Annotated in this window: 65 protein-coding genes, 2 pseudogenes and 3 riboswitches (1 of these 70 running past the window's edge); of the genes and pseudogenes, 28 read left to right on the forward strand and 39 right to left on the reverse strand. The window is 54.9% G+C overall.

What is annotated here, in order from left to right:
- On the reverse strand, window positions 1-434 hold the 5' end (the start) of the coding sequence (locus tag ACFFK0_RS16180) for a hypothetical protein (RefSeq protein WP_377471303.1). It extends 811 nt beyond the left edge of the window; the window shows 434 of its 1,245 coding nt (coding positions 1-434); the start codon lies at window positions 432-434; the stop codon falls past the left edge of the window.
- Window positions 435-711: 277 nt separating this feature from the next.
- Here ACFFK0_RS16180 and ACFFK0_RS16185 point away from each other — a divergent pair, with 277 nt between their 5' ends.
- Window positions 712-1,119, forward strand: a complete 408-nt coding sequence (locus ACFFK0_RS16185) for a hypothetical protein (RefSeq protein ID WP_377471304.1) — start codon at window positions 712-714, stop codon at window positions 1,117-1,119.
- 246 nt (window positions 1,120-1,365) lie between these two features.
- Here ACFFK0_RS16185 and ACFFK0_RS16190 read toward each other — a convergent pair whose 3' ends face one another.
- A complete protein-coding gene (locus ACFFK0_RS16190; protein WP_377471305.1) occupies window positions 1,366-1,770 on the reverse strand; it encodes a hypothetical protein in 405 nt (134 codons plus the stop codon).
- A gap of 313 nt (window positions 1,771-2,083) precedes the next feature.
- Here ACFFK0_RS16190 and ACFFK0_RS16195 point away from each other — a divergent pair, with 313 nt between their 5' ends.
- Complete coding sequence (locus tag ACFFK0_RS16195; RefSeq protein WP_377471370.1) at window positions 2,084-2,554, forward strand: C40 family peptidase; 471 nt, start codon at window positions 2,084-2,086, stop codon at window positions 2,552-2,554.
- A gap of 158 nt (window positions 2,555-2,712) precedes the next feature.
- Here the strand turns inward: ACFFK0_RS16195 and ACFFK0_RS16200 are convergent, their stop codons facing one another.
- Window positions 2,713-3,381: a response regulator transcription factor gene (locus ACFFK0_RS16200; RefSeq protein ID WP_377471306.1), complete on the reverse strand. Its 669-nt coding sequence runs from the start codon at window positions 3,379-3,381 to the stop codon at window positions 2,713-2,715.
- Window positions 3,382-3,393: 12 nt separating this feature from the next.
- Window positions 3,394-5,466 carry a sensor histidine kinase gene (locus tag ACFFK0_RS16205; RefSeq protein ID WP_377471307.1) on the reverse strand — a complete coding sequence of 691 codons (2,073 nt, stop codon included), beginning with the start codon at window positions 5,464-5,466 and terminating at the stop codon, window positions 3,394-3,396.
- 218 nt (window positions 5,467-5,684) lie between these two features.
- Between ACFFK0_RS16205 and ACFFK0_RS16210 the strand changes: the two genes are divergently transcribed.
- Window positions 5,685-6,356, forward strand: coding sequence for a hypothetical protein (locus ACFFK0_RS16210; RefSeq protein ID WP_377471308.1), 672 nt, complete (start codon window positions 5,685-5,687; stop codon window positions 6,354-6,356).
- Between the two features lie 127 nt (window positions 6,357-6,483).
- On the opposite strand, the gene ACFFK0_RS16215 is transcribed toward ACFFK0_RS16210, so the two are convergent.
- From ACFFK0_RS16215 to ACFFK0_RS16230, 4 genes are all read right to left on the reverse strand, one after another.
- Complete coding sequence (locus ACFFK0_RS16215; RefSeq protein ID WP_377471309.1) at window positions 6,484-6,801, reverse strand: ArsR/SmtB family transcription factor; 318 nt, start codon at window positions 6,799-6,801, stop codon at window positions 6,484-6,486.
- A gap of 2 nt (window positions 6,802-6,803) precedes the next feature.
- Window positions 6,804-7,220: an SRPBCC family protein gene (locus ACFFK0_RS16220; RefSeq protein WP_377471310.1), complete on the reverse strand. Its 417-nt coding sequence runs from the start codon at window positions 7,218-7,220 to the stop codon at window positions 6,804-6,806.
- A 104-nt stretch (window positions 7,221-7,324) separates the two neighbouring features.
- Window positions 7,325-8,269 carry an arginase gene (locus ACFFK0_RS16225; RefSeq protein ID WP_377471311.1) on the reverse strand — a complete coding sequence of 315 codons (945 nt, stop codon included), beginning with the start codon at window positions 8,267-8,269 and terminating at the stop codon, window positions 7,325-7,327.
- Window positions 8,270-8,317: 48 nt separating this feature from the next.
- Window positions 8,318-8,860: a ribonuclease H-like YkuK family protein gene (locus ACFFK0_RS16230; protein WP_377471312.1), complete on the reverse strand. Its 543-nt coding sequence runs from the start codon at window positions 8,858-8,860 to the stop codon at window positions 8,318-8,320.
- Window positions 8,861-9,032: 172 nt separating this feature from the next.
- On the opposite strand from ACFFK0_RS16230, the gene ACFFK0_RS16235 reads away from it, so the two are divergent.
- Entirely contained in the window at window positions 9,033-9,206 is a 174-nt protein-coding gene (locus ACFFK0_RS16235) for a hypothetical protein (RefSeq protein ID WP_377471313.1), read from the forward strand.
- A 51-nt stretch (window positions 9,207-9,257) separates the two neighbouring features.
- Here ACFFK0_RS16235 and ACFFK0_RS16240 read toward each other — a convergent pair whose 3' ends face one another.
- Window positions 9,258-11,267, reverse strand: coding sequence for a beta/alpha barrel domain-containing protein (locus tag ACFFK0_RS16240; RefSeq protein WP_377471314.1), 2,010 nt, complete (start codon window positions 11,265-11,267; stop codon window positions 9,258-9,260).
- A 133-nt stretch (window positions 11,268-11,400) separates the two neighbouring features.
- Between ACFFK0_RS16240 and ACFFK0_RS16245 the strand changes: the two genes are divergently transcribed.
- Window positions 11,401-11,616 carry a hypothetical protein gene (locus ACFFK0_RS16245; protein WP_377471315.1) on the forward strand — a complete coding sequence of 72 codons (216 nt, stop codon included), beginning with the start codon at window positions 11,401-11,403 and terminating at the stop codon, window positions 11,614-11,616.
- Window positions 11,617-11,735: 119 nt separating this feature from the next.
- Here ACFFK0_RS16245 and ACFFK0_RS16250 read toward each other — a convergent pair whose 3' ends face one another.
- On the reverse strand, window positions 11,736-12,176 hold the full coding sequence (locus tag ACFFK0_RS16250) for a hypothetical protein (RefSeq protein WP_377471316.1): 441 nt from the start codon (window positions 12,174-12,176) through the stop codon (window positions 11,736-11,738).
- A 164-nt stretch (window positions 12,177-12,340) separates the two neighbouring features.
- Between ACFFK0_RS16250 and ACFFK0_RS16255 the strand changes: the two genes are divergently transcribed.
- Window positions 12,341-12,712 (forward strand): helix-turn-helix domain-containing protein, encoded by a 372-nt coding sequence (locus tag ACFFK0_RS16255; RefSeq protein ID WP_377471317.1) that lies wholly within the window; start codon window positions 12,341-12,343, stop codon window positions 12,710-12,712.
- Between the two features lie 168 nt (window positions 12,713-12,880).
- Here ACFFK0_RS16255 and ACFFK0_RS16260 read toward each other — a convergent pair whose 3' ends face one another.
- The 5 genes from ACFFK0_RS16260 to ACFFK0_RS16280 form a co-directional block, all read right to left on the reverse strand.
- Complete coding sequence (locus tag ACFFK0_RS16260) at window positions 12,881-13,072, reverse strand: hypothetical protein (protein ID WP_377471318.1); 192 nt, start codon at window positions 13,070-13,072, stop codon at window positions 12,881-12,883.
- Between the two features lie 207 nt (window positions 13,073-13,279).
- Window positions 13,280-13,435: a hypothetical protein gene (locus tag ACFFK0_RS16265; protein ID WP_377471319.1), complete on the reverse strand. Its 156-nt coding sequence runs from the start codon at window positions 13,433-13,435 to the stop codon at window positions 13,280-13,282.
- 164 nt (window positions 13,436-13,599) lie between these two features.
- Complete coding sequence (locus ACFFK0_RS16270; protein WP_377471320.1) at window positions 13,600-14,883, reverse strand: L,D-transpeptidase family protein; 1,284 nt, start codon at window positions 14,881-14,883, stop codon at window positions 13,600-13,602.
- Window positions 14,884-14,937: 54 nt separating this feature from the next.
- Complete coding sequence (locus tag ACFFK0_RS16275; protein WP_377471321.1) at window positions 14,938-15,066, reverse strand: hypothetical protein; 129 nt, start codon at window positions 15,064-15,066, stop codon at window positions 14,938-14,940.
- A gap of 156 nt (window positions 15,067-15,222) precedes the next feature.
- Window positions 15,223-15,456: a hypothetical protein gene (locus ACFFK0_RS16280; RefSeq protein ID WP_377471322.1), complete on the reverse strand. Its 234-nt coding sequence runs from the start codon at window positions 15,454-15,456 to the stop codon at window positions 15,223-15,225.
- A gap of 343 nt (window positions 15,457-15,799) precedes the next feature.
- Here ACFFK0_RS16280 and ACFFK0_RS16285 point away from each other — a divergent pair, with 343 nt between their 5' ends.
- Entirely contained in the window at window positions 15,800-17,461 is a 1,662-nt protein-coding gene (locus ACFFK0_RS16285) for a thiamine pyrophosphate-binding protein (RefSeq protein ID WP_377471323.1), read from the forward strand.
- 20 nt (window positions 17,462-17,481) lie between these two features.
- Complete coding sequence (locus ACFFK0_RS16290; protein ID WP_377471324.1) at window positions 17,482-19,611, forward strand: ATP-binding protein; 2,130 nt, start codon at window positions 17,482-17,484, stop codon at window positions 19,609-19,611.
- 44 nt (window positions 19,612-19,655) lie between these two features.
- Here ACFFK0_RS16290 and ACFFK0_RS16295 read toward each other — a convergent pair whose 3' ends face one another.
- From ACFFK0_RS16295 to ACFFK0_RS16325, 7 genes and pseudogenes are all read right to left on the reverse strand, one after another.
- Window positions 19,656-20,750 (reverse strand): Ger(x)C family spore germination protein, encoded by a 1,095-nt coding sequence (locus ACFFK0_RS16295; RefSeq protein ID WP_377471325.1) that lies wholly within the window; start codon window positions 20,748-20,750, stop codon window positions 19,656-19,658.
- Entirely contained in the window at window positions 20,747-21,841 is a 1,095-nt protein-coding gene (locus ACFFK0_RS16300) for a GerAB/ArcD/ProY family transporter (RefSeq protein WP_377471326.1), read from the reverse strand. Before ACFFK0_RS16300 ends, ACFFK0_RS16295 begins: the two co-directional genes overlap by 4 nt.
- On the reverse strand, window positions 21,838-23,196 hold the full coding sequence (locus tag ACFFK0_RS16305; RefSeq protein ID WP_377471327.1) for a spore germination protein: 1,359 nt from the start codon (window positions 23,194-23,196) through the stop codon (window positions 21,838-21,840). Before ACFFK0_RS16305 ends, ACFFK0_RS16300 begins: the two co-directional genes overlap by 4 nt.
- 78 nt (window positions 23,197-23,274) lie before the next feature.
- Window positions 23,275-23,562: a DUF6953 family protein gene (locus ACFFK0_RS16310; RefSeq protein WP_377471371.1), complete on the reverse strand. Its 288-nt coding sequence runs from the start codon at window positions 23,560-23,562 to the stop codon at window positions 23,275-23,277.
- A pseudogene (locus ACFFK0_RS16315) lies at window positions 23,539-24,516 on the reverse strand (Gfo/Idh/MocA family protein); the annotation flags it as partial. The pseudogene ACFFK0_RS16315 and the gene ACFFK0_RS16310, both read right to left, overlap by 24 nt.
- A gap of 138 nt (window positions 24,517-24,654) precedes the next feature.
- Entirely contained in the window at window positions 24,655-25,008 is a 354-nt protein-coding gene (locus tag ACFFK0_RS16320) for a DUF4870 domain-containing protein (protein WP_377471328.1), read from the reverse strand.
- A gap of 130 nt (window positions 25,009-25,138) precedes the next feature.
- A complete protein-coding gene (locus ACFFK0_RS16325; RefSeq protein ID WP_377471329.1) occupies window positions 25,139-26,110 on the reverse strand; it encodes a 2-hydroxyacid dehydrogenase in 972 nt (323 codons plus the stop codon).
- Between the two features lie 165 nt (window positions 26,111-26,275).
- Window positions 26,276-26,425: riboswitch (cyclic di-AMP (ydaO/yuaA leader) on the forward strand.
- Between the two features lie 3 nt (window positions 26,426-26,428).
- Here ACFFK0_RS16325 and ACFFK0_RS16330 point away from each other — a divergent pair.
- From ACFFK0_RS16330 to ACFFK0_RS16365, 8 genes are all read left to right on the forward strand, one after another.
- The gene (locus ACFFK0_RS16330; protein ID WP_377471330.1) at window positions 26,429-27,322 is read left to right on the forward strand and encodes a C40 family peptidase; all 894 of its coding nucleotides are present in this window, start codon (window positions 26,429-26,431) and stop codon (window positions 27,320-27,322) included.
- 73 nt (window positions 27,323-27,395) lie between these two features.
- Window positions 27,396-27,761: a response regulator gene (locus tag ACFFK0_RS16335; RefSeq protein WP_377471331.1), complete on the forward strand. Its 366-nt coding sequence runs from the start codon at window positions 27,396-27,398 to the stop codon at window positions 27,759-27,761.
- 96 nt (window positions 27,762-27,857) lie between these two features.
- Window positions 27,858-27,940, forward strand: a riboswitch (cyclic di-GMP riboswitch).
- 87 nt (window positions 27,941-28,027) lie between these two features.
- Window positions 28,028-29,806, forward strand: coding sequence for a putative bifunctional diguanylate cyclase/phosphodiesterase (locus tag ACFFK0_RS16340; protein WP_377471332.1), 1,779 nt, complete (start codon window positions 28,028-28,030; stop codon window positions 29,804-29,806).
- Between the two features lie 203 nt (window positions 29,807-30,009).
- Complete coding sequence (locus ACFFK0_RS16345) at window positions 30,010-30,396, forward strand: hypothetical protein (protein WP_377471333.1); 387 nt, start codon at window positions 30,010-30,012, stop codon at window positions 30,394-30,396.
- A gap of 27 nt (window positions 30,397-30,423) precedes the next feature.
- On the forward strand, window positions 30,424-31,950 hold the full coding sequence (locus tag ACFFK0_RS16350; protein ID WP_377471334.1) for a sensor histidine kinase: 1,527 nt from the start codon (window positions 30,424-30,426) through the stop codon (window positions 31,948-31,950).
- The gene (locus ACFFK0_RS16355; RefSeq protein ID WP_377471335.1) at window positions 31,947-33,506 is read left to right on the forward strand and encodes a DUF3369 domain-containing protein; all 1,560 of its coding nucleotides are present in this window, start codon (window positions 31,947-31,949) and stop codon (window positions 33,504-33,506) included. Before ACFFK0_RS16350 ends, ACFFK0_RS16355 begins: the two co-directional genes overlap by 4 nt.
- A 485-nt stretch (window positions 33,507-33,991) precedes the next feature.
- Window positions 33,992-35,233 (forward strand): glycosyltransferase family 61 protein, encoded by a 1,242-nt coding sequence (locus ACFFK0_RS16360; RefSeq protein ID WP_377471336.1) that lies wholly within the window; start codon window positions 33,992-33,994, stop codon window positions 35,231-35,233.
- A 172-nt stretch (window positions 35,234-35,405) separates the two neighbouring features.
- Window positions 35,406-39,542 (forward strand): choice-of-anchor I family protein, encoded by a 4,137-nt coding sequence (locus tag ACFFK0_RS16365; RefSeq protein WP_377471337.1) that lies wholly within the window; start codon window positions 35,406-35,408, stop codon window positions 39,540-39,542.
- Window positions 39,543-39,630: 88 nt separating this feature from the next.
- Here the strand turns inward: ACFFK0_RS16365 and ACFFK0_RS16370 are convergent, their stop codons facing one another.
- The 6 genes from ACFFK0_RS16370 to ACFFK0_RS16395 form a co-directional block, all read right to left on the reverse strand.
- Window positions 39,631-45,927: a phosphodiester glycosidase family protein gene (locus ACFFK0_RS16370; RefSeq protein WP_377471338.1), complete on the reverse strand. Its 6,297-nt coding sequence runs from the start codon at window positions 45,925-45,927 to the stop codon at window positions 39,631-39,633.
- A 568-nt stretch (window positions 45,928-46,495) separates the two neighbouring features.
- A complete protein-coding gene (locus ACFFK0_RS16375) occupies window positions 46,496-47,434 on the reverse strand; it encodes an aldo/keto reductase family protein (RefSeq protein WP_377471339.1) in 939 nt (312 codons plus the stop codon).
- 648 nt (window positions 47,435-48,082) lie between these two features.
- Window positions 48,083-55,249: an S-layer homology domain-containing protein gene (locus ACFFK0_RS16380; protein WP_377471340.1), complete on the reverse strand. Its 7,167-nt coding sequence runs from the start codon at window positions 55,247-55,249 to the stop codon at window positions 48,083-48,085.
- 16 nt (window positions 55,250-55,265) lie between these two features.
- Entirely contained in the window at window positions 55,266-56,471 is a 1,206-nt protein-coding gene (locus tag ACFFK0_RS16385) for a HupE/UreJ family protein (RefSeq protein ID WP_377471341.1), read from the reverse strand.
- A gap of 277 nt (window positions 56,472-56,748) precedes the next feature.
- Complete coding sequence (locus ACFFK0_RS16390) at window positions 56,749-58,041, reverse strand: methyl-accepting chemotaxis protein (protein ID WP_377471342.1); 1,293 nt, start codon at window positions 58,039-58,041, stop codon at window positions 56,749-56,751.
- Window positions 58,042-58,044: 3 nt separating this feature from the next.
- Window positions 58,045-58,899, reverse strand: coding sequence for a hypothetical protein (locus tag ACFFK0_RS16395; RefSeq protein WP_377471343.1), 855 nt, complete (start codon window positions 58,897-58,899; stop codon window positions 58,045-58,047).
- 92 nt (window positions 58,900-58,991) lie between these two features.
- A riboswitch (cyclic di-GMP riboswitch) is annotated at window positions 58,992-59,079 on the reverse strand.
- 204 nt (window positions 59,080-59,283) lie between these two features.
- On the opposite strand from ACFFK0_RS16395, the gene ACFFK0_RS16400 reads away from it, so the two are divergent.
- The 7 genes from ACFFK0_RS16400 to ACFFK0_RS16430 all read left to right on the forward strand — a co-directional run bounded on the left by ACFFK0_RS16400 (window position 59,284) and on the right by ACFFK0_RS16430 (window position 67,367).
- Window positions 59,284-59,784, forward strand: a complete 501-nt coding sequence (locus ACFFK0_RS16400) for an SRPBCC family protein (RefSeq protein WP_377471344.1) — start codon at window positions 59,284-59,286, stop codon at window positions 59,782-59,784.
- Window positions 59,781-60,155 (forward strand): DoxX family protein, encoded by a 375-nt coding sequence (locus tag ACFFK0_RS16405; protein WP_377471346.1) that lies wholly within the window; start codon window positions 59,781-59,783, stop codon window positions 60,153-60,155. Before ACFFK0_RS16400 ends, ACFFK0_RS16405 begins: the two co-directional genes overlap by 4 nt.
- Before the next feature lie 113 nt (window positions 60,156-60,268).
- Window positions 60,269-61,255: a sugar-binding protein gene (locus tag ACFFK0_RS16410; protein WP_377471347.1), complete on the forward strand. Its 987-nt coding sequence runs from the start codon at window positions 60,269-60,271 to the stop codon at window positions 61,253-61,255.
- Window positions 61,252-62,703: a sensor histidine kinase gene (locus tag ACFFK0_RS16415; protein WP_377471348.1), complete on the forward strand. Its 1,452-nt coding sequence runs from the start codon at window positions 61,252-61,254 to the stop codon at window positions 62,701-62,703. The genes ACFFK0_RS16410 and ACFFK0_RS16415 overlap by 4 nt, the downstream gene beginning before the upstream one ends.
- Entirely contained in the window at window positions 62,678-64,036 is a 1,359-nt protein-coding gene (locus ACFFK0_RS16420; protein WP_377471349.1) for an AraC family transcriptional regulator, read from the forward strand. The genes ACFFK0_RS16415 and ACFFK0_RS16420 overlap by 26 nt, the downstream gene beginning before the upstream one ends.
- Before the next feature lie 218 nt (window positions 64,037-64,254).
- A complete protein-coding gene (locus tag ACFFK0_RS16425; RefSeq protein ID WP_377471350.1) occupies window positions 64,255-65,700 on the forward strand; it encodes a sugar porter family MFS transporter in 1,446 nt (481 codons plus the stop codon).
- Window positions 65,701-65,999: 299 nt separating this feature from the next.
- Window positions 66,000-67,367, forward strand: a complete 1,368-nt coding sequence (locus tag ACFFK0_RS16430) for a DJ-1/PfpI family protein (RefSeq protein ID WP_377471351.1) — start codon at window positions 66,000-66,002, stop codon at window positions 67,365-67,367.
- Window positions 67,368-67,415: 48 nt separating this feature from the next.
- Here ACFFK0_RS16430 and ACFFK0_RS16435 read toward each other — a convergent pair whose 3' ends face one another.
- The 4 genes from ACFFK0_RS16435 to ACFFK0_RS16450 form a co-directional block, all read right to left on the reverse strand.
- Window positions 67,416-68,786: a sulfatase family protein gene (locus ACFFK0_RS16435; RefSeq protein WP_377471352.1), complete on the reverse strand. Its 1,371-nt coding sequence runs from the start codon at window positions 68,784-68,786 to the stop codon at window positions 67,416-67,418.
- Between the two features lie 26 nt (window positions 68,787-68,812).
- Window positions 68,813-69,709, reverse strand: a complete 897-nt coding sequence (locus tag ACFFK0_RS16440; protein ID WP_377471353.1) for a carbohydrate ABC transporter permease — start codon at window positions 69,707-69,709, stop codon at window positions 68,813-68,815.
- A complete protein-coding gene (locus ACFFK0_RS16445; protein ID WP_377471372.1) occupies window positions 69,709-70,593 on the reverse strand; it encodes a carbohydrate ABC transporter permease in 885 nt (294 codons plus the stop codon). Before ACFFK0_RS16445 ends, ACFFK0_RS16440 begins: the two co-directional genes overlap by 1 nt.
- A gap of 111 nt (window positions 70,594-70,704) precedes the next feature.
- The gene (locus tag ACFFK0_RS16450) at window positions 70,705-72,048 is read right to left on the reverse strand and encodes an extracellular solute-binding protein (protein WP_377471354.1); all 1,344 of its coding nucleotides are present in this window, start codon (window positions 72,046-72,048) and stop codon (window positions 70,705-70,707) included.
- Window positions 72,049-72,302: 254 nt separating this feature from the next.
- Between ACFFK0_RS16450 and ACFFK0_RS16455 the strand changes: the two genes are divergently transcribed.
- The 5 genes from ACFFK0_RS16455 (at window position 72,303) to ACFFK0_RS16475 (ending at window position 76,838) form a co-directional block, all read left to right on the forward strand.
- Window positions 72,303-73,055: a response regulator transcription factor gene (locus ACFFK0_RS16455; RefSeq protein ID WP_377471355.1), complete on the forward strand. Its 753-nt coding sequence runs from the start codon at window positions 72,303-72,305 to the stop codon at window positions 73,053-73,055.
- On the forward strand, window positions 72,991-74,820 hold the full coding sequence (locus ACFFK0_RS16460; RefSeq protein ID WP_512700675.1) for a cache domain-containing sensor histidine kinase: 1,830 nt from the start codon (window positions 72,991-72,993) through the stop codon (window positions 74,818-74,820). The genes ACFFK0_RS16455 and ACFFK0_RS16460 overlap by 65 nt, the downstream gene beginning before the upstream one ends.
- Window positions 74,821-75,092: 272 nt before the next feature.
- Window positions 75,093-75,839 carry a serine hydrolase domain-containing protein gene (locus tag ACFFK0_RS16465; RefSeq protein WP_377471357.1) on the forward strand — a complete coding sequence of 249 codons (747 nt, stop codon included), beginning with the start codon at window positions 75,093-75,095 and terminating at the stop codon, window positions 75,837-75,839.
- 78 nt (window positions 75,840-75,917) lie between these two features.
- Window positions 75,918-76,436, forward strand: a complete 519-nt coding sequence (locus tag ACFFK0_RS16470) for a hypothetical protein (RefSeq protein WP_377471358.1) — start codon at window positions 75,918-75,920, stop codon at window positions 76,434-76,436.
- A gap of 60 nt (window positions 76,437-76,496) precedes the next feature.
- Entirely contained in the window at window positions 76,497-76,838 is a 342-nt protein-coding gene (locus tag ACFFK0_RS16475; RefSeq protein ID WP_377471359.1) for a cupin domain-containing protein, read from the forward strand.
- A gap of 183 nt (window positions 76,839-77,021) precedes the next feature.
- Here ACFFK0_RS16475 and ACFFK0_RS16480 read toward each other — a convergent pair whose 3' ends face one another.
- The 7 genes and pseudogenes from ACFFK0_RS16480 to ACFFK0_RS16510 all read right to left on the reverse strand — a co-directional run.
- Entirely contained in the window at window positions 77,022-81,281 is a 4,260-nt protein-coding gene (locus ACFFK0_RS16480; RefSeq protein WP_377471360.1) for a tandem-95 repeat protein, read from the reverse strand.
- 1,113 nt (window positions 81,282-82,394) lie between these two features.
- A pseudogene (locus ACFFK0_RS16485) lies at window positions 82,395-82,589 on the reverse strand (ADP-ribosylglycohydrolase family protein); the annotation flags it as partial.
- Window positions 82,586-82,759 carry a hypothetical protein gene (locus tag ACFFK0_RS16490; RefSeq protein ID WP_377471361.1) on the reverse strand — a complete coding sequence of 58 codons (174 nt, stop codon included), beginning with the start codon at window positions 82,757-82,759 and terminating at the stop codon, window positions 82,586-82,588. The gene ACFFK0_RS16490 and the pseudogene ACFFK0_RS16485, both read right to left, overlap by 4 nt.
- 14 nt (window positions 82,760-82,773) lie before the next feature.
- Window positions 82,774-84,219, reverse strand: a complete 1,446-nt coding sequence (locus ACFFK0_RS16495) for a nicotinate phosphoribosyltransferase (protein WP_377471362.1) — start codon at window positions 84,217-84,219, stop codon at window positions 82,774-82,776.
- Between the two features lie 32 nt (window positions 84,220-84,251).
- Window positions 84,252-84,809, reverse strand: a complete 558-nt coding sequence (locus ACFFK0_RS16500) for a cysteine hydrolase family protein (RefSeq protein WP_377471363.1) — start codon at window positions 84,807-84,809, stop codon at window positions 84,252-84,254.
- 73 nt (window positions 84,810-84,882) lie between these two features.
- Window positions 84,883-85,635 carry an NUDIX domain-containing protein gene (locus ACFFK0_RS16505; protein ID WP_377471373.1) on the reverse strand — a complete coding sequence of 251 codons (753 nt, stop codon included), beginning with the start codon at window positions 85,633-85,635 and terminating at the stop codon, window positions 84,883-84,885.
- A 279-nt stretch (window positions 85,636-85,914) separates the two neighbouring features.
- Window positions 85,915-86,338: DUF3231 family protein (locus ACFFK0_RS16510; protein ID WP_377471364.1), on the reverse strand; the 424-nt coding region annotated here is incomplete at its 5' end.

An 86,338-nucleotide genomic window follows, 5' to 3' on the forward strand; every position in this document is an offset into this window, starting at 1 on the left:
AGGATGACTACATCAAAATAGCTGACCTCCGAAGGTGAAATAGGTGCATCTTCAACTTCAGACAAAATGTGACTTTTATTGACTTCCACCGTACAACGGTAACTGTCCCAGATGCAATATGCATATACGGCCACGTAAAGCAAAGCCCAGTCCTGGTTGAGTTGAGCCTTTGCCTCCTCGAACCTGCCAAGAAAGGATAAGGCAATCGCCATATTTAAATTAGACTGACTGTTGACCACAAGTTCCCAAATGATCAGCACAAAGCCATGCAGGTACTTACCTATGTACATGTGCCCAAACCCCGGGAAGGCAACAGACCACCAGGCGGCAATCCAAGGAGTGCGGGGATATACCGAGTTGATCCCGAGTACGGATATTTTCCCTTTGGCATAGCGGGGTTTTATGTTATCCGATTGGAATTTGCGATGCGGCATAAGGCCTCTTCTCCTGCGGCTTGATCTCTTCAGGTAATATTACCAACAACTACCTGCGCTATGAATCCCTTCCTCGCAGGAAAAAAATAATATGGCACCTATCCTGCCTTCATCTCGTATTGATATTTGAAAAAGTCGGTTTGGCGGGATTCAACGCCTGCGGAGGAAAGCGGCACTAACATTCAGCAAACACTCAGCGCGGAATCAAGTACGATTCAGCTTCACCTTGCATAATGGGCTTAACATTCAGAACGAATTCGGACGGAGGATTCAAACGATGATAAAACGGCTGATCACGGTCGGGACGTTAGCCATAACCATGACAATGAGTACGGGCCTCACAAAGTCGAACGCTGAAGCCTTGCAGCCGCGGCACGTAGATGTAGATAACCATGAGGCTGCTGCGGACCTCGATCGTTTTCTGGCGGCCCTCGGGGCAAGCGACCAGCAGCAGATTTCCGATGCTCTGTATGAGGGACGCTCGCTCGCCGATATCGCCGAAGCGAACGGCAAACCGGCGCAGGACATCATTGAGCTTCAGGTTGCGCAGCTGTCGGAGCAGCTCTATCTCCGTATGGCAAGCGGCCAGCTGTCGCCAAGCGACTATTATGCCCAGTTGAAGGAGCTCCCGGCCATCGTCTATGAGAGCGTATATGGCATTGCGGCGGAAAGCTCCACGGTTTAATAGGAGTAACGCAAATGCCGCTTCCCCACCGTTCCGACCCTCATCGGGCCGGTCCGTGCATCACACTGCTCCGCCTGATTATAAGCAACCGTCAGCGTGAGCGTCGCTTCATATCGTCTCCTGCTTACAATCCAAACAAGCTTCCGTGACCCGCTTTCACAGCGGGTCACGGAAGCTTGTTTCTTGTAATCAGCCGGGGGCCGCCATCAGTCTACGAACATTTCCGAAGCGGGCCCACGCTTGCCGTTATGAAATTTTCCGCGTCGATTTAACGGATTCCTGATGCTCCTTGCACAAGAAGCGAATGTACTGTACCGTCGCTTCCTTGACCTTCTTCGCTTCCTCCAGCGAGGAGAAGCAGTATTCGGCCGTATCGGTCGCCCCGTACCGCTCCAGCTCTTCAGCCCCCATGCCCAGCGCCGAATAGTTAAAGAACAGCTCGTAACGCGCCCGCTCGCCGGCATTCTCGATAAAGATGTCCTTCGTGAAGAAGGAGCCCTTGTTCAGCACCTTCAGGTGCAGCCGGAACGGACGGTCCGGGTCGGATACATAGCATTTGATCGTCGCTTCAATCTCAAGCTGTTTATAGGCTTCCGGCGGCTTCTGCAGCGGCTCGGACGAAGTCAGCGCTTTCCATAGTTTACGCAGCATATTGTCCATCCCCTAGTCCATCGATAAAATGTTCCATACGTCTCATCGGATTGAGTAAGGCTATTATACTTCGTTTCCTCCGGGATTTCTGTGAAGGAGCATACAGAACAACCGAATTTGCGTTCCGTTGAGGCAGCTATTAAGACCTTATCCTAACAAATATACGCCGCCCCTTCGGAAAAGTTTCTCATGGGAACTCCATGCAGCGCTGCCAGCAACGGACTAGAGCTTTTCTGCTGGATATCATAGTACAATCATCCACGGATAGCAAATCCCATCAAATCAAATAAGGAAGTGGATTACCTTGAAGAAAATGTTAACCGCTGCCGCCCTGTCGCTCTCGATCTTAGCCTCGACGTCCGTTGTTAACGTTCCGCTGTTCGGGCCTTCCACTGCCGAAGCCGCCATCACGACCGGCGACCGTCTTGTCGGCAATGCCGAGTGGTACTATGGCAAAGTTACATATGTCTTTGGCTCGCGCGATTTGGCGAACCTGCGCCTGGACTGCTCCTCCTTCACCCAGCTTGTGTACAAGAACCTGAACATTTCCATTCCGTGGGGTTCCAAGGCTCAAGCGGCGAAAGGAAGATATGTATCCCGCTCCAGCCTGCAGAAGGGCGATCTTGTCTTCTTCCGCACTCATGGAAGCGCCATTGACCATGTGGCGATCTACCAGGGCGGAGGACGCATCATTCACAACTTGCCGAACCGCGGTATCGTGTCCTCGAACATGAACGACAGCTATTGGAGCAGCCGTTACGTGACTGCGCGTCACATTCGATAAGCAGCGAGCAAGGCCGGACGATCTCCCCTGATCGGTCCGGCCTTTGTGCCGTACCGGACAGGATTCGCCGAAGCCGGCTCATTGAGCTCGGCGATATCAATTATATTAGAGAAACAACAATCCGCCTTGGCTCTGCTGTGAGCCGGGCGGATTGTTGACTATTCCGCACCTAGTCCCGCTTCCCGGGCGAGCAAAATCGCCTGTGCGCGGTCGGCTACCTGAAGCTTGTTCAGAATGTTGCTGACGTGGTTGCGCACGGTCTTCAGGGTCAAGCCGAGCTTGCGGGCGATTTCCCCGTTGCCGCAGCCGCGGGCGATCCATTCCAGCACCTCGCGCTCGCGCTCCGTCAGCTTCGGAAACAGCGGATGGTTCGCCGGCTTGCTGACGACGGAGTCGAAATAAAACATCATCTTGCGGGCAATCGCCGCGCTGAAGATCGCTTCGCCGTTCGCTACAACGCGAATCGCCCGGACGATCTCCTCCTTGTGGGCTCCCTTCAGCATATATCCGCGCGCCCCGGCCCGCATGGCGGAGAATACGGAGGCATCGTCGTCAAACATCGTCAATACGAGGATGCCGATGTGCGGGCTGACGCCCGTAATTTCCCGCGTCGCTTCGATACCGTTGCGCCCCGGCATGCTGACATCCATGAGAATGACATCAGGCTGCAGCGCCTCCGCCAGCTTGACCGCCTCCTCGCCGTCAGCCGCCTCCCCGACGATCTCAAATTCCGGAATCGATTGCAGCGCCGAGACGAGCCCTTCCCGAAACATCGGGTGATCGTCGGCCAGCACAATCCGCAGCCGGTCCATATCCGTTCCCTCCACTCGCTTTCCCTCCTATTTGCCTGCCGCTATCGGCAATTCGACGCTAATCGTCGTGCCTCGTCCGGCCTCCGAAGCCAGCGCGCAGCTTCCGCCGAGCTCCTCGGCCCGCTCCTTCATGGAGCGGATGCCGATGCCCGGCTTCAGCTTCTCCGGCAGCCCCGCTCCGTCATCGCGGATCGTCAGCCGCAGCTGCCCGTTCATGGCAACCAGCCGGACGACGCATTGGGCCGCCCCGGCATGGCGAACCACATTCGTCAACGCCTCTTGAACGATCCGGTATACCGCCACCTCGACGGCGGCCGGCAGCCGCAGCCCCCGCTCGACTCCCTCCAGCTCCATCTTCACGCGACCGTCGCCGATCTGCAGAACTAGCTCCTGCAGAGCGAACGCCAGCCCGAATTCGTCCAGTGCGGGCGGCCGCAGCGCGTAGACGAGGCGGCGAATGTCCGCAATCGATTCCCGCAGCTGGGCTTGCACCGTCTCAAGCGCTTGCCGGGACCGCTCCGGCTCGGATTCGTAAAGGAGCAGCGCTTCATCGAGGCGGAGCGTCATGCTGGCCAGACCGGAGCCGAGTCCGTCGTGCAGATCGCGCCGCAGCCGGCGCCGCTCCTCCTCTCGTGCGCTCACGAGCCGTTCCCGCGAACGCTGCAGCTCCGCCGTTAGCCGTTCCGCTTGAACGGCAATGCTCAGCTGCCGAATCAAGTCGTCCAGCACATCCCGCTGCCCACCCGGCAGTACTTCGCTCAAATGATCCGTTCCTACAATCAAACGGCCTACCAGCTCACCTTGAATGGAAAGCGGAATGGAGCTCACCCTCCCGCCGCTGCCGTCCGGCTTTCCGTAGGAGGCGATCACCGCCGTCTCTCCGTCTCCCGTCTGCATCTCCAGCGCCGTGTAAGGTACGCGCAGCACCTGCGCCGTCGCTTCCACAATGTCCGGCAGCAAGGAGTGCTGCGTCAGCGCACCTTCAAGCCGCCGGGACAAGCCTGACAGCACCTGGTAAGGATTGTTACGTTCGCCGTAGACGAGCACGTTCACCGAGCGCTGCACCCACTCGCGCAGCGGTTGAAACAAGACGGCGGCCAGACCGACGAGCAGCAAGCTCACGACACCGTTGGTACGTCCCTGGAACAATAGCCCCGCCGCCCCGACGAGCAGCACGTAACCCATAACGCCCATGATGCTGAGCACGAGATACACGAGCGTCCGGTTGTACGGCACGGCCAGATGACGCCCCCTCTTCTCCAAAACGATGACTCCGACGGAGAACGGCAGCAGGAACAGCCCGATATACAGCACTACCTGGAGCAGCATCCGCAATATACCGTTGTTATACTCCAATACGAGCACCCCGCTCACCCCGCCGACCGCATAGCAGAGCATGCCGACGGCGAACCAGATCATCTGTCTCCTCTGTTCGGCCGGGCCTTTGCCGTATATTTGGTAATAGGCGACTACGAGCGCTCCGTGCGTAACGAGCATAAACACATTGCGAAACCAAAACGGCCAAGCATTCATCGACAGTACCGGAAGCTCGGGCATCGTGATCACGACGACCTCGGCAACCAGCCACGCAAGTCCGGGCACCATCGTCCAGCGCGGACTGAAGCGGCCTCGGGGGAGCAGGAACAGTACAAATACGTACAGCGAACCAACTGCATTAAGTACGAAAAATATCGGCTCGACAAAAGGGTGGTACCGGAACACGAGATCATCCGTGCTGAAGATCGTTCCCGTAATGACCAGGAACATAGAAGCAACGATACAAAAGTGATCCTTCCAGCCGTAACGGTATACGAGGAACCCCATCAGCCAGGAAGACAAATTTTGGATCGCCAGGACAACGACCGTTAACCCCCCGTACAATGCCGGACTGACGCCGATCGCAGCAAGCTGCGCGAACATCTCCTCGCTCAGCTGAAAGAAGCCGCAGCCTTCGCTGCAAGGAACAGGATACAGCCAAATGCCCATCTCGTGGCTGTAATAAGACACGATCAGGCAGGCCGCCAAAGACGTCCACCAAAGGGCATGAAGCAGCACATAGAAGGCTTGGCGCAGCCGAGCCGGAACAACAATTGCTTTCATGACGCTTCCGATCCTTTCGCCGCGGTAGGACTTTCCTCTCAGTATAGCATGCACCCGTTCCCGGCGGCTCGGGAAATCGGAAGCCCCGAGAAGTTCCCGGCAAGCTCGGGAAGAAGCACCCTTGCTGCCGGGACGGCGGGACCGCTACGATGATAGGCATAAGGCCGCGGCCGCTTCGCCGCACGGCTATCCGAACGATCAAGGAGTGTCATAAACCAATGAATGTGAACGTACCTTCCGTATTTTTCCGCTTTAGCGGCTGGGCTCTGCTCATTGCAGGCATCATGCACACCCTCATCCAATTCGTCCACCTCGACGATGTTCCCGAAGGAATGGCGCAGATGAGCTATTTTGTCGACGTCGCCGTGTGGAGCCATGTCGCCCTGATTTTTGCCGTCGCTCTGACTTTGTTCGGACTTACCGGGCTGTTCCTCCGCCATATCGCCGTGTTGAGATGGTGGGGCTGGGTCGGCTTCGCCTGCATGTTTCTCGTCTTCTACTACGATGTCACGCACGCCGTGCTGCAAGTATTCCAGTATCCGATTCTGTTTGACGGGATCCAGGATGAGCAGAAGCTGAAAGAAGTATCCGACCTTGTCATGCGGATACAGACGGAGTCGGGGATCGGCAGCACGCTGATGCGGATGCTGTTCCCGGTTATGCTGCTCGGTACGCCGCTGATGGCGGTCAGCCTATGGCGCGCGCGAATTTATTCCAAATGGCCGGCAGTGGCCCAAATCGTTCTTCTTGTCGTCCTCTTCGTGCCGATCGAGGCGCTTATGAGATATGCGTTCCCTGTCTCTTTTCTCGTCTATTCGTGGTACGGAGCCCTTCTCGCTTTCGAGAGGCTGAACGTTCCCCAGGCTTCGTCCGCCGGGCACGCCGCTTAACAGCCGCGCATGAACGATTCCCCGCACGTCCGCTTCAAGCTCCACAGCAAACAGGCAACCGCCGAGTCGCAAGGACTCCAGGTTGCCTGTTCCATTATTACGGATATTACGTTACGCCCTGCCGGTATTACTCCTCCACAAAGCGTTTGAGCGCAGCCAGCTTGTTCTCCCAGAAGCGCTCGTAATGGTCGAGCCAGCGCTTCAGCTCCAGCAGCGGCTCAGGCTCCATCCGGTACCGCGTCTCGCGTCCGACTTTTCGTTCTTTGACAAGTCCCGCTTCGGTCAGTATGCGCAAATGCTTGGAAACGGCAGTCCGGCTGATCGGATAGTGACTGCTGATGACCGTGACCGGCAGCTCCTGCTCTTCCAGCAGCCGGAGCAGCGAGCGCCGGGTCGGATCGGCGATTGCCTGGAAGACGTCGTGCTTCGGCGACGGCGCAGCCATGGTCAGCCCTCGATCTTCGCTTTCAGCTTCTGAACGATGCCGACCCAGCCTTGGTTCATACGGTCGCGCACGATCCGGTGCGATTCGCCGAATTCAGTTAAGGTATCGGCATCCCAGCCGCCGTGAATCAGCGTAAATTCCGTCTTGCCGTCGTTCTCTCTAAGCTCGAACGTGACGGTCCAATCTTTGCCCCAGCGAAACGACAACCGATTCGGCGGATCAAGCTCCGTCACACGGCAAGGAGACTTGCCGAACGGAACGGCATCCAGGTGGAACTCGTGACCGGCAACCGGCTGAAAGTCGTTCGGCATAAACCATTCGGCGATGCCTTCCGCCGTAGCGACGGCATCCCAAACTTTCTGAATCGGCGCGTTAATCGTGATTTCCTGACGAATATCGGGCAGTGTGTTTGTTGTCATGTTTGTTCCTCCAATTTGAGCTGCGATCGTTTGTGCATCTAATGCGAAACCTTTTGGTTTCGCGTCGACGACCGTTTCATCATACGACACCTTTAGGTTGCATGTCAACACCGATATGATTGGCGTTCACCGAACAATGAGCAGAGCAGCGCGACCGCCGTCGTGGCGGTTTGGTTGCGCGTGTCGACGATCGGATTTACTTCGACGATATCGGCGCTGCTCACGACGCCGGCCGCCGCAAGCCTTTCCATCGCCAGATGGCTTTCGCGAAATGCGATGCCGCCGGGTGCCGAAGTGCCGACACCGGGAGCATAGTAAGGATCGAGCGCATTGAGATTGAAGCTGACATGAACGCTTCGACCGGCCTGTGTGGCGATGCCGATCGCTTGCTCGATGGCTCTTTTCATGCCTAGCCTCTCCAATTCGCGCATCGTGTAAACCGTAACCCCCCGATCCCGCAGCGGCGAGCACTCTCCGGCATCCTCCGACCGTGCACCGATAACGACAACATGCTCGGGCTTCACCGGCGGGGCGCCTCCGCCCAGTGCCGCAAGGCGCGGATCGCCGAAACCGAGCACGGCTGCCAATGTCGTCCTTAACACCCCGGGGCCGCTTCCTCTCGGCGCCGGCTCCGGCATCGGCGCATCGCCGCAGGCGTCGAACCAAATCAGTCCGACGCCCCCCAGGGCCTGTCTGACTCCGGCTATGGAACCGATTGCAACATGGTGGTCTCCGCCGAGGATCAGCGGGAAGCGGTTTCCTTGCAGCTCATGCGCCGTCCGGGCGCTGACCTCCTTGCATACCCGCACCTGCTCGGATAAACAAGCGGCGAGGTAACGGTAGGCGCCGGCATCGGCCCGTGACGTATCCGGGGGACGATAAACCGGTATGTCCCCGCGATCGGTCACGCTGCAGCCCAGCTCCTCCAGCTTCGCCGCCAATCTCGCACAGCGCAAGGCGCTCGGGCCCATATCGACTCCTCTGCGCTCTCCGCTAAGATCCATCGGTACGCCTATGACAGCGAGATTGCCGCTACACATCGGATTCATGTCCGATCTCCTCCTGGACTTCTCTATATATGAGACCGCCCCCGCTTTCTATCCGAGCGCCATCCGAGCGGGTCGCTTCGTATGACGGTTCGCATAAGCGGAGGCGGCGCAGGCATGAGGCTTCACACGCGGAGCATACTTTCCCATCGCCTCCACACGGTCGACCATCTCTTGCACATATTTGGCGGTTACGTTCACCTTCGGCTCCGTCCCTGCATCGATGTCGATGTACAAGGTTAACGAGGCTCCCTGCAGAATATGGGGCAGCAGCAAATCCTCCATGCGGCGGATGATGTCTCCGGAGAAGATCGAAGCCACTTCTTGTGACAAGGCGGTTTCCATCGACAGCTTCTCCTTCACCGACTCGATTTCCCGAGGCACGATGACCGTCCGGTAGCACGCCCACGCGCCCTTGCCCAGCCGGTGAATGATAAGGCCGGTCACGAACTTCGTATACCCCCGGTGCACTTGACTGTCGGTGCCGATCATGAAGTGATACGAGGCTTGCGGATCCTGAGCCATAAAGCGAAGTACACGGCGGCACACATCATCGGGACTTAACTTGCTGTCGGTCAAATTTTGAAATCTCATGCTGCTCCCCTCCCGGATTCAGGCTCCGTTACGTTGGCGCTATGCTCACAGTATATGGCCGTCCCCGGCAAAATCGAACCGTGAAATGTTTATTTGCCGGCAACCGTGTCATAATGAGCGGACACTGCATATATATGTTTTGTTGAATAATTCCAATTGAGGTGGTACATCAATGATCGCAACGACGCAAGGTGTCGGCAAAGAGGAAGCCATGGATAAACTGCGGAACATGGGGCTTGACCAAATCGCCGTTTGGCTCGGCCGTCTGCCCGAAGACCGCTGGGAGCGAATGTTCCTCGATAACTGGCCTGCACTCGCCAAGAAATGCGGCGTCGAAAAGGAATAACATCCTACATAAACGCTGGCACGTTACCATGCAAAAACGCTCTGTCCCCGGTTAACCCCGGTTGACAGAGCGTCTTTGTTGCGGCACATTCTTCATCATGTACGGATACAACAGCAGCAGGCCGGCGATATAAAGTACGATCAATACATATAGAGGCAGCAGGTGAATGAAATCGATATACCCGATGTACAGGTGCACGGATAACCCCGCCGTAAACGCCGGCAGTCCGGCCAGCACGAGCATGCGCCACAGCCAGCGCTGTCCTTCTTGAATGCCCCAGAGCGCCGCAGCCGTCAGCGCTGCGGCGTCCGATACCAGTGCGCCTCCGAAGCCGGCCCGGTCGTGAGCGATGAGCGGCAGCAGCTTATCGTTGAACGACTGCAGCGTGTCCGGCGTCGTGCACAGGTACGCCAAATCTTGAGGCACGAATACGTTCGTCACCCCGACAGAGGCAATAACGATCCCTCCGACCCCGAGCATAACGCCAAGCACGACGAAGATGAGCTGCCCCCACTGCGCCATTCGCCAAGCACGATCGTTTCTGAGCGCCGGCATCCGGTCTACGGCTCTCCCGGCGCGGCTGCGCATGGCGAGGACGAACATCGGCAGCAGCACGGCTGCGGCCAGCGCATGCAGCGGATCGAAGTACCCGTAGCCAAGATATAGGAAAAACGAGCTGAAGCCGAGTAAGCCGGATACGAGCAGCGCCGTCTTGGCCCAGTGCAGCTGCGCCCTCAGACCGAAGCCCCCTAGCATCATATATAAAACCCCGATTGATATCATCGTTCCGGCCAGAGTCACCCGGTCGTGAGACATAAAGGAAAGCAGGCGGGGGTTCGCCAGCAGCAGCGCATTCCGATCGGCACCCAAATAAGCGATGTCATACGGCAGCATCACGCTGGTGACGGCGATGAACCACGCGATCAAGCCGCCGATCAGCATGCCTGCTCCCAGCAGCGTCATCCAGCCCCATCCGCTCCAAAACCCGGTTCCTTCGACCGCTTCATCCTCAGTCCGAGGAGCGTTGGACTCTGCCTCGAAGATCAGGGCATCATTGATGCGTTTCGGCAAGCCCGGGCCCGAATATACCAGACCGCTGTGCAGCATGACCGCATCCGCTCCGGCATCCCGGAGGCGAAAGGCATCCTGCGGTTCATGCACGCCGCATGCCGCCACTATGGCCGGCTCTGCGCCAATAATGACGCGCAGCCGGCGAACGGCCTCGGAGCCGGGAGCTAACGCTTTGGGCGAAACGTCCCACACCTGCCCATCTTGCGTATATTCGGTCACATAAAATCCGCGCCAGCCCGTCTGTATGGCATTCTCGGCAGCGGCTCTCAGCAGCGCTTCGTCCGCTTGGAGGGGGACCGCCAGCAGCAGCGGCTTTCCTTCCGTATTCGCACCTGCGTTACGATGCACATCTGCAAGCTGAATCAAGAGCTTGTTGAATTCGTCAACCGACCAGCCCCGGCGCCGCTCTCCGCCATTGTTGTCGACGGCCTCCATACAACCGTCAATCACAAAGCCCGCTGCATGGGGCCCAAGCTCCTTCATCAGCAGCTGCAGCTGGTTCACCGCTTCCGCCGCCGAGCTTCCCGGCATCGGCGCCAGCCGGAGCAGGTAAGGCAGCCGATGCCCGCGGGGCTTGTTCAATTTGGCCGCGATTCGTTCCAAACCATCATTCTGGAATCGATCGGGATAAACGATCGCTTCTTCCTGCGGCTTCAGCCTCGGCTCGCAGCGTTCCTCCGTACCGGCCGGTCGCAGCGTAACCGGACCGACCTCCATAAAACCGAAGCCGAACGGCGCCACTGCCTTGCGGCCGAGCAGCCTCGGGTCGACGGGGCCGCTCAGACCGACGGGATAACGCGTTCGGAAGCCGATACGGCTGCTCTCCAGCGCAGAGCTGCCCTCCATATGCCCGAGCGTGCGGATGACGAGCGGCCCCAGCGGCATTCGGCTGAGCAGCCCCATGGCGCCAAGCGCCGTATCCCGGGCGGCGGTCGCTTTCATGCGAAACAGCAGCGGACGGAATATCGTCTGATAAGACCAATCGGGCATGCGGAGCCCCCTCGCTTTTTCCAAGTAAAATCTGTTACTTAAGACACAGAATTATCCAATAGAATTAGTCTATAATGACTATACTGGCATACGATACGACTACGATTTAACTACGTTTCAGAGGTGAACCGGCATGAGTAAAGAACAAATTGAAGGGTTAATCGGCAACCTTCAGGATTCCAAAGAAGATCTGGAGAAGTGTGTCGACCTGCTGTGCGGCCTGCAGAGGTCGAAAGGCCCTGTCACGGAAGCGGTCATTGCGCTGAAGTACGAGAAACCGAATCTTCATAAGATGCTAAAAAGCCGCCTGAACCACAATCCCGGCATTCGCATGGTGCTGGAACTGTAGGCTCCCGGCGATACCGTTCACATGGTACGGCAAACGGTAATAAGCGCCCTTCTCTTAACGAAAGAGGGGCGCTTCCTTATTTCTCCATTCAGAGACGATATCCTGCTTTTGCAATACTGCTAACGTCTTGCATCAACGAGGGGGGCCGCGCTACCGAAGCTGAAATCGAACAGCTGCCACCGTTGATACAGCTTCTCGATCTTCTCGTAGTGTTCCTGCTGGGCGACGGCCACTCCGCCGACGACGTTTCTCCAGCTTATGTCCGAAGCACTGCGCATCGTAAGCGTTACCGTATAGCGGTATCCCGCTCCGTAAGGAGCCTCCTCTACTTCTGCAATTCGGCCTTCGCTAAACGCCTCCTGCCCGCCGTACTTGACGCGGAACCCCAAGATGAGCCGGTCTTGCCGGGGGAGCTTCAAATCCGACACAAATTGCAGCTTATGAAAGCCGATCGCTTGAACTTGAACCGGCTTGCTCCTGCTCGTTACCGAACGGCCGTTCAAACACTGAATGTTCATATCGCAACGAACATCCGTTACAGCCCAAACTGTCGTGTACATTTCACCGCCCCCTGATTAAGATACATTATGTATCACTATGAATATGAAAAATTCTTGTTTGTACTTTTCCCTTCCAAAACAAGCCCATTCATTGGTATAATTGATGTTACGAAATGGATACACTAGGAACATTGACTACCAGCAGGATTGTGAGGTATGGCCGTATGACGAAATACGGGGAACGAATCGCCCTCCTCCGCGAGAAACAAGGCATGACTCAGGAGGACTTGGCTACGGCGTTAGGCATCTCTCGCGCTGCGCTATCCCATTATGAAACGAACCGCAGAGAACCCGACCATGAGACGATTACCAAGATCGCGAATCACTTTCGTGTCACTACGGATTATTTGCTGGGTCGGACAGACGACGCCGTGAAGCAGCTAGACCCCGATGTGAAAGAATTCGTCGACAGCCTGGAATTATCGGATGAAGACATCATGAAGAAATTTACGCTGACCGTCGATGGAGAGAAGCTTACGCCGGAGGAAGCGAAGCGTTTCATAGCTTTTGTGAGAGCCGAGCGATTGATGAAATAATTCTACATTATGATATTATGATACATTTTGTATCGTGTCAATCGAAATGAGCCGGCCCGCAATGGTTGAAATTTTGCATAATCTTGTCGGTTCCATTCGCCATTCGTCCTCATCATAAACAAACGCATCGTGCCTAAGGCCGATGCGTTCGTCCGATCCTCTATGTATTTAAGCCATCAAGGGTAATGTAATGAGCGGCCCCAGCTCCTTGCTTGCCCTTTCTTTCTGTGCGCAGGAGATACATTGCCCAAGCGGGATTTTGACTTTGTAGAATCCGGTTCGGAACGTATGCTCCACGCTGCCGACCGGCACGAGGGTGCTGCATTGTATACAGTAAACCATGTCGAATTGTTGTTTCATGACTGATCTCCCCTTTGCGGAAATGATGTATAGATTGTCGTCGGTCGTTACATTTTGTATTATATTTTGATTATATGATACATTATGTATATTTGCAATACGTTTTCCGACATTTTCTGTCGCCAGAAACAAAACAAGCTGACAATAGCGCAGTAACGCAACCGTCAGCTTGTCCGGGAATGCTCGAGGACCAAATATATTTGGCGACTACCGGTTGTCCGGAACCGTCTGTTTCTCGCCATTCGACTCTAGGGAAAAAGCGCGATGCTCTTCAATACTCGGCAACGATCGTACCCATTCTTGAAAGCTGGCTTTATCAATACCAAGCTGCTCAACCACAGCCGATAGCTCAAGCAATTTCATACGTTTCCTCCTAAAATCCGATTTGGTCTCGTCATTTTCTCTATAGTAACTCCATGTATATCGTTATTAATATTATCGGTCAATTAAATTCCAATTTCTAGGGTGAGGTGTGTCTTATTTTGTCGCCCTACCTAAAAAATATCTTAATTTCAGCTCATACATTGCTAATTAAGCCAATGAAATACTTTATCATGCGCCTCTTCATGAGCAAAGCTTACGTCATTTGTTAAGATTCCGGTTATATCGGGCTGCGGCCGGCCGTCTTCGCCCCTCGCCAGTGGAGCAAGAGCCGTGAACGCTGCGTTCGCCGATTCGACGATTTCGACAATCGTCCCTTTCGGAACCAGCGGATACAGCATCGCCATGTCTCCATTAAGCAAACGTATACAGCCAGCGGACATGTTGCCTCCGACCGATTGTTCATGCATCGTCCCGTGAATGGCAATCCGGCCAAGACCGAGTCCCGCGACCCCATATACTCCCGGCGAAGAGCCGGCAGGCTCCCGCACTCGCTCCGTCACCTGAAATTGTCCGGTCGGCGTAGCTCCATCCCTGCCGAGTCCGACCGTCTGTTCCAGCAGCGCCACGCCCCCGGCGGCGGCCAATCGCAATTTGTGGCTTGCCTTGTCTACGATAATCCGGTACGGTTCATAAGGGAATTTTTCATAACTCCCTTGCACATTCGGGTAAAATATCGCTGATGCTTCCTCCGCATTGCGGTCGTATACCCATCCGCCGAGCCCGTCGAAAGTACCGGTAACGTGTGATTTTCCGGAAACGGGTTCGATCGGGAGCACCGAAATATAATTGTTCGGATAATCTCCGGCCAGCTCGGTTACACGCTCCGGAAGCCGCCCATGCTCCCGCTTATAAGCAAGAAGGGCCGTGCGAATATAATTCGCTCCGGCCGCAGTCCATATTTGTTGTTGCCTATCCGGTTCGTTCGGCTGTGGATCCTTGCTCGTCTCGTATACGGCGATTTTTCCGATCCCCCAGTTCTGCAGCAGCGAGGCGGTTCGCTCCGTGTAGCTGCTGTTTAATAAAAGAATCAACAGGATCGTGTTAAACACAATTAATAGCAGCAGTATGGCTGCCATCACCACATACGGCGTACGCAGCTCCTTCTTCGGATTCGGGTGAGCTGTGTGCGCTGCCGCCGCGGGTTCTGCCGCTCCCAGTCTGCGAATCGCGCCGGCCGCCCGGTAATAATAGTCGGAAGGATACCGTTTCATCGATTCACGATAATGATGGATCGCTTTGCCTGGGTCACCTTCGCTCTCCAGCTTCTGTGCCAGCCGATAATGCGCTTCGGGCGCATCGGGATTTAGGAACCGGATCACTTTCTCGTCGTATCGCGGGTCGCTTCGATGAATGTACAGATTGTGACGAATCCGTACGAGCTGATGTTTCAGAGGATTGCTGAATCTTCCTCCAGGCTGCCTCTCCACAGGAATCCCTCCTCAGTATCCGATACATTACGTATCGTGATAGGCGCGAAAAATTCACTTCATCTCCCAGCACTCCAAATTCAGAAACCAGTGCTGCAGCTTCTCGAACTTCTCCATAGCTACTAATTTCGTGTGCGGCCCGGAAATAATTTTAAATTTATAAACAATATAATAGCTTTCCATCGTCTTCGCCTCCAAAGAGCACGAGGTATCTGATACACAATGTATCATCAAGTCGAAAAATAATCAAGCATGAAAGCGACAATGCGAAACAACCCGGCCCTTCGCGGGGGCCAGGCTGTTTCCGGCTTCGGTCCTTTGACCTTTAGAAAAGGTACGTTACAGAACTTGGGTCATTGGGTTTCGGCAGTACATATATTGGGATGAAAGCTGAGCACGAAGGAACGATAAGAAGCTCTTGGCTTCTGATACGGTGAGAAGCCGATCCTCCAAAGCGAATGAATACCGGGCGAGCAGCACTTCATCATGCTCGTGGATCTCCGCGCCAAAGGCGCGTATATCGTCAACTACAGCCGACATTCCTTTCCCGAGACCGCCCACATCATTCTGCATAGGTATTCTCTCCTCTCTGAAACGTGCATATCATGATTTCCTTATATATCCATTGCTATTTTACTACAACTTAAGCCCCAGTGCACCCATTATATTCATTAATTTTTCCAATATTTCTGTAAAGTTCGTCATTTTTTGTCTTTGCCGTATGATTGGCCTGAGATCAGAAAATAGCCCCACCCCCGGACTTTGTTGAAGCTTGTCGCATGTACTCGAAGCATGTCTTCATAAATACCCACTTATGGTTAAAAAAGGAATTCCGAAATCGATGTCGAAGTGTATACTTCGAACAACACTCATGACGAAACTTCAGTGAATACTAAGAAATATAGGAGGATGGAACGTGAGAGCCATACAAGCTGTCATTGACTATGTCAGGCAGGGCGGTGTGCGGTATGTGTTCGGCATCCCCGCCGGTTCCGTGAATGCATTCTACGATTACTTGTACGAATTGACCGATCTGACCCCGGTCATCGCCAAGCATGAAGGGGCCGCCGGCTATATGGCGGCCGCCTATGCGAAGTACAGCGGCAAATTGGCGCTTTGCATCGGGTGCAGCGGGCCCGGCAGCACGAATTTGCTGACCGCAGCTGCAAATGCGATGAGGGAGCATCTCCCCGTCTTATTCCTTACAGGCTCTGTGCCGACCAAAACAGTGGGGCTTAATGCGTCCCAAGAGCTGGACGCCGTTCCCTCCTTCAGCGCCTTAGTCAAAAGCAGCGTCAGCGTCTCGAAGCCGGAGGAGCTGCTGCCCGCCGTCGTACATGCTGTCGAAACCGCTCTTGGCGGCGTGCCGGGTCCTGTTCACGTAGCGATGCCGATCGACATGCAGCTGGCTGACATCCCTCCCCCTGCCATACCGTTATTTCCGGCTGTGAAACCTATGCTCCCGACATCGGCCCAAATTCAAATGACCGTAGGCGAAATCGTTGCTTGCGGACGCGGTCGCGGCTTCGTCTTTGTCGGGCAAGGAGCCCGCAATTCCGTCGAAGAGGTGCTGCAGCTCGCGGAGCTGCTCGAATGGCCGATCGTCGCTACGCCGCAAGCCAAGGGTCTTATTCCCGATTCGCATCCTCTGTATCGCGGCGTGTTCGGCTTCGCCGGTCATGAATCGGCGAGCGGGATCGTATCGTCGGAAGCGTATGAGGCTGTTTTTGTCATCGGCTCCAGCCTCGGCGAGACCGCTACGTCCAATTGGAAACCGGAGCTGACGGAAGGGCGGTGCGTCATCCAGCTCGACTATGACGAGACGGTGTTCGATCGGCATTATAGAACGAATATACGACTGTGCGGCGAAGCCGGTGAAACGCTTCGCCTTCTGCTCGACGAGCTGGAGCAGCAGCCGTCGCTGCTCCGGACCGCATCGGCCGCTGCGTCTCCAAAGCGTGACGGCGGCTTCTATCCAGCCATCCGTTCCGGCATGTACGATACGCCGAATGTTCTGCTGGAGCTTCAGCGCTGCTTGGCGGCCTCAACCGTCTATTCGGTGGACATCGGCGAGTTCATGTCCTATGTGATTCATCACATGCGGGTCCTGGAGCCTCGCAGCTTCGATCTCAACGTTCACTTCGGCGCAATGGGAACGGCGATCGGCACCGCCATCGGCATGCAGCTTGCGGCGCCGGAGCGCCCGGTCGTCTGCATTACAGGCGACGGCTGCTTCTTCATGCACGGCATGGAAATATTAACCGCCAAAGAGTACAATCTTCCGATCCTGTTCGTCGTCATGAACAACGCCCGCCTGGGCATGGTCCATCACGGCCATTCGCTGCAATACAAGCGGGTCCATCCCCGTTTCTCCCAAGAGCCCGTCAATTTGGCCGCTGCTGCCGAAGCATTGGGCATTCCCTCCTATCGGATTGAACGGCTGCAAGATATAACCGCGGGGTCGATCGCCAAGCTGCAGCACGATTTATCGGGGCCTGCGCTGTTAGAAATTTCTTTGGTCGATAATCAAGTGCCCCCTATGGGCGACCGCGTGAAATTTTTATCATCGTTCAAATGAAGGACTGGAGGATACGGAAAATGTCGGACCATGCGCGATACACTAGACTTGCGAAGATGAGCGAAATCATTAATTCCAACTTGGACGAAGATCTGGTTATGGACGCGCTCACAACCATTATTTCCGAGGAGGTGTTTCAGTGCGATTCCGTCGGGATCTATTTGCCGGCGGAAGGCGGCAAGTTTCGCGGATATACGGGAAAGCCGCACCATATCGACGGAGTCACGCTGGACCAGATGGTGATCGATCCTTCCGCCGACCAGCTCGCTCTTGAAATTTTAGAAAGCCGCAAAAGCATTTACATTCCCGACACGTCGACGGACAGCCGGCCGGATCAGCGGTCGATTCATTTGTTCCGCATCATTTCCTTGTTCTGCCTTCCTTTGGCGTTCAAGGAGGAAACCTACGGCCTTGTGTTTCTGTTCAATAGCGGATCTCCGATGAATCTGAGTCCGGAACAGCAGCAAGCGGTGGAGGCTTATGTCAACATGGCCGCCTCCGCCCTGCACAACATTAAGCAGTTCCATCATATCAACAGGCTGCTTGCGGAAAAGCAGCTGCTGCTCGATGTGAACCGGGAGCTCGCTCATTGTGTCACGGAGGAGCAGATCATCAATACGGCGTTTAAATATATCGGCCAGGTGCTCGACAATCAAAACATTGCCGTGCATTTATCCGACTATCAAGGCAAACGGTTCCGTCCGGCCAACCTGAATTCGGACAGCGAATGGACCGAATCCGATTGGAAGGAAACCCATAAGGATATCAAGCTAAATTATGACAAAGACCGTCTCTTCCAGGAAGTGATTCAAACCCAGAAGGCTGTGCTCGTCCCCGACGTCACGCTCGATCCCCGCCCGAATCAGGAAGCCTGCCGCCATTTCGGCATTCGGGGCATCTTCATGATGCCGCTCGTGGCGGCCGGGCAAGTGCTGGGGACGATTCCCGTCGTGAGCTTGGGCAAGCCCAGAACGTACCCGGAAGCCGCTCGCCATTTGGCGCAGTCGATCGCCGATTCGACCGCTACCGCCCTATCCAACATCATCCGCATGGAGCATTTGGAACGCATCGTCGAGGAAAGAACCGAAGAAGCGCTGAGCAAGCACAAGCTGATTCAGCTTATTCTTCATTCGGCGGGCGAAGGAATTTACGGTTTAAACACCGAAGGCCAGATCACGTTCTGCAATCCGGCCGCTGCGGAGATGCTCGGCTATGCCATGGATGAGCTGATCGGGGTGCTGCATGAACAAATTTTATGCAGCCGCGAACCGTCCGCCGAGCCCGTATACTCGCTCGTCAGCTCGGTGCCGGTGCAGGAGGAGTCCGAACAGGCCGGAGAGGAATGGACGCTGCGCAAGAAAAACGGCGACTGCTTTACGGTAGAGGCGGTATCGTCCCCGATCGTGGAGGAGGAAGAGATTGTCGGTTCCGTCATTGTATTTAAGGACATAACGGAACGCAAACGTGCGGAGGACATTATCCGCAAGGCGGAGAAGCTGTCCGTCGTCGGCGAGCTTGCTGCCGGAGTCGCGCATGAAATCCGCAATCCTCTCACTAGCCTGAAAGGCTTCGTGCAGCTGCTGCGAGGAAACTCCACCGTGAACCGGTCCTATCTCGACATCATGCTGTCCGAACTGGACCGGATGAATACGATCGTCAGCGAATTTCTCTTTCTCTCCAAGCCTCAAGATTCGATCTACGAGGGAGGAGAGCTTACCAATATTTTGGAGAAGGTCGTCGGACTGCTGGAAAGTGAAGCCCATCTGAGGAACGTGCAGTTCAGGCTTCATTATCAATTCGTTCCCATCATGATCCATTGCTCGGAAAATCAGCTGAAACAAGCCATTATCAACATTCTGAAAAATGCGATCGAAGCGATGCCGAACGGAGGCGTCATCTCGATCGACGTTGCGTCCTGCGATGAGGGCCGCATCCGGATTCAAATCGCCGATCAAGGCACCGGCATTTCCAAGGAGCGCATCGGCAAGCTCGGCGAGCCGTTCTTCACCACGAAGGAGAAAGGCTTCGGGCTCGGGCTTATGGTCACCTCCCAAATCATCAAGCAGCACCGCGGTGAAATCAGCTTCTACAGCGACGGGGTCAAAGGGACGACCGTTACCCTCACGCTGCCGATGACGAGGGAAGAATAACGGCAGGAAGGGCTGCCCGCTCCGCAGTACGGAAACGGCAGCCCTTACTTGATGACGCCGGAGCTCAGCATCGTGAAATCAACCTGCACGTCGAATTTGGCTTTCGGGTACAGCTCCTTCCACCGCTCCCACTCCTTCTCCCCTTCGTAATGCATGGCCCGATATCTCAGGCCGAAGCCGACAGGGTCCACCCCTTTGCTCTGCAGCAATGTAAGCAGATGAAGATTGCGTTTCACGCTCTGCTTCTCGACCGCCTCCTGCAGCTCCCGCCAATCTTCGTAGAAGACCGGTTTGCTGGATTCCTCCGCCATCCCCTTCATGGTGCTTTTAACATGTATCGTTACCGGAATATCGCTGCTGCCGCCCGACAAGTGATACGATAACTTGTAGGACATGATCGACATATCGAAATCGGTATCGCCGTGATCGGTATGCACATCGAACTTCTCGAAGCCCCGCACCAGCTGGTTAAACACCCGCGTTTCTTCCGGACTCAGGATGACGCGAACCTTGCTTTTGTCCAGTACGGCTACCTGCTTAATGACAAAAGTATCTTTTTCCACGTGAATGATTGGCATGTACGGGTCTTTCCCCTTCTCCATGAGCCGGCGATAGAAGTCGGATATGCTTTCCGTCACAATATATGACGATTCCGTCCCTTCTTGGTCGAAGCTGAGGAACAAATAGTTGGCCGGCAAACGTTCCGATGGGGGGCCAGCTGCAAGCACCTCCGCGGCAGACGGTTCGCCGATCGCCACATAGCCGATCATTTGAATGTCGCGGCGGCGCATGAACCAATCAAACGGTCTCACCATGTCCTGCTCCGCGAGAGACTTGCCGAACACGAACACTTTGGCATGGCCGAAATCGATCTCCTTATCGACCTTCGATTTCAACAGCCGAATCGCTTGCGTGATCGAATCGGCTTCCTCCGACACGAGTTGAAATTTGTTCGTTGTTCCCGGTTCTATGCGCGGCGAGGGGATTCCCAGCTTTAACGTTACCCGATACGGCTTTGACGGGTTGTTCGTTAAGTCGACCCCCATAGCCAGCACGAAGAACCGTCTATCGATATCTTTGAAGCCGCAGCCCGTTAGCAGAACCGAGAACAGAGCGATACAGCAGATGCTTCGCTTCATGCGCTAACCTTCCTTCCAAGCCACCAGAGCAGGGAGACGAGCAAGAGCTCGCTCGGCAGACGAATCTCCAGCCAGAATGAGGTTAGCTCGATGAACTGCTTTTCATTAAAATAGCGGGACAACAGCATAAACCCTGCCGTCACCGTACCGAAAATGGCCCATTTATCCCAAGGAAGCCGGTTGTTCAGCGCGTTTTCAATCGTTCTTGGCAGCAAGCCCTTCGTAAGCTCCATTCCAATATGCCAAGTTAATGTAATAAATAGCAGGCAGACGCTCAAATACAGCAGCAGAAAGACGAACAGCACGCGCTCTACAAAGCCGAATTCCATCCGCAAGGAGTCCGCCGTCGAAATCCATATATAAATATAGTGATCTACGGCAACGGTTCCATGAAGCCCGACCGGAATGAGGAACGTTGTCAGCAGAACACCTGTCCCGAGGATAGGAATGGCCCAAATAAAACCGGGCTTTCTTCCGATCGGAAAGCTTCGGTTCAATATCGACCAATTGACATATCCCGTAAACACATATGAGGATGCGGAAAGCGCCTGCCAGCTCGGAGGTGCAAAGACGTAGTCGGTTAAGGACCACACCGCATCCCAATCCATATATTTGTTCGATAACGCTTTGAACAAAATGAGCCCGATCAGCGGTACATTCAAGAAGAGCAGCACTTCGCACAAGTACATCACGGAGCGGCTGTCCCCTGAAGCGGCAATGGAACTGACCACCGCGAGAAATAAGATTAACAGATGCAAATTGAAATCCGGATTGACGAAGCGCTGAATGATACGGGAATACGTGACGAGCACGATGCCCCCCGCCATGAACCACATCACCGCCAAATACAGTAAAAAGCTCTTGCCGACCCATCCCGGCAGGAGCTGTTCGAATATTTCCGGCAGTCCTTGCCCCGGGAACTTGGCGAGCGATGTCGCAAACAGACGGGCGAATCCGTACCCAAGGATAATACTAAACCCGATCGAGGCGAACGCCCCGTCGTTTCGCTGTCCGATGAGCAAAGTCGGAACAAATAATATCGTATTCGCCAGCATGCACAGGACCACAGGGTAAAACACGTATCGGTTCAACCGGGATCACCCGCCTGCTCGGGAAAGTTAACCTTTCTTTCTCCGATGTACAGCCTTAAGTAGGGCTCGCCGTAGCTGCGCAGCCGTACCAGCAAAGTGATAACGAGAAATACGCCGACCATGATGCCGATTACGCCGAACATGGCGGCGAAGACGATCAGCACATATTTGACGAACCGCATCGCGAAGCTCATCGCGTTGATCGGAATGACGAAATTGGCGATTGCGACGGCGGATGTAATAATGATCATGATACTGCTCACAAGTCCCGCTTGCTGTGCCGCTTGGCCCAAGATGAGGCCGCCTACGGTCGTCGCCGTCGAGCCGATGAATTTGGGCAGGCGTAAGCTTGCCTCGATCAGCGATTCGATCATGAATAGCATGATTAACACTTCAACATAAGACGGATAGGGGACGGCAGCCCGGCTGCCCGCGATCGACAGCGTCAGCTGCACGCGAAAGATTTCCGGATTATACGATACGATCGCGACATACAACGCCGGAAGCATCATCGTCGCAAACAGTGCGGTATACCTCAGCAGCAAGAGCATTCTCGTCAGCCAAAAGGAATGATACAAATCGTCCATCGCCGCCATAAAATCATAAAACACGGCGGGAAGAATAAGCGCAAACGGCGTGCCTTGCATCAGAATGACGATTTTGCCCTGCGCCAAATTCATGACGACCCGGTCGGGACGCTCCGTAATCATCATGACCGGAAACAAGGAAAACCTCTGGCCGTTAAGCAGCTTCTGCAGCTGCCCCGCTTCCTGGAGCACATCGACCCGCACGGACTTCAGCCTGCCCCGCAGCTCTTCGATAACGGTCGGCTTCGCCCGGTCCTCATCGAAGACGAGCAGTAATTTCGTCTTGGAGTTGTCGCCGACGATATGCTGTTCGACGTTCAGCCGGGGCTTCGCATACCGTTTGCGGATTATGCCCAAATTTGTCTGAAGATCTTCGGTGAGCGACCGCTGCGGCCCCAAGATGGTATTCTCGGTCTGGGTTCCCTGCGGTACATCGTTAATCGGCTTAACAACCTGAAGCGTGTATACCTCGTTGTAACTGACAATTACGGCGTTACCTTCCGTTACAAGCTGGGGCAGCGAACCGATGTCGCTTATCTTCTCGGCGCCGTCTGCGGCCAGTCCCCGGACGAACGCTTCGAAGCTGTCCGCTTTCAAGAACGGTTCGGCAATCCGCTCGTGAACAAGCGCGCTGTCCACGACGGACTGGATGTAGATGATATGGACGCTGAACCGTCCGTTCGACATACGATACGTATGTACGTCACTGGCATTGCCCATATGGCGAACAATGCGATTCACGATCAGGTTTTCATCGTCGGTATCCATGAATCAGCTCTCCTGAACATACGTCTTACGTTCAGTTTCGCCATAGAACTCCTACTTGAAACGTGTACGGAAGGGCGACTACGTCCAGCCCCAGAAGAAACCGTCCCGCTCCCAGGCAGCGCGGCCTCCGTGCAGCTTGCGGAACGCCTTCTTGACCTCCTTGCCGATCGAACGGTTGCCGTTCTCGTTCACGTAAATGAACTGCTCGCCGAAATGCTCGGCAATGTAACGAACCGCATCCTCCTGCCGCAAAATTCCCGCCGATTTCAGCTCGCCGACCATCCACTCCGCGATTTCCCCGGCCGTCGGCTCATCCGCCGAAGCCCGGCCCGGCCCGGCATCGTCAGCCGGGTACCGCAGACCGATCTGGCTTCGCGCCTCATCCATAATCTCCATAGCAATCAGCGAGCTCGCATGCGAGTTGACGGCGGATTCCGTCCGCTTCGCGGCAATGAGACCGATGAACTCCTCCGCTTCATAGAACATCACAGGATGCGGCGCCTCTCGCGTGAGATCCTCGACAGTGCCATCCTTGTAGCGAATGCGGACGGAGCCGGGCTCACTGATCTTATCGATGATCATTGTGCCGTTCTCCCCTTGAATCTCCGCAGGCAGCGTGGAATTCGCAATCTTCGAATATTGAATGACCGCATCCATCTGGGGGTAGCCGAGCACGATGCTTCCTTGTCCGTCGACCCCCGATTCCAGCATATATGCGCTGGCCAGCAGACGGTCGGGCCTTCCGAACAGCACGGCAAGAGGGTATACACAGTAGACGCCCAAATCCATTAACGCACCGTTCGAGAAAACCGGATTGAAGGCATTCAGCACCGTGCCCGCTTTATACGCGTCATAGCGCGAGGAATATTGACAGTAGGCGGCAAAATAGCGGCGAATCGTTCCCAGCTTGTGCAGGTTGTCGCGGACAGCCGCAAAATTCGGATGCAGCGTCGACTTCACGGCCTCCATGAGCACGACGCCATGCTTCCGCGCCGCCTCCTGCATCGCCTGCAGCTCCCTTGCATTGGAAGCGATCGGCTTCTCGCAAAGCACATGCTTCCCATGCGACATGCAGACGATGGCTTGCTGCGCATGATACGAATTCGGGCTGGCGATATAGACCGCATCCACCTCCGGGCAGCCCGCAAAATCGTCAAGCTCCGCGAATGTATGCGGTACGCCATGCTTGGCCGCGAACTCCGCGGCGCGCTCTTCGGTCCGCGAATATACGGCCGTTAAAACAAAGTTCCCCGTATGCCGGGCCGCCTCGATGAAGGCTTCTGTAATCCAGTTCGTTCCGATAACGCCGAATCTGATCATAACCAGCTTGTACTCCTTTACTCAGCACATGTTACGTCCACCTTAGCCGATTCGGGGAGCGAATGCAATACAAACAGCCCGACCGGAGCCGGTTGGCTCGGTCGGGCTGCTTGGGGTCCCCGCGATGCGGATACCGCGTTATTTGTGCGCTTGCTCGTAGCTGAACTCGCCCAGCAGCGGCAGCTTGAACCACTTGCCCTTATAGGCCTGGTACATCAGGAAGATCCAAAGGACGAACGACACTGGCACTAACAACAGACCGACGATCAAGCCGATGATCGGGATCCAGCCTAATACCAAATTAATAACGAATAATACCGCCGAAATCGCAATGGACTGGATGGCATGAAATTTCACAAACTTGCTGTCCTTCTCAATGACAAGAAAAACGATGCCGCTAATGAATCCGAGAACGTATGCCAGCAAGCCTGCGACATTCTCATCCAACCCCGTCGACGATTTGCCGCCCTGCCCGATTCCGAATTGTGACAATGGTTTCAACCCCTTGATTATATAATTAGTTCACTATATGCGAAGCGTGTCGCTTCCATGCGAGCTCTATTATATTACAGGGGCGTAAAAATTATTGTGATCTCCGTTACATTTCGTAACAAAATTTGAGCTACTTCAGCTCCGGTATGACGTTCGGCGGCCGCTGTCCCGTTACGGCCATCACGAGGTTGCGTGCGGCCAGCATCGCCATGTCAAAGCGGGTGCGCGACGTAGCGGAGCCGATATGCGGCAGCGCAACAACGTTCGGCATGGCGAGCAGCGGATTGTCCGCAGGCACCGGCTCCTTCTCGAACACATCCAGTCCGGCAGCCCGGATTCGCCCTTCCTGAAGCGCCTCGATCAATGCCGCCTCGTCTACCGTACGCCCGCGCGATGCATTGATGAAGATCGCGCCGCTCTTCATCAGCCGGAACTGCTCCCGGCCGATCAGCTTCTCGGTCTCCGCCGTCAGCGGCGTCATCAGCACGATGAAATCGCTGCTCTTCAGCAGCTCCTCCATGGACATATAAACCGCGCCATACCGCTCTTCCGCCTCGGGCTTGCGGGAGCGGCCGCTGTAGCGCACATCCATCTCGAAGCCGAATTTCGCCCGGCGCGCGATCGCTTCCCCGATGCGCCCCATGCCGATAATGCCAAGCGAGGCATGATGGACGTCAACGCCGAACAAGCTTTCGCCGTCGTTTTCCTTCCACCGCCCTTCCTTCACGTACCGGTCCAGCTCGGCGATGCGCCGCGCGCTGCTCAGCATCAGACCGAACACCAGGTCGGCGACGGTTTCCGTCAGCACGTCCGGCGTATGCGTCCCGATGACGCCGCGCGCCTTCATCGCTTCGATGTCAAAGTGATTGTAGCCGACACTGATCGTACTAACCGCCCTAAGCTGCGGCGACACATCAAGCAGGCTTTGATCCACCTTGCGCCCCGCCGTCAGCAAACCTGCGGCCTTGGACATATTCTCCAGAAGAACCTCGCGCGGCATCTTCTCTCTCCGATTCCAGATGGCGTACTCGCAATATTGTCCGATGTATGCCTCCGCTTCGGCAGGGATCGGTCGGTCGATAAACACGAATGGACGGGACATTCGGCTGCTCCTCTCATAATCGGTTTCGGTAGTTATGAATACGTTCGATTCGCAGCCGCCATTTTCCTGCCGGGCCGCGAATACGGTCCGCCGCTCGACGAACTGTTAAAAATTGTACGTTGTTCACCTTCCCTTCCATGTGGTAGCGTATAGATTGGAAAATGATGCAAAACTTTGCCGAATCCGGTCGCAGCATGCGCCGGTACGGGGGACTTCTTTACATGGGGTGAATGTGTGTCCGGACTCGTCCGGCAAGCTAGGGAATCCTCTTCCCGAACCCGTCAACTAACCTCGGAGGCATCATGGAGGGAAAGCTACATGAAGTTAGCGAAGTGGAAAACGTTGATGCTGGCGTGCGCCGTTTGGGCCGGAGCCGCCGCTGCGGGCGCCCCGTCCGCACATGCGGATGCGTCCGTGTTCGGGACGGAGGCCAAGGTTCAAATTAACGACAGCCTTATCGCCTTTCAAGAGGCCGGCCCGCTGCTTACCGACGACGGCGACCTGCTTGTTCCGGTCCGCCCGATCGCCGATCAATTGAACTTGCTCGTGGACTGGAATCCTGCGGGCGGAGAGGTTGAGCTGACGCTGCATGCCATCGACCGTTCGATCCGGCTCGTCACCGGCTCCGCCGACGCCGCAATCAACGGAAAGCCGGTGACGATGGCCTCGCCTGCACTATTTTACGAGGGCCACGTATACGTTCCCGTCCGCTTCATCACGGAGACCCTCGGCTACATGTTAAGCTGGGACAGCCGAAACGGCATCGCAATCATTTGCAAGGACGGCAAGGATCACGCACCCGCCTGGATCGCTCCCGTCCCCGCTGCGGCTCCGCCGGCACCAGCAGCAGATCGAATCGGAGGGCTGATCGAAACGGCGAAATCGCTTACGGGCATCCGGTACGCCTGGGGCGGCACGACAACCGCAGGCTTTGACTGCTCCGGCTTCGTGAATTACGTGTACAGCCAATACGGGATTAACCTGCCCCGGACGTCCCGTGAAATGCTGGCTTCGTCCGGCACGCCGGCAGCCTCGTCCGACCTGCGCCAGGGCGACCTCGTCTTCTTCACGATCGGCCGGATCAGTCATGTCGGCATTTATTTGGGCAATGACGCCTTTATTTCAGCTACTTCGACACACGGCATTCACATCGATTCGCTGACGAGCAGCTACTGGGGTCCCAAATTTGTCGGCGCCAAGCGGGTCATTTAGTTCATTCCCCTCTCATGACAAGGCATGCTGTCTCATATGGTACAGTATAGACCTTATTGCGGAGGGGACGACGATGGCTTCTGTATTAATTGTGGACGACTCGTCTTTCATGCGGGTGCTGCTTAAAGAAATGATCGAACAGACGGGGCACGAGGTGGCGGGCGAGGCCGAGAACGGGCTCGAAGCCGTGTCGATGTACATCCGGCTTCGGCCCGATATCGTAACCATGAATATCGTTATGCCCGAGCTCTTCGGTATCGAAGCGGTGCGCAGAATTCGACAAGTCGATCCGCGGGCGAAGGTGATCATTTGTTCTGCGATGGGCAATTCGTACAACGTGGTGGAGGCGATTCAAGCCGGGGCGCTCGATTTTATCGTCAAGCCGTTCGACGCCGCCCGGTTGGGCGAATCGATCAAGCGGCTGATGAACCGGTTGTGATCGCTTAGCAGCCCATAAGCCAAATGTACTAATGTTAAATGACTTGTCACAAAAAAATACGGGACTTTTCGACTATATTCGTGTATAATGTGGAAAAAGCGACAAAGGCAAACTTGTTGAAAAGCAAGGACGCAAAGCTGCGGGCCTAAGGAGAAATCTAAGGCAGCCGGGCTGCCGAACGATGGGTCAGAGAGCTTTCCGCCATCCTTCGGGATGGTTTTTTTGCTGTAGACGCCGTTTTTTGATACAGACAAAGGAGCTCTTTTATGCGCAACCGCTGGTTATTTTCCTTAGGACACCTCTTAACCCCGATCATGATATGTATTGCTATGGCCCGGTCCGCGTTCGATTTGTCCTATGTATTTCTCATCGTTTTATCTTCGCTATGGGCGCTGATTTTAACCAGATGGGTGGACACCCAGGCTTTCAGCGGCCAAGCCCGCAAGCTCCCCGTTGCGCTGATGGTCATGGATATTTCTTTGCTGAGCCTTATTCTGGCCATTCCCGACTGGTCGGTATTTTCCCCGATTTGGATTATGCAAAGCATTCTGCTCTTATATGCCGTTGAGTACGGCTACCGCACCTCTGTTTTGTTCGGAGCGGCCATAATAGCTCTCGCTACGCTGTTCGAATTGAAGCTGAACGTGCCGTTGGAGCAGTTTGTAAGCGATCTCTTTCCATTTGTTTTAGTTGCCTCCCTTAACGTCGTCGTGATCGGGAAAGTGACGGACAAGCTGCAGCGGCTCGCCTATTGCGATACGCTCACGTCACTGCCGAACCGCACCTTCATGCAAGCGGCGCTTCAGGAATCGGTCGCCCAAGCCGCCGAGACGAAGCAGAAGGCCGCCTTCCTGTTGTTCGACTTGGACAGCTTCAAGCATGTCAACGACACACTCGGTCATGAAGCGGGCGACGAGCTGCTGCTGCAGGCTTCGGTGCGGCTGCGCAGCCAGCTGCCGCTTGGCGTAACGCTTGCCCGATTTGGCGGCGATGAATTTACGGCCATCATTTCCCCGTACGACCATGTGGACGATGTGCAGGAGGTCGCAGAGCTCATTCTGAACGCGCTCCGGGAACCGTTTCATATATCGGGTATTCCGCTGCACATCTCCGCCAGTATCGGGATTTCCCTCTATCCGCAGCATGCCGGAGATGCCGCAGAGCTGCTCAAGTATGCGGATGCGGCGATGTACAGCGCCAAGAAGCAGCGCAATCATTACGAGTTCTTCCGCCCTTCCGATGCCGCCGACTCGGCGGAGCGGCTGTTCCTGGAGTCCGACCTGACTGCGGCGCTCGGCCGGGGCGAATTTGAGCTGTATTACCAGCCGCAGATCCGCCACGGCTCCATTATCGGCTTCGAGGCGCTGCTTCGCTGGAATCATCCGACCCGCGGCCTCATTCCACCGGCTTCGTTCATTCCGCTGGCGGAGCAGCGCGGACATATTCTCGGCATCGGCAACTGGGTGCTTGTGACCGCATGCCGGCAGTTCCGGGACATGCTGGAGCAAGGGCATACGCTTGAACATATCGCCGTCAACATTTCGGTGTCGCAATTTTACCAGCTCCACTTCGTCCGCAACATCCATAATGCGCTGATCGAATCCGGTCTGGAGCCGCATTATTTGCAGCTGGAAATTACGGAAAGTGCAGCGATGAAGAATGTGCCGTATTTCATCGATACGTTGAACGAGCTGCATAAGCTCGGGATCAAGATAGCGATCGACGATTTCGGAACCGGCTATTCCTCGTTCAACTACTTGTCCCAGTTTCCATTGGATGCGCTTAAGATCGACCGCAGCTTTATTTGGAATATGGACAAGGGCGACAAGCACGTTTCCGTAGTAGGCGGCATTATTTTGATGGCATCGGCGCTGCAGCTCGACGTCGTCGCCGAAGGTGTCGAAACGCAGGAGCAGGCGCAGCTGCTGGAGGAGCTCGGCTGCACAGTCGCGCAGGGCTACTTGTACGGACGTCCGCTCCCGCTGCGGGAAGCGTACGCGCTTCTGGGCGAACCGGGGCAGCACGCAGCGGCCCTGACAGGCTAATGTCGCCTGCGCCGCAGCCACATACAGCATTGCGAAGAAGCATGACCCCGCTGGGTATTTCCCTGCGGGGTTTCTTTATGGCAAGCTACAAGTTTTGACAATTTCCCTCAAAAACACCTATATATAGCCGGGAAGCCGTTTACACCATTTTCCCGGTCGCGCTATAATAGATGCAACAAGTTTCCTCCCAAGAGGTGGATCAATTGAAAATACGGAATATTTTGTTCCTTCTGCTGTCGATCAGCTTAACGGCGTGCGGAGCCGCCAAACCTTCGTCCTCATCTCATGCTCAAGCTCATTCCGACCACAAGCCGACGCTCGATGTCAAGCTCGAGGTAAGCGGCAATCAAGTCACCGTCAAGCTTACGACCGATATGCTCATTGCTCCGGATAAGCTCGGCGCCGCCCGCAAGGAAGGAGAAGGACATATTCACATGTATCTGGACGACGGCGAGAAGATTGCAGTCGCCTCCGAGGTACAGGTATTCAAGGACTTAAGTCCCGGCCCGCACACGCTGCGCGTTTCCCTTCATAATAACGACCATACGCCTTACGACATTACCAAGTCGTTTGACTTCACCATCCAATAACTATGCTGCGATGAGGTGCCCGCTTTGTTGTTTCGTAGATTAAGTCTGCAGTCCAGAATGATTGCTCTTGTTACGGCGGTCACCTTCGTGATGATGTCGGTCATCGTATGGTTCGATTCTTACAGCTTGCAGAAATCGGTAGAGGAAACATACATCAGTCAACTGAACGGAATGACCATTGCGATCAACGGGCGATATGAGGAATCCCACAGCATCACCGATGTTCAGCAAATTTTCGATTATATCCAATATAAAAACAAGAACGTGCTGCAGCTCACATTGTATGGTAAGAAGTCCGTTCTGGCAGCTACGGACCGGGAGCGGATCGGACAGCCTACACCTCCCGCGATCCTGCAGACCGTGGAATCGGGCCGTACGTCGGTTACCCATATGCGGGACGAGGCTGACGGCGTGCCGAAGGACCTGCTCGCCGCACCGCTTAAGGAGGACGGCAATACGTTCGGGGCCATCGAGCTGCTGCTTGACACAACGGATACTTCAAAGCTTGTCCGGGAGCGCACGACACTGATCATCGCCGTAGGCTTGGCCGCAACACTCCTCCTCCTGTTCGTGCTGTCCGCCATTATTCGCACCATGCTCATCCGACCGCTGCTGCGCGTGCGGGAAGCCGCTCTGTCGGTCAAGCAAGGGCAAAATTACAAGGATATCCATCTCGACAACGCATCCCTGGAAATTCGCGAGGTCGCTTCCGCATTCAACGAAATGGTGCATAACCTCGAAGGCCGGTACAATGAGCTCGAGCAAGCGATGAACACCATTCGGCAAACCCAGAAGCAGCTGGTCGAATCGGAGAAAATGGTCGCGCTCGGCAACCTGGTTGCCGGCGTCTCGCACGAGATTAATACGCCGCTCGGAATCGGCGTTACGGCGGCATCGTACATCGACGAGAAATCGAAGGAGTTTGCAGCGCTCTACGAATCCAGCCGAATGAAACGCTCCGACCTGGAGGAGTATTTGAAGACGGTGCGCGAAACGACCGGCATGCTCCAGACGAACCTGGCCCGCGCCTCGGAGCTCGTCAAGAGCTTCAAGCAGGTCGCCGTCGACCGCTCCGCACAGATACGGCGAAGCTTCAACGTCAAGCAGTATGTTCAGGAAGTTCTGGTCAGCCTCAAGCCGAATCTCAAGCGGACGAAGCTTCAGGTTTCCGTGCAGGGCAGCGAATCGGCCGCCATTACCAGCGATCCCGGCGCACTCTCGCAAATCATTACGAACTTCATTATGAACTCCATTATTCACGCCTACGATGCCGATGCGGAAGGAACGATTCGGATCGATATCGCCGAAAGCGAGACCGGCGTTACGATCCGCTACTCCGATGACGGCAAGGGAATGCCCCCTGAAATCGTGGAGCAAATCTTCCATCCTTTCTTCACGACGAAACGCGGTGCCGGAGGTACGGGCCTCGGCATGCATATCGTCTACAACCTGGTTACGCAGTCCTTGGGCGGAACGATCCGATGCGAAAGCGAAGTCGGTGCGGGTACGACCTTTACGATCCATATTCCGATGAGCGAGGGAGAACTTTCATGACCCATAATCAAGACGACCTGCTGATATTCGCCGACGAAGACCCGGCCGGCCCGGACGAGCGTGAGCTTGCAACGGAGACGTGGAAACTGCTCATCGTCGACGACGAGCAGGAAGTTCACCAGCTGACCAAGCTGGTGCTGAGCGATTTCGTGTTTGACGACAAGCCTTTGGAGTTCCTAAGCGCCTACACCGAAGCGGAAGCCAAGCGCATCATCGAAGCGAATCCCGATACCGCTATTATTTTGCTGGATGTAGTTATGGACCAAGACGATTCCGGCCTGCGGATCGCCAAGTTCATTCGTGACGAATTAAAGTTCCGCCAGGTGCGGATCATCCTGCGGACCGGCCAGCCCGGTCAAGCTCCGGAACGGCTCGTAATTACGGATTACGATATTAACGATTATAAGGAAAAGACCGAGCTGACGACGCAGAAGCTGTTCACGACGATCATGGCGGCGCTCCGTTCATACCGGGACATTATGGTGATTGAGAACAACAAAATCGGCCTGGAGAAAATCATCAAATCGTCCGCAGCCTTGTTCGAGCTGCAATCGCTGAAGAAATTCGCCTCCGGCGTATTGACGCAGCTGACCTCGATTCTGAATCTGCATAAGAATGCGCTGCACTGCAACTCCTTCGCCGTAGCGAAGGGCCAGGAGGAAATTTATGTCCTTGCAGCAACGGGGGATTTCGCATCCGACGTGGAGAAACGGATCGACGAAATCGTTCCTGCGGCTGTGCTGAAGCTGATCGAGCAGTCGTTTCAGGAGAAGCGCTCCTACTTCTTTGAGGATCACTTCGTGAGCTATTTTCAGAGCAAAACCGGGATGGAAAATGTCATTTACTTCGACGGCTCCAAGAAGCTCAGCGAGCTGGACCGCTATTTGATCGAAATTTACTGCTCCAACGTGTCGGTCGCCTTCGAAAACATTTATTTGAATGAAGAGGTCGAGAACACGCAGAAAGAAATCATCTTCACATTAGGCGAAATCGCCGAGACGCGCTCGAAGGAAACCGGCTATCACGTCAAACGGGTGGCGGAATATTCGAAGCTGCTGGCGCTGCGCTACGGCCTTCCCGAAGAGGAAGCCGAGCTGATCCGGCTCGCATCGTCGATGCACGACGTCGGCAAGGTGGCGATCCCGGACGCCATCTTGAACAAGCCCGGCAAGCTGACTCCGGAAGAGTTCGAGGTCATCAAGAGCCATACGAGCATCGGCTTCTCCATGCTGAACCATTCCAACCGCAGCATCATTAACGCCGCCGCCATTATCGCCAATCAGCATCATGAAAAATATAACGGGCAGGGCTACCCGAACCGACTTGCCGGCGAAAACATCCATATTTACGGACGGATTACGGCGATAGCCGATGTCTTCGACGCGCTTGGCAGCGACCGGGTGTACAAGAAGGCATGGCCGCTCGACGACATTCTGGATTTGTTCCGGCGGGAACGCGGCGAGCACTTCGATCCGAAGCTGGTTGACATCTTCTTCGACTGCCTGCCGGACCTGCTGAAAATTCGCGATAAATATTCGGATACCAAGCTGTTCTAGGCAGATGGCGCAGGCGCAGTGTGCCATGTTCTCCGGCGAATCTTCCGAAAAGGCGAATCAATGGACATGCATCTTCCCGCCGGAAATGCCTGCGTAAATACAGCAATCTCTCAAACAGCCGCTTATCCAAGCTCGATGACTGCGAAAGTGCAGCCATTTGAAGTTTGATCAAAATGGCTGTACGTTTACATGAATCCATTTGCTCTGTTTATATCGAAAAAGAACCTTCAATTCCAAGCGTACCCTGGAAATGAAGGTTCTTTGCTTATGTTATCCGGATTGCAGCGGGACAATCGCGGCTGCGCTTCGGGGCTTCCGGCCGAAATACTGTCTAATTTACCCGAGCTGATATCCATATGACTATCATGACTGCGGGTCAACACCCATTTTACCTTTGACGGGACAATCAACCATCATCGCGGCCGTTCGCCGGAATACTCTATTATCATCTAACGCCGATCATTGATTGCCTAAGGAGTGACAAAGTGAAAACGGTACGGTTACGAACAAAGCGCACTCTTGCGAAGACCCGCTCGCAGCAGTCATCCGGGAGAACGGCTGGAGCCGCAAGTTCGGTTTCGAAAGGATTCGCAGGAGCACGATCGTCCTGGACAATCCGCCCTCAAGGGCTATATACCGCGACGAAGAAGTACTTGATTGCCCGGTATGGAAAAACTCGGTATACCCGCTATTACAAAGTTCATCACAGCGGCGACGTTACGAAGCTGTCCGACAGCAAGGGGCTCGATGCGCAGCCGCCGAAACATTTTCGCAGCACGACGTTCCAGGCTTCCCCGTGTTTCACGGCGCTCATTCCGAACGCTCGCGTCTGGGAGAAGAACGGGGCTGTCATCACCCCGGACAACAAACTGCTGAGCGATGTCTCCTGGGACTATCGCAAAGGGCTTGTTCACGGCAGCAAGCACAACGTGTTCAAGGTGTGGGAGCCGCACCGGCTGAAAACTTATTCGGGCACGGCCGCGCTGCTCACCTTCATCTGGAGCGGAAACTACTTCCACTGGATGTTTGACGTACTGCCCCGCATTGAGCTGATTCGCCGCAGCCGCGTCACGGTCGACAAATACATCGTGCCGAACGACCGCTCCTCATTCCAGAACGAGACGCTGAATCTGCTCGGTATTCCGCCGGCGAAGCGAATTCTGACCGATCATGATTTTCATGCACGGTTCGAACGGCTGCTCGTCCCTTCTTTCGTCAGGCCGGTTTCGCCGCATCCGTCGACCTATCCGAAATGGACGGTCTCTTTTCTCCGTAAAGAGCTGCTAGAGAAACGCAATATAACAGCTTCGGATGAATATGAGCGTATCTATATTTCCCGGTCGAAGGCCCGGCAGCGGCGCGTTCTGAATGAAGAAGAGCTGCACGGCATTTTGTATGATTACGGACTTCGGATCGTTCATCTGGAGGGCAAATCGGTTCAAGAGCAAATGCAGATTCTGCATTCCGCCAAAGTCGTCGTCGGCCCGCATGGCGCGGGACTGACGAATCTCGTGTTCTCGAAGCCCGGTACGAAAGTGGTGGAAATGTTCTCTCCCGATTACGTATCCAACTATTACTGGCATTTGAGCAACCAGATCGGATTGGAGCATTATTACTATATCGGTGTTAATAATGTAAAGCCGCACAAGGATTGGTGGTCCGGTTCGTCCGATTTCGAGGTCGAGCCGCGCAAGCTGGAGCGCCTGCTGCGAATAGCTAACATTTAAGATATGTACGAAGACAGCCCACTTGTTCCGGAGCCTGATCCGGTTGGAGTGGGCTTGTTTTGTCAAGATCCGCTTCATAAAACCTTAATCATTTCCACAAATGCCCTTTACAAATCGAATTTACAATGGTTTTGAAGCATTATGACACTAAACAGATGGGAGTGCTGGAAATTTGATTACGGGTTTACGAAGAAAATGGAAACGCTCACTCGCTCTACTGCTTGCGTTAGAGCTTGCGGGCAGCTTGTTCCTCGTCGGCGGAACGGCTTCTGCGGCGGATGCGCCGCTGCCGGGAACGCCTTATGCTTCGAACGGCAGTTACGATAAGACTGTACCGCATGTCATGATCAATCAGGTGTACGGAACAGGGGCGGCTGACTCCGGTGTCCTTGTTTCGCACGGTTTTATCGAGCTTTATAATCCGACGGATGCAGCCGTTAATCTGAATGGCTGGTCTCTTCATTACTCCGGACAAACGAACAAGAACGGACCGACCGGTGACTGGATGAAGCTGGACCTGACCGGCACGATCCCGACTAAGTCCTATTATTTGATTACCGGTTCACCGACAGGTGCGACCAGCCCGCGGGTTAACTTGGCGGGAAAAGGCGACCAAAGCTGGGATATATTCTTTGCCAACAAGGGAATGAAGGTCGTTCTCACCAGCACGACGGCCGCATTGGACAATAGCGTAAAGAACCCCTTCGCCGCAAAGCCTGACGGTTATGTGGATATGATCGGTACCGGAAGCAACGACTCCGGCAGTACCATCGACGGCTATGAGACGGCCCACCCGACAGGATCTGCGGAGGGTACCTCGAAGAAGAAGTCGGTGCGCCGCAAAGAGTTCGCCGATACCGACAATAACAAAGCCGATTTCCAGCAAATTGATTTCGAAACGATCAGCAGCGAGGACCTTGCCCTCGTAAGACCGCGCAGCAGCACCTCTCAGGCGCTCGGCATATCGACAACGAGCCTGAACGATGCGCGGGTAGGCTCCTCTTACTCGGCAACGCTCGCGGTTTATGGCGGCTCCGGGCCGTACAAGTTCGAAGCCAGCGGCCTGCCTAGCGGAATGGGAATCGCTACGGTCACCGGCGGTATCTACGGGACTCCTGCCGAAAGCACGGTCGGTACCCATAACGTGAAATTTACGGTTACCGATTCGGTCAATGCCAGTGTATATGCGAATTTGGTCTTGAATGTACAAGCCGCTCCTGCGGGACCTCAGGATCTCTTCTCCATTACAAAGATCGGCTCCTACCAGGCCGCTTCCCCTAATGAAGATGGCGGTGTTGCGGAGATCGTTAAGTTCAACAAGGAAAACGGGAAGTTTTACCTGGTAAACGGCGCCTCGAATCCACCGTCTCTAGACATCGTGAGTTTGGGCAACGGCGCTTCGCCGGAGAAAGTGAAATCGGTCGCCGTGAAGGAGCTCTCCGAAACGGAAGGCTTTGTGTACGGAGACTTGACGAGCGTAGATGTCAACACGGCCGTTGACCGGGTTTTCCTCGCCGTTCAGGAAGCGGATCACAGGAAGAACGGCAAAATTCTTGTGCTCGACTACGACGGCAATTTGCTGGATTCGTACGAGGCGGGCGCGCAGCCGGACATGATCAAATCGACGGCCGACGGCCGCTATGTGCTGACCGCCAACGAAGGCGAGCCTCGCGAGCAGGGTCAGGACCCGAAAGGCAGCATCACAATCCTGGATACGACGACCGGCGTTGTCGGAAACGTGTATTTCGACAACCCGGCGGTTATCGACGATGCCGTTCATATTCGCGGTGCAGCTGATCCGAGTACGGACCTGATTGTCGGCAAAGGCAGCAAAGCCGATGCGGCTTATGATTTGGAGCCGGAGTACATCGCCATCTCTGAGAATGGCACCATCGCGTATGTGACGCTGCAAGAGAACAATGCTATCGCCACGATCGATATCGTGAACCGGACGGTCACGTCCGTGAAGGGCCTCGGCCTGAAAGACTTGAACGACCCGAACAACAAGCTTGACCTGATCAAGGACGACAAAGCGCTGCTGCAGAACGTGCCGTTCAAAGGCATCTATATGCCGGATGGTATTGCCGCTTCGCAAGTCGGCGACAAAACGTATCTGTTCACGGCCAACGAAGGCGATGCCACCGAGTGGCCGGGACGAGAAAACGCTACGGAGATCGGCAAAATCAAGAGCAGCCTGACTCCGGGCACCGCAGCGGCGGACTTCCTGAGTTCAACGTCGGCTTACAACAAAGTCGAGGTTGCCAGCGACTGGGGCAAGGACGGCGTGTACTTGTACGGCGGCCGCTCCTTCTCGGTTTGGGACGCATCGACGATGACGCAGGTGTTCGACAGCGGCAAGGCGTTCGAACAAATGACCGCCGAGCGCCTGCCGTCGTACTTCAATGCCAGCAACACCAACTCGACCCTTGACAGCCGCTCCACGAAGAAAGGGCCGGAGCCGGAAGATATTCGCGTCGGCAAGGTAGGCAATAAAACGTTCGCCTTCATCGGTCTGGAGCGCATCGGCGGCATTATGGCGTACGACGTAACGAATCCGCTCGCGCCGGTGTTTGCGAGCTATGTGAATACGCGTGATTTTGCAGCAGGTTTACAGACCGACACCGGCCCGGAAGGGATCGAATTCATTCCGGCAACGATTAGCCCGACCGGTAAGCCTCTCCTGCTGGTAGCTTATGAAGTGGGCGGAACCGTAGGCGTGCTGGAGCTTAATGTTACTAAGGTGACATTGAATACAAAGACGCTCAACCTGACAGCCGGAGAGTCTGGCCGGCAGCTAACGGCTGACGTCGTCGGCACCGGCGCAGCAACGGTTACTTGGACATCGTCCAATACCGGGGTCGCTTCGGTGAACGCAGATGGCTTTGTTACGCCTGTATCTGCAGGGACGGCTGTAATTACCGCCATCAGTGCGGACGGCTACGGAATCGCGGAAGCTGTCGTGACGGTAGCGTCTGCTTCTAGTAGTGGTGGTGGTGAGCCTGGTCCAAGTTCATCCGTCGAAGAACCGGCTAACACCGACACAGCAAAAACTCAGGAGCCTGCAGTACAATCGACAGGCAATGAAGTCAAAGCAACTGTCGAAGTCCATGCAACGACCGACGCCCAAGGCAACTCTCGCGCCGTTGTGACGGCAGAGCAATTGGCTAGCGCGTTAAAGTCTCTGGAGCAGTCCGGTACGAATAGCGGCAAGACCGCAGTTCTGGAAATTAAAGCGAATGTATCCGGCAATGCGAAGCAAGCCGTCGTCGAGCTGCCTTCCCCGGCCATCGCACAAGCGGCAAGCAGCAAAGTCGCAGCGGTAAGCCTGAATGCGGGCATCGGCACGCTGACCTTTGACAAGGCAGCCGTAGCAGCCGTATCGCAAGCGGCAGGACAGCAGTCTTCCGTCTCGGTCTCCATCGCGAAGACCGATGCGGCGGACGTCGCCGCCGGCCTACCGGCAAACAAGCGCAGCGCCGTTACCGAAGCTGTGCAGGACCGTCCGGTGTTCGATTTCAATGTAACTGTAGGCGACAAGAGGGTGTCCGATTTTGCCGGCGGCTTGGTGGATGTGAATGTCCCTTATACGCTGGGTGCAGGAGAAGACCCGAACGCTATCATCGTTTACTATATCTCCGACAGCGGTGAACTCGTACTCATCAGCAATGCCAAGTATGACCCGGCGACGAAGCAGCTTACCTTCTCGGTAGAGCACTTCTCGCATTACGCGATCGGCTATAACAAGGTCGACTTCACTGATACGGCAAACAGCTTTGCGAAAGACGAGATCACCTACTTATCGGCCCGCAATATCGTGAACGGTGTCGAGACAAGCCGATTCGCTCCGACCAGCACGATTACCCGCGCCGACTTCGCGCTGATTCTCGCTCGAATCGCCGGTGCTGAGCTTAGCAAGCCGGCTGCCACCCGCTTCAAGGACGTTCAGCCGGAGCATTATTACGCGGCAGCCGTCGAATGGGCGGCGGCGTACGGCATCGTGAACGGTATCGAAGAAGGCAAGTTCGACCCGACGGCACGCGTAACGCGCGGCCAGATGGTCGCCATGATCGTACGCACGGCGGACAGCCTGAAGTTCAGCCTGCCGGCCACGCACGCCGCTGCGGCATTCGCCGACCAGGCTTCCATTCCGGCCTATGCGGTCCAGGCGGCGCAAGCAGCGCAGCAAGCAGGCATCGTCAGCGGTAAGACGGTTTCCGGCCAAGCCGGCGTGCAGTTCGCGGCGAACGACACCGCGACGCGCGAAGAAGCAGCCAAGATGCTGGCTGTGTTCATGCAGTTGTTGAAATAACATGGATAACGAATAAAAGCTGCTCCGCATGGTCTGAATGCAGACCTGTGGAGCAGCTTTTTCGTTTAGCATTTTTCCTCTTGCCGGCTTATTTCGTTTGCCGCTCTATAAGCTGCAGCATATTATACAAGACTTGTGCGCTTTCGGCACGGGTCATGGCTGCCTGCGGTTCATATCGGGTGTCCGAACGTCCTTGGATAAGACCGAGTGAGTACGCGGCTCCTACAGCCTCCTGCGCCCAGGCAGGTGCGTCCTCCATATCGGCGAACGATGTCTGCACCATCACTGCTCCCCCGCTTGCTCTGTCGCCTGCCCCTGCGAATTGCTGCGCTCTCACGATCATGGCCGCCACTTCCTGGCGGGTGATATCGGCTTGCGGAGCAAACGTATCGGCGCTGACGCCGTTCACAATACCAGCCTTCACCGCTTTGGCCACGTCTTGGGCAAACCAGTCCTCCGCGTGTACATCCTTGAACGTAGTTCCGGATTCTTGCTTCAAGCCGAGAATACGTACGAGCAGAGCGGTAAACTCGGCCCGCGTTACGTTCCGCGTCAATGCATATTCGCGTTCGTTAATGCCCTGCACCAAATGCTTCGCTGCGAGCACTTGAATCTCGTCAGCTGCCCAATGGCCTGCCGGCACGTCGGCAAAAGACTTCGAATACTTGAGCACCGCATATTGGCTGAAATGGGTCACCGATGCAACCAAAGTACCGTTTACCCATTTGCCGCCGACGTATTCCAGCTCTCCGGAATCGCTAATGTAATATACACCGGCTAACCGTCGATCCGCTGTCGGTTGGGCGTTAAATGTCAACGTAATCGGCTCGCTAAAGCTCGTCAGCTTGCCGGTCTTGCCATCCTTCGTCTTTACTTCCAAATGGAAGTCCAGAACATCTCCGACCGTTTCGATCGTCGCGCCATTTTGCTGCCCCGCCGTGTGTAAAGCCTGTTCTACTGTACGGCTTGCGACCGGCGCCACACCGAACGATATCGTGCTGTCCTTGCGTTGGTCGGCAGGTACGAGCTCCAACAGCTTGCTTAGAATCGAGCTTGGAATCTCTACTGCCACCTGCTCGGATTTTACCGTGATTGATGGCTTGTCCTGCAGCAGCTCCAGCACCGTTCCCGGCAGCTCCAGCTGCCGCTTGTCACCTTGCAGTTCCAGAGCCCCGCCCGCTTTCAGCTGCTCCTCGAGCTTGGTTTGAGGTTGCTGCGGCGGATTTGCACTCGGCACCGGTGTCTGCGGCGAATCCGATGAATCCGATGAATCATCGCTGCGCTCCGTCACTTTCACCGTGACAGCTGACGACTTCCCTCCATAATAAGCGGTAATTGTCGCTTCACCTGCCCGAAGCGCCTTGATCAGGCCGTCCGTATTCACGCTTACGATTGCATTGTCGCTGCTCGTATATACAATTCCATCCGTAATGTGCCGGCTGCTGTCATCGGCATATACGGCGGTGAGCACTGTTTGGCTTGAATCGCCGACCTTCATATGTTTGTCGCCTACCGACAATCGAAGCTCTACAACCGGATTCGTCACCGTCAGCATATAGCTGTCTCTCAGCTCACCGTAAGTCGCGCTGATGACCGTCTGCCCGGCGGATTTGGCTATGACGGTTCCGTCAGCTTGAATCTCCGCTACTTCGGTCCGCTCGCTGGCGTACATCACTCCACTGGTTACTGGAATCCATCGGCCGTTATAGACAATCTCCGTCACCGTGACTTCGGATGCCCCGACCGTAAGCTCGCTGCTGCCGCTGATTCGGATCGCTTGAGCACTGTCCAGCACCCTGACCAAGCTGTCCGCATATACGCCTTCAATCACACTGGATGCACGTACGACCGCCGAGCCTACGCCTATCGCCTTCACCAGCCCATCGTTAGTAACCTCAACGACACTAGGCGCCGTCGAGCTGTACACCGACCATGTCACCGAGCGGTCCGCCGCATCTGCCGGAAGAACCGTTGCTTCGAGCTGTACCGATCCACCTAATGGTAACTGTACCTCCGGCTTATTCAATACGACCGACTCCGCTTGTTTCTTACTCAACGTAAACCGGTCAACCTCGCGGCCCGCGACTGTCTTCGTAACGACCGTCATTTCATTGCCGACGGTCTCTACCGCTACATACATCTGTGTTTGCTCGCCGTCGTAGAACTGCGTCCAAGGCTTCGGCACCAGATCGTAGAACTTCGGCCCCGTCGAGCCTGCAACCACATAGGCCGTACCCTCGCCGGCTGCCGCCTGCTGATTGCCCTTCATATAGTTCCGCAGGTAGATGTGATCATGTCCGCTCAGTACAAGGTCGACTTGGAATTCATCGAACACCGGCGTCCAGCTGGAGCGAGTTTCCACCGTGTCATAAATACTGCCGTAAGGACCACGATGGAACAATACGATTTTCCACTTCTGCTTCGTTGCGGCGAGGTCTTGACGAAGCCATTCCTTCTGCTCCGCATACTGATACTCGCTGTTCAGCACGACAATATGCGCGTCCTTATAATCGAATGAAAAATGAGTTCCCCGGAGCGTATCCAAACCGTTCCCCGGCTGATTGAAATGCTGTGCGAAATCGCTGATGCCCTTCGTGCCGGTTACCTCATGGTTGCCGAGAACGGACACGAATGTTGTGTTCATAAGCTGCTGCTTCACTTTATCGAAGAACAAATTCCACTGTGCTTCCAGATGTCCGGAGTCGACCATGTCGCCCGCATGAGCCAGGAAATCCGCATCCGGGTGTTCATTGACAGCCTTCGTTAGCGTTGCGCCCCATTTGTCAAAGCCTGCACTGTCGGCCGCTTGGGAATCGCCAAAGAACAAAAATTTCAGGTGATCGCCGCTCTCCGGCGCGGTGCTGAACGATCCTTGTCCGCTCACATTGCCGCTGCCGTCCCCGACACGATATACATACGTCGTGCCCGGCTCCAACTCGCTCACCAAAGCTTTGTGAACGCGAACCGTACCGATATCGTACGTGACGAACAGCGAGCTGCCGCCGGCCACTTTCTTTACGTCCGGCTGGTCGAATCCGGTAAATCCGTCCAGCTTCGCCAGTTCTACTACCGTAGACTCTACGCTCGGATGCGTATGCCAGGTGAAGCCCCGCTCGGTCTTCGGATCGGTCCCCATACTTACATTGACATTATATGGGGTCGTCGTTCCGAACAGCTTCGACACCGTCAGCGTCTTCACCTGACTATACACCGAATCCTTAACGGCCTGAACCTTATAGGTTTTCAGTGCAGCGGTCAAGTCCGTCAAGGTGAGCTTGCCTGCGGCATCAGCCGTGCCGCGCTCTACGCCGTCGACGAGCAGCTTCGCATCGGATGCCGCCGCCCCCGCCGCATCCGTAATCGTAAACGGAGTAGGAAGTCCCTGAACGACGCCTAGCTCGTCCCAGCTCACATCCAGCCCATATTGGATGTCCGCTTCGAGCGGCAGCCCGAAGAACGGCCAAGTCCGATCCGGCGATGACGCAAGCTTGATCGAACCGGACTGGAACTGAATGGTATGCTTGCCCTCCGCATCCGGCTTCATGCGGTACCGAATGCTGCCGAGCAGATCGGCGTCAGTCAGGGCTAGGCCGCTCAGTCCGCTGAACGTGACCTGCGCCGTGCCGGCTGCCGAGTCGACCACTGCCTGCGCCTGACCGCCGCCCAGCTTGCCGCCGGGAACGAACTGCAGCGCCTCCACCTTCGTCGGGTCAAACTGGAACTTCAGCTCCCCGCCGAGAATCATACTCACGTTGCTTCCCTTAATCTCCACCGCATACGTTCCGCCTGCGAACGTCACTGACGGTGCACTGTACTGAAACTTAGCCGAACCTGTATCGACATTGAATGTCCATTCCTTCTCCGTCCGGTTGCCTGACAAGTCCCGCACTTGAAGCTTCGCTTTATGCAGGCCGTCCACCAGCGGCACATCAACCTTGTGCGCGATGCGTCCTTCCGGCGGGTACAACGTGTGCGTGACAGGATTGTTGTCGATGAACATGGCGATTTTGGCCGGATCGATCAGCGTCGTTCCCGGATGCTGCGTGCGATCGTAGCCGGCATCTTCGGCGATCGCCCGGATATTCGGCACATTGGTCTTAATGGTAGCCCCTTCGGCCGGCTCGACATTTTTAATGATCGGCGGTTCGATATCGTCAGTCGACGGGCCGTACAAGGCTCGGATATTGTCCACATAGATGGCGCCGGCTTTCTTCACCTTAGCGGCCGTAGCCATAAGGCGAACCGGCATGTCCAGCCTCAGATCGGGCTTCAGTCCGGCAGGAACATCCGCCTCGACGTACTTCCAGCCCTTCCAATTTACCCCCGTTACTTCATCGGTAAAATTGATCGGCGTACCGCTCGCACTGCCTTTGTCCGCGCGCAATTGCGCCCGAAGCCAATACCCGCTGCCGTCTCCGTATACCCACATGCCGATTTTTTTCGGATAACCGGGGATTTTGATGTAGTTATCTGCCCCCGCAATGGACTGCAAATACACACCCGAAGTGCTCGGCTTTCCTATAAAATCGTACTCCAGCTTCAGCGCCTTGCTGCCGAAACGAACGTACTCGTCTTCATACGTGATGCTCGATACCGCTTTATTGTAGCTGGCGCCGGCCGTCTTCAAATATTTGCTCAAATCCCCTTCAAAGTCTTCCAGCATCGCCGGCGGGGTGCCGACATTCACAGTCATCGAAGTCTCTATACTGCCGTATGTAACGAAAATTTTACCGCTCTTGCCGCTCTCGTTCGTCGCTGTAAAGACGCCGTCCGTATCAACCGTGCCGATATCGCCTTCCACCCGCCACTGCAGCAGCCGGTTTTCTGCGACGATCTGTTGACCGCTGCGAAGCGCCTGCACCTTCAGCGGAATAGACGCGCCGGTGTCGACGGCTCTCTCGACATCCGGGAACTTAAGCTCCGTAAGCTCCGTCACGATCTCCACGCTTCCGGTACCCGTCAGCCCGTTCGCCGATACCTGGATTTCGGCCGTGCCGGCCTTTGCTCCCGCCGTGAATACTCCTTGGTCATTGATGGTCCCGTATTCCGGATCGACATTCCAGCTTGGCGTTCCCGGCATAGCCGCCGGATGGCCGGTTCCGTCCACCGCCTCCGTCTCCAAATCAAGCTTGGCTCCGGCCAGCACCCGCTCTGTCCGGGGCTGTACGACCAGCTTGGCCGCCGCGCCTTCCGGCGCCTTGTTCACGAGCAGCAGCGAATTGCCGGTTTGCCGTTCGCCTCCGTCGGAAGGGGTGTTCAATAGTTTGAAGCTTGCTTCTCCCGGCAATCGGGCAATAAACGTAGAGGAACCGCCGCCGTCGAGATTGATGGCGTTTATGACACCCATGCTTTTCATGATGTCGCCAAGCTCCGACGTTTCCACGCCTTCGCTGAACCCCGGCTGGCGGCCGTCGATTTCGATCATCACGACCGTACCGTCGGCCTTTGTGCCGATGGCGGTCCGAGGGTGTACGCCGGCCGGCGGAACGCTGTTCAGCACAACGCCATCCTTCATCAGCAGGTAACCGCTCATCGCCACTTTAATATTTTCATAGCCTGCAGGGAACGCGAAGCTGGCCGTAATTTCATCGCCTGCCTTCAGTCCCGCGAGTATCGGTCTTGCCGTCCCGCTCGCCGAAAGCACCACCTTGCCTGCTGCGAGAGGCGTATTGCCCGCATCCTTGCGAACTTCGGCTACCTTCAGCTTCAACGTCTGACCATGCTTGACTTCACCTTCCAGTACATCCAGTACGACTTCGTCGCCGAACTCATTCGTCTTCGTCGAATCGGCATAGTCGAACGTGTACAGAACGAGCTGATTCGCGGCACGGTACCGGTTAATGTGGGTAATGTCGCTCGTCACACCGCCGATCGTCACCGTCCGGGTTAGCTTCGGATTCGGCACATACCTTGTCGTTCCATCATAGTCCATAAGGAATACGCCATAATTCGAGTCGGGCGTATTGAGAATTTTGCCATCGCCCATGAACAGTCCGCCCGGCACACCGGTTCCGTATCCCGTCAAATCGTAGAAATCGCCGTTCACCCCGGCAATGACGCGCTGTCCGGGCTTGTCGTAATACTTCGCCATCTCCGTTACGCCCTGCATCCCGTACACTTTGCCGCCCTTGGTGCCGGCAATCAGCTCCAGGCTCGGATTCTTCGGATCAAATTCTACAGTGTGGACCTTCTCGAATCCTCTCGGTACCCGCATGCTGTACCAGTTATAATAAGTGTCCGGAGCAATCTCCAGCCGTCTTGTGTCCAGCAGCTGCGCAGCCGCAGGATCCGCTTCCGCCGCTTGCGCCGGCTGTATCGGTACCAGCATGGTAACAACCATGCATAAGCCGAGCAGCAAGCTGAGCAATCGTTGGGCTTGTCTCATTGATAAACCTTCCTCCTTGTTCGGGATCATAGTTGTAGCGGTTTCTGTCGATTGTTGAAATTTTATTTCAAAATCGATTTAACTGTATAAATTGTAGTTTCAAATTGTTTTGTAAGCGTTTGTGCAATATTAATTTTTGATAAATTTTGTCCGGCGGAACGAAAAATGTCGGTTGCTGCCAAGCAGCCGGTCTGACATTCTGTCGAAAACCTCAACATCTTAAGTGAGGAGAACATGCATGCGGAATATGTTTCAATCCTTGTCGGTCAGAGGGAAGTCGGAGCAATTGGTGTGGATTTAATTCAAAACTCGAACGTATCAGGGGAAATGGGAACGGTCTGCGTGAATTTTCATTCAACTCTAACTAAATTGGGGAAAAGTGGGGTCGATCGTATCCCCTCCACGTAACGCAGTATGCCCACTTATTATTCTTGCAGAATTCCCTTGATCGTGAACAAAGTCCCCCGGAATAACGTTAACCGCCGAAGCTTTTTTTGCGATTAAATGGGGGCATCCACAAAATAAAAACGCCGGGGATGACCCGGCGTCATGACAAAGTTATTTTACATTAACCTAAAATGCTCTCGATCCGCTCCAGCACGTCAGCCGGCAGCACGATACCGGAGGCTTTGGCGTTCTCCTCCACTTGCTCCGGACGGCTTGCACCGACAAGCGCGCTCGCTACATTCGGCTGACGCAGAATCCAGGCAAGGGCTAGCTGAGCAACCGTAATGTCCAGTTCTCCTGCAATGGCGGCCAGACTCGTCACCTTCTCGATTTTGTCCGGAGTAATGCCCTTGCGCATGCCTTCGAGCTTCGCCGCGCGGCTGTCCTCCGGGAAATCGGAGGCCGATTTGTATTTGCCGCTGAGCAGACCCTGCGCGAGCGGAGAGAACACGACTTGTCCGATGCCTTTGGATTCGCCAAGCGGGATGACGTCCTTCTCGATATAACGGTTGAACATATTGTACACGGGCTGGTTGACGACAATGCGGTCGAGCAAGTACTTATCCGCAACTGCCAGCGCCTCGGCCATCTGAACGGCCGTCCACTCGCTTACGCCTACGTATAGGATTTTGCCTTGGCGCACAAGATCGTCAATCGTCCGCAGCGTCTCCTCGATCGGCGTTTCCGGGTCGAACCGGTGGCAATAGTAAATATCGACATAATCGGTGCCGAGGCGCTTGAGGCTGGCGTGGCACTGCTCCATTACATGCTTGCGCGATAAGCCGCGGTCGTTGGGCCCGTCACCCATTGGCCAAAATACTTTAGTAGCCAGTACATAGGATTCGCGGGGATATTCCTTGAGCGCTTCTCCGACGACTTTCTCCGCCGCGCCGCGCTCGTACACATTCGCCGTATCGAAGAAATTGATGCCCAGCTCGTACGCTTTATGAATCGATTTCACAGCGTTGTCCTGCTCGACGTAGCCGCCGTAAGTCAGCCAGCTGCCGAGACTGATCTCGCTGACCTTCAGTCCGGTTTTGCCAAGTTTGCGATATTGCATGGGATACTGCCTCCTCTATCGATATTAGGCTAATTGCAACATCCCCATTATAAAATCTATTGCTAAAAGATGTAAGGAGTTACAAATAGCTTATCTAGTTACGAAGAGGTAAGTGTAGGGAGGTGCAGGTCAGATTTGCACATGGGAGTGCTTGCAAGGTGATGGCAAGATGATGCTGCCTATGACGGTGACGAGGTGCGGTGGCAGTAGCGGGCTCGGTTGGGGGTGTGGGTTCGGTTGGGGGTGTGGGTTCGGTTGGGGGTGCGGGTTCGGTTGGGGGTGTGGGTTCGGTTGGGGGTGTGGGTTCGGTTGGGGGTGTGGGTTCGGTTGGGGGTGCATTTGCGGTGGCGAGTTGCAGGCTAGAGTGTAAGCGGATTTTCTCCATATAATTTCGGCTAATTCCTCCGTTTTGGAAAAATAAGCGGAAAACCTCCCTATAATATTTCGGATTTACAAGAATTCGGCTCAAATCGGGAAGTTTAGATGGAGCTTTTCCGCTTAGATCGGTAGAATCGGGTATTCCAGCTGAATTTAGATGGAGGTTTTCCGTCTAGATTTTTCATATTACGGGCTTACAGGAAATCATACAAAAACTCCCGCTCCTGCAGCATGGAGCTTGGAGCTGCAAGAACGGGAGCATGTACAAATTTATTCGTTGATAAACTGCGCAACCTTCAGCATACGCTTCAGCATGACTGCCGTTTGGGCGCGCGTTGCTTGCTCGGACGGTACGAATTGGCCGCCCTCCATACCTTCGATGATGCTCGCCTGCACAGCCTGTGCGACAGCCGACTGTGCCCAGCTGCTGATCGCACTGCGGTCCTTGAAGGCTTCAAGCAGCTTCAAGTCCGCGCCGCTTTCCGCTTTTCCTGCAAATGCCAGCGCGCGCGAGATCATAACGGCCATTTGTTCCCGGGTGATACGTGTATCCGGTCGGAAGCTGCCGTCTTCGAAGCCTTGTACGAGCCCAGCATTGGCAGCCGCGCCGACGGAGCCGGCAAACCAATCGCTGCCGTTTACATCTTGGAACCGTGCCGCGCCTGCGTTCTCGGTCAAGCCGAGCGCGCGGGTTACCATAGCGGCGAACTCCGCACGGGTAATTCCCTGATCCGGAGCAAAGCTTTGCCCGCTAACGCCCTTCAAGATCAGCTTGGATGCCATCAGCTCAATATCCGACTTAGCCCAATGCTGGCTTACATCGGCAAACGTCTTCTCCGTCTGTGCGACGGTGTAAATACTGTTGCCGTTCCGCATCATCGTCACGATCGTCTTGCCGTCAACGACTTGGAACGTTGCCGGTACGAAGAACATCTCTCCTGTGGCCGGATCGTATAGAACAGCCGTCGTTCTCGCCGGGTCTACCGATTGGCCGACTTCAATCGTACGGGATACGTAAATGGAGCCGAACTCCTTCACTTCCTGCGATTTGCCGCCCGCCTCGACCGATACGCTGAATTCAACCGGTGTGCCGAGCAGCGTCAGGCCGGATTGTTTTGCCTTATCGCCGATTGTTCGGGCTTCGCTGCCTTGTACCTTTTCCATCTGCACGATGATCTGCATGTCGTGCGCCTCGGCCCCAAGCGAGCCTGCCAGCGAGTGTATATCCAGCGCGTTCAGAGGGAGATTGTAGCTGACTCCGCCGCTCCGAATGGACACAATCGTGTCAGGGGCCTTCTGCACCGCATTAACCAGAGCCGCTGCCGGCAGTGCCGCCAATACTTTGGACGCATCGGCTGTATTGCTCTGAATGACCAGTATGTGACCGTTCCGTCCTGCTGCGGCCAGTGCCTCCGTCAACGCTTCGGCACTCACTTCCAGCTTCGTAACGATACTGCCGTCCGGAAGCGCTTCTTTGGTTTCGTTTGCCTTCACCGGTGTTCCGTTTCCGTTCGGCTTCGGATTTGGCGCTGGTTTATTACCGGTCGTCGGTGGTGTTTGCGGCTGATCGGATTCCGGCTGCGGATCTCCCTCTGAATATTCCTGGTTCGTATAGATCTTCAACTCCGGCCCGTTCGCCGACCAGTTGCCGGCCGCATCTCCGGCTTCGACCTTGAAAGCGTACATAGTGTTCGGGCTTAGCCCAATCACCTCATAGGTCGTACCCGTTACCGTAGCTATAACGACACCATTTTGAAGCACGTTGTACTTCGTCACGCCGACGTTATCCGTTGCTCCGGTCCAGTTCAGCCTCAGCGAGCTCGTTTCCACCTCCAATGCCGTCAAGCTGCCGTCCGTCCATACCGGCGCAGCCACATCCGACTCTACAACGACAGCGGTTATCACCGTCAACTCCGGCCCGTTTGCCGACCAGTTGCCGGCCGCATCCCCGGCTACAACCTTGAACGCGAACATAGTGTTCGGGCTTAACCCGCTCACCTCATACGTCGTACCCGTTACCGTAGCTATAACGACACCATTTTGAAGCACGTTGTACTTCGTCACGCCGACGTTATCCGTTGCTCCGGTCCAGTTCAGCCTCAGCGAGCTCGTTCCGACCTCCGATGCCGTCAAGCTGCCGTCCGTCCATACCGGCGCAGCCACATCCGGCAAAGTCCCGCCGTCTCCCGTCGTAAACTGCCAAATGCTCGACATGCTTCTGCCCGTGTATACGTCCTCCGCAACGGTATACCAGCCGTACGTCGAACGCGTGCCCAGCCCGTTCCACGATACCGACGCTTGCTGGCCTGCAGCTACGTGCTCCTGGACTCCGATACGCTGATCGGTATACACGTTCACGCCCATATAGTCGGTAGCGACCCGCTTCGTCTTCGGCTTCAGATCAACATCCAGCGAGAACTCGTCCTTGCCCGGGGACTCCGCCGGATCGTAGAAGTTGTAATCGTCCAAGTAAGGCGAGTATGTCTTCACATGCATTTTGTTGTTCGCAATATCGAATTGCAGCAGACGAATGTAACCTTGTCCGCCTTCCGGTCCGCCCTGATAGTCGGCCAGCATCTGATACACCTTACGGTCATTCACGCCGTCGCCGTTGTCATCCATCTCGTCAACCAACAGCTCGGCATCGTGATAGTGACCGGACAGCACGGCGAACACATTCTTGTTCGGCTTCACGACTTCCTCGAAAATTTTATCCGCAATCGGCGCCCGGTTGCCCGACACCAGCAAGAACTCGTGGAAGTTCAGAACGGCCTTCCGATCCGGATGCTCGGAGAGCACCTTGTTCATCCATTCGATATCGGAATCGCGGATCCCCCAGCCCATGTAGATGAATATAAAATCATTGCCATCCGACGACACCAAATCGTAATGCCCGCGGTTGTTGTCGATCGATCCGCCCCAAGTCGGCTGATTCTTGAACCGGTCTTCCCCGAAATACTTCCAATACTGGTCGTACGCGCCGGCCTTGCCCGCTACGTCGTGGTTGCCCGCCAGTACACCGTAAGGAATGCCGGCGTTCTCCAGCACCTTCATATCAGCGTCGGCCCGCTCCCACTGAATCGGCTTATCGGCCTCGTCGACAATGTCGCCCGTGTGCGCCACATATTTAATTTTCTTGGCTTCTTTATTCTCGGCAATCCAGTTCACAATCTTTTCGTAAATGTGCGGGTAGCTCTCGGAATAATACTGCGTATCCGACATCCAGACGAACGAAAAATCGTAGTTATCCTCCGTGACCGGCAGCTCGTCCTGTACCATAACCTGCAGCATGCGGCCTTCCGCATAGTCACCCGCTTGAATCCAGGCGCTCAGCTCGAAGTCTTCCGTACCCGCTACGTGGGAGTCGACCGGCTTCCACTGCTGCAGCGACGGACTCCATACGTACATGCTCACCTTACGGCCTTCCAGCGAATTGCCCTTCCAGCTCAGCTCAACGGCGTCGGTCGCCTTGACCGTCTCGTCCAGCTTGACCTGGAAGCGATGATAAGGGAATTGCGTGACCGCATCATCAATCAAGTACTTCCCGTCCGCCGCACGAACCTTGTCGTAATCCTCAGCGGCAAACGCCGTTTCCCCGGCCGGCACCTTCATTCTCGGAGGCTCGACGTCAACGGCATTCCGGTAGCCGCTGAACGAGCTTCCCGCCGATGCCGCATCATGCGTGAACCCTTGGTAGAACGATACATTCAAGTTATCGCCGGTCGGATCGGCCACCTTGACCGTGAGCACTGCAGAGGTGCTCACTCCCGTTTGGCCGGCAAGCGGCGCGACGAGCTCCGGCTTCAGCGGATTTTCATCCGGAACTTGGAACGGCACTACTTTGCTTGCCGCATTCCCGACTTTGTCTACCGCGCTGATCCGCAGTGTATGCGATCCAGGCGCAAGCTTCGACGACGCCGTCGCATAAGGCAGCGTAATCGGGTCCTCATCCAGCCAAGCTTCCACTTTCTCCACGCCTGCCAGCGCATCGCTCACATCTGCAGCAATGGTGAAGGCACCGCGGTACAGCTTGCCTTCTTCAATCGAAGGCACAACGGCTGGGGCCGTATTATCCACCTGAATGCGGGCTGTCTTCGTTCCGTGTACGGCATGGCTGACCGATACCGTATGTTCGCCGTCAGCCGCCGAACGCGTATCCCATGCATAAGCCTTGGAAGCCAGCTTCTCTTCCGGGATCATAAAGTTGAAGTCGATGAACGGGTTCTTGCCTGCACTGTCCCCCATCCGGATCACAGCTTCCCGGTCGGTATATCTGGCATCGTACAGCTCCGTGCCGTCTGACAGAACGAGACGAACGTTTCTGATGTCGAAATCGTCTTTATTTTCCTCCTCGCGGTTGTCGAAAGGAGACGCCTTCGTTCCCGCCCGGATGGAGATCACATTGCTGCCGCTCTTCAAACGGTCCACCTGGATCGGCACCGTCAGCGTAATGTAATCGTTAATCGTATCGTCGAAGATTTGCAAAATCTCCTCGCCCATCGTGACGCCATTCTTGAAGTAGTAGTTCACCCCGGTCACGTCGAAGGCAAAATACGCATCCTTCTCAACCGCCGCATATACGCCGTCCGTCGTTTGGCTGCCGTCAATGGACAGCTGCAGCTCGGACACAGGCGCATGCTCCGAAGTACCTTTCAAAATGCGGGTTCCGGACAAAATCTCGCCATCCGCGACATTCAGGCGCAGCTCCGAACGGTCCGGCCCTCCGGTCACGTTGATGCGGTACGTTTCGGTTGTAAGCTCATTCCTGCCGTCGCTGATCACAAAATAATAATCCACATGCGCCCGCCCGATCAGCTCCGGCGCGTACACTTTGTAGTGGTAATACGTGTCGGCAAAGCTTTCCGCCAAATATCGCTTCGTATACTCGCTTTGCAAATTCGTCTTGTAATAGAGCGCTACCGACTTCACACCGTTCGCATCCAGCGCCTCGCCGATGATCTCCAGATTTTGCGACTGGTCGATCGCCGTCACGTCGGTCAAATTGTTGAACGTCGGCTCGATCGAATCCGCCGGGAGCGTGACCGGAACGATCGGCACCTGCTGCGGCTCGACCCGCCCCGGCGTCGCGGCCAAGAGCCCGGCGCTATACTTGATCATCTTCGTGTCGCCGGTAGGCGCATATTTGTAGAAAATGCCCTTGTTCGCTACCGTCTCCGCATCCGTGTCATAGTATGCGGCCGACAGCTCTTTCCGGGTATTCGTAGCGATCACGATGCCGCGGTCGCCGCCGTTGGCCATGCCGCCGCTGTACATTTTGAAGATGTTCTCATTCTCGACAAGGCTGGTGCCATACAACGCGTTAAAATCGGCCACCGTCTTCGCCGTATTCTGCGCGTTAATAATCCAGAATACAGCCGTCTGACGGGAAGGGATCAGCATATCCTCGCGGTCCGTCGGCCAGACGACATCCGCATCGGGACCCGAGCTGGTGTACCGGTACTGGATCTTGTAATCCTTCAGATTGATCGTCTCGGTTGTATTGTTGTAAATCTCGATAAACTCGTAGCCGTCCGCACTGCCGACATTCGTCGAATCCGGAACGAGCTCGGTGATAAGCAGCGGCGGGAGTTTGGAGAAGTCGACGGCCCCCGTCGAAATCTGCACGATGTACTCGGCCGTCTTGACCGTATCCTGATCGTCCTGCGCCTGGACATAGTACTGAAGCTCCGTCTCGGTTAACGCCGACTTCGCAATCGTCCCCGAATACGTGTTGTCCGGCCCGGCTGTCATCACGACCGGCTGGAACGAAGATGCACTCGGAACTTTATAATAAACCGCTGCCGCTACCGGGCCGTTGTCCGGATCGGTAATACGGGCCGTGACGACCAGATCGTTGTCGATGCTGCCCTTAGTCACCGGCGTATGCTCGATGACCGGCAGCTTATTCAGCGGCTTGGCAGGCTGCGCCGGCAGCAAGTCCGGTTCGACGGTTCCCGGCGTCGCCGCAATGGTGCCCGCCCCGGCTTGCATCGCCATCTGATTCGAGCCGTCCGTCGGGTACCGGTAGAAAATGCCCTTGTTCGCTACAGTCTGATTATCGTTGTCATAATACGCCTCGGCGATTTCTTTACCGGCTTTGGAGGCGATCACGATTTTGCGTTTGCCGCCGTTCGCCATGCCGCCCCCGCCGTCAATGCGGAACAGGTTGACGTTCTCGACAAGAGACGTTCCATAGATCGAATTAAAGCTCGCTGCAGTTGAGTCGGCATTACTGCCGTTCATGATCCAGAATACGAGCGGCTTCATCGGCTCAAGAACCGCTTGAGACGGAAGCTCCCATACGCCGTCCGGCGTATCGCTGTTCGTGTACCGGTACAGCAGCCGGTAGTCGCTCAGTGCGATCGGCTTCGTCGTATTGTTGTAAATTTCGACGAATTCATAACCGTCTCCGGATCCGACATTCGTCGTATCGGGCACAAGCTCCGTAATCAGCATCGCAGGCACCTTGGTAAAATCAAACGTCGCCCCATTCACCGCAACCGTATACGTATCGGTCGTTACCGTGTGAGCGGCATCTTTAGCCTGAATGTAGTACTGAAGCTCCGGCTCGGTCAGCACTTCCTTGGCGATGAGCGCCGAGTACGTCGATCCGGTTACACTGCTCATCGGCAGCGCCGTAAAGCTTGACTGCGACGTCTTCTTGTAATAGACACTCGCACTAACGGAGTCCTCTGCATCCGTAATCGACGCCGAGATCGTCAGATCCGTACCGGCACTCGCCTCCGTCACCGGCGTATGGGCAATGACCGGAGGCTCATTCGCCGGCGGGTCCGGTAAAATGACACGTTCGGCCGGTATCTGAGCAAGGTCCAGCGAGCCCGGAGTCGGAGCCGACTTGATCGCATGCTTCGCCATGTCGACGCCGCTCGCAGGCAGCTTGAAATGAACGCCCAAGCCCTCTGCGATTTCCGTCGCTGCATAGCCGGACTTGGCAATTTCAACACCGGCTTTACTCTTGATGACGACAGCACGGGCCGCCGTATTGGAAAACCCGTTGAAGCCCGCCACATCCGTCACCTGGCTGGCCGTCAAGCTAACGCCGTATTTCGCGTTGAAGGCCGCCAAATCGTTTTTCGGTGAAGCATTGTTATACCAAAACACCATCACCTGCTGCGGCGCCAGCATCGTGTTGTCGGCAAACGTGAACGGTACGTCCGGCGTCGTCGCCGGATTCGGATACCGGTACAGGAACGTATAATCGTTAAGACGGAGCGTCTGATTGGAATTGTTGTATACCTCGAAAAACTCGAAGCTGTCCGTTCCGACGACATCGGGGTGAATCTCCGTCACGAACAGCTCCGGCGCCGATTGGCCCGCATCCGCCGCAGCGGTAGTACCGATTGGAACAATTGCACTGAACAGCATGCACCATAATGTAACGATAGAAATCCATTTGTTGCTCGTTCGACTCCTCATGCCACATCTCCCTCTGTTAGAAAATCACTCGTTCGACTAGCCAATACAATCCCATCGCACCGATGATTCCGGATGCTGCATAGGTCCACGCCGGACGCATCGTGATGCGGCGCAGTCCGAGCAGGATCGGAATAGCAACGAGCAGCACGGCAATCTGCCCCAGCTCGACGCCAAGATTGAAGGAGAACAGCGGCAGCGCAATGCCGCCCGCCATCGTCCCGTGAAGAATTTCCGCAAACCCGAAGCCATGCACCATTCCGAATGCCGCCGTTACGCCAAGCTGGCGATTTCCTGCCGGTTCCTTGACGATCCACCGCTCAACGGCAATATAGATAATGCTCAGCGCAATGAGCGGCTCGACGAGAACGGGCGACATCGAGGCCAGATTCAGCGCAGACAGCACCAGCGTGATGCTGTGCCCGACTGTAAACGCCGTCACCAGCTTCAAGGTAGGCCACCCGATTGCGCCTGCGGCGAGCAGCAGACCGACAACGAAGAGCATATGGTCCGGTCCCGACCATATATGCTTCATGCCCATGACTGCATACTCGCGGAAGATCACGGTCCATGGAGCGTCCGCAGCAGCGGCCGGCGTCGGGCCGGACGACGCTTCGGCTGCTTGTCCGGCTCCGGCTCCGGTGCCTGAAGATGCTGCAGCGCCGCCTTTGACGCCCTCGATTTGAATAATGTTGTTGCTGCTGTTGATCACTTGGACGATCGTCTGCTCGCCGATCCGAATCGTCGCGAAGCTGCGATGATCCGCATTGGTTCCGTCGTACATGTTGTACTGCACCATGTAGCGCTGTACAGGGACACTGAAAGCGTAGCGAATGTCCAGCTCGATCATCGTCATCTTCGCCTTCTCGGCGTGCATCGCAGCAGCCAGCTCTCCGTCGGCCACCTTCCCGTTCCCGGTCACGACCAGCCGATCGTTAACCAGCTCGTTCAGCGGCTCAGCCGCTCCCTTCAGCTCTTGCTCGGACAGCTTGCCGTCTCCGTTCCTATCAATGATTGGAAGGGCTTCCAATAATTCCTTCTCCAGCAGGTAAAGTTTGTATTGCAGCGACTTCTCCCCTACCGTCAAGTCGGAATATCCCGTCGAGCTGAAATGAGCGGAGGCCGTTCCCCCGGCGGCCAGCATCATGCAAAGGATAGCCAGTACCGCAGCCGCATGCCGCAAACCGCCCAGCCTCCTCGGTCCTTGTCTTGCTATATAGGTCATCCTCCCTCGACTGCACAAAAAAAGAAGCGTATGAGCTCAAAGTCTTAAACAACCGCTATCGATCGGTTCATTAAGGGCTCCAAGTGATCTCATCGCTTCCTCGCTGTACATAAGATGTATGTGAATATCGATAATTGTAGTCGACTCATGTAAACAGATGATTAATTCAGGTTTAATAAATTGTAAATCTGACGTGAAGCCTGATGAAACCGCTCGAATTAACAAGAAAACCGCCAAGCAGCCTCTATAGAAGGCACTTGGCGGACAAATCGGCCGTTTACACCGTATACTGATGAATCACTTCGCGCAGCTCCTGCGCGACTTTGCTGAGTTCGTCGGCGGAAGCGGCAATCTCCTGCATCGAGGCGAGCTGCTGCTGAGACGACGATGATACCTGTTCGGCGTTGTCCGCGGACACCCGGGAAATGCCGACCATCTCGCTGATGGAAGCCGTAACCTGCTCCGTACCGGCGGACATTTGCTCCGCAGCCGCCGACACCTCCTGAATCTGCTCGGTGACCTGCTGAACGGCGGCAACAATTTCCTGGAAAATAGCGCCTGTCTCCTCGATGACCCGCTTGCCCAGCTCGGCCTCTTGAACACCGGTGTGCATCTTCGCGGCGGCCCCGACGGTCTTGACTTGAATATCGTTGATCAGCCCGGTAATTTGACCCGCGGCCGTCTTCGTCTGCTCGGCCAGCTTCTTCACTTCGGAAGCGACGACGGCGAAGCCCGCTCCATGCTCGCCGGCACGCGCCGCTTCGATCGATGCGTTCAGAGCGAGCAAGTTCGTCTGTACCGCGATCTCCGAAATTACGCTGCTGATCGAGCCGATCTCTTCCGAGCGGGAGCTGAGCAGCTCAATGACTGCAGCAGACTCGCCGACACTCGCATGAATTTTCGTCATTTGACCGATCGCCTGTTGAATCGAAGCATTCCCGCTGCGGGCCCGGCTCTCCGCGCCCTGGGCCGCTTCGGCGACTGTGGAAGCATTCTCGGCGATACGCTGAACGCCTTGAGCCATCTCCTCCATCGCCACCGCTGCTTCCTGCGCCCCCTGAAATTGTGCGCTTACGCCGGCAGCCATTACCCCGATCGCATCGCTGATTTGGGTGCTGGCCGCAGCCGAAGTATGGGCATTCCGCGTCAGCAGCCCGGCGGATACTGCCACTTGCTCGGACACTTGCTTGCCGGTTAATATCGTCGAACGGAACGTATCGGCCATCAAATTAAACGAGGAGGCTACGACGGCCAGCTCGTCCTTCGTCTTCAGCTCGACGCGGGATAAAAGGTTGCCTTGCGCAATTTGGGTCGCAGAAGCTTCCAGCGTGTGTACGGCGCGTTTGACCGATAAATAGAACGAGATAAACAAGTAGGTCACGGCAAGCAGCACCAGACTCACGACGGCGATCAGCAGATACATCGTCGAGTTGCCCTGGTCGATTCGGCGATGCAGAATCTCCTGAAGCAGCTCAAGCTCCGTCTCGAAATGCTTGAAGGTCTGCTCGACCGGCTTGTTCAGCGTGTCAAACACCTCTTTCGGCATCGCTTTGATCGGATTCGCCGTCACAACTTAACTGTTCACGTACTCGATCAGATGATCAAGCTCCGCCGAATTCGCCGTGTAAGCTTCCTGCAGCTTGGCACCGATATCGCTATGTACTTGAGCCGCCGTATCCAGGTCGGACTTAATCGTTTCCTGCGTCGTCTTGATCTGATCCAGAAGCGTCGTTAACGTACGGATTTCCGCCGCCGTCGGCGTCTTCGCCGCCGCGTATGCTACGGCCAGCGCTCTGGCGCGTCCCGCGCGGTCCAGCAGCAGCGGCATCTGTTTCACGGAGGCATCCATCAAATAATAGCTGCCCAGTTCTCCGTCCAGCACAAGGCCCGACGTGTTGGTAATATGCGTCATCAACGAACGCGTATCCGTAATGACCGATGCGTGCTGATCGATGCTTTCTTGGGACGTCAGCGCCGTACCTTTGGCCTTCAGGTCGCTCCATTTTTTCTTCACCGCATTCCATTTGTCGGTTGTTTGAATTTGTTTCCCAATCTCGCCGTCAAGCTTGTCGATTGCAGCTGCCGCGCTGTCGGCTTTCGCTTCAGCCTGAACGAGGGTTTCTTTCAGCGAGCTGTCCCCCAACACGACAGCACTTACCGATGCGCGTCGCGTATCGACCGCATAGTAGAAATCGTTAAGCTTCTGCACGTATTCGACACCGGTCGTTTCTTCCTGGATATGCTTTACTTCGCTCGCTCTATCGGAGTATTGCAAATAAGACAATACGATCAGCGGAATCGCGAACAGCAAGCCGATCATCAGAAACTTATTGACATATTTCAATCGATTCATAACCGCTTCACCCGGAGCGAACAGAGAGACAAGCTTGGACGTTGTGCTGCGTGCATGTGTGTGTTGTTGTGACATCCTGTAATTCCCTCCACATTTTCAACTGTTGTCCTAAAGACGACAAAGAGGACCCGAATTTTCGGGTCCCCTTCCGCGGGAGCACAGAAACATTCGGCAGCTGGCTGGCATGGGAACTTACTCCCGGAAGCCCCTCTAGCTTTGCGGCCTGCATTTTCATGCAGTGTGCCTTTGTCGTTATAGTTCCATTAACAATTTCTTAACAACATTATACCCGGAGAACTAGGTATTTGGTAGTAGTTTTTATCGAAATTGCAGTTATTATATTATTTCTTGCATGGTGAATGCTGATAATCAAATCGCTTATTATATACCTTGACAGGAATATTCCCCATAGGATATATTTGTAACAGATGAACCAATACCCGTAAGGAGGAATTCGTTATGATGCAAGGCCCGGCTATGAACAACACTTTCACCCATGTTGAAGGACGTGTATTGACAGTTCAACGCAGCTTCCCCGCTCCCCGCGAACTCGTGTACGAAGCTTGGACCGACCCGAAGCATCTGCCCCACTGGTGGGGGCCGGAAGGCTTCACTCTCACCGTTCAGGACATCGACGTAAGGCCAGGCGGCGTATGGCGCTATGTCATGCACGGCCCAGACGGAACGGACTATGATAACATCATCCGCTATATCGACGTCGACCCGCCTCAGCTGCTGCTTTACACTCACGGCGATCCTGAAGTGGAGGAACGCTTCCGCGTCACCGTCACTTTTGACGACATCGACGATAACACAGAGCTTACCATGCGCATGCAATTCATTTCCGCCTTGGAACTGGAAACCGCGGTGCGGCAATACGGGGCGATCGAAGGCGCCTCATCGACGCTCGGACGGCTGGCGATCATATTGGAGCGCATGCAGGGAGGTGTTCGGGCATGAGCAAGCTGCGGATCTGGTATTGGATTTTTACAGGCTTGACGATCTTGTTGATGGGTGTCGGAGCGATACCGAATCTTCTGTCCAACCCTGACTCCGTCGCTCTCTTCGCCTCTCTCGGCTATCCCGCCTACCTGTCGCCGTTCCTGGGCGCCGCCAAGCTGCTCGGCGTCATTGCGATCGTCGTACCCGGCTTTACGCGGGTGAAGGAATGGGCGTATGCAGGTTTGACTTTCGATTTGGCGGGGGCGTTCTTCTCGGTGCTGGCGGTTACCGGGTTGAAGCCCGACGCGCTCGTATTCATCATCGGGTTTGCCGTGATAGCCGGGTCTTATCGATATCATCATAAGCTGCTGAAAGCGCGGGCGGTTTGAACGCATCAGGCAGTCCGGGATGCGAACGCATCACGGGCTGCCTTTGCTTTGTGTCCTCGAGCCTATTTTGTATAATGAACCTGTTATATTCCGTCGTTCAAAGGAGCCATCGCATGTCGAATCGGATTTGGAGCGCCGCCGTCGTCATCCTGTTCGGGGGATTTACCATACTGCTGCTGCTGTTCTTCTTCACTACCCAGCGCATTCAAGGCTATGTGAAGCCGCTGATCACCCCCTCCAAGGAGCAGACGAACGGCAAGCAAATTGTACTGATCGCCCAAGAGCTCAACAATCCTTACTGGAAATCGATTGAGCAGGGAGCCCGCGACGCCGCGAGCCGGTTCGGCATGGAGCTTCATTATACCGGCCCGTACCGGATCAACCCGCAGGAGCAGATGAGGCTTCTGGAGAAGGCGATCGCCGCCAAAGCGGACGGGGTTCTGGTGCAAGGTCTGGGGGATGAAGGCTACCGAAGCTTAATCGATAAAGCCGTCCAAGCCGGAATTCCGGTCATCGCTGTAGATACGGACGAACCGGATAGCAGCCGACTCTCGTACGTCGGGACCGACAACATGGAAGCGGGGATGAAAATGGGTGAGCTTGTCGTAAAGACGTCGGGCGGTGCGGGAACGATCGGGGTCTTGATTGGCAGCGAGCGCGCTCCGAACCAGCAGCTTCGCCTGCAGGGCTTGCGCCGGGCTTTGGCCCAATTTCCCAACCTGACGGTCGCCCATGTGAGGTCGTCCAATATTTCGCGTCTGCAGGCGGCGGGGCAAGCGGAGGAGCTGCTTCAGCTGAAGCCGCGAATTACCGAGATGGTCGGCTTTAGCGCGCTGGATGGCCCGGGCATCAAGGAGGCCGCCGAGCGCCTCCGCCCGAACGGGCTTCATATCTATGCTTTCGACACGACGGAGGAAACGTTGAGCGGCCTCAGCGAGTGCAAAATCACCGCGGCTGTCGTGCAGCGGCCCGTCGAGATGGGCTATCGGGCGGTTACCTTGTTAAATGAGCACTACCTGGGCAATCCGGTACCGCAGCAGCTGTTCACTCCCGTATCGGTGATGAACGGCTGTTCGGCTGCGAAGGGGGCAGGCCAATGACGATCCGCACCAAGCTGCTGCTGTTTATCCCCCTGCTCGTGCTGCTGTCCAATTCGGTTTCCTTTTTCCTGTTCCAAAGCGGCCAGGGAATTCGGGAAAGCTACGACGTCATGATGAGCCGGCTGCTGTTGTACAACCAAACCGTTCATACGGTGGAAGGCACCTTGGAAACGCTGAACAGCTATCTTGTGAATCCGGACACGACTCGTCTCCGGCAAGTCGAATCGGCGCTCGCAGCCTTATCACAGCAGCAATCCAAGGTGGCCGAGCTGTACGACGGAAGCCGGCAAAGGCCGGCCCTTGTGGAATACGTCCGTATGATGGAAACGATCCGGGAGCAGGGTAACGCCTCCGTGCAGGCGTCAGGTCTCAGCCGGCAGCGGGAAGCGCTGGCGAGCTATGAGGATGCGGAACGAACCGGCGGCTTCATCCAGGAGCAGGAGCAGCACCTCGTCGATGTGGAGCTGGCCTCATACGAACCGGTGTACCAGCTTATTCAGCACGAAGCGCATCGAATGGACCGGCTGGCAGCGGCCGTATTCGTCGTCAACACGCTGCTTGGCCTTGCGCTCGCGGTGTGGATCTCGCGAAGCGTAACCGTTCCCGTCTCTCACCTGGTCGGCGTTGCCGCGCAGATCGCCAAAGGCAATTTGAACGTGGAGCCCGAATCCGGAACAAGCAAAGACGAACTGGGCATATTAGCTAGAGCGTTTCGGCATATGCTCTCCGATCTGAAGACTTTCATCGACAAAGACAAGGAGCTGCTTGAGAAGGACAAGCTGGTCAAGGAGCTGGAGCTCAAAACGCTGCAAAGCCAAATCAATCCCCACTTCCTGTTCAATTCCTTGAATGTGCTGTCCAAGCTGGCGCTTCTTGAAGGCGCGCTGAAGACAAGCGATCTGATCGTCTCGATGTCGAGGCTGTTCCGCTACAATTTAAGAAAACTGGATAAGCCGGTCACCTTGCGCGACGAGCTGAACCATGTCCAGACGTACATCGCCATCCAGCAGACTCGATTCGTCGACCAGGTTCATGTCGAGATCAGCGCGGATGAGTCTGCGCTCGGCCTCCCGATGCCCGCTCTTACTTTACAGCCTTTGGTCGAGAATGCCTATGTGCACGGTATCTCCGGGATGGAAAGAGATGCGCACATTCGTCTGGATATCGCCCGCGAGCCGGAGCACGTAACGATTACGATAACGGATAACGGACAAGGCATGGACGAGGAAACCCGCCAATCGCTGCTGCGGCTGGAAGAAGTGTCGGCCAAGAAAGAGTCTTCGGGCATCGGTACTCGCAATGTTTTTAAACGAATGGAGCTCTTCTACGGATGCCCGCAGCCCGTAACGATAGAGAGTGAACCCGGAAAAGGAACGAAAATCACGATTCGGGTACCTTGGAGAAAGGAGGACTTGGGAGACTATGTTCCGATTGATGATCGCCGATGACGAGCGGTTAGAACGGGAAGGACTGGAATGGATTATTACCCATATGATGCCGGACACCTTCCGGCTGCTGCACGCCTCAAGCGGCCGGATGGCGATCGAGCTTGCCGACGAGCACCGTCCGCACATCATTATTATGGACATTCAAATGCCGGGCATTCACGGGCTGGAGGCGATCCGCGAAATCAAACAGCGGCTGCCGGAAGCGAAATTCGTGCTCGTGTCGGCATATGATGATTTTGCCTATGCCCAAGAAGCGATATCCCTGGGAGTCAAAGCGTATATTGTGAAGCCGGCGGGCCGTGAGCAAATCGTGAGCACTTTGCAGCAGCTTATCGACGAGCTGGAGCAGGAGAAGCGGAAGCGCCGCGAAGAGCTGGAGCTCCGGGACCGCCTCTCCCAGCTGTCCCCGCTCGCGGAGAACGAGCTGGCCTTCATGCTGATGACCGATCAAATCCGGGAAGCGGATCGCGATCAGCTGTCGGAATGGCTGGAATTCCCGTTGGATTACGGCTGTGCGCTCGTGGTCGCTTTTCCCGAGTCCATGGAGGCTATAGAAGCCTTGAACAAGCAAAAAATTTATGACCGCATCAAAAGCTATGCCCGCACCGGACCGCTGCCGTCCATCGTCAGCCCGTTCCTCGACCGCCACGCGGCTATCTTCGTAAGAAAGCCGTCCGGCATGAACGGCGAGCAGTGGCAAGAGGAACTTAAGCGGTACGCGGAGAAGCTGGCGGGAACGATGAAAAGACAGCTGGACAATACGGCCTTTATCGGCGTCGGCTCCAGCCATAGCGAGGCGGAAGGGCTTCGCCGCTCGTACTTTGAAGCGGTCTTTGCATCAACCTGCTACGGGCCGGACCGAACGATCTGCTACTTCGACGAGCTCAGGAACGGGACAAGCCCCCTTCCTGTGTTAACGGACCAAAGGAACGGCAGCTTCGACGACCGCGCCCGGCAAACGTATGTGATGGCCGCTCTAGAGCGAATACGGGACGAGCGGGAAAAGCAGACGGTCACCGTTCTCGACAAGGCGGTGCAATATATCAAGGAACGATATACCGAGGAGCTGTCCCTTGAGGAGGTAGCGGGCTTCGTTCATCTGCACCCCCACTATTTCAGCAAAGTGTTCAAGCAGCAGGTCGGCGAAACGTTCATCGACTATTTGACCGGACTGCGGATCGAGAAAGCGAAGCAGCTGATGAACACCTCCATGAGCCTGAAGGAAGTGTGCTTTGAAGTCGGGTATAAAGACCCCAATTATTTCAGCCGCGTCTTCAAGAAGGTAACCGGCGTCAGCCCGTCCGAATACCGGGTTCGCGAACATTCGGAATAACGTCCATGTCCTGCCGGGGACATGGACTTTTTTATTTTGGCCAAGTGAATATTGTGCTAGCTTCGGGCGCTGCAGCCCCAGAGGATGCGGGAACCTGAATGAAATGCGGCAAGATCGCACGGAAGTGAAGACGAATGTTCGGCCGTATTCGGCCGCCCGGTGCTATACTTATCAACGATTTAGAGAAAAACACGGTTTACGGAAGGAGAACGTGACGCATGGCTACCCCAATGAATAAAAGCAGCAGCGGACAGACGAACATGACATTTGTCACGCTGGTTTCCATGATCGCCGCGATTGGCGGCTTGCTGTTCGGCTTCGATACGGCTGTCGTATCCGGCGCCATCGGTTTTATGAAAACCCGGTTCGTCTTAAACGAGTTGGAGGTCGGCTGGGCCGTCTCCAGCTTGATCATCGGATGTATTGCCGGCGCGGCGTTTGCCGGGGCGGCAAGCGACCGGTTCGGAAGAAAGAAGGTGCTGCTCGCCGCGGCGGCGCTCTTCATCATCGGCTCGCTCGGTTCCGCCATTCCGGCAACCTTCAGCGGTTACATCATTGCGCGGATGATCGGCGGTATCGGTATCGGCATTACTTCAACCTTGTGTCCGCTCTATAATGCCGAGATTTCGCCGGCCCGCTACCGCGGCCGTCTCGTAGCGCTGAATCAGTTCGCAACGGTCACAGGGATTTTCCTTGTTTATTTCGTCAACTCCGGTATTGCCGGCTACGGCGACGATGCCTGGGATATCGCCTCGGCTTGGCGCTGGATGTTCGGCGTCGGCATCATTCCGGGCTTGCTGTTCCTGATCCTCCTTCTCCTCGTTCCGGAGAGCCCGAGATGGCTCATTAAGAAAGGCCGCGCCGCAGAAGCACTGCCGATTCTGGTGAAGATTCACGGCGAAGAGCTGGCCCGGCAAGAAGTATTGGACATCAAGGAATCGTTCAACCAGGACGGCGGGTCCTTCCGTCAGCTGTTTGCTCCCCGCATGCGAATCGCGCTGCTGGTGGGGGTCGTCTTGGCGGTTCTCCAGCAAGTAACCGGAATTAATGCGGTCATGTATTACGCTCCGGAAATTTTCAGACAGACGGGCGCCGGTACGAATGCCGCGCTGGTGCAGACGATTCTGGTAGGCTTAATCAATTTCTTGTTCACCATCCTGGCGGTATGGCTGATCGATAAGGTCGGACGGAAAGCGCTGCTTCTGGTCGGCTCTGCGGCCATGACGATCTGTCTCGCGGTCATCGGCATTGCGTTTCATTCCGGCCATACCTCGGGTCCGCTCGTATTGATCTTCATTTTGCTGTACGTCGCGGCCTTTGCGATTTCGCTCGGACCTGTCGTCTGGGTTATGCTTTCGGAAATGTTCCCGAACCGCGTCCGCGCCAAAGCGACGGCAATCGCTTCGACGGCTCTATGGGTAGCCGATTACCTCGTCTCCCAGTCGTTCCCGCCATTGCTCTCGTCCGCCGGTCCGGCCGTTACGTTCTGGCTGTTCGGCTTCATGTCGCTGTTTACGTTCCTGTTTTCATGGCGTGCCGTGCCGGAGACGAAAGGGAAATCGCTGGAGGACATTGAGTCGATCTGGGAGCGGCGAAGCGGAGCCGCATCCGAGGGAGCTCAGACCCGAAATGCCGCAGCTGTACCCGATACGTCGGCGGTTTGATAGGAATGCAAAAAGACTGCCCGCACTTGCTGCGGCAGTTTTTTTGTTTTTGCAGCTCGACTGCCCGACGGCACAAAGGGACGCAATTTCATCGCTCTCATACTGTGATATCTCATCTTAAAATAATCATCAATTTGCTGCATCCTGAACTGTGCGTGTTGAACGCAAATCATTGCGCGGCGGCACCCGATATTTGCGCGCGGCAAAGCTGCGTTCCGCCTTATGATGAGATTATCGATGAGACGGAGCATCATTGCAGCGCTTGAAAAGCAAAAATTGGAGTCGGAGGAGAATCCAGCATGAAGGTATTATTACGCGTCGTTGTCTATGTCATGTCGTTCGTTATTCTTTTCGGTGGGGTCGGTGCGTTCGGGTATATTCACTCCAATCGTGGATACTGGATTCCCGCTCGGCAAACGCCGATGCCTGCCTTACATAATGTGAGCGTCCCTGAACATGATCCGAAAAAACCTACGGTAGCTGTCCTATTATCCAATCCGACCACGGAAGTTTTCGATTTTATGGTTCCCTATGAAATGTTCGCCATGACTGATTCTTATAACGTATATGCAGTTGCCCCGGACAAAAACATGAAAACACTGTCCGGCGGTTTGGATCTGATGCCGCACTATGCTTTTGACGAACTGGATCGATTATTAGGAAAAAGCCCCGACCTTATTGTGATCCCAGCCATGCCTATGGTTGACGAAGCAAAATATAAGCCTGTCCGGGAATGGATCCAAAAACATTCGGATACGAAGCTGTTAAGCATTTGCGCTGGCGGGTTGAATCTGGCCGATACAGGGTTATTAAAAGGCAAAGCAGCGACTACAGACTGGAAAAGCTTTGATTATCATGAAATCGGCAAATATCCTGAAACACAATGGAGACGGGATGTGCGCTATGTCGCAGACGGGAACATCGTCTCTTCAGCGGCCCTTACTTCCGGAATCGATGCCGTCCTCTATGTGATTTCCCGGCAATTAGGCGAACCGATGGCGGAGAAAATAGCGAAAGAAATGAATTACCCTTCCTATCATTTCGTCAAGAATCCGAAGGTTGACCCCTATTATGTGGACCGAACCGAATGGATATTTACGTTCAACCAGGCATTCCAATGGAACAAAAAAAGCGCAGGGGTATTGCTGTATAACGGGATGGATGACGGAGCGCTTACTACGATTTTCGATACTTATGCCGCTTCCGGAACAACCAAGGTATACACCGTCTCCGACGCCAAGCAGCCTATCGTCACGAAGCATCACCTTAATCTTGTCACCCGATATCAGCTGTCGAATGCGCCGAAGCTGGATCGGCTGTTCGTTCCGGGAGTGGAGGCGGAGTCTTTAGCTGCGGAGGATGTCAAACGGTGGAACGAAAAGGGAACCGGCGCGGTGCCCGAGTTCATTCACAGCGGCTCGGCCGACAGATTTATCTTCGATGCTCCGCTTGAGGATTTAGCCAAACAAGAAGATGTCCTGACCGCCAAATATGGTGCGAAACGTTTGGAATACCGGATGATCGGGCTAAACCTAGAAGGCAAACCGTTTTCCTATGAAGCTGTCGGTATATCCGCTTTGCTCTGCTTAGCAGCATTGCTGATTGCTTCCTATATGGATAGACGATTCATTCGGAAAATAAAAACTGTTCGTCATCAATCATTATAAATAAACCGGAAGGAGGCTGCCCACAGTTGAGCAGCCTGCTTCCCAGAGTCATTCATCAATCTCATGCGGCTCTACGGCCAGCTGTCCGGACGGTGCTGCAGGCAGCGGGCGGATCAGCGGCGCCTCTTCGCCGGCTTCGACCATGCGGGCGATCAGCCGCTGCCGAAGATGGACGCGAACCTCCTCGTGGGACTGCTTGTCGGCCAGGTTCGTCAGCTCATACGGATCGGCTTCCAGATCGTACAGGTATTGTTCCACATATTCGGCTGCCCCCGCGTCCCGGATCGGATCCTTGTCCGGCGCCGTTACGCCGTATTTCCAGCGGCGGGTGCGAATCGCTCGTCCGACCTGGGATTCGCTGATCTGTACGAATACGTCTTGCGGCCATTCGGGACGGCGCCCGCCGCCGATCAGCGGCATCAACGATCTGCCCTGCATCTGCTCGGGGACCGGAATGCCCGCTGCATCCAGCAATGTCGGCGGCAGGTCGATCAGGCTGACCAATTCGCGCAGCGTTCCGCCGGAATCGAAGCCCGGTCCGCAGAACGCCAGCGGCACGCGGATCGAGCTCTCGTGACAGGACCGTTTATACTCATTGTTGCGCGTCTTAAAGTGGCAAGCGTGATCGGACGTGAAGGCGATGATTGTATCATCGGTTAAGCCCATGCTCTTCAAAGCGTCCTGCAGCCGTCCGAGCGCTTCGTCCAGCCTTTTCACCATGCCGTAATAGCCGTCCAAGCTCTGATGCGCGTTGCCTCCGAGCGCTGCCAGATCCGGAGGCACGAAGCGCGAGACGTAGCGGCCGCGGTACACGTCCGGAGCCGGATAATCATCCCGCCGGTTTTGATGGTGCGGCTCCAAGTACGATAAGAATAAATAAAACGGCTTACCTGAGCTTCTCTGCTCATCGATATAACGGATCGCTGCGTCAGTCAGGGCGTCGACCCGGTATCCCGGCAGTTCCACAGGCTCGTTGTTCTTATTATACAGGACCGTCTTGTAGGCGTCGGACGTATGCTCAAGCGAGTCGGCCGCCAGCCAATAGTCATAGCCTCCCCTTCTCTCGACGGGCACGGGCGAAGTTCTCGTCGCCGCCAAGTGCCATTTCCCGATATAGGCAGTGTCGTAGCCCGCATCACGGAACCCGTGCGCCACCGTGTACGCATCGTCCGGCAGCGGTATGCCGTTCGTATAGCAGCCGGATGCGGTCGCATAACGTCCGGTCTGCAAGCAGGAGCGTGCGGGTCCGCACACGGGCTGGCAGGTGAATGCGTAAGCGGCATGCGTGCCGTAAGCCGCCATACGGTCGAAGTTCGGCGTCAGATCAAGCGGATTGCCATGAACGCCGGTCGTATCCCAGCGCTGCTGATCGGTAAAGAAAACGATAACGTTCGGTTGCTTTGAAGCCTTCCTATCCATATCGGCATCATCCTTTCGACTCCATCTTATCCTTTGATGCCGGTGGTAGCAATTCCTTCAACAAAGTATTTCTGCGAGAAGAAAAATACGAGCACAGGCGGCAGGATGGCCGCGACGGACATGGCCAAAATCTGATTCCACTGCACCGTGCCGCCTGTTGAATCGATCGACATCCTGAGTGCCAGGGAAAGCGGAAACTTCTTCACGCTGTTAATGAAGATGAGCGGATTGAAGAAATCGTTCCACGTCCAGATGAATTGAAAGATGGCTGCCGAGATGAGCGCCGGCATGCAAAGCGGCAGCAATACGCGGAACAGGATGGCGGGAGGACTGCAGCCGTCCATCACGGCCGATTCGTCAAGCTCCCTTGGCAGCCCCCGCACAAACTGCACCATCATGAAAATAAAAAACGGGAAGCAGCCGAAAGCGGCCGGCACGATAAACGGCCAATAGCTGTCCAGCCAGCCCATATTGCGGAATATCAAATAACGCGGAATGACGATGACGGTATGCGGCAGCATCAGCGTCGAAATCATCAGAATGAACATCAGATTCCGCAGCGGGAACCGGAACCGGGCAAATCCGTAAGCGACCAGCACACTGGACAATACGGTCAGGACAACCGTCGGCACAACCAGCAGAAACGTATTGGCGAAGAACTTCGTGTAGGAATACTGGCCGGTTCCCTCCCATCCCTTCACGTACGAATCCCACACGAATTCTTGAGGCCACAGACTGACGGAGCTAAACAAGTCGGCGTTCGTCTTGAAGGAGCTGAGGAACAGCCATACGAGCGGATATACCATAAGCCAGCCGAGCAGGATCAGCGCGCCATGCTTGACGACGCTTCTTGTCAGAGCGGCCCTGGCCTTTGCTTGCGCTCTCTTGGAAGGCGGAACGGATGTCAATGTCGTTGTGTCCATTATGGCTTCCCCCCGTCTTCATAATGAACCCAGGAACGGGCCGAGCGGAAAATAAACAAGGTCAGCACCAAAATCATCGCAAACAAAAACCAGGACAGCGCGGATGAGTAGCCCATCTTCATATTTTGGAAAGCCTCGTCGTAAATTTTCAGTCCTAGCAAATAAGTCGATTTGAGCGGACCGCCGTTCGTGACGACGAAGGCTGCGGTGAACTCCTGCAGCGCGTTGATCGTCTGCATGACCAGGTTGAAGAAAATGATCGGCGTCAGCAGCGGCACGGTAATGGTCCACAGCATCCTCATCCTGCCCGCTCCGTCCACCCTGGCGGCCTCGTACAGCTCACCGGGGATTTGCTTCAAGCCCGCCAGGAATAATACCATCGACGAACCGAACTGCCACACGACAAGCAAGCTGATCGTCCCCAGCGCAACTTTCGGGCTGCCGAGCCAATTCACCGGCGGCAGGTGGACGTAGGACAGCATTTGATTGATGACCCCTTCCTTCATGAACAGGAATCGCCACAGGATGGAGATCGCCACGCTCCCGCCGAGAATGGAGGGCAAATAGTAGACGGTCCGGTACCAATTGACGGCTCGGCTCTTCATATTGAGTATGATCGCAATGAACAGTGCGAATGCCAGTTTGACAGGCACGGAGATGAGCGAATATAAGATCGTGACCTTGATCGATGGCAGAAAGTCTTTGTCGCTGCTAATCATTTTCACGTAATTGCCGAAACCAATGAATTTGCCCGGCTTTACTACCGTCGAATCCGTAAACGAATAATAAAACGACAAGATCAACGGATAGAACTGGAACCATAGAAATCCGACGATCCAAGGAGACACGAACAACAGCCCCCACAGGGCATTGCGCCTATTCATGCTTTTCAAGTCAGCTGTTCCTTTCCGTGTAGGGATAATCAGCCGAAGTGCGGGAAGAGCGAGGCCCCGCCCCAGGTGGACGGAACATCACTCTATCGCTCGTAACTCCGTCTACTTGCTCTTGAGTTCCTGCAGCTTTGTCGTGAAGTCCTTCATAATCTCATCAGCCGCTTTATCCGGAGTAAGCTGATCATAGATCAATTTCTGAAGCGAATCCTTGACGACCTGGGCCAGCTCCGCATTGGTGCTGATCACGTTCGGAGCGACCGTCTTCTTCGCAACCGCCAGATCAAGTCCTTTGGCAATATCGGGGCTCAGTTTGCCGGAATCCTGCAGCGCCTGTCTGGCCACCGTCGACGCCGGGATACCGCGCTGGGTCGTCAGCAGCTGCGCCGCCTCCTTGTCGTTCACAAGGAATTCGATGAACTTCGCTGCGGCTTCTTTGTTCTTGGAATCCTTCCATATCGCGAAGCCGGTACCGGCTACGACCGGGTTGCCGGATTGCACCGCTCCGGGATTTTCCGGGAACGAACCGACGCCGATCTTGGCGTTCGGAACCGCCTGCTTATATTTGTCGAGCGCCTGAACGTAATCGATCAGCATGCCGATTTCGCCCTTCACCCATTTCGGGTTCTGCTCCATCTTGCCGACGAATGCCGTGCTGTCGCCGAAAGGCTCGATCGCGCCGCTCTTGTACAGCTTCGACAAGTACGTCAGGCCCTCCGTCAGCTGCGCTTTGTCAAAGCCCGGCGTGAAATCGTCGTTGACCCAGCCTTTACCGCTCTTTTGCATAATATACGGCTGCAAAATCAGCTTGTTCAGCACATCGATATCGGCCGTCAGCAGATAAGCGCTCTTGTCTTTGTCGTGAATTTTTTTGCCTTCCTCGATGATTTTGTCCCAGCTCCACACCGTGTCGGAGGCAATGCCGTACTTCTGCAGGAAGTCCTGGTTGATGATGCTGGTCGCGGCGAACATACCGGACGGCACCATGATTTGTTTGCCTTTATAGGCTCCGAAATCCTTCAAGGCCGATTCCGGCAGCTTGGTCATATCGATCTGATCCTTGACGGTCGTCAAATCGAGCATGAACTCGTTCATGTCCACGCTCCACTCATACGTGAACTGGAACACGTCAGGCGCCGTATTGCCGGCGAACTGCGTCGCCAGCTTCTTGTTATAGCCGTCGAAGCCCATATATTCGGCCTCGATCTTTATATTCGGATGCTGCTTCATATACAAATCGATCGCCGCAAGCGTCGCCTTGTGGCGGGCATCCGTACCCCACCAAGCGAAGCGCAGCGTGACGGGTTTATCGGCTGTGGAGGCGGCTCCCCCGGCGCCCGCGCCTGCCGCTTGGCCGTCTCCTCCTGCGGAGCCGCCGCCGCACGCGGACGTGAACAGCATCGAAGCTAATACGGTAATGCCGGCTGTAGTTCGCAATATACGATTCAACCTGATTTCCCCCTATCGAATGTAAGCTTAGTCCTTACCGGTTCATTGCTTTTCATCATTTCGGCGCCACACTCAAATTAACATGGAAACGCTTTCTGCAAAAGGGCCTTTGCTTTGACAAATCCATGGCCTTCGGTACGGCAGCTTTGGATATGGTATCATTTTTTTGGATCTCGCAACTGATCTTTGGGACTCTCCCTTGACCCAATATCATTTCAGCCTTTGCCGGGCTATAATGAAAGGGGTGATGAAGCATGTACAGATTGGCGGTTATCGACGACGAGACGGAAGCACGCAGTACGCTGTGCGGCTGTTTTCCTTGGGAACAGGCGGGCTTCTCCATCGAAGCACAGTTTGAGAACGGTAAGGAAGCGCTTAAATATTTGCTGACGACCGAGACGGATGCCATTTTATGCGATATTAAGATGCCTCTGATGAATGGAATCGAGCTGGCTAGGGAGATTCACGAGCGCAAGCTGCCGGTGCACATTATTCTGCTCAGCGGCTTGAAGGATTTCGAGCTGGCCCGTCAGGCTATCTCCTACGGCGTACGGCATTACTTGGTGAAACCGGCCAAGTTCCATGAGCTTCAGTCGGTGCTGGCGGAGTTAAAGCGGGAGCTGGACCAAGACCCGGCCCGTGCCCGTTCCGAGCCGGAGGCCATCCCCCCGCTTCCCGATATTCAAGGACTCAACCATCCGGTCATCCAGCGAATTCTGGCTCATATCGATCATGAATACCGCACTGTCACACTGGAATCCGTATCTCAGCTCGTTCATATGAATGCAAGCTATGTCAGTTCTTATTTTCGTAAAATGACGGGAACCAAATTTTCCGACTACGTTCAAGCTGTCCGTATGAAAAAGGCCGCGGAGCTGCTCCAGGAAAGCCGCTGGAAAGCTCTCGAGGTTAGCGAAATGGTGGGATACGCCAATGCGAAAAATTTTATCCGCGCTTTTAAACAGTATTACGGGACAACGCCGGGGCAATTTATACGGCGGCATTAGATATATCAAGCAGAGCGAAGCCGCTTTGACGCGCAAATTTTTCGCAGACAACCTGCGGCGCATCATCGTGCTTTCTCTTATTCCGCTCACGCTGCTCGGATCGCTGTCCATTTTCATCACGGACCGCTATATCCGCCAATCCGTCGAACAGAACAGCGAGAGCCGGCTTGACCAGCTTACGGAGCTTACTCAAGTTATTCCTTCCGAGCTCGACTCGCTCAGCTTGTCCTTTGATAAAGATCCGAAGATTAAGATCCGGCTGCAATCGATACTCAATACCTCGTCCTTTACTTACGAAGAATTGGAAGCGCTTTTTTATTTGCGGAACGTTATTGACGTGCCGGCCAATTCCAAGCCGTACATCCATTCCATTTATATTTATTACGACAATCCGTACGGCAGATATTTGACCTCGCGCGACGGCATGGCGCAGCTGGATTCGTCCCTGGATAAGGATTGGCTGATGCATGCCCGCCGCACAGGCGCTGGGGAGGAAGAATTCTTCACCGAGCTGCGGAATCTGCCGACCAGTACCGGCCCGGACCGCTTCGCTGAGGTCATTACGGTGTACAAGCCGTTCTCATTCAGCTCATCCGGGAGCTTCCAAGGCCTTATCGTCATGAACGTGCTGCCGTCTTATTTCCAGAAATCTCTGCTGGAATCCGATCCGTGGCCTGGCAGCTATTATTATATGACCGACCGAAACGGCATTCCTCTCGTGCATTCGGAGAGCTTCCCCGGCGTCGTGCCTATGAAGGACAACGGAGCAAGGTTCAGCTACAACGAAGCTTGGGTGAACGTCAAGGATGTTCCCCGGCTCGCCTGGAAAGCGGTATCCGTCATTCCGTCTGCAGCTCTTTACAGCTTGCCCAGCACAATTGTCCGGATCACGCTGGCGCTTTGCTTGCTGTCCTTGCTGCTGAGCGCCGCTTACGCGCTTTGGATCACACGCAAAAATTACCGGCAATTGTCCCAAATCATTCATGTCTTGGATTCCGCAGACGCCGCGGGCGATCAGGTTCCGGCCATGCCGGAGCATATCCACGATGTGTACGAGCTCATTGTCCGAAACATCCTGCAAACGTTCCTGGAGCAAAAATATTTGCGGGTTCAGCTGTCCGAACGGCAGGCCAGAATGGAGCTGGTCGAGCTCAAAGCGCTTCAGTCCCAAATGAATCCCCATTTTATCTCCAACACCCTGCATTCGATCTATTGGAAAACATTCCAGCTCACCCGTTCTCCGAACGAAGCCTGTCTCATGATCGAACGGCTCAGCGATTTGCTCGAATATTCGCTGCGGGCGGCGGATGAGGCCGTTCTTCTTCGCGACGAATTGACCAATGTGAGAAGCTACGTCGAGCTGCAGCGCACCCGTTTCGGCAGCCGTCTTACGGACGTGTGGGATATTGGGGACGGTACGGAAGAGTGCCGCGTTGTCAAAATCAGCCTGCAGCCGCTGGTCGAGAACAGCATTCATATCGGCTTCGAAAGCGAGCAGAGATTGACCGTCAAGATCAAGAGCCGTCTGGAGAACGGCCGCCTAAAGGTTACGGTAATCGACGACGGACCGGGCATTGCCAAGGAACGACTTGCGCACATTCGCCGGTCTTTGGAGAACAACGCTTTAACCGGCAAGCATGTCGGTCTTGCCAATACAAGCAAGCGGCTCTCGCTGCATTACGGCAGCGGCGGTCTGCTCAGAATTATGAGCAGGGAAGGCTCCGGGACGGCGGTTACGCTGATTTTTCCGCAGGAACCATTTTGATTAGAATGATGGATATGAGAATGGTGTAAAACGCCTGTGACCTTAAGCAGGTGACGGCGTCTCCATATTAGCGTCTCGGCATTTTGCTCTCATCCATAACAGCAGGCTCCAGCGGTGACCGTCCAGGTCAGCAAATCCTGAGCCGTACATCCAGCCGTCCATTTCACTCGACTTATCGATCTGGCCGAAATGGAATTCGCGACTGGAACCGCAACCTTCCACTTTTTGGATCCGTATAGGGAGAGATAGCAGAGCGAATGGAGGCTGAGAACTTGATTGCAGAGAAATTGGATGGGTTAATGCTTTATTTACAAGAACAAGCTATGTTCAACGGAAGTATATTGCTAAGGGATAAAGATACAATTTATATCCGTCATAATGGCGTCTCCGAACAAAGTACAGGGGTAAAGACGAACGACCTGACGACTTACGATCTATGTTCGGTTTCCAAGCCTTTCACAGCATTAGCTATTTTGATGTTGCGCGAACAGGGACGACTTTCCCTTGAGGATGGATTGGATTCCTTTGTCCCGGAACTATCCTTCTATAGCGGAATTCGGATCATGCAACTGTTGAATCATACCTCGGGTATACCGGATTATACACAACTATTTCATGAGCATTGGAATCCGTTAGAGGTAGCATGCAATACGGATTTCTTGGATTTTCTGGTTCAGTTCCGCCCTAAGCCGCTTTTCGAGCCCGGGAGCAGATGGGAATACAGCAATACAGGGTATGTTTTGCTTTCCATAATAGTCGAAAGGGCTACGGGAATTACGTTCGGGGAATTTTTGAAGAATCATGTATTTGAAAAAGTCGGGTTGAAACACACACGATTGCCCGAATCTGTCGGTGATAACCAAACACTGTATGATGCAGTTGGCTATATTAGAGGGGAGGACGGTAGTTTTATTCGGTCTGATCAGCTCCCGGAGACTCGATACGCCTTTATTTGGGCGGTATTCGTGGAGATGGATCCATCCGCTCTACTGTTAAGGATATGTGCCGGCTTGACTTAGCTCTTTATTCGGAAGAGCTAATCCGGCGGAACACATGGCTGGAATGCATTCAACCGACATTATTGCCTGATGGCAGGGGTGGATTACGGCTATGGTTGGCAGCTCCAGCAGGATGCGGAATACGGTAAAATCGTGAGCCACGGGGGAAGCTGGCCGGGCTTCTCCGCTGCCCTAATACGGTATATTGACCGTAATGCGTTGATCGTTTACATGAGCAACGCTCCCGAGACTCCAGAGGTCGAACAAAGCATCATTCTCGCGTTGGAAAACATTCTTTTCGGCAAACCCTTCGAGCTTCCAGTAAGAGTAGAGCTTCCGACATTTATCCAAGTTCCTGCAGAACGGTTAACCGCCTACGCCGGAACTTATGCCCTGGATAATGGGGTACGAATCTATGTGCGAACGGAAGGCGAAATGGCTTATTTACAAGTGGAAGGACAGAATCGATTTCCGCTTCAGGCGATATCGGAGACGGAATTCAGGATAAGAGGAGTGCCCGGGGTGGTACGCTTTGAGGGAAATAAAGCCGCGCCGGAAACCTTAGTCATCGTTCAAGGGCAGGAATTGGTTGCGCTCCGAACCGAAACTGAATGTTAGTTAGAGGTACACAAATAAATTGTTCCGAATAGGACAAAACAATAGAATTGGAGTACTGAAATGAAAATTAACAAACACATTGCTGAACATTATATTTGGGGAGATCATTGCGACGGATGGCATTTAGTAAAGAATCAAGAATTAAGTATCATTCACGAAAGAATGCCAGCAAACAGTTCAGAAGTGAAGCATTATCACCGACTGTCCCGTCAATTTTTCTTTGTTTTATCCGGTTCGGCAACCATTAATATCGATGGCAATGAAATTGTCCTCCATTCACAAGAAGGAGTAGAAGTGGCACCTTTGGTGCCTCATCAAATCTTCAACAGAACGAACGATGAGATTGAATTTCTGGTTATTTCTCAACCGAACAGTAAAGGCGACAGAATAGTAGTTGATTAAACTATCTGAAAATAACGCGGACCACTATGTCGGGTCTTGCGAAGCAAATTTGGGCAATAATGATACAAACAACCCCAAATCAAATGATTTGATTTGGGGTTAGTCAATGAACAGGCAGGGATAATTTTGAATCATGGTTATGCGGAGTCCGCAAGGGAGCAGTTAACCATCTCCATGACAATGCTAACGATTGATCAGTTCAGAATGCTGAAGCAATCGGCGTACCATAGCTGCGGTCTGTGCACGGGTAATTTGATCTGACGGGGCCAGCTCATTATTGTAGCCCTGAACGACGCCCCGCACGACGACAGATGCCACGGCTTGTCGCGCCCAAGCGCCGATCTGCTGGGAATCTCGGAACGAATCGACCACAGCTGCCGCTTCTTCGCTATCCTGGATTGTTGAAAGCCCGGCAAGCTTCATCGCTCTAGCCAGGATCGCCATTGCCTCCACACGCGTAATAGTTCGGTTCGGCTGGAAGGTGCCGTCCTCGTAGCCGTTCACCAAGCCATAGGATGAAACATTTTTAACGGCTTCATTGTACCAGTCGCTCGCCGCTACATCTTTGAAGCTGACGGCCGAGGAGCCTTGCTCCTTGGACAATCCTAACCCTCTGCCTACAATGGCTGCGAACTCCGCGCGAGTGATTGCCTGCTCCGGAGCAAACTCCGCGTCGCTGATGCCTTGAATGATGAGGCGGGAGCCCATATCATTCACGTCATCCTTGCTCCAGTGCTGCTCCACATCGTTGAATGTCTTCGGATTCCATATGACGGAATAGGTGCTATTGGTCAGGCTCTTGATGTTCGCGTAATAATGATCGTTAAGCTTTGTGATGTTGGTCGGAACGTGCTTGATACTCCCGTCGCTGCCGAGCACAACACCCGTGGTAATTCGCGATGGATTGATTCCTTCCGGTAAAGGAATGGATCGCTCTACATAGCTGTCAAACTGGGAAACAGATACCTTCTTGTCGCCATATTGGGCTTGGACCTCAAAGTCGACCGGCCTCGTGACAACCGTCAATTTGCCTTTGTCCGCAGCGTCTTGTACAGATTTGACACTTTCTTTTGACGAGTCGGAAATCCTGATGCTAATCTTGATATCCTGCAGTGCTGTCTTTTGACCGAGCTTCTCCGACACGCTATCAATGTTAATCAGAGCAGCTGGAAGCTTATAGGTCGCGCGCTCCGTAATCACTTCTACCATTATATCCTTTCCTTCCATCGCTTTCACCAGCTGCCCGTTCAGCTCGGCGATCACGACGTCCGTTGGATCAGGATACGGAATCGCCAAGGTTTTATTGTCTTCCCTATTGATCCTGGCCAGAACCTTCTCGTTATCGACCGTGATAGTCGTCACGCTGAGTTCCCCTTCCACGGACGTGCTTGCCGTAGCGGATTCCTCCTGTACGAGTCCATCCACGATCACTTGCAGCTTCTTGATTGTAGTATTGTCTTCAGTCGATGAAGAACCGCCGCTGTCTTCCATGCTGTTATCATGCTGTCTGTTGACGGACAAGGTATAGATTTTGCTCGTGACTTCATCCTGGGCAATGACCTTCACCGTAATGGTGTTCAGCCCTTCAACCAGAATAATACCCGGCGACGGAGCGCCGCTTGAGACAAGATTATTATTCACATAAATTTTCGCATTCGGCTCATAAACCTCTGCGGTCACCGTAATCGCATTAACGTTAGTACCCACGTTAGCTTGATACACCTGGATGCCGGGATCAAATTCAGGTTCCAGCACCCCCTCGCTCAGCCTGAGTGCCTTCAAGTTCGCCGAGCTCGATGGGGCTCTCGTGATGGTCAAGGTATACGTCTTCTTAGCCCCGCTTTGCGAGGTAACCTCAATCGGAATCGTATTGGCACCCACCTGCAAACCTATGATTGCCGAAGGCTCGCCGTTCGTTGCCGGTACACCGTTGATTGCGAGCGTGGCATGCCTGTTGTATACCGCTGCGGTTACCGTTGTGCTTGCCACGAAATTTCCCACGCTCATGGTGTAGCTGTCAATCGTCTGATCGAACTCCGGAATCAAAGCACCTGCTGACGCGCTCAAGGATGCCAAATCAGCGCTACCCGCAGGAACAATATTCAGATAGACCGAAGCTGTGACCGATGCGCCATTGTTATCGCGGACTTGATAAATGAACGAATCGCTGCCTACCGTACCGTCCGTATGCTGATACGTGAATTGATTGTTACTGTACACACTCAGCATAACATTACCTTTGTCAGGCGCTTTGAATATGCTGTAGGTCAGCGGGTCGCCATCGGCGTCGCTTGCGATAAGAACGTCTTCTTTCTGCCCGTCAATAGTAATATTGATGGTCTTGTCTTCGGCAACCGGGATGTCATTGACGGATGCAATGATCATCGTTACGGTTGCTTCGTTTGAATCATTCGTTCCATCCGAAGCCTTCCATGTGAAGCTCGATGTACCGAACCAGTTAGCTTTAGGGGTGAAGACCAGTTGATCCAAGTCCGCTGCGTCGATTTGCTGCCCCGAAGCGACCTCAGCGCCGTTCACCGTCAACAGACCGTTCAGTCCGCTGCCCGTGACTATAATCCGAACTCCTCTGAGAGCCTCCGTTTCCACATCGTTGTAATGAGAGACGAAATCGGTGACCGTAAACGCGATCGGCGTATCCTCGTTACTTCCCTTCGTTATATCGCTAATGACAGGAGCATCGTTACGAGCCTGGATGTTTACAGTGATGGTCGCCGTATTCGAATCCAAACCTTCGCTGTCTTGTACGAAAAATGTAAAGCTGTCGGCGCCAATGGCATCGGCATTCGGCGTATACGTGTATGCACCGGTACCGGCATCCGTGATCGCGACCGTGCCTTTCGTCGCTGCAGCGGCTATGCCGTAGGTCAGACCGTTGTTCTCCTTGTCCGTCGCCGTGAGCGTGCCCGTTGCGACGGTATCCTCGATTACCTGGAGTGTATCCGAAATCGCCGTCGGTGCATCGTTCACGCCAGTAATCGTCACCGTAATCGTCGCTGTGTTCGACACCGCGTTCCCGGTATCGGTCGCCTGGAACGTGAAGCTGTCCGATCCTTCCGCATCCGGATTAGGCGTATACGTGTACGCCCCGGTCGCCGCATTCGTAATCGTCACGATGCCTTTGGACCCTTGCGCAACGACACTGTACGTCAGCGCCTCGTTCTCCACATCGCTGGCTGATAAGGTGCCGTTCTGCGGCGTATCTTCCGTCACCGCCAGCGTGCCGTTCGCAGCCGCGGGCGCATCGTTGACCGCGTTCACGGTCAGGACGAACGTCTTCGTGGCCGTACCGCTGTTCGCGTCCGTCACGGTCACGGTAATGTTCGCCGTGCCGCTCTGGTTCGCTGCCGGCGTAACCGTCAGCGTGCGGTTCGTTCCGCCGCCGCCAAGCACGAGATTTGCGTCCGGCGCCAGCGTCTGGTTATCCGACGCTGCCGTGACGCTCAAGCTTCCTGCGGCCGTCTCGACGTCAGCGACAGTAAATAAAATTGATCCTGTCGCGGTATCCTCGTCCATGCTTTGTGCAGCAATACTGGAGATTGTCGGTATATCGTTCACACCGGCGATAGCGACATTCACCGTCGCGATATTCGAAGCCGCATTGTTCGCATCCGTTGCCTTGAAGGTGAAACTGTCTGCACCTTCCACATTCGGGTTAGGCGTGTACGTGTATGCGCCTGTCGCAGGATTCGTGATGCTTACCGTGCCTTTAGTCCCTTGTACAACGACACTGTATGTCAGGGCATCGTTCTCCACATCCGTGGCCGACAGCGTACCGCTCTCCACCATATCCTCTGTCACCGCCAATGTGCCATTCGAAGCCACAGGCGCGGTGTTCATGTTGATCGTAAGCTCTAATTGCGCATCATTAAATCCAATATCGCTCTGTCCATTATTGCCCAGCGGGTTCGAATCGTGACCATCCAACACAAAAGACACCTTGCGGTCTCCAGCCAGCTCGGCATTGACAAAACTCCCCACATTAATCGGAATCGTGTACCAGCCATTGGGCGGAGCAGTCAATATGGTAGTGGTGGGTGTCCAGGTATTCCCCCCTATAGTGGATGGAAGTCCGCTAGACCAACTGTCATCTGTTGCCTTATATACTTTAATCGCCGGCGTACCGCCGCTAGTGAGTACTCCGGTTACATTTATTTTTATATACGCAGCGGTAATGCTGCCTGAAACGTCCGGTAAGTTGAAGCGCACCGCAGCCGTTTCTTTTTGTATATCACTGTTGGCGAGATAACCAAAATAATAACTCCCATCGTAGCCACTAGGCCAAACCCCCGAAATGTCCCTATAAGTCATTACTTCATCATTCACCGTAGTCGTCACTGCATAGCTCACTGCAGGCTGTACCATCCAGGCGGTCATGCACAAGAGCATGACTGTGAACAACTGATTCACTTTTTTCTTTAACAAACCGATGCACCTCACATAATTTTGCATAATGAACATAAAACCGATTTACCCGTCTTATTAGAAACCAAAGCTAATAAAACTCTAAACTCCCCGTATCACACCCTTATGACGGAATAAACAACAGCATCTATATAGCCGCGAGTCTCATGATGTTCGCATATAGCAGAGAGTTCAAAGTACTATTAATAATGGAAAACGAGGCTGCACGATGCCTTGGAACCAAAAAGTATAGGGGTTATGGAATAATTAACCTGTATAGTGGCAATTCTCCATGCATCGACATTTTCCTGCATCCAAAGACGAAAAATTCCGTCTATATGACTATTTTCGAACTGGCAACCGATTGAAACGTCCTACTATATTTGAAGTATTGTTCTTTTGTTAGTTCAAAGTATAATAGCGACTAAGGTAATCTATCTCCAGCCAATGATGCAACATTATGCACAAGTGGTGAAGGCTGCCGTGTAATCCTTTCTGTGCCAAAATACCTAAGATGATGTTGTTTAGCACCAGAAATAATAACGTAAAAAACCGGAACCCCTTACTTATTAAAGGAATTCCGGTCATTTAATCTCCAAACCATTTAGTAAATTGTCTTAGACTCGGCGAGGAATGAAGGCGTATTGCTTCCCATTCTCGCCAGTCTTCTATTATGTCTTGCCCTCTTCAATCTCTGAAGCAGCTAATCTTGCCGCCTCAGAAATGAATTCAGCCAATTCCTCTCTTTGCATCTCTCTATGAAATATTCATGTTCAATATTTAAATCGTTAAAAGATATGATTTCTTCAACTAATTTCATGATCTTCTCTTGCTCGGGATTTCCTTATATTAAAGTTAAATCGTAAATATATTTATCAATAATCTTATCGCATAAAACCAGCCGTTCAGATGTAAAAAGGTCATCCTCATATTCCACCATTCGTTCTTGCCGCAGTTTCTCCGAGGCACGGTGTTTTATGAAGTCTCTAGATTCCCCTGCAACTCCAACCTCAATCTCAGCAGCTGCGAGGAAACCTCGTCCAGTCTCTCTCCTACCAAAATCACGCCCGAATACTTCTCCGGGATTCGTTCATATCCCCAATACACACCGGCGAGTCCGCCGCCGATGGCACCGATCATCGTGTCGTCGGTCACTTCCCCGGGCTCGAGCTGCCACACGCCTCCGCCGATGATGTCCGCCAACCAGCCATACTGCGCTCTGACGGCAGCCTGGCTCATAAACTCCGTCGTTCCGCCCAATGCATCGCCGACGGCTGTGCCGTAGAGGCCTCCCTTGATTTTATCGAGCAGTGGATGAGAATCGGTCATGGACGCTCACGCCTCCAGCCCGGGTACCATATTGCGAACATGCTTGCGGTCAGCCACACACTCAGCAGTCCCGTCGTTGTCGCTACGTTCTCCCGCGCCGTCGACGACGTATAGAACGCAATGCCGAGCATTAGCGCAAGCAGAACGAGTAATGTCCCGATTTTCCCCATAGCCGGCTCCTCCTCTATTTGCGATAGCTTTCGATCAGATCCCTCTTCAGCTCCCACGCCGCGGTGCTCAGATCGACCGGGTACGTTTCCGGGTTCAGCTTGCGCAAGTATTCCGGCCAGAACAGCTCCAGCTGTTCGCGGTGATATCCGCGTACATCATCCAGGCTCGGAACATCGTACACCAGCTCACCACCCCGGAAAATCTCCTTCAGCAGCGGCTGGGCGTCATACCCTTCCACATACTTGTGGATGAACGGATGAATCGGGTCAAACAGCTTGATCCGCCGTCCTTCTTTGACATCCGTCTCTTCCTTCAGGCAAATGTAGTCGGCTTCCGCCTTCCCCGTCTCCTTGTTCACAATCCGGTACACGTCCTTCGCGCCCGGGGTCGTTACTTTCTCCGGGTTGCCGGATATTTTGATAACGGGAATAAGCCCGCCGTCCTCTCCCTCTCTGGCGACCATCTTATAGACGCCGCCAAGCGCCGGCTGGTCCGCCGCGGTAATCAGCTGCGTGCCGACGCCCCATACGTCGATCCGCGCCCCCTGTGCCTTCAGGTTGAAAATAATATGTTCGTCCAAATCGTTCGAAGCGACAATCTTGACGTAAGGCAGGCCGGCGTCGTCGAGCATACGACGCGCTTTCTTGGACAAATAAGCCAAGTCGCCGCTGTCCAGCCGAATCGCGCTCATCCGCATGCCTCGCGCCTCCAGCGCCTTGGCGGTGCGGATCGCGTTCGGTACGCCGCTCTTTAGCGTGTCGTACGTGTCGACAAGCAGCGTGACGCCGTCCGGCAGCGCCTCGGCGTACCGCATAAACGCCTCCTCCTCCGTATCGTGACTTTGCACCCAGGCATGCGCGTGCGTCCCTTTGGCAGGGATGCCGAACAGCATACCCGCCCGCATATTGGACGTCGCGTCAAAGCCCGCCACATAAGCTGCTCTCGCTCCCCAGATGGCGGCGTCCGCCTCCTGCGCGCGGCGGGTCCCGAACTCGAGCAGCACGTCATGCGGTGCCGCTTGCTTGACCCGCGCCGCCTTCGTAGCGACCAGCGTCTGGTAGTTCAGGAAATTGAGCACCGCCGTCTCGATCAGCTGGGCCTCGAAGATCGGCGCCTCTACACGCAGCAGCGGCTCGTTCGGAAACGCCAGCGTTCCTTCGGGCATAGCATACAGATCGCCGCTGAACCGGAACTGCCGCAGCTCCTCCAGAAACTCCGGCTTATACTGCTCCTCTTGCTCCGCAAGGTAAGCTAGCTCCTCGTCCCCGAAGCGCAGCTTCCGGATATAGTCGATGATCCGCTCCAGCCCGGCGACGACCGCATAGCCGTTGCCGAACGGAAGCTTGCGGAAGTAAACGTCGAAGACCGCGCGCTTCCGGTGGGTGCCGTGGATCCAGTGGGCATACATCATGTTAATCTGGTATTTGTCGGTGTGCAGCGTCAAATTGCTGTTATTCATGCTGTTCACTCTCCTTGGTCGGTTCGGACGGGCTATACGCGAATCGGCTCGTTGTTCTTCAGCAGCGTTGCGCCGAGCGTATTTTGAAAATGCGTCAGCGCCCATTCATGTCCAGCAGGATTGAAGCTGGCTACGGCGTCGGTGTGAACGACGATGCGGAAGCCCTTGTTGTAGGCGTCCACCGCCGTATGCAGGACACAAATGTCGGTACATACCCCGACTAAGTGCAGCTCCCGGATGTCCCGCGCCCGCAGCCGCAGCTCCAGATCGGTGCCGGCGAAGGCGCTGTAGCGCGTTTTGTCCATCCAATACACGTTCGGCATATTTTGCTTGTGCGTCTCGTTCAGCTTGCCGTACAGCTCGCGCCCCTCCGTCCCCCGTATGTTGTGCGGCGGGAACAAAGCGCTCTCGGGATGATACGGGTCCTCCTCCTCGTGCAGATCGACGGCCATAACGACCCAGTCTCCCGCGGCCGCAAACCCGGCGGCCAGCTCGGCGATCCGCTCCTCGATGTCCAATGCCGGCTGCCCGCATGGCAGCTTCCCCGTCACAAAATCCAACGTATAATCAATTACAATTAACGCTCTCATCCTAGTTCCCCCTAAGCGTTTAAATAATAATATCAAAGCGACAATATCGATAAATGAAAAAACTCCCCGCCACTTAGCTGTACAGCGACAGCTGCGGCACGACATCCGTAAACCGGTACAGCTGAGCCGCTCTTTGCGAATAGCGGTTGGACAGCTTCGGCTCGCCGTTGCGGTCCCTTACGATTTCTATGATGCCCTTGCGGCTTTGGGTAGATGTAATTTTCCGGATAAAATTCGGCTCCTCAAACTCCGGCACAACCGTCTGGATCACCTGGTACAGCTCGCTTATCGTAAACTCTTCCTCCAGAAACTGTTTGGCGATCGTGGTGGTCAGCATTTTTTCGCGGACTTTGAGCAGCGCATCCCGAAGGATCGTCCTATGGTCGAAGGCCAGCTCCATTCGAAGCGCTTCCTCTACAGGAAACAGACGAACGTCTGCGGCGTCATCTGCGGCGCGGCGCTCCGCGAGCCACCGTTCTTGCACGAGAGCGAAGAAGGCATGGGATATGATCCATCCGCGGGGGTCGCGTCCCGGCGTACTGTAAACGTTGAAGTATTCGATATGGACATCCGTCACGCCGGTCTCCTCGCGCAGCTCCCGCCGTGCGCAGTCGTACATGCTTTCCGTATCCTTGCAGAAGCCGCCGGGCAGCGCCCATTGTCCTTCGAACGGCCAGTTCTTCCGCTGGATCAGCAGCACTTGCAGCTCACGCACAGGCAGCGCCTTCTTCGCCGTCTTCCGCTCAGTCGAGGTGATCGTGAAGATGACGATATCGCTGGGCGCTCCGTCCGGGGTGCGGTAGGCTTTCGGTTTATACGCGTGCAGGTTGTCCTGGTCGGAGCAATTGCTGGCGGTATTGATGCTGCTGTTGTCGTTGGTGTTACTTGTGCTGCTGTTGCTTACATTTCTCACATTCAAAGGCGTCACCTGCTTGCGCATTCTATGATTATCATTTTGATAATTTCATTATGATATTATTATAGTTCGAAGTCAAGAGGGCACACGCCCGTTTTCACCTGGTGTCCCTTTACGATCCCCTTAAACAAAAAAGCAGCAGGGCCGCAAGGCCCGCCGCTCCCTTCCCATTTCATTGGCTAATCTGATCTACTTAACAGGCGCTGCTTCAGGCTTGTAGATCGGAGGCACTTGCATCCAGCCTTTCTTGGCCATCATGTCCCTAAGCGGTATCGCGTAAAGCGTCTTCTTCGTCAGGAACCGAAGGAACATCGCCGCCACATCGGGCCTTACCGCCTCCGTCATCCCCCGGCAAGCATAATTGATGCCCAGGACGATGTTAAAGCTGAGCAGATTCGCCACTTCCATATCCGACAGCCTGGCTCCTTGCGGGATAGCGCGAAAATCCCCCACCGGCTTATCCGCCGTCGCGGCAGGCAGAGGAACGCCTTCGGCCGTCAAGAAATCGATAACTTCCTTCTGTATCGGCTTATGTACATCGTGAATGACTTCATGGAGCTGTCCCAAAAGCAGCTTTTGGAACACCCTCAGCAAGAAAATAAGTAGATTTTCG

The sequence above is a fragment of the Paenibacillus chartarius genome, assembly GCF_042432825.1.
Lineage (GTDB): Bacteria > Bacillota > Bacilli > Paenibacillales > NBRC-103111 > Gordoniibacillus > Gordoniibacillus chartarius.

Coding starts and splice junctions, on each gene's coding strand:
- ACFFK0_RS16185 (WP_377471304.1), top strand. CDS start 712: ATGATAAAACGGCTGATCACGGTCGGGACGTTAGCCATAACCATGACA.
- ACFFK0_RS16190 (WP_377471305.1), bottom strand. CDS start 1,770: ATGCTGCGTAAACTATGGAAAGCGCTGACTTCGTCCGAGCCGCTGCAG.
- ACFFK0_RS16195 (WP_377471370.1), top strand. CDS start 2,084: ATGTTAACCGCTGCCGCCCTGTCGCTCTCGATCTTAGCCTCGACGTCC.
- ACFFK0_RS16205 (WP_377471307.1), bottom strand. CDS start 5,466: ATGAAAGCAATTGTTGTTCCGGCTCGGCTGCGCCAAGCCTTCTATGTG.
- ACFFK0_RS16210 (WP_377471308.1), top strand. CDS start 5,685: ATGAATGTGAACGTACCTTCCGTATTTTTCCGCTTTAGCGGCTGGGCT.
- ACFFK0_RS16215 (WP_377471309.1), bottom strand. CDS start 6,801: ATGGCTGCGCCGTCGCCGAAGCACGACGTCTTCCAGGCAATCGCCGAT.
- ACFFK0_RS16220 (WP_377471310.1), bottom strand. CDS start 7,220: ATGACAACAAACACACTGCCCGATATTCGTCAGGAAATCACGATTAAC.
- ACFFK0_RS16225 (WP_377471311.1), bottom strand. CDS start 8,269: ATGAATCCGATGTGTAGCGGCAATCTCGCTGTCATAGGCGTACCGATG.
- ACFFK0_RS16230 (WP_377471312.1), bottom strand. CDS start 8,860: ATGAGATTTCAAAATTTGACCGACAGCAAGTTAAGTCCCGATGATGTG.
- ACFFK0_RS16235 (WP_377471313.1), top strand. CDS start 9,033: ATGATCGCAACGACGCAAGGTGTCGGCAAAGAGGAAGCCATGGATAAA.
- ACFFK0_RS16240 (WP_377471314.1), bottom strand. CDS start 11,267: ATGCCCGATTGGTCTTATCAGACGATATTCCGTCCGCTGCTGTTTCGC.
- ACFFK0_RS16245 (WP_377471315.1), top strand. CDS start 11,401: ATGAGTAAAGAACAAATTGAAGGGTTAATCGGCAACCTTCAGGATTCC.
- ACFFK0_RS16250 (WP_377471316.1), bottom strand. CDS start 12,176: ATGTACACGACAGTTTGGGCTGTAACGGATGTTCGTTGCGATATGAAC.
- ACFFK0_RS16255 (WP_377471317.1), top strand. CDS start 12,341: ATGACGAAATACGGGGAACGAATCGCCCTCCTCCGCGAGAAACAAGGC.
- ACFFK0_RS16260 (WP_377471318.1), bottom strand. CDS start 13,072: ATGAAACAACAATTCGACATGGTTTACTGTATACAATGCAGCACCCTC.
- ACFFK0_RS16265 (WP_377471319.1), bottom strand. CDS start 13,435: ATGAAATTGCTTGAGCTATCGGCTGTGGTTGAGCAGCTTGGTATTGAT.
- ACFFK0_RS16275 (WP_377471321.1), bottom strand. CDS start 15,066: ATGGAAAGCTATTATATTGTTTATAAATTTAAAATTATTTCCGGGCCG.
- ACFFK0_RS16280 (WP_377471322.1), bottom strand. CDS start 15,456: ATGCAGAATGATGTGGGCGGTCTCGGGAAAGGAATGTCGGCTGTAGTT.
- ACFFK0_RS16290 (WP_377471324.1), top strand. CDS start 17,482: ATGTCGGACCATGCGCGATACACTAGACTTGCGAAGATGAGCGAAATC.
- ACFFK0_RS16295 (WP_377471325.1), bottom strand. CDS start 20,750: ATGAAGCGAAGCATCTGCTGTATCGCTCTGTTCTCGGTTCTGCTAACG.
- ACFFK0_RS16305 (WP_377471327.1), bottom strand. CDS start 23,196: ATGGATACCGACGATGAAAACCTGATCGTGAATCGCATTGTTCGCCAT.
- ACFFK0_RS16325 (WP_377471329.1), bottom strand. CDS start 26,110: ATGTCCCGTCCATTCGTGTTTATCGACCGACCGATCCCTGCCGAAGCG.
- ACFFK0_RS16330 (WP_377471330.1), top strand. CDS start 26,429: ATGAAGTTAGCGAAGTGGAAAACGTTGATGCTGGCGTGCGCCGTTTGG.
- ACFFK0_RS16335 (WP_377471331.1), top strand. CDS start 27,396: ATGGCTTCTGTATTAATTGTGGACGACTCGTCTTTCATGCGGGTGCTG.
- ACFFK0_RS16340 (WP_377471332.1), top strand. CDS start 28,028: ATGCGCAACCGCTGGTTATTTTCCTTAGGACACCTCTTAACCCCGATC.
- ACFFK0_RS16355 (WP_377471335.1), top strand. CDS start 31,947: ATGACCCATAATCAAGACGACCTGCTGATATTCGCCGACGAAGACCCG.
- ACFFK0_RS16370 (WP_377471338.1), bottom strand. CDS start 45,927: ATGAGACAAGCCCAACGATTGCTCAGCTTGCTGCTCGGCTTATGCATG.
- ACFFK0_RS16375 (WP_377471339.1), bottom strand. CDS start 47,434: ATGCAATATCGCAAACTTGGCAAAACCGGACTGAAGGTCAGCGAGATC.
- ACFFK0_RS16380 (WP_377471340.1), bottom strand. CDS start 55,249: ATGAGGAGTCGAACGAGCAACAAATGGATTTCTATCGTTACATTATGG.
- ACFFK0_RS16385 (WP_377471341.1), bottom strand. CDS start 56,471: ATGACCTATATAGCAAGACAAGGACCGAGGAGGCTGGGCGGTTTGCGG.
- ACFFK0_RS16395 (WP_377471343.1), bottom strand. CDS start 58,899: ATGTCACAACAACACACACATGCACGCAGCACAACGTCCAAGCTTGTC.
- ACFFK0_RS16400 (WP_377471344.1), top strand. CDS start 59,284: ATGATGCAAGGCCCGGCTATGAACAACACTTTCACCCATGTTGAAGGA.
- ACFFK0_RS16405 (WP_377471346.1), top strand. CDS start 59,781: ATGAGCAAGCTGCGGATCTGGTATTGGATTTTTACAGGCTTGACGATC.
- ACFFK0_RS16410 (WP_377471347.1), top strand. CDS start 60,269: ATGTCGAATCGGATTTGGAGCGCCGCCGTCGTCATCCTGTTCGGGGGA.
- ACFFK0_RS16415 (WP_377471348.1), top strand. CDS start 61,252: ATGACGATCCGCACCAAGCTGCTGCTGTTTATCCCCCTGCTCGTGCTG.
- ACFFK0_RS16420 (WP_377471349.1), top strand. CDS start 62,678: ATGTTCCGATTGATGATCGCCGATGACGAGCGGTTAGAACGGGAAGGA.
- ACFFK0_RS16425 (WP_377471350.1), top strand. CDS start 64,255: ATGGCTACCCCAATGAATAAAAGCAGCAGCGGACAGACGAACATGACA.
- ACFFK0_RS16430 (WP_377471351.1), top strand. CDS start 66,000: ATGAAGGTATTATTACGCGTCGTTGTCTATGTCATGTCGTTCGTTATT.
- ACFFK0_RS16435 (WP_377471352.1), bottom strand. CDS start 68,786: ATGGATAGGAAGGCTTCAAAGCAACCGAACGTTATCGTTTTCTTTACC.
- ACFFK0_RS16440 (WP_377471353.1), bottom strand. CDS start 69,709: ATGGACACAACGACATTGACATCCGTTCCGCCTTCCAAGAGAGCGCAA.
- ACFFK0_RS16445 (WP_377471372.1), bottom strand. CDS start 70,593: ATGAATAGGCGCAATGCCCTGTGGGGGCTGTTGTTCGTGTCTCCTTGG.
- ACFFK0_RS16455 (WP_377471355.1), top strand. CDS start 72,303: ATGTACAGATTGGCGGTTATCGACGACGAGACGGAAGCACGCAGTACG.
- ACFFK0_RS16475 (WP_377471359.1), top strand. CDS start 76,497: ATGAAAATTAACAAACACATTGCTGAACATTATATTTGGGGAGATCAT.
- ACFFK0_RS16490 (WP_377471361.1), bottom strand. CDS start 82,759: ATGGGGAAAATCGGGACATTACTCGTTCTGCTTGCGCTAATGCTCGGC.
- ACFFK0_RS16495 (WP_377471362.1), bottom strand. CDS start 84,219: ATGAATAACAGCAATTTGACGCTGCACACCGACAAATACCAGATTAAC.
- ACFFK0_RS16500 (WP_377471363.1), bottom strand. CDS start 84,809: ATGAGAGCGTTAATTGTAATTGATTATACGTTGGATTTTGTGACGGGG.